This window comes from Massilia sp. IC2-278 (assembly GCF_020708045.1).
Classification (GTDB): Bacteria; Pseudomonadota; Gammaproteobacteria; order Burkholderiales; family Burkholderiaceae_D; genus Telluria.
Genome location: NZ_JAJFES010000001.1, coordinates 285,056 through 398,736 on the forward strand (window position 1 = coordinate 285,056; position 113,681 = coordinate 398,736).

Annotated in this window: 98 protein-coding genes and 4 tRNA genes (2 of these 102 running past the window's edge); 47 read left to right on the top strand and 55 right to left on the bottom strand. The window is 67.5% G+C overall.

Annotation, left to right across the window (positions count from 1 at the left end; genetic code table 11):
* The 4 genes in view from LK540_RS01275 to LK540_RS01290 are tightly spaced (at most 60 nt apart) and all read right to left on the bottom strand, a layout consistent with a single transcriptional unit that may run on beyond the window.
* Positions 1–1,336 carry the 5' portion of a multicopper oxidase family protein gene (locus LK540_RS01275; protein ID WP_229435209.1) on the bottom strand. Its footprint begins 56 nt before the window's first position, so 1,336 of the gene's 1,392 nt are visible here — the first part of the coding sequence; its start codon is at positions 1,334–1,336; the stop codon falls past the left edge of the window.
* Entirely contained in the window at positions 1,333–2,721 is a 1,389-nt protein-coding gene (locus tag LK540_RS01280) for a TolC family protein (protein ID WP_229435210.1), read from the bottom strand. Before LK540_RS01280 ends, LK540_RS01275 begins: the two co-directional genes overlap by 4 nt.
* The gene (locus LK540_RS01285; protein ID WP_229435212.1) at positions 2,721–3,344 is read right to left on the bottom strand and encodes a hypothetical protein; all 624 of its coding nucleotides are present in this window, start codon (positions 3,342–3,344) and stop codon (positions 2,721–2,723) included. The genes LK540_RS01280 and LK540_RS01285 overlap by 1 nt, the downstream gene beginning before the upstream one ends.
* A 60-nt stretch (positions 3,345–3,404) precedes the next feature.
* Positions 3,405–3,824, bottom strand: coding sequence for a DUF2946 family protein (locus LK540_RS01290; protein ID WP_229435214.1), 420 nt, complete (start codon positions 3,822–3,824; stop codon positions 3,405–3,407).
* A gap of 153 nt (positions 3,825–3,977) precedes the next feature.
* On the opposite strand from LK540_RS01290, the gene LK540_RS01295 reads away from it, so the two are divergent.
* Positions 3,978–4,382 carry a hypothetical protein gene (locus LK540_RS01295; protein WP_229435216.1) on the top strand — a complete coding sequence of 135 codons (405 nt, stop codon included), beginning with the start codon at positions 3,978–3,980 and terminating at the stop codon, positions 4,380–4,382.
* Here LK540_RS01295 and LK540_RS01300 read toward each other — a convergent pair.
* Positions 4,343–5,287 carry a cation diffusion facilitator family transporter gene (locus LK540_RS01300; protein WP_229435218.1) on the bottom strand — a complete coding sequence of 315 codons (945 nt, stop codon included), beginning with the start codon at positions 5,285–5,287 and terminating at the stop codon, positions 4,343–4,345. The two genes, LK540_RS01295 and LK540_RS01300, sit on opposite strands and share 40 nt — an antisense overlap.
* A 97-nt stretch (positions 5,288–5,384) precedes the next feature.
* Here LK540_RS01300 and LK540_RS01305 point away from each other — a divergent pair, with 97 nt between their 5' ends.
* Entirely contained in the window at positions 5,385–8,063 is a 2,679-nt protein-coding gene (locus LK540_RS01305; protein ID WP_229435220.1) for a bifunctional acetate--CoA ligase family protein/GNAT family N-acetyltransferase, read from the top strand.
* Between the two features lie 74 nt (positions 8,064–8,137).
* Here LK540_RS01305 and LK540_RS01310 read toward each other — a convergent pair whose 3' ends face one another.
* From LK540_RS01310 to LK540_RS01320, 3 genes are all read right to left on the bottom strand, one after another.
* Positions 8,138–9,394: a DEAD/DEAH box helicase gene (locus LK540_RS01310; RefSeq protein ID WP_229435221.1), complete on the bottom strand. Its 1,257-nt coding sequence runs from the start codon at positions 9,392–9,394 to the stop codon at positions 8,138–8,140.
* 78 nt (positions 9,395–9,472) lie between these two features.
* Complete coding sequence (locus tag LK540_RS01315) at positions 9,473–9,610, bottom strand: hypothetical protein (protein ID WP_229435223.1); 138 nt, start codon at positions 9,608–9,610, stop codon at positions 9,473–9,475.
* Positions 9,611–9,670: 60 nt separating this feature from the next.
* Positions 9,671–10,342 carry a hypothetical protein gene (locus LK540_RS01320; RefSeq protein ID WP_229435225.1) on the bottom strand — a complete coding sequence of 224 codons (672 nt, stop codon included), beginning with the start codon at positions 10,340–10,342 and terminating at the stop codon, positions 9,671–9,673.
* Between the two features lie 174 nt (positions 10,343–10,516).
* On the opposite strand from LK540_RS01320, the gene LK540_RS01325 reads away from it, so the two are divergent.
* Together LK540_RS01325 and LK540_RS01330 are read left to right on the top strand one after the other, a co-directional pair.
* Positions 10,517–10,999 (top strand): hypothetical protein, encoded by a 483-nt coding sequence (locus tag LK540_RS01325; protein ID WP_229435227.1) that lies wholly within the window; start codon positions 10,517–10,519, stop codon positions 10,997–10,999.
* Positions 11,000–11,111: 112 nt separating this feature from the next.
* Complete coding sequence (locus LK540_RS01330) at positions 11,112–12,416, top strand: NAD(P)/FAD-dependent oxidoreductase (protein ID WP_229435229.1); 1,305 nt, start codon at positions 11,112–11,114, stop codon at positions 12,414–12,416.
* A gap of 207 nt (positions 12,417–12,623) precedes the next feature.
* Here LK540_RS01330 and LK540_RS01335 read toward each other — a convergent pair whose 3' ends face one another.
* Positions 12,624–13,346: a sensor histidine kinase gene (locus LK540_RS01335; RefSeq protein WP_229435230.1), complete on the bottom strand. Its 723-nt coding sequence runs from the start codon at positions 13,344–13,346 to the stop codon at positions 12,624–12,626.
* A gap of 170 nt (positions 13,347–13,516) precedes the next feature.
* On the opposite strand from LK540_RS01335, the gene LK540_RS01340 reads away from it, so the two are divergent.
* On the top strand, positions 13,517–14,005 hold the full coding sequence (locus LK540_RS01340) for a hemerythrin domain-containing protein (protein ID WP_229435231.1): 489 nt from the start codon (positions 13,517–13,519) through the stop codon (positions 14,003–14,005).
* A gap of 244 nt (positions 14,006–14,249) precedes the next feature.
* Here the strand turns inward: LK540_RS01340 and LK540_RS01345 are convergent, their stop codons facing one another.
* On the bottom strand, positions 14,250–15,875 hold the full coding sequence (locus LK540_RS01345) for a response regulator (RefSeq protein ID WP_229435232.1): 1,626 nt from the start codon (positions 15,873–15,875) through the stop codon (positions 14,250–14,252).
* A gap of 298 nt (positions 15,876–16,173) precedes the next feature.
* Here LK540_RS01345 and LK540_RS01350 point away from each other — a divergent pair, with 298 nt between their 5' ends.
* A complete protein-coding gene (locus LK540_RS01350) occupies positions 16,174–16,617 on the top strand; it encodes a hypothetical protein (RefSeq protein ID WP_229435233.1) in 444 nt (147 codons plus the stop codon).
* Positions 16,618–16,891: 274 nt separating this feature from the next.
* On the opposite strand, the gene LK540_RS01355 is transcribed toward LK540_RS01350, so the two are convergent.
* From LK540_RS01355 to LK540_RS01365, 3 genes are all read right to left on the bottom strand, one after another.
* Positions 16,892–17,884: a diguanylate cyclase domain-containing protein gene (locus LK540_RS01355; protein ID WP_229435234.1), complete on the bottom strand. Its 993-nt coding sequence runs from the start codon at positions 17,882–17,884 to the stop codon at positions 16,892–16,894.
* 130 nt (positions 17,885–18,014) lie between these two features.
* Complete coding sequence (locus LK540_RS01360; protein ID WP_229435235.1) at positions 18,015–21,026, bottom strand: ATP-binding protein; 3,012 nt, start codon at positions 21,024–21,026, stop codon at positions 18,015–18,017.
* Positions 21,027–21,195: 169 nt separating this feature from the next.
* A complete protein-coding gene (locus LK540_RS01365) occupies positions 21,196–22,026 on the bottom strand; it encodes a response regulator (RefSeq protein ID WP_229435236.1) in 831 nt (276 codons plus the stop codon).
* Positions 22,027–22,386: 360 nt separating this feature from the next.
* Between LK540_RS01365 and LK540_RS01370 the strand changes: the two genes are divergently transcribed.
* Genes LK540_RS01370 through LK540_RS01380 form a run of 3 tightly spaced genes read left to right on the top strand, consistent with a single transcriptional unit; the run spans position 22,387 to position 26,886 of the window.
* Entirely contained in the window at positions 22,387–24,300 is a 1,914-nt protein-coding gene (locus LK540_RS01370; protein WP_229435237.1) for a TonB-dependent siderophore receptor, read from the top strand.
* 52 nt (positions 24,301–24,352) lie between these two features.
* Complete coding sequence (locus LK540_RS01375; RefSeq protein WP_229435238.1) at positions 24,353–24,994, top strand: YfiR family protein; 642 nt, start codon at positions 24,353–24,355, stop codon at positions 24,992–24,994.
* Positions 24,994–26,886, top strand: coding sequence for an ATP-binding protein (locus LK540_RS01380; RefSeq protein WP_229435239.1), 1,893 nt, complete (start codon positions 24,994–24,996; stop codon positions 26,884–26,886). Before LK540_RS01375 ends, LK540_RS01380 begins: the two co-directional genes overlap by 1 nt.
* 87 nt (positions 26,887–26,973) lie before the next feature.
* Here the strand turns inward: LK540_RS01380 and LK540_RS01385 are convergent, their stop codons facing one another.
* The 4 genes from LK540_RS01385 to LK540_RS01395 form a co-directional block, all read right to left on the bottom strand.
* A complete protein-coding gene (locus LK540_RS01385) occupies positions 26,974–27,531 on the bottom strand; it encodes an FxDxF family PEP-CTERM protein (RefSeq protein WP_229435240.1) in 558 nt (185 codons plus the stop codon).
* 419 nt (positions 27,532–27,950) lie between these two features.
* Positions 27,951–28,027, bottom strand: a tRNA-Arg gene (locus LK540_RS01390).
* Positions 28,028–28,165: 138 nt separating this feature from the next.
* Positions 28,166–28,516 carry an antibiotic biosynthesis monooxygenase gene (locus LK540_RS25380; RefSeq protein WP_374041307.1) on the bottom strand — a complete coding sequence of 117 codons (351 nt, stop codon included), beginning with the start codon at positions 28,514–28,516 and terminating at the stop codon, positions 28,166–28,168.
* Between the two features lie 196 nt (positions 28,517–28,712).
* A tRNA-Arg gene (locus LK540_RS01395) sits at positions 28,713–28,789 on the bottom strand.
* Between the two features lie 262 nt (positions 28,790–29,051).
* Between LK540_RS01395 and LK540_RS01400 the strand changes: the two genes are divergently transcribed.
* Entirely contained in the window at positions 29,052–29,585 is a 534-nt protein-coding gene (locus LK540_RS01400; protein ID WP_229435241.1) for a hypothetical protein, read from the top strand.
* 64 nt (positions 29,586–29,649) lie between these two features.
* On the opposite strand, the gene LK540_RS01405 is transcribed toward LK540_RS01400, so the two are convergent.
* Both LK540_RS01405 and LK540_RS01410 read right to left on the bottom strand, forming a co-directional pair.
* Positions 29,650–29,726 (bottom strand) — tRNA-Arg (locus LK540_RS01405).
* 164 nt (positions 29,727–29,890) lie between these two features.
* A tRNA-Arg gene (locus LK540_RS01410) sits at positions 29,891–29,967 on the bottom strand.
* Between the two features lie 110 nt (positions 29,968–30,077).
* On the opposite strand from LK540_RS01410, the gene LK540_RS01415 reads away from it, so the two are divergent.
* On the top strand, positions 30,078–34,049 hold the full coding sequence (locus LK540_RS01415) for a two-component regulator propeller domain-containing protein (RefSeq protein WP_229435242.1): 3,972 nt from the start codon (positions 30,078–30,080) through the stop codon (positions 34,047–34,049).
* Entirely contained in the window at positions 34,046–35,191 is a 1,146-nt protein-coding gene (locus LK540_RS01420) for an alpha-hydroxy acid oxidase (protein ID WP_229435243.1), read from the top strand. The genes LK540_RS01415 and LK540_RS01420 overlap by 4 nt, the downstream gene beginning before the upstream one ends.
* Before the next feature lie 133 nt (positions 35,192–35,324).
* Here LK540_RS01420 and LK540_RS01425 read toward each other — a convergent pair whose 3' ends face one another.
* Together LK540_RS01425 and LK540_RS01430 are read right to left on the bottom strand one after the other, a co-directional pair.
* On the bottom strand, positions 35,325–36,269 hold the full coding sequence (locus LK540_RS01425; protein ID WP_229435244.1) for a D-2-hydroxyacid dehydrogenase: 945 nt from the start codon (positions 36,267–36,269) through the stop codon (positions 35,325–35,327).
* 140 nt (positions 36,270–36,409) lie between these two features.
* Entirely contained in the window at positions 36,410–36,745 is a 336-nt protein-coding gene (locus LK540_RS01430; RefSeq protein ID WP_229435245.1) for a hypothetical protein, read from the bottom strand.
* A 212-nt stretch (positions 36,746–36,957) separates the two neighbouring features.
* Here LK540_RS01430 and ligD point away from each other — a divergent pair, with 212 nt between their 5' ends.
* Together ligD and LK540_RS01440 are read left to right on the top strand one after the other, a co-directional pair.
* Entirely contained in the window at positions 36,958–39,759 is a 2,802-nt protein-coding gene (gene ligD / locus LK540_RS01435; protein ID WP_229435246.1) for a DNA ligase D, read from the top strand.
* Between the two features lie 108 nt (positions 39,760–39,867).
* Positions 39,868–41,415: a catalase gene (locus tag LK540_RS01440; RefSeq protein WP_229435247.1), complete on the top strand. Its 1,548-nt coding sequence runs from the start codon at positions 39,868–39,870 to the stop codon at positions 41,413–41,415.
* 116 nt (positions 41,416–41,531) lie between these two features.
* On the opposite strand, the gene LK540_RS01445 is transcribed toward LK540_RS01440, so the two are convergent.
* The gene (locus LK540_RS01445) at positions 41,532–42,137 is read right to left on the bottom strand and encodes a cold shock and DUF1294 domain-containing protein (protein ID WP_229435248.1); all 606 of its coding nucleotides are present in this window, start codon (positions 42,135–42,137) and stop codon (positions 41,532–41,534) included.
* Positions 42,138–42,397: 260 nt separating this feature from the next.
* Between LK540_RS01445 and LK540_RS01450 the strand changes: the two genes are divergently transcribed.
* The gene (locus LK540_RS01450; protein ID WP_229435249.1) at positions 42,398–42,820 is read left to right on the top strand and encodes a hypothetical protein; all 423 of its coding nucleotides are present in this window, start codon (positions 42,398–42,400) and stop codon (positions 42,818–42,820) included.
* A 55-nt stretch (positions 42,821–42,875) separates the two neighbouring features.
* Here LK540_RS01450 and LK540_RS01455 read toward each other — a convergent pair whose 3' ends face one another.
* Positions 42,876–44,339 (bottom strand): catalase, encoded by a 1,464-nt coding sequence (locus LK540_RS01455; RefSeq protein ID WP_229435250.1) that lies wholly within the window; start codon positions 44,337–44,339, stop codon positions 42,876–42,878.
* 215 nt (positions 44,340–44,554) lie between these two features.
* Here LK540_RS01455 and LK540_RS01460 point away from each other — a divergent pair, with 215 nt between their 5' ends.
* The gene (locus LK540_RS01460; RefSeq protein WP_229435251.1) at positions 44,555–45,001 is read left to right on the top strand and encodes a hypothetical protein; all 447 of its coding nucleotides are present in this window, start codon (positions 44,555–44,557) and stop codon (positions 44,999–45,001) included.
* A gap of 213 nt (positions 45,002–45,214) precedes the next feature.
* On the opposite strand, the gene LK540_RS01465 is transcribed toward LK540_RS01460, so the two are convergent.
* The 3 genes from LK540_RS01465 to LK540_RS01475 are packed head-to-tail and all read right to left on the bottom strand — an operon-like array spanning position 45,215 to position 47,553.
* On the bottom strand, positions 45,215–45,496 hold the full coding sequence (locus LK540_RS01465; protein WP_229435252.1) for a hypothetical protein: 282 nt from the start codon (positions 45,494–45,496) through the stop codon (positions 45,215–45,217).
* A gap of 6 nt (positions 45,497–45,502) precedes the next feature.
* A complete protein-coding gene (locus LK540_RS01470) occupies positions 45,503–46,576 on the bottom strand; it encodes a Ku protein (protein WP_229435253.1) in 1,074 nt (357 codons plus the stop codon).
* An 11-nt stretch (positions 46,577–46,587) separates the two neighbouring features.
* Positions 46,588–47,553 (bottom strand): SDR family oxidoreductase, encoded by a 966-nt coding sequence (locus LK540_RS01475; protein ID WP_229435254.1) that lies wholly within the window; start codon positions 47,551–47,553, stop codon positions 46,588–46,590.
* Positions 47,554–47,728: 175 nt separating this feature from the next.
* On the opposite strand from LK540_RS01475, the gene LK540_RS01480 reads away from it, so the two are divergent.
* The 4 genes from LK540_RS01480 (at position 47,729) to LK540_RS01495 (ending at position 53,798) form a co-directional block, all read left to right on the top strand.
* A complete protein-coding gene (locus LK540_RS01480; protein ID WP_229435255.1) occupies positions 47,729–49,213 on the top strand; it encodes a GGDEF domain-containing protein in 1,485 nt (494 codons plus the stop codon).
* A 259-nt stretch (positions 49,214–49,472) separates the two neighbouring features.
* Complete coding sequence (locus tag LK540_RS01485) at positions 49,473–51,104, top strand: SulP family inorganic anion transporter (RefSeq protein ID WP_229435256.1); 1,632 nt, start codon at positions 49,473–49,475, stop codon at positions 51,102–51,104.
* A 206-nt stretch (positions 51,105–51,310) separates the two neighbouring features.
* Positions 51,311–53,137, top strand: coding sequence for a DUF1302 domain-containing protein (locus LK540_RS01490; protein WP_229435257.1), 1,827 nt, complete (start codon positions 51,311–51,313; stop codon positions 53,135–53,137).
* A 112-nt stretch (positions 53,138–53,249) separates the two neighbouring features.
* On the top strand, positions 53,250–53,798 hold the full coding sequence (locus tag LK540_RS01495; protein WP_229435258.1) for a GNAT family N-acetyltransferase: 549 nt from the start codon (positions 53,250–53,252) through the stop codon (positions 53,796–53,798).
* A gap of 28 nt (positions 53,799–53,826) precedes the next feature.
* Here the strand turns inward: LK540_RS01495 and LK540_RS01500 are convergent, their stop codons facing one another.
* Entirely contained in the window at positions 53,827–54,456 is a 630-nt protein-coding gene (locus LK540_RS01500; protein ID WP_229435259.1) for a 1-acyl-sn-glycerol-3-phosphate acyltransferase, read from the bottom strand.
* Between the two features lie 235 nt (positions 54,457–54,691).
* Between LK540_RS01500 and arsC the strand changes: the two genes are divergently transcribed.
* Positions 54,692–55,039 (top strand): arsenate reductase (glutaredoxin), encoded by a 348-nt coding sequence (arsC, locus tag LK540_RS01505; RefSeq protein ID WP_229435260.1) that lies wholly within the window; start codon positions 54,692–54,694, stop codon positions 55,037–55,039.
* A 38-nt stretch (positions 55,040–55,077) separates the two neighbouring features.
* On the opposite strand, the gene LK540_RS01510 is transcribed toward arsC, so the two are convergent.
* The 4 genes from LK540_RS01510 to LK540_RS01525 all read right to left on the bottom strand — a co-directional run bounded on the left by LK540_RS01510 (position 55,078) and on the right by LK540_RS01525 (position 58,548).
* Positions 55,078–55,710 (bottom strand): head GIN domain-containing protein, encoded by a 633-nt coding sequence (locus tag LK540_RS01510; RefSeq protein ID WP_229435261.1) that lies wholly within the window; start codon positions 55,708–55,710, stop codon positions 55,078–55,080.
* A 117-nt stretch (positions 55,711–55,827) separates the two neighbouring features.
* Positions 55,828–57,021: a right-handed parallel beta-helix repeat-containing protein gene (locus LK540_RS01515; RefSeq protein WP_229435262.1), complete on the bottom strand. Its 1,194-nt coding sequence runs from the start codon at positions 57,019–57,021 to the stop codon at positions 55,828–55,830.
* A gap of 122 nt (positions 57,022–57,143) precedes the next feature.
* Entirely contained in the window at positions 57,144–57,590 is a 447-nt protein-coding gene (locus LK540_RS01520; RefSeq protein WP_229435263.1) for a thioesterase family protein, read from the bottom strand.
* 103 nt (positions 57,591–57,693) lie between these two features.
* The gene (locus tag LK540_RS01525) at positions 57,694–58,548 is read right to left on the bottom strand and encodes an endonuclease/exonuclease/phosphatase family protein (protein WP_229435264.1); all 855 of its coding nucleotides are present in this window, start codon (positions 58,546–58,548) and stop codon (positions 57,694–57,696) included.
* Positions 58,549–58,655: 107 nt separating this feature from the next.
* On the opposite strand from LK540_RS01525, the gene LK540_RS01530 reads away from it, so the two are divergent.
* A complete protein-coding gene (locus tag LK540_RS01530) occupies positions 58,656–58,985 on the top strand; it encodes a hypothetical protein (RefSeq protein ID WP_229435265.1) in 330 nt (109 codons plus the stop codon).
* Positions 58,986–59,013: 28 nt separating this feature from the next.
* On the opposite strand, the gene LK540_RS01535 is transcribed toward LK540_RS01530, so the two are convergent.
* From LK540_RS01535 to LK540_RS01550, 4 genes are all read right to left on the bottom strand, one after another.
* Positions 59,014–59,724 carry a hypothetical protein gene (locus LK540_RS01535; protein WP_229435928.1) on the bottom strand — a complete coding sequence of 237 codons (711 nt, stop codon included), beginning with the start codon at positions 59,722–59,724 and terminating at the stop codon, positions 59,014–59,016.
* Positions 59,725–59,729: 5 nt separating this feature from the next.
* Positions 59,730–60,395 carry a hypothetical protein gene (locus tag LK540_RS01540; RefSeq protein WP_229435266.1) on the bottom strand — a complete coding sequence of 222 codons (666 nt, stop codon included), beginning with the start codon at positions 60,393–60,395 and terminating at the stop codon, positions 59,730–59,732.
* Between the two features lie 6 nt (positions 60,396–60,401).
* On the bottom strand, positions 60,402–63,050 hold the full coding sequence (gene pepN, locus LK540_RS01545) for an aminopeptidase N (protein WP_229435267.1): 2,649 nt from the start codon (positions 63,048–63,050) through the stop codon (positions 60,402–60,404).
* A gap of 161 nt (positions 63,051–63,211) precedes the next feature.
* Positions 63,212–64,270 (bottom strand): alkene reductase, encoded by a 1,059-nt coding sequence (locus LK540_RS01550; protein WP_229435268.1) that lies wholly within the window; start codon positions 64,268–64,270, stop codon positions 63,212–63,214.
* Positions 64,271–64,428: 158 nt separating this feature from the next.
* On the opposite strand from LK540_RS01550, the gene sugE reads away from it, so the two are divergent.
* On the top strand, positions 64,429–64,749 hold the full coding sequence (gene sugE / locus LK540_RS01555; protein WP_229435269.1) for a quaternary ammonium compound efflux SMR transporter SugE: 321 nt from the start codon (positions 64,429–64,431) through the stop codon (positions 64,747–64,749).
* Positions 64,750–65,092: 343 nt separating this feature from the next.
* Here sugE and LK540_RS01560 read toward each other — a convergent pair whose 3' ends face one another.
* Both LK540_RS01560 and LK540_RS01565 read right to left on the bottom strand, forming a co-directional pair.
* Positions 65,093–65,341 carry a DUF3297 family protein gene (locus tag LK540_RS01560; protein ID WP_229435270.1) on the bottom strand — a complete coding sequence of 83 codons (249 nt, stop codon included), beginning with the start codon at positions 65,339–65,341 and terminating at the stop codon, positions 65,093–65,095.
* A gap of 82 nt (positions 65,342–65,423) precedes the next feature.
* Complete coding sequence (locus LK540_RS01565) at positions 65,424–68,609, bottom strand: PAS domain S-box protein (protein ID WP_229435271.1); 3,186 nt, start codon at positions 68,607–68,609, stop codon at positions 65,424–65,426.
* A 212-nt stretch (positions 68,610–68,821) separates the two neighbouring features.
* Between LK540_RS01565 and LK540_RS01570 the strand changes: the two genes are divergently transcribed.
* The 5 genes from LK540_RS01570 to LK540_RS01590 all read left to right on the top strand — a co-directional run bounded on the left by LK540_RS01570 (position 68,822) and on the right by LK540_RS01590 (position 75,113).
* The gene (locus tag LK540_RS01570; RefSeq protein ID WP_229435272.1) at positions 68,822–69,577 is read left to right on the top strand and encodes an AraC family transcriptional regulator; all 756 of its coding nucleotides are present in this window, start codon (positions 68,822–68,824) and stop codon (positions 69,575–69,577) included.
* A 589-nt stretch (positions 69,578–70,166) separates the two neighbouring features.
* On the top strand, positions 70,167–70,724 hold the full coding sequence (locus LK540_RS01575) for a hypothetical protein (protein WP_229435273.1): 558 nt from the start codon (positions 70,167–70,169) through the stop codon (positions 70,722–70,724).
* 886 nt (positions 70,725–71,610) lie between these two features.
* Positions 71,611–73,536, top strand: a complete 1,926-nt coding sequence (locus LK540_RS01580) for an ATP-binding protein (RefSeq protein ID WP_229435274.1) — start codon at positions 71,611–71,613, stop codon at positions 73,534–73,536.
* A gap of 90 nt (positions 73,537–73,626) precedes the next feature.
* A complete protein-coding gene (locus LK540_RS01585) occupies positions 73,627–74,580 on the top strand; it encodes a DMT family transporter (protein ID WP_229435275.1) in 954 nt (317 codons plus the stop codon).
* A gap of 53 nt (positions 74,581–74,633) precedes the next feature.
* Positions 74,634–75,113, top strand: coding sequence for a VOC family protein (locus LK540_RS01590; protein ID WP_229435276.1), 480 nt, complete (start codon positions 74,634–74,636; stop codon positions 75,111–75,113).
* 57 nt (positions 75,114–75,170) lie between these two features.
* Here LK540_RS01590 and LK540_RS01595 read toward each other — a convergent pair whose 3' ends face one another.
* From LK540_RS01595 to LK540_RS01605, 3 genes are all read right to left on the bottom strand, one after another.
* Complete coding sequence (locus LK540_RS01595; protein ID WP_229435277.1) at positions 75,171–75,554, bottom strand: hypothetical protein; 384 nt, start codon at positions 75,552–75,554, stop codon at positions 75,171–75,173.
* Between the two features lie 12 nt (positions 75,555–75,566).
* On the bottom strand, positions 75,567–76,409 hold the full coding sequence (gene yghU / locus LK540_RS01600; protein ID WP_229435278.1) for a glutathione-dependent disulfide-bond oxidoreductase: 843 nt from the start codon (positions 76,407–76,409) through the stop codon (positions 75,567–75,569).
* A gap of 103 nt (positions 76,410–76,512) precedes the next feature.
* Positions 76,513–77,484 carry a succinylglutamate desuccinylase/aspartoacylase family protein gene (locus tag LK540_RS01605; protein WP_229435279.1) on the bottom strand — a complete coding sequence of 324 codons (972 nt, stop codon included), beginning with the start codon at positions 77,482–77,484 and terminating at the stop codon, positions 76,513–76,515.
* Between the two features lie 107 nt (positions 77,485–77,591).
* On the opposite strand from LK540_RS01605, the gene LK540_RS01610 reads away from it, so the two are divergent.
* A complete protein-coding gene (locus tag LK540_RS01610) occupies positions 77,592–78,746 on the top strand; it encodes an acyltransferase (RefSeq protein WP_229435280.1) in 1,155 nt (384 codons plus the stop codon).
* Here the strand turns inward: LK540_RS01610 and LK540_RS01615 are convergent.
* From LK540_RS01615 to LK540_RS01625, 3 genes are all read right to left on the bottom strand, one after another.
* Positions 78,727–79,200: a hypothetical protein gene (locus LK540_RS01615; protein WP_229435281.1), complete on the bottom strand. Its 474-nt coding sequence runs from the start codon at positions 79,198–79,200 to the stop codon at positions 78,727–78,729. The two genes, LK540_RS01610 and LK540_RS01615, sit on opposite strands and share 20 nt — an antisense overlap.
* Positions 79,201–79,390: 190 nt before the next feature.
* A complete protein-coding gene (locus LK540_RS01620) occupies positions 79,391–80,263 on the bottom strand; it encodes a pirin family protein (RefSeq protein ID WP_229435282.1) in 873 nt (290 codons plus the stop codon).
* Between the two features lie 41 nt (positions 80,264–80,304).
* Positions 80,305–80,901: an FMN-dependent NADH-azoreductase gene (locus LK540_RS01625; protein WP_229435283.1), complete on the bottom strand. Its 597-nt coding sequence runs from the start codon at positions 80,899–80,901 to the stop codon at positions 80,305–80,307.
* 115 nt (positions 80,902–81,016) lie between these two features.
* Here LK540_RS01625 and LK540_RS01630 point away from each other — a divergent pair, with 115 nt between their 5' ends.
* The 4 genes from LK540_RS01630 (at position 81,017) to map (ending at position 83,714) form a co-directional block, all read left to right on the top strand.
* Positions 81,017–81,922: a LysR family transcriptional regulator gene (locus tag LK540_RS01630; protein WP_229435284.1), complete on the top strand. Its 906-nt coding sequence runs from the start codon at positions 81,017–81,019 to the stop codon at positions 81,920–81,922.
* Positions 81,923–81,981: 59 nt separating this feature from the next.
* Positions 81,982–82,671, top strand: a complete 690-nt coding sequence (locus tag LK540_RS01635; RefSeq protein WP_229435285.1) for a YjjG family noncanonical pyrimidine nucleotidase — start codon at positions 81,982–81,984, stop codon at positions 82,669–82,671.
* Between the two features lie 66 nt (positions 82,672–82,737).
* Entirely contained in the window at positions 82,738–82,950 is a 213-nt protein-coding gene (locus LK540_RS01640) for a ParD-like family protein (protein WP_229435286.1), read from the top strand.
* Complete coding sequence (gene map, locus LK540_RS01645) at positions 82,947–83,714, top strand: type I methionyl aminopeptidase (protein WP_229435287.1); 768 nt, start codon at positions 82,947–82,949, stop codon at positions 83,712–83,714. The genes LK540_RS01640 and map overlap by 4 nt, the downstream gene beginning before the upstream one ends.
* Positions 83,715–83,730: 16 nt before the next feature.
* Here the strand turns inward: map and LK540_RS01650 are convergent, their stop codons facing one another.
* From LK540_RS01650 to LK540_RS01660, 3 genes are read right to left on the bottom strand one after another with little or no spacing between them, the layout of a single operon-like run.
* Positions 83,731–84,843, bottom strand: coding sequence for an FAD-dependent oxidoreductase (locus LK540_RS01650; protein ID WP_229435288.1), 1,113 nt, complete (start codon positions 84,841–84,843; stop codon positions 83,731–83,733).
* A complete protein-coding gene (locus tag LK540_RS01655; protein ID WP_229435289.1) occupies positions 84,840–85,511 on the bottom strand; it encodes a cupin domain-containing protein in 672 nt (223 codons plus the stop codon). Before LK540_RS01655 ends, LK540_RS01650 begins: the two co-directional genes overlap by 4 nt.
* A gap of 34 nt (positions 85,512–85,545) precedes the next feature.
* The gene (locus LK540_RS01660; RefSeq protein WP_229435290.1) at positions 85,546–86,319 is read right to left on the bottom strand and encodes an SDR family NAD(P)-dependent oxidoreductase; all 774 of its coding nucleotides are present in this window, start codon (positions 86,317–86,319) and stop codon (positions 85,546–85,548) included.
* A gap of 126 nt (positions 86,320–86,445) precedes the next feature.
* Between LK540_RS01660 and gcvA the strand changes: the two genes are divergently transcribed.
* Positions 86,446–87,375, top strand: coding sequence for a transcriptional regulator GcvA (gene gcvA / locus LK540_RS01665; RefSeq protein ID WP_229435291.1), 930 nt, complete (start codon positions 86,446–86,448; stop codon positions 87,373–87,375).
* 30 nt (positions 87,376–87,405) lie between these two features.
* Here gcvA and LK540_RS01670 read toward each other — a convergent pair whose 3' ends face one another.
* Positions 87,406–88,386, bottom strand: a complete 981-nt coding sequence (locus LK540_RS01670; protein ID WP_229435292.1) for a zinc ribbon domain-containing protein — start codon at positions 88,384–88,386, stop codon at positions 87,406–87,408.
* 196 nt (positions 88,387–88,582) lie between these two features.
* On the opposite strand from LK540_RS01670, the gene LK540_RS01675 reads away from it, so the two are divergent.
* Positions 88,583–88,975 carry a VOC family protein gene (locus LK540_RS01675; protein ID WP_229435293.1) on the top strand — a complete coding sequence of 131 codons (393 nt, stop codon included), beginning with the start codon at positions 88,583–88,585 and terminating at the stop codon, positions 88,973–88,975.
* A gap of 12 nt (positions 88,976–88,987) precedes the next feature.
* A complete protein-coding gene (locus tag LK540_RS01680) occupies positions 88,988–89,611 on the top strand; it encodes an exopolysaccharide biosynthesis protein (RefSeq protein ID WP_229435294.1) in 624 nt (207 codons plus the stop codon).
* Between the two features lie 145 nt (positions 89,612–89,756).
* Here LK540_RS01680 and asd read toward each other — a convergent pair whose 3' ends face one another.
* Entirely contained in the window at positions 89,757–90,572 is an 816-nt protein-coding gene (asd, locus tag LK540_RS01685; RefSeq protein ID WP_229435295.1) for an archaetidylserine decarboxylase, read from the bottom strand.
* Positions 90,573–90,766: 194 nt separating this feature from the next.
* Here asd and LK540_RS01690 point away from each other — a divergent pair, with 194 nt between their 5' ends.
* The 3 genes from LK540_RS01690 (at position 90,767) to LK540_RS01700 (ending at position 94,444) form a co-directional block, all read left to right on the top strand.
* Complete coding sequence (locus LK540_RS01690) at positions 90,767–91,780, top strand: hypothetical protein (protein WP_229435296.1); 1,014 nt, start codon at positions 90,767–90,769, stop codon at positions 91,778–91,780.
* 126 nt (positions 91,781–91,906) lie between these two features.
* Positions 91,907–94,129 carry a TonB-dependent siderophore receptor gene (locus LK540_RS01695; RefSeq protein ID WP_229435297.1) on the top strand — a complete coding sequence of 741 codons (2,223 nt, stop codon included), beginning with the start codon at positions 91,907–91,909 and terminating at the stop codon, positions 94,127–94,129.
* 69 nt (positions 94,130–94,198) lie between these two features.
* Entirely contained in the window at positions 94,199–94,444 is a 246-nt protein-coding gene (locus LK540_RS01700; RefSeq protein WP_229435298.1) for a hypothetical protein, read from the top strand.
* A 58-nt stretch (positions 94,445–94,502) separates the two neighbouring features.
* Here LK540_RS01700 and LK540_RS01705 read toward each other — a convergent pair whose 3' ends face one another.
* The 5 genes from LK540_RS01705 to LK540_RS01725 all read right to left on the bottom strand — a co-directional run bounded on the left by LK540_RS01705 (position 94,503) and on the right by LK540_RS01725 (position 100,431).
* Complete coding sequence (locus LK540_RS01705; protein ID WP_229435299.1) at positions 94,503–95,360, bottom strand: EamA family transporter; 858 nt, start codon at positions 95,358–95,360, stop codon at positions 94,503–94,505.
* 10 nt (positions 95,361–95,370) lie between these two features.
* Positions 95,371–96,606, bottom strand: a complete 1,236-nt coding sequence (locus tag LK540_RS01710) for a TCR/Tet family MFS transporter (RefSeq protein ID WP_229435300.1) — start codon at positions 96,604–96,606, stop codon at positions 95,371–95,373.
* Between the two features lie 73 nt (positions 96,607–96,679).
* On the bottom strand, positions 96,680–98,977 hold the full coding sequence (locus tag LK540_RS01715) for a hypothetical protein (RefSeq protein WP_229435301.1): 2,298 nt from the start codon (positions 98,975–98,977) through the stop codon (positions 96,680–96,682).
* 60 nt (positions 98,978–99,037) lie between these two features.
* Entirely contained in the window at positions 99,038–99,715 is a 678-nt protein-coding gene (locus tag LK540_RS01720; RefSeq protein WP_229435302.1) for an HD domain-containing protein, read from the bottom strand.
* The gene (locus tag LK540_RS01725) at positions 99,712–100,431 is read right to left on the bottom strand and encodes a ribonuclease HI family protein (RefSeq protein WP_229435303.1); all 720 of its coding nucleotides are present in this window, start codon (positions 100,429–100,431) and stop codon (positions 99,712–99,714) included. The genes LK540_RS01720 and LK540_RS01725 overlap by 4 nt, the downstream gene beginning before the upstream one ends.
* Positions 100,432–100,541: 110 nt before the next feature.
* On the opposite strand from LK540_RS01725, the gene LK540_RS01730 reads away from it, so the two are divergent.
* Positions 100,542–102,473 carry a prolyl oligopeptidase family serine peptidase gene (locus LK540_RS01730; protein ID WP_229435304.1) on the top strand — a complete coding sequence of 644 codons (1,932 nt, stop codon included), beginning with the start codon at positions 100,542–100,544 and terminating at the stop codon, positions 102,471–102,473.
* Between the two features lie 187 nt (positions 102,474–102,660).
* Here LK540_RS01730 and LK540_RS01735 read toward each other — a convergent pair whose 3' ends face one another.
* Together LK540_RS01735 and LK540_RS01740 are read right to left on the bottom strand one after the other, a co-directional pair.
* The gene (locus tag LK540_RS01735) at positions 102,661–103,230 is read right to left on the bottom strand and encodes a hypothetical protein (RefSeq protein ID WP_229435305.1); all 570 of its coding nucleotides are present in this window, start codon (positions 103,228–103,230) and stop codon (positions 102,661–102,663) included.
* A gap of 220 nt (positions 103,231–103,450) precedes the next feature.
* Positions 103,451–103,690, bottom strand: coding sequence for a hypothetical protein (locus LK540_RS01740; RefSeq protein WP_229435306.1), 240 nt, complete (start codon positions 103,688–103,690; stop codon positions 103,451–103,453).
* Positions 103,691–103,906: 216 nt separating this feature from the next.
* On the opposite strand from LK540_RS01740, the gene LK540_RS25220 reads away from it, so the two are divergent.
* The 7 genes from LK540_RS25220 to LK540_RS01780 all read left to right on the top strand — a co-directional run.
* Positions 103,907–107,104: a penicillin-binding transpeptidase domain-containing protein gene (locus tag LK540_RS25220; protein ID WP_267498627.1), complete on the top strand. Its 3,198-nt coding sequence runs from the start codon at positions 103,907–103,909 to the stop codon at positions 107,102–107,104.
* A gap of 150 nt (positions 107,105–107,254) precedes the next feature.
* Entirely contained in the window at positions 107,255–108,487 is a 1,233-nt protein-coding gene (locus tag LK540_RS01755; RefSeq protein ID WP_307729142.1) for a hypothetical protein, read from the top strand.
* A 4-nt stretch (positions 108,488–108,491) separates the two neighbouring features.
* Complete coding sequence (locus LK540_RS01760; protein WP_229435308.1) at positions 108,492–109,064, top strand: hypothetical protein; 573 nt, start codon at positions 108,492–108,494, stop codon at positions 109,062–109,064.
* A gap of 1 nt (position 109,065) precedes the next feature.
* The gene (locus LK540_RS01765) at positions 109,066–110,172 is read left to right on the top strand and encodes a hypothetical protein (protein WP_229435309.1); all 1,107 of its coding nucleotides are present in this window, start codon (positions 109,066–109,068) and stop codon (positions 110,170–110,172) included.
* Complete coding sequence (locus LK540_RS01770; RefSeq protein ID WP_229435310.1) at positions 110,169–111,176, top strand: hypothetical protein; 1,008 nt, start codon at positions 110,169–110,171, stop codon at positions 111,174–111,176. Before LK540_RS01765 ends, LK540_RS01770 begins: the two co-directional genes overlap by 4 nt.
* A gap of 93 nt (positions 111,177–111,269) precedes the next feature.
* Positions 111,270–113,444, top strand: coding sequence for a hypothetical protein (locus LK540_RS01775; RefSeq protein ID WP_229435311.1), 2,175 nt, complete (start codon positions 111,270–111,272; stop codon positions 113,442–113,444).
* Between the two features lie 6 nt (positions 113,445–113,450).
* A protein-coding gene (locus tag LK540_RS01780; RefSeq protein WP_229435312.1) for an SUMF1/EgtB/PvdO family nonheme iron enzyme crosses the window boundary here: on the top strand, positions 113,451–113,681 show its beginning. It continues 2,115 nt past the right edge of the window; 231 of the gene's 2,346 nt are visible here — the first part of the coding sequence; its start codon is at positions 113,451–113,453; the stop codon falls past the right edge of the window.

A 113,681-nucleotide genomic window follows, 5' to 3' on the forward strand; every position in this document is an offset into this window, starting at 1 on the left:
GCGCCGTGCCCGGCGCCTGCGCGGCCGGCGGCAGGTCGCCATGCCACTCGCGCGCCACCGTGCCGGCCGGGTGCCTGTACCAGCCCGGGTCGCGGTAGTCGCCGCGCGCCAGCCCTTCGCGCACCTTCAGCACCGTGAACATCCCGCCCATTTCCAGGTTGCCGAAGGGACCGCGCCCGGTCATCATCGGCAGGGTGTTCTCCGGCAGCGGCATCTGCATGTCGCCCATCGAGCCGCCCTTGTCGCCCATCACCATGTAGCCGGGGATCAGGTCGTTGATCTTCTCGGCCACGCCGCGGTGATCGACGCCGATCAGGTTCGGCACCTCGTGGCCCATGGCGTTCATGGTGTGGTGCGACTTGTGGCAATGGAAGGCCCAGTCGCCGGGATTGTCGGCCACGAACTCGATGGCGCGCATCTGGCCCACGGCGACGTCGACGCTCACTTCCGGCCAGCGTGCTTCCGGCCGCACCCAGCCGCCGTCGGTGCCGGCCACCTCGAAGCGATGCCCGTGCAGATGGATCGGGTGGTTCGTCATGGTGAGATTGCCGACGCGGATGCGCACCCGGTCGCCCAGGCGCGCCACCATCGAGTCGACGCCGGGGAAGACGCGGCTGTTCATGGTCCACAGATTAAAGTCGAGCATGGTGTTGGTGCGCGGCGTGTAGCTGCCCGGCTCGATGTCGAAGGCGCCGAGCAGCATCACGTAGTCGCGCTCGACCGCATGCTGGCGCGGGTCCTTCGGATGGGTGACCCAGGAGCCCATCATCCCCATCGCCATCTGCTGCATCTCGTCGGCGTGCGGGTGGTACATGAAGGTGCCGGCATGGCGCGCCACGAATTCGTAGACAAAGGTTTTACCTGGGGCGATGCCGGGCTGGGTCAGGCCGGTCACGCCATCCATCCCGCAAGGCAGGATCTGGCCGTGCCAGTGGATGCTGGTGTGCTCGGGGAGCTTGTTGGTGACGAAAATGCGCACCCGGTCGCCCTCGACCACCTCGATGGTCGGGCCCGGGCTCTGGCCGTTGTAGCCCCACAAATTGGCCTGCATGCCGGGGGCGAGTTCGCGCACCACGGGTTCGGCCACCAGGTGGAATTCCTTGACGCCGTCCTTCATGCGCCAGGGCAGGGACCAGCCGTTCAGGGTGACGACCGGGTTATAGGGGCGGCCGTTGGGCGGGGCCAGCGGGGCGGCGGTGGCGCCCGGCGCCGCTGCAGCGGCTTGGGTGTGCGCTGCGTACGGCGCTTCCGGCAGGCCGGCCGCGGCGGCGCGGCTGACCGCCGCGGCGCCGACCAGGGTGCCGGCGCCGCCGAGGAATGCTCTGCGGGTGGTCATGGTGCGTGTTCCTTGTGTTCGTTGGTGGCGGCCTGCGGCGCGGGGCCGCCCAGGGCCAGCTGCAATGCCGCTTCCTGGATCCAGAATTCCTTCAGGGCCTCGATGGCGGCGTGCACGGCGCCGGCCTGTTCGCGCGCATCGAGCAGCAGCTCGAAGGGGCTGGCCAGCATGCCGTTGTAGCGCAGCAGGACTTCGGCGGAGATCTTCTTGCGCAGCGGGAGGACTTCGTCGCGGTAGTGGCGCGCCAGGTCCCAGCCGCCGCGGTAGGCCAGGTAGCGTTCGCGCGCCTCGCTGCGCGCATTGACCGCGGTCTCGGCCACGCGCCGCAGCGACTGCATGTAGAGCGCCTCGGCGCGCGCGCTGCGGGCGCCGCCCCAGTCGAACAGCGGCAGTTCCAGCGACACTTCGTAGCCGCGCGCGCGCGGTTCGCCGGTCTCGCTCTTGCGCTCCAGGCCGAGCTCGAACACGTTGACGAAGCGCGTGGTCCGGGTCAGGCCGAGGTTCGCCGCGGTGCTGGCCGCCTGCTGGCGCGCGGCCTGGACGTCGGCGCGGCGCTCCAGCGCAAGGCGCTCAGTCGCGCCGGACTCCAGTGGTGTAGCCGGCAGGTCGGGCAGGCGCTCCGGCAGCGTGAAGGCGGTTTGTTCGCCCCACAGGCCGAGCAGGCGCGCCAGGCGCTCGCGGCTGGCGATCAGCGCCTGCTCGGCGCGCATGACGCCGGCGGCGGCTTCGGCATGGAACAGCTGTTCGCGCGCGCTGTCGAGGGCGCTGGCGTTGCCGGAGCGGGTCATGCGGCCGGTCAGCTCGGCGCTGGCTTCGGCGGCGGCGTTCACGCGCCGCGCGTAGTCCAGGCCCTGGCGCGCGGCCACCGCCTCGGCCCAGGCGCGCCGGGTCTCGAAGGCGTGGCGCTCGATGGCGGCGCCCACGCTCAGGATCGCCTGGTCGAAGCGCGCCTGTTCCAGCCGCCGCGACAGGGGCAGGGTCAGCGCCTGCACCAGGTTGACGGTGAGCGAGCGTTCGATCTCGACCGAGCCGCCGCCGGCGCTGCGCTTGAAGCCGAAGCCCGGGTTCTGCAGGCGCGCGGCCTGGGCCAGGTCGGCCTGGGCGATGCCGGCGTCCCAGTAGCTGGCCTGCAGGCCGGGATGGTTCAGCAGGGCGATGCGCACCGCGTCTTCACGGCCCAGCGGCTGCGCCAGCAGGGCGCGCACGGTGTCGGCGACCGCGCGTTCGTCGGCCTCGGTGCGTACCAGCTTCGCTTCGGCGCCGGTGCGCGCGCGGGCCGCGTCGGCGACGGCAGCGAACCCGCCATCCTGCGCCACGCCGACACAGCCCGCCAGCAGTGCGGCGGCGCCGGCCAGGGCGCCGCGTGTCACGAGGGCGGCTGGCATCAGTGCTGCCCCTCGTGCCGGTGCGCCGGCGCGGCCGGACGGTGGCCGGCGTGCGGGTCGGCAGGTGCGGGCGCAGGCTTGGCGTGGCCGGCATGCGGGTCGGACGGTGCAGCAGCCGGCATGGTGTGGCCCGCATGCGGGGCGGCTGGTGCGGGAGCCGGCATGGCATGGCCGGCATGCGGATCGGCCGGTGCCGCAGCCGGCATGGCGTGCCCGGCGTGTGGGTCGGCCGGTGCGGGAGCCGGCATAGTGTGGCCCGCATGCGGGGCGGCTGGTGAGGGAGCCGGCATGGCATGGCCGGCATGCGGGGCGGCTGGTGCGGGAGCCGGCATGGCGTGCCCGGCGTGCGGATCGGCGCCGGGCGCCGCGTGGCCGTGGCCCGGCGTGGCGGCGACGATGCGGTTCTGCTCCTTCCAGGCCTGGTCGGGGGTGGCCGGTTCGGCGGGGCGCGGCAGGTAGGCGGCGCCGGTCTGGTAGCGCGTCGGCGGCACCGGCGCGTTCGGGTCGGCGGCGGGCATGCTGGCGGCGTGGGCGGCGGCCGTGGCCAGCAGGCCGGCCGTCAGGAAAGTCAGGGATGCGCGGGACGGCGCGATGCGCGCGACGCGCGAAATGGCGGATGGCATGGAATCCTCTCTGGTTGCATACGACAGGGCCGCGCGGCAAGCGGCGCGGCGGGCGGCAAATCAGGCGAGGACGAAGCGGGGAGGCCGTTCGGGCAGGGCGAGGTCGACCGAGGGCAGGAGTCCGGCCGAGAAGGGCGCCGCCAGGCGCGGCGGCGCATGCACCGGCAGGGCGAGGACGGGCGCCGGCACGATGGCCGCGCCGATCGAGCAGGCCGAGCAGGCACCGCACTTGGCGTTGCCGTGGTGCTGGGGCGAATGGTGGCCGTCGTCCGCATCCGCGGCCGGCATGGCGTGGTGTTCGCCGCCATGCATGCCGTGGTGCGCATGTTCCGCGCCCATGCCCGCCGGGGCGGGCGAAACCGGCGCCGGATGCCCCATGTTGCCCATCCCGCAGCCGAGCATGGCCGCCGAGGCGAATCCCTGGAAGGGAACCGCCAGCAGGACCAGCCACAGGGTCAGGGTGCGCAAGAGGGTATTCACGCGGCCATTCTAGCACGCTGTCCCGGCAATACGGCGGCAGGGCGGCAGTCCTTCGTCGCTGCCGCCTGCCCGTAAATCTTGATTGTCAGCATAAATACCTGCTGATAAAATGTTGCCTGTTGGTTAATCACTGTTAAACAAAGGACCACACAGATGGCCTGGATCGCCCAGCTCCTGATTCCGCGCCGCCGCAAGAACCGGCGCGAACTCGCCGACCGCGCCGCCGAGGTGGTCAGGCACGTCCTGTTCGACATGGGCGTCGAGCGTTTCCTGAGCGGGACCATGCTGGTCGACCGCCAGTACCGGATGCGCTTCGTGAGCGGCAACCTGCCCGGCGGCGGCGCCCTGGCCGCGGTGCCGGTGACGGCGCTGGCGCGCGCCCATGCGCTGCAGGCGAGCGTGCCGCAACTGCCGGCGCTGGCCGCCTTCCACCAGCACGACCTCGCCCTGCTGGTCGACGAACTGATGGCCGCGCTGCTGGCGCAGTCGGCCCTGCTGCGGGCCTTGCCCGAACAGCGCTACCGGCTGGCCGAACGCAGCGCCGCCGCTTCGAAATAAACGCGGCGGATCGCCGGATCGAATGCCCTGACCGCGGCCTCCAGGCGGGCGATCGCCAGGTCGACTTCGTCGATGCGCATGCCGCGCCGGAAGCGCACGGCGGCGGTCAGCAGCACGTCGTCGGGGCCGAGCTGCATGGTCATCAGCTGGCCCACGGTTTCCAACGCGGGGTCGGCGCGGAAGATGTCCTTCAGCTGGCCGGTCTGTTCCACGCCCACGCTCTCTCCTACCAGCAGGCCGCCGGTCTCGCGCGCCAGGGTCCAGGCCGCGCCCACCAGCAGCAGCCCGATCGCGATAGAGGCCGCCGGGTCGATGTAGGGATTGTCCAGCAGGTGCCCGAGCCAGATGCCGCCGGCCGCGACCAGGATCCCGAGCAGGGCCGCGCTGTCCTCGATGAAGACGGTGAACACCGAGGCATCCTTGCTGGCCTTGACGGTCTGCCAGAGCGTGGCGCCGGGCAGGCGGTTGCTGTTCAGTGCGCGCCGCGAAACGTTCCAGCTGTATCCTTCGAACAGGAAGGCGACGCCCAGCACCACGTAGTTCCAGAACGGGTCTTCGAGCGGCGCCGGTTCCTGCAGGCTGTGGATGCCGTGGTAGATCGACAGCCCGCCGCCCAGCGTGAACACGGACAGGGCCACGATCAGGGCCCAGAAATACACGGCCTTGCCGTAGCCGAAGGGGTGGCGCGCGTCGGGCTTGCGGCCTGAGATTTTTTCGCCGACCAGCAGCAGGAGTTCGTTGCCGGTGTCGACCGCCGAGTGGATGCCTTCGGCCAGCATGGCAGCGCTGCCGGTGACGGCGGCCACCGAGAACTTGGCGGCGGCGATGCCGAGGTTGGCGACGATGGCGGCGTAGATGACCTTGCGGCTGTCGGTGGCGGTTTTTGTGTTCTTGTCGTTGGACATAAAAAGGGGAGATATTCTTAGTGAAGCCGAGCGTGAAGCCCAGTCTAGCCAATTCGCCGGTTTCGCCGGGCACGCTTGCCGTACGGATCGCCGCCGCATGAGCACCCGCAACCTGCGCAGCCTGTTCGCGCCGCGCTCGGTGGCCCTGGTCGGCGCCTCGGAGCGCCCTGGCAGCCTGGGCGCGACCCTGCTGGCCAACCTGGCGGCGGGCGGCTTCAAGGGGCCGGTGTACCCGGTCAATCCGAAGTACACCGCGCTGCACGGCCAGCCGGTCTACGCCAGCGTGGCCGATCTGCCGGCCGCGCCCGACCTGGCCATCATCTGCACCCCGGCCGCCACCATCCCGGGCATCATCCGCCAGCTCGGCGAGAAGGGCACGCGCGCCGCCATCGTGCTGAGCGCCGGCCTGGCCGGAGCGCGCGACGAGCGCGGGCGCCCCGTCAAGCAGGCCATGCTCGACGCCGCCCATCCGTATTTGCTGCGCATCCTCGGCGCCAACAGCGCCGGGCTGCTGTCGCCGGCGCTGGGCCTGAACGCGAGCGTGGCGCACAGCGGCGCGCTGCCGGGGCGGATCGCCTTTGTCTCGCAGTCCGGCGCGCTGATGACGGGCGTGCTGGACCGGGCGCGCTCGCGCGGCATCGGCTTCTCGCACTTCATCGCGCTGGGCGATGCGAGCGACGTCGACCTCGGTGACGTGCTCGACTACCTGGCCAGCGACGGCGCCACCGGCTCGATCCTGCTGTACGTGGAAAACCTGCGCTATGCGCGCAAGTTCATGTCGGCGGCGCGCGCGGCGGCGCGCAGCAAGCCGACCCTGGTGCTGAAGGCCGGCCGGGTCGGCAACGGCGTGCGCGCGGCGGCCAGCGAGACCGGGCTGCTGGCGGCCCCGGACGACGTGTTCGACGCCGCCATCCGCCGTGCCGGCATGCTGCGCGTGGACACCACCGAGGAGCTGTTCGCGGCGGTCGAGACCCTGGCCCACGCCAGGCCGCTGTATGGCGAGCGCCTCCTGATCCTGTCGAACGGCGCCGGCCCCGGGGTGCTGGCGCTCGACGCCCTGGTGCGTGGCGGCGGCACCGCGGCCGCGCTCTCGCCCGAGTCGCTGGCGCGCCTGGCGGCGCTGCTGCCGGCCAGCCCGCCGCAGGCGAATCCGGTCAACCTGCTGGGCGACGCCGAACCGGAGCGCTACCGCCAGGCGCTGGAGATCGCCTTGCAGGACAAGGGCGCGGACGCGGTGCTGGTCGTGCATTCGCCCACGGCCACGGTCGACCCGGCCGATATCGCGCGGGCGATTGCGCCGCTGGCGCGCTCCGCCTCGCGCAACGTGCTGGCCTGCTGGCTGGGCGGCGATTCGGTGGCCGCGGCGCGCGAGATCGCCTCGCATGCCGGCATGCCGACCTTCGACACGCCCGAGGATGCGGTGGCCGGCTTCCTGCAGATCGTGCACTACCGCCAGAACCAGAACCTGCTGATGCAGGTGCCACCCTCGATCTCGAGCACGCTGGCTTCCGGCCGTGCCACCGCGCGCGCCCTGGTGCGCGAGGCGCTGGCGGCCGGGCGCCACCTGCTGTCCGACCCCGAGACCAAGGCCATCCTGCGCGCCTATGGCATGGCCCTGGTCGAGACGCGCCAGGCGGCGGACGCCGAGGAAGCGGTGGCGGCGGCAAGAAGCATCGGCTTTCCAGTGGCCGTGAAGATCCTCTCGCCCGACGTGATGCACAAGTCGGACGTCGGCGGCGTGGCGCTCGACCTCGACTCCGAGCAGGCGGTGCGGGCGGCGGCCGGGCGCGTGCGGCGCCAGCTGGCCGAACTGCGCCCCGACGCCCGCTTCGAGGGCTATTCGGTGCAGGCCATGGCGCGCCGGCCCGAAGGCCATGAACTGATCCTGGGCGCGGCCACCGATCCGGTGTTCGGGCCGGTGATCCTGTTCGGCCAGGGCGGCATCGCGGTCGAGGTGACCGACGACCACGCAGTGGCGCTGCCGCCGCTGAACGCGGTGCTGGCGCGCGAGCTGGTCGACCGCACCCGCGTGGCGCGCCTGCTGGCCGGCTACCGCAACCGCCCGGCGGCCGACATGAACGCCATCCTCGCCGCCGTGGTGCAGGTGGCGCGCCTGGTGGCGGATATCCCGGAAATCGTCGAACTCGACATCAACCCGTTGATTGCCGATGCCTCCGGCGCCGTGGTGCTCGACGCGCGCATGCGCCTGGCGCTGGCCGACCGCTCGGCCAGCACGCTCGACCGGCTGGCGATCCGGCCCTATCCGCGCGAGCTGGAGCAGACCATCCCCTGGCAGGGCGGCTCGCTGCTGCTGCGTCCCGTGCGTCCGGAAGACGGGCCGGCGCACCTGAAATTCTTCGACGCCCTCACGCCCGACGACATCCGTTACCGCATGTTCGTGCGCATCCGCGAGCTGCAGCCCTCGCAGCTGGCGCGCTTCACGCAGATCGACTACGACCGCGAGATGGCGTTCATCGCCACCCGCCCGGGGGCGGACGGCCAGCCCGAGACGCTGGCCGTGGGGCGGGTGGTGGCCGATCCCGACAACACCTCGGCCGAATTCGCGGTGACGGTGCGCTCGGACCTGAAGGGCATGGGGCTGGGCCGCATCCTGATGGAAAAGCTGATCGCGTATTGCCGTGCGCGCGGCACGCGCGAGATCGTCGGCGAGGTGCTGCCGCAGAACAGCCGCATGATCGGACTCGTGAAAAAGCTCGGCTTCGAGGTCACCCCGGGCGAGGAAGGGGTGCGCAAGCTACGGCTGGTATTACAGTAAATCCAAGCGGTGAAATAAAATTTCATCAGGTTTCTACCTGTGAAATTTTATTTCATGCGTGAGGTAATCCGTTTTTAGCGCCGGAAGCGCACATCCTCGGTCACCACGCGCTGTTCGCCGCGTGCTTCCTTGGGCTTCTTCGGTTTCTTCGGCTTCTTGACAATCTGTCCGCTCGCATTCGTTTCCGGCACCCGGTGGTCCGGCTCGAAGCCGCTTTCCTCGACCCGCTTCAGGGTCTGTTTGGTGAGCATCTCGATGGCCGCCAGCTGCTGCACCTCGTCGGCGCAGACCAGCGACACCGCTTCGCCCGAGGCGCCGGCGCGTCCGGTGCGGCCGGTGCGGTGCACGTAGTCCTCGGCCACGATCGGCAGGTCGACGTTCACCACCACCGGCAGATCGTCGATGTCGAGGCCGCGCGCGGCGACGTCGGTGGCCACCAGCACTTTCACCTCACCGGCCTTGAAACGCTCGAGCGCGCGCAGGCGCGCCGGCTGCGGCTTGTCGCCGTGGATGGCATCGACAGCGATGCGTTTCGCCTCCAGCAGCGCAACCAGCTCGTCGACGCCCTTGCGCGTCTTGGCAAAGGCCAGCACCTGGCCCCAGCCGTGCTTCTTCAGCAGGTGCAGGAATAGTTCCGGCTTGCGCTTTTTATCGACCGGCACCGCCCACTGCCGGATCGCCTTGACGGTGGTGTTGCGCGGCGCGGTTTCGATGCTGAGCGGATCGACCAGCAACTTGGCGGCCAGGGCGCGGATCGGGTCCGAGAAGGTGGCCGAGAACAGCAGGGTCTGGCGCTTTTTCGGCAGAGCCGCCAATACCTGGTCGAGCTCGCGCGAAAAGCCGAGGTCGAGCATGCGGTCGGCTTCGTCGAGCACCAGCATCTGTGTCGCGTTGAACTTCAGCGCGTTCTGGCGGTGCAAGTCGAGCAGGCGCCCCGGCGTGGCCACCAGCAGATCGACACCCTTGCGCAGGCGCATCATCTGCGGATTGATGCTGACGCCGCCGTAGGCGACCATGGTGCGCAGCGGCAGGCCGGCGCCGTAGGTCTGGAAACTCGTGTGCACCTGCTCGGCCAGCTCGCGCGTGGGCACCAGCACCAGCGCGCGTGCCGTGTTGCTGGCCAGCGGCGTCCCTTCCATCACCAGGCGTTGCAGCAGGGGCAGAGCGAAGCCGGCGGTCTTGCCGGTGCCGGTCTGGGCGGCAGCCATGACGTCGCGCCCGGCCAGCACGGCGGGAATCGCCTGGGCCTGGACCGGCGTCGGGTTCTTGTATTCGAGCGTTTCGAGGGTGCGGGCGATCGGGTCGATCAGGCCGAGCGAGGCAAACGACATGGAAACCTTGGGCAAAAATGAACAGCCGACAGTTTACCGTGCCGCGCGCCGGCGGGCGCAAAAACCGTACACCGGGTCTCAGGTATCGAGGAAACGGTCGATGACGGCAGGCGCGCCTGGGGCGGTTGGCTTGACCGGCTCATGGCGGTCCTTGCAGGCGCTGGCGAGCAGGCAGGCAAGGGCGAGGGCGGACCAGCGCAGGACGTGGTTTTTCATGGCGATCTCCTTGGTGCCGATGATACCGGAGTTCCTGCGCCGGCCGCGCGCACGCGTACGTCAAAAGCGATACGACAGGCTGGCGCGCAGCACCGGATAGACCTTGTAGTCCGAGGCTTCGTCGGCCAGGCGCGCTTCTTCCACCGCGACGTCGCTCGCGAGCTGGTTGCACAGGGCCGACTGCACGGTGCAGTTGACGCTGCGCAGGCTGACGCGCGCCTTGCCCTGGTAAAAGGCGCCGAGGTCGCCGCCAAAACTCCAGCCGCGCTCGCTGCTGAGCGCATTGCCCCAGCCGATGCCGATGTAGGGTGCGGCCTTGCGGAAGTCGACCTTGCCGACCAGTACCCCGACGTCGGCCGCGTTGTACAGGCGCTCGTTGAGGCGGAAGGTGCCGTTCAGGTCGGGCGTGGCGAGGGCGTCGAAGCGGGTGTCGTTGTAGAACACGCCGCCGGTGATGCGGAAGCTGCTGCCGGCGCGCGGATACCAGTCGAGCAGGGCATCGACGGTCTGCAGCTTGCCGTCGAGGTCGTACTCCAGGCGGCCGGAGCGCTTGGTGAAGTCGTGCTTGAAGTAATTGACGCCGAGACGGCCGTTGAGGCTGGGGCTGAAGCCGAACACCAGGTGGGCGCCGACGCCGGTGGTGCCGAGGTCGGCCGACACGCCGGTCTGGGCCTGGGTGGCGCCGGTGGCGAGCAGGCAAGCGAGAGCAAGGGAAAGACGCTGGTAAGACATGAACTCCTCCATGCTGGATGCGTTGGGCCGATTGTAGCGAGCCTGGCGTCGCATCCTTACCACAGCGCGAATTCCGCGCGGCATTTGTAAATGTGTGTTGCAGCGTACGGGAACGTAACGTTTCAGCTGATAAAGTTCACATCAACGAAACAACATGACAAGAGGACCTGTCCCATGACTTCTCCCTTCAAGCTCCTGCTCGCCGGCCTGGCCCTGGCCGCTTCCGCACTCCCGGCCGTGGCCGCCAACAACGTCAGCATCAACATCGGCCAGCCCGGCTTCTATGGCCGCCTCGACATCGCCGACTACGGCCGTCCGCCGGTCATCTACGAACGCCCGGTAATCGTGCGCGAAGTGCGCCACGTGCGCGCCGCCCCGATCTACCTGCGCGTGCCGGCCGGCCACCGCAGCAACTGGAAACGCTACTGCGGCCGCTACGACGCCTGCGGCCGTCCGGTGATGTTCGTGCGCGACGACTGGTACACCAACACCTATGCGCCGCGCTGGCGCGAGCGTCACCACCGTCCGGCGCACCACCATGGCCGTCCGGACCACCACGACCGCCGCGACCATCACGACCGCCACGACCGTCGCGACCACCACGGCCGCGACCGCGACCACCACGATCGTGGGCACGGCCACGGCCACGGACGATAAGCAGCGCCAGCCCCGCGCATCCCTTGCCGTTTTCGGGGTGCGCGCCACGCGATTTCCTCTGCCGGTGTAGACTTGCTCCCGTAACAAGGTACATACGGAATGGAGGTAAGTTTTGCAAAGTGAAATCGTGATCGTGGGTGGCGGGGCAGGCGGGCTGGAGCTCGCGTGCAAACTGGGGCGCAAGCTGGGGCCGGCAAAGGTGATGCTGGTCGATACCCGGCTGTACCATATCTGGAAACCCTCGCTGCACGAGGTGGCGGCTGGCACCCTGGACATCCACCAGGAAGGCCTGTCCTACCAGATGCTGGCCCACGACAACGGCTTCACCTTCGTCTACGGCCCGATGACCGCGCTCGACGCGAACGCGCGCCGCATCACGGTCGGCGCGGTCAAGGCGTCCGACGGCGAGGACGTGCTGCACGAGCGCCGCATCGAGTACGGATCGCTGGTGATGTCAGTCGGCAGCACCTCGAACTACTTCGGCGTGCCGGGCGCGCGCGAACACACGATTTCCCTGAACGCCACCGAGGATGCCGAGCGCTTCCGCCTGCGCCTGCTGCGCCTGATGGCGGTGGCCGAGCAGGTGCGCGAGGAGCGGCCCGACGCCGCCGCCGCGCTGGACGTGGTGATCATCGGCGGCGGCGCCACCGGCGTCGAGCTGGCGGCCGAGCTGCGCGAAGCCTCGGGCGTGTATGCCACCTACGGTTTCTCGCGCCTGCAGGTCAAGCGCGACGTGCGCATCACCCTGCTCGAAGGCGCGCCGCGCATCCTGGCGCCGCTGCCCGAGCGGGTGTCGGCTTCGGCCCTGAAACTGCTGGGCGAGCGCGGCATCCAGGTGGTGACCGATTGCCGCGTCACCCAGATCGACCCGGACAAGGTGCTCGACAACGCCGGCAACGTGTATCCGGCCAACCTGGTGGTGTGGGCGGCGGGCATCCGCGCGCCGGAATTCCTGTCCACGCTGGGCCTGCCCACCAACAAGGGCGGCCAGATCGAGGTCGACGCGCAGTTGCGGGTGAAGGGCGTACCCGGCGTGTACGCGCTGGGCGATTGCGCCGCCTGCATCGACGAATCCGGCAAACCGGTGCCGCCACGTGCCCAGGCCGCGCACCAGCAGGCCGATTACCTGCTGAAGCAGTTCCTGCGCATCGCCGCCGGCAAGGCCTTCGACGAAAAGCCCTACCGCTACCGCGACTACGGCTCCCTGGTTTCGCTGGGCAAGACGACCAGCGTCGGCAACCTGATGGGTTCGCTGCGCGGGACCAGCTGGTTCGTCGAAGGCATGGTGGCGCGCTTCATGTACACCAGCCTGCACCTGATGCACCACAAGGCCGTGCTCGGCTCGATGCGCACCGGCGTACTGGCGATCGCGCGCTTCCTGATCCGCCGCACCACGCCGCTGGTGAAGCTGCACTAAGAGCCTATCTCAGTAGGCTCGAGTCGCTGCTGGCGCGCCTGACAAGCGGGGGCGGCGTTGCTCGTCGTTGCATGGAACCACCATGCGGCCTCCTCGCGCCTTGCCCGCGCTTGCCATGCTAACGCCATCCGCTTCCCCGTGCCTACTGAGATAGGCTCTAAGGCGGCATCGCGGGTAAGAGAAAGGCCGGCAATGCCGGCCTTGTTTTTATGCGCCCGGTACTTGCCGCGGCAACACCATCGTCAACGCCGTCCCGCCTTCGGGTCCCGGCCCCAGTGCCAGCGTCCCGCCCAGCGCCCGCGCACGCTCGCGCAGCAGGCGCAGGCCGTGGCAATGCAGCGATTCCGACGGCGCCGCCCCATCCGGCAAGCCGATGCCGTCGTCGCGCACGGTCAGCATCAACTGCTCGCCGTCGTCGTCCAGGATCACCTCGACCTTGCCCGCCTGGGCGTGGTGCAGCACGTTGCGCAAGCCTTCCTCGGCGCAGCGCAGCAGGGCCACGCCCTGGGCGCGTGCATAGCCGTCGTCGTCGTCGGGCAGGCTGGCGCTGGCCTTGACGCCGTGTTCCTGGCCGAACTCGGCCACCAGTTCGGCCAGCGCGGCCTTGATGCCCAGGAATTCGAGCTTGTCGTTCCACAGGCCCAGCTGCACCTTGCGGTTGGTTTCGATGATGTTGTTGAGCAGGCTCTTCATCTGGCTGGCGCGGTCCTTTGCCTTGTCTTCGCTCAAATTCTTTGCCAGCAGGCCCAGGTGCATGGTGAGGGCCGTCATCGACGAGCCGAGGCTGTCGTGCAGCTTGCGCGCCAGCAGGCGGCGCTCTTCGTCCCAGCAGCTCATCAGGTGACCGACCAGTTCGGTCAGTTCGGCAGTACGTTCGGCCACCTTGCGATCCAGTTCCGGGTCGGGGTGGTGCGGGTCCGGTGCAGTCATCGTCGGCTCGGTTAAATGTTTCCCAAATCATACAACAGAGTCGCCGGAGAAGCGCGCACTGACGCTGCATCCACGTTGAGCGTGCGCTTCCGAACAGTAGGCTCGCGCGTTTCGGCTCAGGCTGGAGGGGTAGTCAAAATTATTATATTCACAACCATCAAGGAGCTCACATGGCAACCAACAAGACCACCAGCGCGACCACCGGCATCGACGCCGTCGAGCTGTTGACCAAGCAACACCGCGAGGTCGAGGATCTGTTCGAGCAATTCGAGAAACTCGGCGACGACGCCAAGGACAAGAAGAAAAAGCTGGCCGAGGAAATCTGCAACGCCCTGACCATGCACACCATGATCGAGGAAGAAATCTTCTACCCGGCCACCCGCGCGGCGGGCGGCGAAGAGGAAGAGACCGAAGACATGGTCGACGAAGCCGTCGTCGAGCACGCGTCGGCCAAGGACCTGATCGCCCAGATCCAGGAAATGAGCCCCGAAGACGATTTGTACGACGCCAAGGTCAAGGTGTTGTCGGAAATGATCGACCACCACGTTGAGGAAGAAGAGAAGGAAATGTTCCCGAAAACGCGCAAGTTGAAACTGGACCTGGGCGTGCTGGGGGAAGAGATGAAGAAGCGGCAGGAAGAGATCGAAGCGTCGATGTGATTCGCGGCGCCCCGGTTACGGCCGGGAACGCTGACCGTACGGTGGGCACGCTGTGCCCACGCGGATGCTTGCCTGGTGATTGCTCCATTCTCGCGGTGGAGAATGCGTCTTAAAAACGGTATCAAAGAGCAGACCTAAGGCCGAGCGTGATTTCGCCGATGTTCAATCGATGACACCGCGTGGGCACAGGTGCCCACCCTACGAAAACCGCCGTTTCCCCAGTCGTGGCCCGCAGCGGCGCCGTTCAGCCCGCCGCCGTACGCAGCGGCGCCGGTTCCCCCAGCGCCCCCAGCAACTGCGCAATATCCACCGGCTTCACCAGGTGCATGTCGAAGCCCGCCTCCAGCACGCGGCGCTGGTCCTCGGCCAATCCATACCCGGTCAGCGCGATCAGCCGCATCGCCTGCGTGTCGGGATTCGCGCGCAGCCTGCGCGCCACCTCGTAGCCGTCGATACCCGGCAGTCCGATATCCACCAGCGCCACGCTCGGCAGCCGCGACAGGGCCTGCTGCACCCCATCGAGCCCGTCGGCCGACTGCAGCACCGGGTAACCATACACGTCGAGCATGGTCGCCATCATCTCGCGCCCATCTTCATTGTCCTCGATCAGCAGCACGGCCGGCTTGGCGCAGTCCGGTTCCGGCGCGGCGGCGCCCGGTGTGCTGGCCTGGGCCGGCTCGGCGCGCGGCAGGCGGATAGTAAAGGCGCTGCCGGCGCCGCCGCCGGCGCTGGTGGCCGACACGCTGCCGCCGTGCAGCTCGACCAGGCGCCGCACCAGCGACAGCCCGATGCCCAGCCCGCCCTGAGCGCGGTCGAGGCTGATGCTACCCTGTACGAACACGTCGAACACGTGCGGCAGCAGATCGGGTGCGATGCCGACGCCGGTGTCGCTCACCGTCAGCAGCACGTCCTCGTCCTCGGCGCCGATGCGAATCGCAATGCTGCCGCCGGCCGGGGTGTATTTCAGGGCGTTGTCGATCAGATTGGTGGCGATCTGCTCGAGCCGGGTCGGGTCGCCGTCGACCCAGTTCGGCGCCAGGTCGACGTCGATGCGGTAGCCGGCGGTGCGGCCGGTGGCGCGGAAGGTGTCGAGGCAGGCGCCGACCAGGCTGGCCATGTCCACCGGGCGCCGCGCCAGCAGGATCTTGCCGGACATCGCGCGCGACAGGTCGAGCAGGTCGTCGACGATGCGCGACAAGTGCTGGCTCTGGCGCCCGATGATCTGGCGCGCGCGGCTGGCCGTATCGAGGCCGGCGCCGGGCATGTCGATCAGGGCGGCGGCGCTGCTGATCGCCGACAGCGGGTTGCGCAGCTCGTGGCCGAGCATGGCCAGGAATTCGTCCTTGGCGTGGCTGGTGCGCTCGGCGGCCTGGCGCTCTTCGATCTCGCGCATCAGGCGCTCGTTGGTCGCGGTCAGTTCGAGGGTGCGCTGGGACAGGTCCTCGGTCTGGCGCCGCAGTTGCTCGTTCTTGTTGGCCAGGGCCACGAACACCGACACCTTGGCGTGCAGGATCTGCGGGATCACCGGCGTGAACAGGAAGTCGGCGGCGCCGCGCTGGTAAGCCTTCAGGCGGTCGATCTCGTCGGCCAGGAAGGCGGTCACGAAAATGATCGGGATGTCGGCCGAGCGCGCGCGCTGGTGGATCGCCTCGGCGGTCTCGAAGCCGTCCATGCCGGGCATGTTGACGTCGAGGATGATGACGGCGAAGTCGTGCAGCAGCACCTGGCGCAGCGCATCCTGACCGGAGCGCGCCGAGAGCACCGTGTAACCGGTGTCGGAGGCCCATTGGTCGAGCAGGCTGGTCAGGGCCAGCAGGCTGGCCGCGTCGTCGTTGACGACCAAGATCTTCGGTTTGGCGGTGGTGAGCACGTCGTTCCTGCTGCGGTTGTCGGGGCGTAGGGCCTGGCCTCGGCCGGTTAAAACAAGGATAGCAGAGTAGCTGCTGTCCAATGCGCTTTCCTATGGTAAAGACACGGCTGAGCGGCGTCGAATGATATCACGGCAATTTGCAATATTCGGGGGCAATCGTGCGCCTGATTGCACGGAGCTTGCGCGCTTCGTGTACGGCACCGCACATACGGTTTCGCGGGGCCATGCGATAGTGGAAGCGTGTCCGGTTCAACCGTGTCAATGGAGGACAGGCGCGCTCACTTGAAAGGACAAAAACATGAATATCAATACCATCGTCAACGAACAGTTCCACGGCAAATCGTTCAAGGAACTGGTAGATTGCCCGCTGACCGCACTGTGCGGCATCGGTCCGAACCAGGCCAAGGCCCTGGAAGACGCATTCGGCGTCACGACCATCGGCCAGCTGGCCGGCTTGAAGGTGGTCGCCCATGCCGTCGCCATCGAAATGATGGCCGGCGTGGAAACCCAGCCGCAGGGTGACGCGGCCAAGGAAACCCTGCTCGACGACGCCGTCGAGATGACCTTCCCGGCCAGCGACCCGATCTCGGTCGACGCCGGCATCACCCGCATCGAAGTCGCCCCGGACAAGGTCGACGCCAGCCGCGACCACCAGGGCGCGGTTGCGATGGCGGCGCACAACGAGCAGGCCGTCGGGGAATCGTGCATCGGTTCGAAGGACAAGGAACCGGGCAGCGCCTGATCGTTCGGTAACACCGTTCCAGGCCACGGCGCCTTGGGGCCCGCATCGCGCGGACCTCAAGGCGCCGTTGTTGTTTACAGGGTAGACGGGTTTCCCGTCCACGCGTTCGACGCACGGTGACACGGCGAGACAGTCCGCAGGATGGTTGAACGCGTGGACGGCATAGGCGTCCACTCTACCGCTTCGTGGCATCGCAGGACAAATAAAAACGGCGCCGGGCTGGTGGGCCGGCGCCGTGGAAGGCGGGTGTCCGCTCGGGGCGGCTGGCGGGGCTTCAGCGGTGCTGAGCCAGCTCAGCCACCTGCTTTGGGGGCGATTTCGCGGCCACCTGGCGCGCTCCTCCGGCCGTCGAGCAGAAACGGTTCTTGCCGGCGCGCTTGGCTTCGTACAGCGCGTAGTCGGCAATGCTGATCAGGGCGTCCACCGATTCGGCGTCGTCCGGGTAGATGCTGATGCCGATCGAGGTCGACAGGCGCAGCGTCAGGTCGTTGATGAAGTAGGGCTCGGACAGCGCCTCGACCAGCTTCGCCGCCGGCCCCTGCGCGTCGGCCAGGCTGTGGATGTCGCCCAGCACCACCATGAATTCGTCGCCGCCCAGGCGCGCCACCGTGTCTTCCTTGCGGGAAGTCGACAGCAGGCGCTGCGAGACCATTTTCAGGATGTCGTCGCCGTAGGCATGGCCGTAGGTGTCGTTGATCGCCTTGAAGCCGTCCAGGTCCAGGTACATGATCGCGGCCTTGGCATGGCTGCGGTTGGCGTGCTGGAGCGCGGTTTCGATGCGGTCTTCCAGGAGGCGCCGATTCGGCAGGCCGGTGAGGGCGTCGTGCAGGGCCAGTTCCTGCTGGGCCTTGGAATACTGGGCCAGCTCTTTATAGAGCAGGCGCACTTCGAGCATGTTGTGGATGCGCTTGTGCACTTCCAGCAAATCGAAGGGCTTGCTGATGAAGTCGCGCGCGCCCGCTTCCAGGGCCGCGATCTTGAAACTCGGCTGCGCCGTGAGGGCCAGCACCGGCAGGTAGCCGCCTTTTTCGATTTCCTTCAGGCTTTTCATGACCTGGAAACCGTTCAGGCCGGGCATCTGCAGGTCCAGCAGGATCAGGTCGTAGTTATGCTCGCGGTGCAGCGGGCACACCTGTTCAGGCTCCATGGTCGAGCTGACATCGGTGTAGCCCTCTTCGGACAATATCTCTTCCATCAGCTCGATATTGTCGGGCGAATCGTCTACGACCAAAATCTTGGCGTTCAAAATGTCTTGTCTGCTCGGCATGCTTCTCTCGTCGAAATAGGTACTGGAAGGACACAAATTTCACTAAGGAATCCGACTTTCCCATCCAGGCTAGTCTAGCAAAAGCACCAAAATTTCTTGTAGGACAGCGCCGCGTGCGCGGGTAGGATCATCACAATTTTGATTTGCCCGGCGCCGGACGCACCAATGATGCCACGGCAGCGATCAGTTCGCTCGGTTCCACGGGCTTGGAAATGTGCGAATTGAACCCGGCTTCGAGCGCGCGCAGGCGGTCTTCCGAGCGGGCAAAGGCGGTCAGGGCCACCGCCGGTAGCAGGCCGCCACGGTCGCGCCCCAGGCTGCGCACCCAGGACAGCAGTTCGAAGCCGTCCACTTCGGGCATGCCGAGGTCGCTGATCAACAGATCGGGCAGGTCCGCGCGCAGGGCGTCGAAGGCTTCGCGCGCGCTGGCGGCGATGCGCACCCGGGCGTGGCAATCGGTGAGGATGCGCGCGATCAGTTCGCGCGCGTCGCGGTCGTCGTCGACCACCAGCACCGACACGCCGCCCAGGTCGCGCAGGGTGAGTTCCGGCGTGGCCGGATTCGGCGCGCCAACCAAGCCGGCGCGCGAACGCCGGGTGGGCGGCGCCGCCTTGGACAGGGGCAGCTCGATCGAGAAGCTCGACCCCAGGCCTTCGCCGGCGCTCTCGGCACGCACCGTGCCGCCGTGCTGCTCGATCAGGTGCTTGACGATGGACAGGCCCAGGCCCAGCCCGCCGTGGCGGCGCGTCATCGAGGCGTCGGCCTGGCGGAAGCGCTCGAACACGTGGGTGATGAATTCCGGCTTGATGCCGGCGCCGGTGTCGCGCACCGTGATCAGGACCGAATCGCCGCGCCGTCCCAGTTCCACCGCCACCTGGCCGTCGCGCGGGGTGAACTTGATGGCGTTCGACAGCAGGTTCCACACCACCTGCTGCAGGCGCGCCGGGTCGCCGGCAATGGTGCCGGGGTCCGGGTCGTAATGCTTTTCGAGGCGGATGTTCTTGGCGTCGGCCGCCGGGCGAACGGTCTCGATGGCGGCGTCGAGGAAGCCGGCCGGGGACAGGTTCTGGATGTCGAGCAGCACCTTGCCCGAGGTGATGCGGCTCATGTCGAGCAGGTCTTCGATCAGCTGGGCCTGCGAGCGCGCATTGCGTTCGATGGTCTGCAAGCCGCGCTGGCGGTCGGCCTCGTCCTTGCCGCCGCGGCGCAGCACCTGGGCCCAGCCGAGGATGGCCGAGAGCGGGGTGCGCAGCTCGTGCGACAGGGTGGCCAGGAATTCGTCCTTCATCTGGCTCGAGCGCTCGGCCTCGGCGCGCGCCTCGCGTTCGCTCTCCAGCAGCACCTTGCGTTCCTCGGCGGCCTGCTGGGCCGCTTCGTACAGGCGGGTATTGTCGAGCGCTACCGCGGCCTGGGCGGCAATGCCGCGCACGATGCGCTCGGTGCGTTCGGTGAACACGCCCGGTTCCGGGTGGCCGAAGAACATGGTGCCGATCGCTTCGCCGCTGGCGGCCGTCACCGGCACCGACAGGTAGCTTTTCACGACCGGCTGGCCGGACAGCATGCCGAACTGCGGCGGCGCCGGGCCGTCGTGCCCATCGCTGCCGATGTCGGTCGAGCGCACCAGGCCGGCGCCGCGGAAACCGGCGCCGAACAGGGCGGTCGCATGCGGCTCGCCGAAGCTCTGGAATTCGTTGGCGCTGCCGCCCGAGACGGTGTACAGCGAGAACTTCGGTCCTTCGCCTTCCTTGCCGTGGTAGAAGAAGGCGCCGAAGCGGGCGCCGGCGATGCCGCTGGCGGCGTCGGTGGCCACCTGCAGCAGCGAGCGCAAGTCGCGCGTCGAGGCCAGGGCGCTGCCGGTGCTGTTGAGCAGCTCCAGCACCTTCGATTCCTCGCGCAGGGCCTGCTCGGCGCGCTTGACCTGGTCGACGTCGGTATTCGTGCCGAACCAGCGCACCACTTTGCCGCGCCGGTCGCGCACCGCGTTCACGCGCGTCAGGAACCAGCGGTACTGGCCGTCGGCGCCGCGGATCGGGTATTCCATCTCGAAGGGTTCGCCGGTGCGCAGCGAGCTGGCCCAGTGTTCCTGCATGGCCGGCAGCACGGCTGGGTCGACCGTGCCTTGCCAGCCCCAGCCGGCCGCGCCCTCGGGCGTGGTGCCGGTGTATTCGTACCAGCGCTCGTTGAACCAGACGATGGCGCCGTCGGGCTCGGCCATCCAGGCCAGCTGCGGTATGGTATTGGCCAGCGCGCGCAGCACTTCCTCGCTCTGGCGCAGGCTGTCCTCGGCAATCTTGCGCGACGACACGTCCTGGACCACGCCGGTCATGCCGATCACGCTGTCGCGCAGCGCCGGGTTGGTGTAGTCGGCGCGCCCGACCAGGGCGATCCAGCGCGACTGCCCGCCGTCGGGCAGCAGCCGGCATTCGATGTTCAAATCGGTATGGGTGGCAAACGCGTGCAGGACCGCGCGGCGCACCGCCTCGCGGTCGGCCTCGTCGAGGCGCGCGCGCAGGTGCGGCCAGGCCAGCGGCACTTCCGCTTCCAGGCCGAGGATGGTGGCGGCGCGCTCGCCCAGCAGCACGCGGTCGCTGGCGGCGTCCCAGCGCCAGTCGCCCAGGCGGCCGGCGGCCAGGGCCACCTGCAGGCGGCTGTTGCCGTCGATCAGGGCCTGCTGGTCGATGCGGCGCTGGGTGATGTCCTGGAAGTACAGGGTCAGGCCGTCGGGCGAGGGATACATGCGCGCCTCGACCCAGATCGCCAGGCGCTGGTAGAAGAACTCGCGCGTGCCCATCTGGCGCGATTCCATGGCCTGGACCAGGTTGCTGGCCAGGTTGGTGCCCTGCAGTTCGTCGAACTCGTCCCACAGGCTCTTGCCGAGCAGGCCTGCACGGGTCTTGTTCAGCGGCGCCAGCATGTCGAGCGCGCGGCCGTTGATGTAGGTGATGCGCCAGTCGAAGTCGACCGCGCAGAAGGCGTCGGTCAGGCTTTCGAGCATGTTCTCCATGCGCTCGTTGGCCTGGCGCAGGGCTTCCTTGGCGGCCATCAGCTCGGCCTCGGCGCGCTGGCGCGCGGCCAGTGCATTGCCGGCATTGCGCAGGGCGGCCGAGCGCATCATTTCGAGATCGTCGCGGTTATCGCTCACGCGCGGCTCCCCGTGCCGGAGGCGGGCGGCTGCATGGTCCTGCCAACGGACAGGCTGGAAATCGGGGTGGACATCGGGATGGAGATCATGGTCAGCAGCGCGCGCGGCGAAACTCGGCCTGGAACCATTCTAGCCCAGCCGCTCGCGCGGGATGCACACGCTTGGGCACTCAGGCGCCCGCCCGCAGCTGGTTGCCGACCTGGTTCAGCGCATTCTGCAGCTGGTCGAGTTCGTAGGGCTTTTGCAGCGACTGGTAAGGGAAGTCGAGATGCTTGAGCAGCATGTCGCCGTAGCCCGAGGCGAAGATCACCTTCAGGTGCGGATACAGGCGCATCGCTTCGCGCGCCAGGTCGACGCCGGACATGCCGGGCAGGCTGACGTCGGTGAACAGCACGTGGTAGCGCCCGGCCGCCAGGCGCGCCAGGGCATCGTCCGGATGGGCCACGCCGTCGGCTTCGTAGCCGAAGGCCTTGAGCATCTCGCAGACCAGGTATTGCGAATCGAGGTTGTCTTCGACCACCAGCACGTTCAGGGTGCCGATTTCCTCGGCAACAGCAGCCGATGCCTCGGCCGCGGTGGCGGGCGCCAGCATGCACAGCACGCCGGCCACCGCGCCATCCTGTAGCAGCGGGGTGAAATGCAGGTCGTACTGGCCGACGCTGGCATTGCCGAAGTTCACAGTCACGCCGGCGACCTGCACCGCTTCGCCGCGCCAGGCGCGCGCCGCGCCTTCCTGTCCGGCCTGCAGCGGCGGCGGCATGATGGCGGGCACCGAGCCGCCGGGCACGCGGCCATAGCCGGGGCCGGCGAGTGCGCCATACGCCTCGTTGCACAGGAGGACGGACTGCGGGCCCCATTGCAGCAGCATCGGCAGCGGGGTGTTGAACATCAGCCCGGCGGCGATGCGCAGCGGCTGCGGCCAGGCGGACGGGTCGCCGACCGTGCTGGTGCTCCAATCGTAGGTGGAAACGGAGGGTGCGGGCTTACCGGGAGCGGACATGGACGACGGCCTGTTGTGTATTCGAAAACATGGCCGAATCCTACACTAAACGGCGCGTCTCTGTCGGCGCGCAAGTGTGTGCGGGGAAAGGCAGTGCGCGCGCGGATGGCAAAAAAAAGCCCGCTCGGAGAGGAGCGGGCTGAATCTATTTCCTTGCGGGGAATAGAGGAGACAGGTGCAATTATGCTGCTCCGCAACAAAAGTTTCCAATTTATATTTGTAATGACAGATATAGTGTCTCTATATGGCTGTAACAAGCTTGTAACAGTCGGACAGCCCATGGCAGCTCTCCCTATGCGGCCGGAATCCCCCGCGCACGGCAGCCGCACACGCTTGGTGCACGTCAGAAAATGTTTTACCATGGCAAATATGTTAAAACGATGTCTGCCGACTTGCGCCTTTGCGGGGCTACTCACGGTGTTCCCCGATGTCCAGGCCCAGGAGGGCGGGTCGCTGGCCGACTATTCGCTCGAACAATTGGCCGATGTGGTCGTGACCTCGGTGGCGCGGCAGGAAACGCGCCTGTCCGAAGCGCCGGCCTCGGTATTCGTGATCAGCGGTACCGATATCCGTCGCTCCGGCGCAACAAGCCTGCCGGAAGCGCTACGCCTGGCGCCGAACCTGCAGGTGGCGCGCGCCGACGCCCACGACTACGCCATCAGCGCGCGCGGCTTCGGCTCGACGCTGGCCAACAAGCTGCTGGTGCTGATCGACGGCCGCAGCGTGTATTCGCCGCTGTTTTCCGGCGTGTTCTGGGATACCCACGACGTGGTGATGGCCGACATCGAGCGCATCGAGGTCATCAGCGGCCCCGGCGCCACCATCTGGGGCGCCAACGCCGTGAACGGCGTCATCAACATCATCACCAAGTCGGCGCGCGACACCCAGGGCAAGCAGCTGGTGGTGCGCGGCGGCGCCGAGGGCGCCAGCGCTTCCTTGCGCCACGGCGGCGAAACCGCGAGCGGCGGCCACTACCGCGCCTATGCCAAGCTGGTCCGCCACGACGACATCGGCCGCGAGGACGGCAGCGTCAGCGGCACCGGCTGGCGCCGCCAGCAGGCGGGCTTTCGCACCGACTGGGACGGCGAGGGCCGCAGCACGACCGTCAGCGGCGACGTGTACGACGGCAAGCTCGACGAGCTCGGCGAACAGGACACCCGGCTTGCCGGCGCCAACCTGGTGGCGCGCTCGCTGCGCACCCTGGCCGACGGCTCGACCCTGCGCCTGCAGGCTTACCTCGACCACACACGGCGCGAGCAGACCCTCGGCGCCCAGCGCCTGGAAACGATCGACCTCGAAGCCCAGCACAACCTGCGCGCCGGCGAGCGCCACAGCCTGGCCTGGGGCGGCGGCTACCGCATCAGCCGCGACCGCATCCGCAGCAGCCCCTGGCTGAGCATGCTGGACGAGAACAAGACCCTGCGCTGGGCGAACCTGTTCGTGCAGGACGAGATCGCTCTCACCGGCACCCTGCGCGCCACCGCCGGCATCAAGGCCGAGCACAATGTGTACACCGGCGTCGAGTGGCTGCCGAGCGCGCGCCTGGCCTGGAACACGGGGCCGAACGCGCTGGCCTGGGCGGCGCTGTCGCGCACGGTGCGCGCGCCGTCGCGCATCGACCGCGACCTGCGCCTGGCCGCCGGCATCGCGCCCGGCGGAGGGCCGCGCTACGTCGTCGAGGGCGGGCCGGGCTTCGAATCCGAGACCGCACGCGTGATCGAGTTCGGCTACCGCGCCCAGCCGGCGCCGGCGATCTCGTATTCGGCCACCCTGTTCCACAGCGAGTACGACCGCCTGCGCACGCTGGAACTGCGGCCGCGCATGCCGGCGCAGTTCGAGAACCATGCCAGGGGGCGCGTGAGCGGCCTGGAGACCTGGGCCAGCTGGCAGGTGCTGCGCGGCTGGCGCCTGTCGGGCGGCGCCGTGTTCCAGGACGTGCGCATCCGCACCGACGAGGCCAGCCGCGATCTGTCGCGCCTGCTGGGCCTGACCAGCAACGACCCGAAACACTACTGGAGCCTGCGTTCGGCGCACGAGCTGGGCGCCGATTTGCAACTCGATGTCGCGCTGCGGCACGTCGGCAGGCTGACGCGCCCCGCCGTACCGGGCTATCATGAGCTCGACGCGCGCATTGCCTGGCAGGCCAGGCCGAACCTCGAGTTCGCCCTGGTCGGGCGCAACCTGCTGCACGACCGGCATGCCGAATTCGGCGAGCCGGGCCTGCGCCAGACCTTCGAGCGCAACGTGGGCTTCAGCGCGATCCTGCAATTTTAAGCGGCCAATGATTCGACACCGATCCTTATTCTCTTCCACGCCGCCCGCCGGGATGCCCGCCGCCGCGGCGCGGCCGCTTGCCGTCGCGCCGGCGTATCCGCCCGGGCGCTCGTGGTGGCGTCCGGCGGGCCTGGCCGGCTGGACCCTGGCCTGCGCCGCGGCGCTGTTCACGGCCGCGGCGGCCGGTCCATCGCCGGCGCTGGCCCAGAACGGCGTCGCCAGCCAGGCCCTCGAGCGCCGCGTCAAGGCGGCCTTTATCTATAAATTCCTCGGCTATGCCGAATTCCCGGCCGGCGCCTTTGCCGACCCCGGCGCACCGGTCACGATCGGCGTGGTCGGTTCCGACGAAATGGCCGCCGAGCTGGCGCGCGTGGTGGCCGGGCGCAACGTGGGCGGGCGCCCGGTCGTGGTGCGCCAGCTGCGCGAAGGCGAGGGCGGCAACGCCGTGCACCTGCTGTTCGTGGCCGGCAGCGACAGCGCGCGCGCCGGCCGCATCCTGAAAAGCAGCCCGCCGGCGCTGCTGCCGGTCACCGAGTGCGAATCCGGCCTGCAGCAGGGCAGTGTCATCAATTTCCGGATCGTCGACGAGCGCGTGCGCTTCGACGTATCCCTCGATTCAGCAGAGAGAAATAACGTGAAACTCAGTTCGCGACTGCTCACCGTCGCCAACCGCGTCGTGAAGGGGAATTCCTGATGAACGCGCACGATACCGGTTCCGTCCGCAGCAAACTGATCAAGATGGCGGTGTTCACCACGCTGGCGGCCCTGCTGTCGGCCTCGATCGCCATGCTGGTGCTCGACTTGCGCACCTTCCAGCGCCTGTGGATCGACGACCTGACCACCCAGGCCGACATCATGGCCAGCGTCACCGCGCCGGCCCTGGCGTTTTCCGACGCCAAGACCGCCCAGCAACAGCTGGCGGTGCTGCGCGCGCGCCCGCAGATCCTGTCCGGCGCCGTCTTCACCGCCTCGGGTTCGCGCTTCGCCAGTTACGTGAAAGCCGGCAGCGACCAGGTGCTGCCGACGCGTCCGCGCGCGGCCGGCTACCTGATCGAGCGCGGCGGGCTCGAGGTCTGGCACAACATCGTCGAGAACGGGGAACTGGTCGGCACGGTCTACCTGCGCTCGCGCTACGGCCTGGTCGACCGCCTGCTGAACTATGGGGCGATTCTCGGCGGCGTGATGCTCGGCGCCCTCGTCATTGCCGGCCTGGTGGCCTCGCGCCTGCAGGCGGCCATCACCCGCCCGCTGGAAGCGGTGACGAACGTGGCGCGCCAGGTGATGCAGCAGCGCGACTTCACGCTGCGCGTACCGGGCAATAACAGCGGCGAGATCGGGGTGCTGGTCGACGCCTTCAACGACATGCTGGCGGAAATCGGCCGCCGCGCCGACGCCCTGCAGGCCGCCAACCGCACCCTGGAACACGAGATGGACGTGCGCCAGAAGGCCGAAGACGCGCTGATCGTGGCCGACCGTCGCAAGGACGAATTCCTCGCCACCCTGGCGCACGAGCTGCGCAACCCGCTGGCGCCGATCCGCACCGGCCTCGACATCCTGCGCATCCGCAGCGGCGACGCCCAGGCCACCCAGCGCGCCACCGACATCATGGAACGCCAGCTGCGCCAGATGGTGCGCCTGGTCGACGACCTGCTCGACGTTTCGCGCATCAATACCGGCAAGTTCGCCATCAAGATGGGCCGGGTGGAACTGAAAGCGGTCGTCAACGACGCGCTGGAGGTAGTGCGCTCCTACATCGAGCTGCACGGTCACGAGCTGGTGCTGGACCTGCCGGACCGCCCGGTCTTCCTGCACGGCGACGCCACGCGCCTGGCGCAGATCCTGTCGAATTTGCTGAACAACGCCGCCAAGTACACCAACCGCGGCGGACGCGTGACCTTGTCCGGCCACGTCGAGGACAAGACCCTGGTGCTGGAAGTAACGGATACCGGCATCGGCCTGGCGCCCGAGATGCTCGATTCGGTGTTCGAGATGTTCGTGCAGGTCGACTCGACCCTGGAGCGGACCAACGCCGGCCTGGGCGTGGGCCTGTCGCTGGCGCGCAAACTCGTCGAGCTGCACGGCGGCACGATCACCGCGCGCAGCGAGGGCCTGGGCCGCGGCTCCTGCTTCTCGGTGCGCCTGCCGATCGTGGTCGAGCCGGAGCCGCTGAGCAAACCGACGCCGGCCGCCTTCATCAGCACCGAAACCTACCGCATCCTGCTGGCCGACGACAACGTCGACTTCGTCAACAGCATCGGCGCGCTGCTCACCGCCATGGGGCACAGCGTGGTCATTACCCACAACGGGCCGGATGCGCTGGCGGCCGCCGCGCGCTTCTGCCCGGACTACGCCTTCCTCGACATCGGCCTGCCGCAAATGTCGGGCTACGACCTGGCGCGCGGCATCCGCAAGCTGTCGTGCGGCGCCATGACGGCCCTGATCGCGGTCACCGGCTGGGGGCAGGAAAAGGACCGCCAGCTGGCCTTCGAGGCCGGCTTCGACCACCACATGGTGAAACCGGTGCGCTTCGAGCAGATCGAGGAAATCCTGGGCAACCGCAGCATCATCAAGAAGCTCAGGACCTGAAGCGGGAGCAGGGTTTCTCGCGGATGAAAAAAACGGAGACGCATGCGTCTCCGTTTTTTCGCCTGGGCGGCGAACCCGGCCGTGGAATCAGCCGCGTTTGGCCTGGCGGCGCCGCGCCAGGAAGCCCAGGATGCCCAGGCCGCCCAGCATCATGCCGTAGGTTTCGGGCTCCGGCACCGGCGCCAGCATGATCGCGCCGCCAAAGGAGGCGCCTTCGCCCGAGACGACGTTGCCGTCGACCCGCAGGTAGTAGTCGCCGACGGCCAGGCCGTCGCCGGCCACCGTCCACACGTCCACCGCGCCCGACTGCAGCGAGGTCCCGGTGCTGACCAAGGTGTCGTTGCCGTCGTAGATCCAGAGCCCGGTGATGTCCAGCCCGACGCCGGCCGAGCGGCTGACCGAACCGACGATGGCGTCGACATTCACCCCCAGCGCCTCGTCGACCGTGAAAGTGAAGCGGTCGGCGAAGGTGGCGCCGCTGTTGCCCGCTTCCAGGCTGTCGCCGAAGAAGGCGGAGTCGTCCACCAGGTCGAGTGCCTGCGGCGAATTCCCGATGACCTGGGCCTGCGCCGCCGTCGAGCCCAGCGACGCGCCTGCCAGCACGACCGCAGCGAGTAAAGCGCTTCGTAAAGTGGGTTTTCTCATAGCATCCTCACGCGTAAGTCGGCCGCGGCTGCGGCCGGATTGTGGCAATCGGGGATGTTTATGCTAGCAAGCGGCGAAGCGCTACGGGAAACCGATGCTGAGGTGTGACGTTTCAGGAACAGCAGTGCTCAGCGGAACATAATTCCATGAGGCGAGGAATTACAGGTTCTGCCAGAGGGAGAGCGGATGATCTCGTTTTGTTGAGAAAAAGATCATGAGCATTGCTGGGATGACGTCAGTGTGATCCTACAAAAAGAGAAGTGTCTCTCCTGTGCAGAGCTTAGGGCTATTTAAGCGAATCGCTTGACCGCACGATGAAAAGAAGCAGGGAGGGTAGCGCAATGCCAGCCTGGATGCAAAACCGGAGGCGGAAAGAAAAATGGCTCAGAATTTCTTCTGAGCCATTTCCTTGAAAAAGTTGGTGCGGCTGGCAGGAATCGAACCCACGACCCCTTGGTTCGTAGCCAAGTACTCTATCCAGCTGAGCTACAGCCGCCCGAGGCACGCATTATAGCGGCACATCCGAAAAATGGGAAGGCTTGCATCCATCGTGACTTGGCGCCGGCATGTCGACTTCGAAAACGGCCACTTTCCCGATGCCTGGGTCATGTGCGTCCGCTATCGACCCAGGCGGTCAGCTGCTCCCCGTGGATGCGCGCGCCAGCCTGCTCGCTTGATCGGAAGCCGACGATACCAGGCGGTCGGCAACGACGTCGCCTCGAACCGGGCCTTCTACCAGCTCGGCACATTCACGCATCCGATTTCGCAGTTCGGCCATGCGTGCAGTCGGCTCGGGCTGTATTGCCCACGCACGTTCGGAGGGCCATTGGGCGTACGCAAAATAATGGCCATCGGCGCACCGATGCAAACGCGACCCCAGGCCGCCTCGCTCGTCGCGTATCAATTTGGTCAATTCCAGCCAGGCTTGCTCGAAGTCCGGCTCACGGCCGGGAGCGACTTTCCATCTGAAGTAAATTGCGTGCATACGATATGGTCGGGTTGGCCGATCCCGGCTTTGCGGCGGGACCGAATTGCCCAGTGTACGAGTTTGTTGCTATCGGCACAAACAAAGGCGCCGATGCGGCAGGAGAGGGGAATGGCCGATGCTTCCGATAGCGCCGGCATCGATGCGGCGCGCAAAACGAAAAAGGCCAGATCTCGCGATCTGGCCTTCATATTCGTGGTGCGGCTGGCAGGAATCGAACCCACGACCCCTTGGTTCGTAGCCAAGTACTCTATCCAGCTGAGCTACAGCCGCCCGAGCACGCATTATAGCGGGGCGGCTTCGAAAAGGGAAGCGAGCGGATGAAGCGCAGGCTCGTGGCCATTGGCGAGCAAATCGGCGTGCACGCTGGCGATGCCCTGCGGGATCGTCAGCCTTGGGGCTTGGTTGGATTGAATCATGTCGCCTAGCGCATTTCTCCTCGGCTGGTAACTCGCAGTGTGCATAGGTATTCCAGATACCCTGAATTAACTGATGACTTTAAAATAATGACAATTTTATATATTGGAGCGCAGTAATGGCGAATCGCGTTTATCTGTTGGGCGTGGATCAGGACTTTTTCGCAAGCGATGAGCCTGGGCTGCATCAGTTGCTGGAGGCCGAATATTGCCTGCCCCTGTTGTGGCTGTCGTTGTACCGGAAGAGAGATATACGCCTGTACCAGCAGGTTCCGCTGTTGCTGGCCTCGCGCGAGCAGGCCCTGGCCAATTTCGATGCGCGCCGTGCCGCGCTGGCAGCGTTCCTGGGCGGGTCGTCCGCCACCTTGCTCGACCAGTTCCGCCAGTTTATCGAGCAGAACGCATTTGCCAACTACATGGTCAACACCTATGAGCTCGACATGATGGAAGACGACGGTGTCTTCCATGAGCAGCTGCAGGGCTATATGGATGAGCTTGAAGCCATTGTCGAAGGCAGCTTTGAATCGAGAGAATTGCCGGTGCTCCTGCAGGCGGACGACGGGCTTGCCGAGTATCCCTACGTCGGCAACGCCCTGCCATTGTGCGGGTTCAGCTATGACCTTCCTCTGCCATGGGAGGCCAGGGCGGCCTGAGCCTTGCGCGCAAAGCGCCCAAAACGAAAAAAGGCCAGATCTTGCGATCTGGCCTTCATATTCGTGGTGCGGCTGGCAGGAATCGAACCCACGACCCCTTGGTTCGTAGCCAAGTACTCTATCCAGCTGAGCTACAGCCGCCCGAGGCACGCATTATAGCGGCACTTATTGTTTTATGGAAGCATCAATTGCGAGGATAACCACGCAGGGCAGGGCTGCAGCATCTTTCCCCACCCGCCATGATGAAAAACCGGTTCGGAAAAACGAAAAAGGCCAGATCTTGCGATCTGGCCTTCCGTATTTCTTGGTGCGGCTGGCAGGAATCGAACCCACGACCCCTTGGTTCGTAGCCAAGTACTCTATCCAGCTGAGCTACAGCCGCCCGATGCACGCATTATAGCAGTGTCATCCCCATCGGGGAAGTCTTAATTTATTACAACTCTTTGGCGGCATCTGGTAGATTGATCGCATCTGTTTCGGATACTGATACTTATGCTGGGGTTCACCACATGGCGTGGCGCCTTGCGCGCAGTCGCCTGCCTGCTGCTGGCGAGCATTTTCGCGAATGCCGCCCACGCCACCGCGCCGCGCAACCTGCGTTTCGAACGCCTGTCCATCGAGCACGGCCTGACCCAGGAATCGGTGCTTACCATCCTGCAGGACCGCCAGGGCTTCATGTGGTTCGGCACCCAGGCTGGCCTGAACCGCTACGACGGCTACCGCATCACCGCTTACCGCAACGACCCGCGCGACCAGGCGTCGCTGCCCGACGGCTACGTCAACGCCTCGCTCGAAGACGCCGAAGGGCGGCTCTGGTTCGGCACCAAGGGCGGGCTGGCGCGCCTCGATCCGGCCAGCGGCAAGTTCGTGCGCTATACCCTGCTCGACGCCGGCGCCGGCGAACGCGCCAACCGCAGCGTCAACGCGATCGCCGCCGACCGCCACGGCATGCTCTGGCTCGGCACCAGCGACGGCCTGAAGCGCTTCGATCCGCGCACCGGCAGCTTCACCACCATCCGCCAGCCCGGTAGCCGCCTCGGCACCACGGGCGACCACATCGTGAACGCGCTGGCTTTCGATGCCCAGGGCACGCTCTGGGTCGGGACCCTGGAAGGCGTCGCGCGCCTGGCGCCGGGTGCGGACCGGCTGGTCTATTTCGCTCCCCTGAACGGCGACCCGCGCCGGGCGCGCGTGATGGCGCTGGCCATGGGGCCGCGCGACACCCTGTGGGTCGGCACCGACGCCGGCATCGAGGAATGGCGCCCCGGCGTCGGCGCGGGCGAGCCGCAGCGGCGCGCCGTCGGTCCGGACGAAGGCATGGGCGACCTGCGCGTGCTGACGCTGTACATCGATGCCGGCGGCACGCTCTGGGTCGGCACCGAGTTCGACGGGCTGAAGTGGCGCGAGCCGGCCAGCGGCCGTTTCGTGTCCTATCGCAACCGCGCGCTCGACCAGCACAGCCTGTCCGACAACCAGGTGGCGGCAGTGCGCATCGACCGCACCGGCACGCTCTGGGTCGGCACCCGCTTCGGCGGTGTCAGCCGCACCGACCTGGCCAGCGGCGGCTTCTCGCACTTCAGCTACGAACCCGAAAGCGGCTACCAGAACGGCTACAAGAAGGTGCGCGACATCGCCGTGCGCGCCAACGGCGAGCTGTGGGTCGGCACCTCGGGCGGCGGCCTGCTGCTGTCCGACCCGGCCAGCGGCCGTACCCGCGCGCTGCGCCACGAAGCCGGCAATCCGCGTTCGCTGCCGAGCGACGCCGTGCACAGCCTGTCGATCGCCGATGGCCGCCTGTGGGCCAGCACGCCGGCCGGCCTGGCCTGGTGCCGGGAGGCCGGCGGCGACTTCCACCGGGTCGACCTGGGTCCGGACGGAAATGCCGCGCTGGTGCAGGCGGTGATGAAAACTCGCGACGGCGCCACCTGGGTGGTGTCGCGCGCCGGCCTGTATCTGCTCGGCCCCGACCTGGCGGTGCGCCGCTCATGGCGCCACGATCCGGCCGACCCGGCGAGCCTTGGCGACAACCGCATCTTCGCCATGGCCGAGGACAAGGACGGCATCCTGTGGGTCGGCACCGACAATGGCCTCGATCGCTTCGACCGCGCCACGAACCGCTTCACCCATTACCGCCACGACGACGCCGACCCCGACAGCCTGCGCCACGACCGCATCCACGACGTGATGGTGAGTAGCAAAGGCGAGCTGTGGCTGGGCACGGCCGGCGGCCTGCACCGCATGGAGCGCGGCCCCGGCGGCAAACCGGTGTTCCGCCACTTCACGATCACCGACAGCGGCCAGGCGGTGCCGATCGGCGCCGTGCTGGAAGACGGCGCCGGGCGCCTGTGGGCCAGCACCACCGTCGGCCTGTCGCGCATCGATCCCGCCACCGGCCAGTACAAGCACTACGCCGCCAAGGATGGCCTGATCGACGGCACGTATTTCGTCGGCTCGGCGGCGCGCGGGCCGGACGGGCAGCTGCATTTCGGCGGCGTCGCCGGCATGAATTCCTTCCAGCCCGATGCGATCCGCGACAACCCGTATCCGCCGGTGGTGCGCATCACCGGCTTCACGGTGTTCAACAAGCCGCGCGCGCTGCCCCAGGGGACGGTGACGCTGCCGTCTCGCGAGTCGGTGTTCGCGCTCGAATTCGCGGCCCTGCACTACGCGGCGCCGGGCAGCAACCGCTATGCCTACCGGCTGGAAGGCTTCGACGAGGCCTGGGTCGAGACCGATGCCGGTAAACGCTTTGCCAGCTACACCAACCTGGACGCCGGCGACTATGTGTTCCGGGTGCGCGCCAGTAACAAGGACGGCGTCTGGAGCGAGGCGCCGGCGTCGCTGGCGATCACCATCACGCCGCCCTGGTGGAAGACCTGGTGGTTCCGCCTGCTGGCGGTGGCGCTGCTGGGCGCGGCGGGGCTGGCCGCCTACCGCTACCGCATCCGCGCGCTGGTCCAGCAAAAGGGCTGGCTCGAGCGCCAGGTGAATGCGCGCACCGCCGAGCTGCTGCTGCAAAAGGACGCGGCCGAGCGGCGCAAGCGCGAGGCCGAGCAGCAGAAGGACGTCGCCGACCAGGCGCGCCGCAACATCGCCCTGCTGTCCGACATCGGCCGGCGCCTCACCGCCAACCTCGACATCGAGGCCATCATGGACACCCTGCACGAGCACGTGCAGGTACTGATGGATGCGCCGGTGTTCGCGGTGGTGGTAGCGCGCGGCGAGAGCGCAGGCGAGGGCGCGCTCGACATTCCGTATGCGGTGGTCGATGGCCGCCGCTGCGGCCCCTCGGTGCGCGAGCGGCGCGACCCGGCCTCGCTGGCCGCCTGGAGCATCGAGCACGGGCGCGAAGTCTTCGTCAACGACCTGGACCGCGAATCCGGACGCTACCTGCCCGGCGCCACGCCGGACGAAGTGGCGGCGGCCGCCTTGCCTTGCGCCGACGGCGACCTGCCGCCGCGCGCGCTGCCGCGCTCCCTCCTGTTCCTGCCGGTGGCGGTGGGCCAGCGCGTGCTCGGGGCGCTGGCGGTGCAGAGCTATGCGCGCGGCGCCTACCAGCGCGTGCACCTGGACATGCTGCGCACGCTTGCCGCCTACGTCGGCGTGGCGCTGGACAACGCCCAGGCCTACCGCCAACTGAAGGATGCCCAGACCCAGCTGGCGGCCCAGGAAAAGCTGGCCTCGCTCGGCTCGCTGGTGGCCGGCGTGGCGCACGAACTGAATACGCCGATCGGCAACAGCCTGCTGATGGCCAGCACCCTGCACGACAAGACGGCCGCCATCCACGCCGCGCTCGACGGTTCTGCCCTGCGCCGCTCGGAGCTGTCGGCCTACATCGGCGCCGCGCACGAAGCCTCGGAGCTGATCATGCGCAGCCTGCACCAGGCGGCGGAACTGGTGAACAGCTTCCGCCAGGTGTCGGTCGACCAGGCCAGCGCCCAGCGGCGCCGCTTCGACCTGGCGCGCGCCTGCCAGGAAATCCTGGCCACCATGATGAACACGGTGCGCATGGCCGGCCACACCCTGGTCCTCGAGGTGCCGGACGGGATCGTGATGGACAGCTATCCGGGCCCCTTCGGCCAGGTGATCATCAACTTCGTCAACAACGCGCTGCTGCACGCCTTCGAGCGGCCCGGCGGGCAGATGCGCCTGTCGGCGCGCCAGCTCGACGCCGCCTGGGTCGAGCTGCGCTTCGCCGACGACGGCCGCGGCATCGCGCCCGAGCACCTGGCGCGCGTGTTTGACCCCTTCTTCACCACGCGCATGGGCCAGGGCGGCACCGGCCTGGGCCTGAACATCGCGCACACCATCGTGACTTCGCTGCTGGGCGGCTCGATCCGGGTCGAGAGCACGCCGGGCGAGGGCACCGTCTTCATCCTCGCGCTGCCCCTGGCGCCGGCCGAGGCGCGCCCGCTGACACCACCTGCTTCCCATTCCACCGACGAGAGGAAACTGCACGCATGAGTATCATCACGACCATCGAAGACCTGCGCGTCCTGGCCAAGCGGCGCGTGCCGCGCATGTTCTACGACTACGCGGACGCCGGCTCCTGGAGCGAATCGACCTACCGCGCCAACGAGACGGACTTCGCCGCCATCAAGTTCCGCCAGCGCGTGGCCGTCAACCTGGTCGACCGCAGCCTGAAAAGCACGATGGTGGGCCAGGAAGTGGCGATGCCGGTGGCCCTGGCGCCGACCGGGTTGACCGGCATGCAGCATGCCGACGGCGAGATCCTGGCGGCGCGCGCGGCCGAGAAGATCGGCGTGCCGTTCACGCTCTCGACCATGAGCATCTGCTCGATCGAAGACGTGGCGGCGCGCACCACCAAACCGTTCTGGTTCCAGCTGTACGTGATGAAGGACCGCGATTTCATCAACCGCCTGATCGACCGCGCCAAGGCCGCCAACTGCTCGGCGCTGGTGCTGACGCTGGACCTGCAGGTGCTGGGCCAGCGCCACAAGGACATCCGCAACGGCATGACCGCGCCGCCGAAGCTGACGATTCCGAACATGATGAACCTGGCGACCAAGCCGCGCTGGTGCCTGAACATGCTGCGCACGCCGCGCCGCCACTTCGGCAACATCGTCGGCCATGCGAAGAGCGTGTCGGACATGAGCTCGCTCTCGTCCTGGACCTCGCAGCAGTTCGATCCGGCGCTGAGCTGGCGCGACGTGGAGTGGATCAAGAACCGCTGGGGCGGCAAGCTGATCATCAAGGGCATCATGGACAACGAGGACGCGCGCCTGTGCGTGGAAAGCGGGGCCGATGCGCTGATCGTCTCGAACCACGGCGGGCGCCAGCTCGACGGCGCGCAGTCGAGCATCGGGGCGCTGCCTGGCATCGTGGATGCGGTCGGCAAGCAGATCGAGGTGCACATGGACGGCGGCATCCGCTCGGGGCAGGACGTGATCCGCGCGCTGGCGCTGGGGGCCAAGGGCGTGTATATCGGCCGGCCCTTCCTGTACGGGCTGGGCGCGATGGGGGAGGCGGGCGTGGCGCGTTGCCTGGAGATCATCCGCAACGAGCTGGACTTGACGATGGCGTTCTGCGGGCTGCGCGATGTGACGCACGTGGACAGGAATATCCTGTTGCCGGGGACGTATTGAGACTGTTCGACGTGCGTATGGTGAACAGCGTGGACACAGGTGTCCACCCTACAACGGCGAACAGCGCGTAGGGTGGGCCGGGCCGCGCAAGGCACTTGTGCCCACGCGGTCTCATCGGTTGATCATCGGCGATTCAAACGACATTCGTCGGCCTTCCCGCCTCCCACGCCTCGATATTCCCCACCAACATATCCGCCAGCGTCTGCATCGCCCCGCCACTGGCCCACGCCACGTGCGGTGTGAGGATAAAGTTGGGCAGCCGTAGCCCCAGCAGCGGATTGTCCTGCCCCGGCGGCTCCTTGCTCAGCACGTCGAACCCGGCCCCGCCGATGGTGCGCCGCATCAGCGCCTCGGCCAGCGCCGCCTCATCCACCAGCCCGCCGCGCGCGGTATTGATCAGGAGCCCGGTCGGCTTCATCAGGCCCAGCTCGCGCGCCCCGATCATGTGGCGCGTCTGCTCGGTTAGCGGCAGGTGCAGGCTGATCACGTCGCAGGAGGCGAGCAACTCATCCAGCGGAACCTGCGTCACGTCCGCGTCCTCTACCGGCGAGCGCGAGGTGATGCAGACTTCCATCCCGAAGGCGCGCCCGATCTGCGCCACGCGCCGCCCCAGCGCGCCATAGCCGACGATGCCGAGCCGGCTGCCGGACAAGTCGCCGATCGGGTGGTCCAGCAGGCAGAAGCGGCTCGAATGCTCCCAGCGCCCGGCCTCGACGTCGGCGACGTAGGCGCGCAGGTTGCGGCGCAGGGCCAGCATCAGGGTGAAGCAGTGCTCGGGCACCGACACCACCGAGTAATCGCGGATGTTCGCCACCACGATGCCGCGTGCGCGGCAGGCGGCCAGGTCGACGTTGTCGGTGCCGGTGGCGGCCACGGCCACCATCTTCAGGTCCGGCAGCCGGGCGATGGCGTCGGCGCGCAGCGGCACCTTGTTGGTGATGGCGATGCTGGCGCCCTGCAAACGTTCGACCACCTGGTCGGGCGCGGTGGCCGCATGATCCTGCCAGTCGTGGGGAAAGGCGGGGCGGCGTACCTGGGCGATCAGGCTGTCGCGGTCGAGGAAGACGATCTTGTGCATGGCGCTCTCGGTGGGGAGGGATCAGGCAATTGTAGAGCATGCGACAAGTTATGCGGCATGCATCCTCGATGCGGGGACGAAAAAAAGACAGGGCGCACCCTGTCTTTTTTGGCGGTATATGGAGGGGGGCTCGAGCGGCCTTATTTGGTGGAGGCGGTGGTGCTGGCCTTGTGGTCGGCCGCATCGGCCTTGGCTTCGGCCTTGTCTTCCGCAGCGTCGGCCTTGGCCTCGGCTTTTTCCTTGGTGGCCTTTTTCTCGGCCTTGGCTTTCTTCTTGGCGGCGTCGGCCTTGGCTTCGGCGACATCCGACTTGGCCTCGGCCTTGGCCTTTTCTACCTTGGCATCGGCCTTCGCGACATCCTTGGCTTCCTTGGCCTCGGCCTTGGTGGCCGGGGTAGTTGCCTGGGTGGCGGTGCTCTGGGCGAAAGCCGAGGTAGCGAACAGGCCAGCGATCAGGGTAGCGACGATTTTGCTCATGGTGTGCTTTCCTTTAGTAGTGGAAAAGTATGGTCGTCCCACCGGTGTTTTCCGGCGTTACTGAGCCCTTAACGCGGGCCGGTCCGGCAACGTTGACGCTTATTACATCCCGTTACAAACGGCCATGCCAAAGGTGCACCGTTAACTGCCGTACAGTCGCGCCGGGCTGCCGCGCCTAGACTGGCTGCACCGCCGTGTTGCAGGAGAGGGCCATGCCAGACTCGCTGAAAGTCTACAAATCCAAGCGCGATTTTTCCATCACCTCGGAACCCGCCGAAGGCGGCCGGCCGGGAAAGGACGCGCTCACCTTCGTCATCCAGAAGCACTGGGCCAGCCGGCTGCACTACGACTTCCGGCTCGAGCTCGACGGGGTGATGAAAAGCTGGGCCGTGCCGAAAGGCCCGAGCTACGACACCCACGACAAGCGCATGGCCGTGCACGTCGAAGACCACCCGATTTCGTATTCCGACTTCGAAGGCACGATCCCCGAAAAGCAGTACGGCGCCGGCAAGGTCATCATCTGGGACAAGGGCACCTGGGAACCGGAAGGCGACCCGCATGCGGGCTACCGCAGCGGCAACATCAAGTTCCAGCTGCACGGGCACAAGATGCATGGCCGCTGGGTGCTGGTGCGCATGAAAGGGCGCGGCGACGAGAAGCAGGAACCCTGGCTCCTGATCAAGGAAAAGGACGATTACGCCCGCCCCGCCGAGGAATTTTCCGTGATCGACGAGATGCCCGACAGCGTCAAGAATCTGCCGATGCCGGGCGGTTCGGCCAGGGTGCCGGCCAAGACCAGGGCGACCAAGAACGGCCGCGCCGTCAAGGCCAAAGCCGACGCCGCCGCCGAGGAAGCCGTGGAAGAAATCGACGCGGAGCCGGCCGCGAAAAGCAGCGGCAAGCGTGCCACGAAAACCGCGGCAAAAACCGCTACGAAAACGGCCACGAAAACGACTGCAAAAACGGCCACAAAAACGGCCACGAAGACGACGAAAAAGGGCGGCGCCGGGTCCGAAGCGGCACGCGATGCCAGCCTGCCCGCAGGCGCGGTCGAAGCGAAGCTGCCGAAGGAATTCACGCCCGAACTCGCCACCCTGGTCGACGGTGCGCCGCCCGACCCGGAAAACTGGGTGTTCGAGGTCAAGTTCGACGGCTACCGCATGCTCACCCGCATCGAGAACGGCGAGGTGCGCCTCATCACCCGCAACAACAACGACTGGACCGACAAGCTGGCCCCGCTGCAAAAGGAAATCGCGCGCATGGGCCTGCCCGACGGCTGGTACGACGGCGAGATCGTCGTCCACGATGCCAACGGCCGCCCGAACTTCGGCATGCTGCAGCTTGCCTTTGACGGCAGCAACAAGGCCGACATCCTGTACTTCCTGTTCGACGCGCCTTACCTGGGCGGCTATGACCTGCGCGAAGTGGACCTGGTCGACCGCCGCGCCCTGCTCGAAGGCGCGCTGATCCAGGCGCAGGCATCAAGCAAGGTGCGTTTCTCAAGCGAGTTCGGCAACGATCCGGAAGGCCTGGTGGTCGCGGCCTGCAAGATCGGCCTGGAAGGCGTGATCGGCAAGCGCCGCGATTCGAAGTACGTGTCGCGCCGCTCGCCCGAGTGGATCAAGCTGAAATGCGGCCAGCGCCAGGAATTCGTGATCGGCGGCTACACCGACCCCAAGGGATCGCGCACCGGCGTCGGCTCGCTGCTGCTGGGCACCTACGACAAGGACGGCGTGCTGCGCTATGCGGGCAATGTCGGTAGCGGGTTTAATGCCGAGAGCCTGCGCGACGTCACCGCCAGGCTGAAGGCGCTCGATACCGACAAGAGCCCCTTCCCGCCGCGCTCGGTGGCGGGCCGCAAGCACCACTGGGTGAAGCCCGAGCTGATCGCCGAGGTCAGCTTCTCGGAGTGGACCAGTGCCGGCGCGGTGCGCCACCCGGTGTTCCAGGGCCTGCGCAGCGACAAGCCGGCCGAAGGCATCACGCGCGAGGTCGCCAAGTCGATCGACGAAGTGGCCGCCAGCGTGGCGCCGGAGGCCGCGCCCGAGCCGGCAGGCAAACCGGCGAGGGAGCGCACGGGCAAGCGCGCATCCGCAGTGGACCAGGAACCGGTGGCCCCGGCCGGCAAGCTGCCGGCCACGCTGAAGGTGACCCACGGCGAGCGCGTGATGGATGCGAAGAGCGGCGTCACCAAGCTCGAGCTGGTGCGCTACTACGCGCTGGTGGGCGAGCTGATGATGGAGCATCTGAAGGATCGCCCGGTATCGCTGGTGCGCGCCCCGGCCGGCGTGGGCGGCGAACTGTTCTTCCAGAAGCATGCCGATACCCGGAAGATGCCCGGCGTCGAGAACATGGACCCGGCGCTCGACCCGGATCACCCGCCGATGCTGACGATTGCCAGCGTCGAGGGCCTCCTGTCGGCGGCCCAGTTCAACGTGGTCGAGATCCACACCCAGAACGCCACCGCCAGGGCCTACGACAAGCCCGACCGCATGGTGTTCGACCTCGACCCGGGCGAAGGGGTGGAGTGGCACACGATGCAGGAAGCGGCCCAGCTGATGCACGCCTTCCTCGACGAACTCGGCCTGCCGAACTTCCTGAAGACCAGCGGCGGCAAGGGCCTGCACGTGGTGGTGCCGATCAAGGGCGGCAAGGACTGGGACACGGTGAAGGGCTTTTCGCAGGCTATCGTGAAGCACCTGGCGACGACCTTGCCGGACCGCTTCGCCTTCAAGAGCGGCGCCAAGAACCGGGTCGGCAAGGTGTTCATCGATTACCTGCGCAACGGGCAGGGCGCGACCACGGTCTGCGCCTGGGCTGCGCGCACGCGTCCGGGGCTGGGCATCTCGGTGCCGCTGGCCTGGGACGAGCTGGCCGGCCTGAAGTCCGGCGACCAGTGGACCGTGGCCAACGTGCATACGCGCCTGGACCGCGGCAACGAACCCTGGGCCGGTTACGCCAAGGCAGCGAAGACGCTGACGGCAGCTATGAAACAGATGGGCTATAAAGGATGAGCTGGTAGTCGGCTTTACCTATCGTAGGCATAGGGATAATTAATTTCTACTATGCAAGTATTGCGGTTAGGATAACTATCCCAAACGTAATGTTGATAGGTAGTAGCTATGAAATTGAATCCCCCGTCCCTCGGCCGGATGGCGCTGTGCGCGCTGACGCTGGCATCCGGCGTCATCGCCCTCACGCAAGGCGCGCAGGCCCAGACCCTGACCAAGGACAATGGCGCCCCGGTCGGCGACAACCAGAACAGCCAGACCGCCGGCCCGAATGGCCCGACCCTGCTGCAGGACGTGCACCTGGTGCAGAAGCTGCAGCGCTTCGACCGCGAGCGCATTCCCGAGCGCGTGGTGCACGCGACCGGCACCGGCGCCCACGGCGAATTCATTGCCACCGACGATTTGTCGGACCTGAGCAAGGCCAGGCTGTTCGCGAAGAACACGAAGACCCCGGTGTTTGTGCGCTTTTCCACCGTGATCCCGGGCCGTTCCGGCGCCGAGACCACGCGCGACCCGCGCGGCTTTGCCACCAAGTTCTATACGCAGGAGGGTAACTGGGACCTGGTCGGCAACAACCTGCCGATCTTCTTCATCCGCGACGCCATCAAGTTCCCGGACATGATCCACGCCTTGAAACCGTCGCCGGTCTCGAACGTGCAGGAGCCGGAACGCGTGTTCGACTTCTTCTCGCACGTGCCGGAAGCCACCGCCATGCTGACCCGCGTGTATTCGAACTACGGCACGCCGGCGACTTACCGCGAAATGAACGGCAGCAGCGTGCATGCGCTGAAACTGGTGAACGCGCGCGGCGACTACGTCTACGCCAAGTTCGCCTGGAAGTCGAAGCAGGGCGAGCGCAACCTGCGTCCGCAAGAGATCCCCGTGGTGCAGGGCAAGAGCACCAGCCATGCCACGGTCGATCTGTACGGCGCCATCAACGCCGGCAAGTTCCCGTCCTGGGACCTGACCGTGCAGGTCCTGAAACCCGACGAGCTCGACAAATTCGACTTCGACCCGCTGGACGCCACCAAGATCTGGCCGGGCGTACCGGAGCGCAAGGTCGGCACCATGGTGCTGAACCGCGTGCCCGACAATGTCTTCGAGTCGACCGAGCAGGTGGCCATGGCCCCGGGTAACCTGGTGCCGGGCATCGAGGCGTCGGAAGACCGCATGCTGCAGGGCCGCCTGTTCTCGTACATCGACACCCAGCATCACCGCCTGGGCGCCAACTTCCAGTCGCTGCCGATCAACAAGCCGCTGGTGGCCGTGAACAACAACCACATCGACGGCGCCGCCAGCACCGGCAACCGCAAGGGCATCGTCAACTACGAGCCGAGCCGCCTGGCGCCGCTGAAGGAAGACGCCAACGCCCGCAGCAGCGCGCTGCCCCTGAGCGGCAGCACCCAGCAGGCGCGCATCGCGAAGACGCTGAACTTCCGCCAGGCAGGCGAGTTCTACCGTTCGCTGAGCAGCCAGGAGCGCGAAGACCTGATCGTCAACCTCTCGGGCGACCTGAAGATGGTGAAGAACGCCGACAGCCTGAACACCATGCTGTCGCACTTCTGGAAGGCCGATGCCGACTACGGCAAGCGCCTGGTCAAGGCCGTGGGCGCCGATGCCGGCAAGATCGCCGCGCTGGCTGCGGCCCTGAAGGAATAAGCACGCCCGCCGTGCGGGTGATGGAAAGCCGGGCATGCGTGCCCGGCTTTTTTCTTGGGCGCTGTCTACGCATGACCTGAACAGTGTGGGCGCATGCGGCCTGCATGCGGGGCTGTTCAGGCCATCCCGCCCGTGCTCATGAACCAGCCGAGCGCCAGGCAGTTGACGAAGACGGTAAACCACAGGCTGGGCTGGAAGCTTGGCTTCGACGATTTGTGCCGAAGCAGGTGCTGGGCCAGCAGGGCGCCGGGCCAGCCACCGGCCAGGCCGAGCATGTGCAGCGTGCTTTCCTTCGTGCGCCAGGCATTCTTGCGCGCCGCGGCCTTGTCGCTCGCGTAGACGAGGAAAGTCAGCAGGCTGATGCCGGCATACACGCCCAGTGCCCAGGCAGGCAAGCGGCCAACCGCCACGAACAGGGCGATCGCGCCGAAAAAGCCGCAGGCCAGCAGCGCCCGGGCCGGGCTGCCCGCAGAACCCTGGCGGCGCGCGGTCCCTGCGCGGTAGAAGGCGACCTTGCCGGCGCGCGGCTGTCCGCGTTCGTTGGCCGTCAGCTCATAGGTCACGATCTCGTTGCCGGCCGGGCGGCCGCGCTGGCCGTCGAACGCGCTGATGTGGACAAAGACGGTCGGCCCGCCGCCGTTCGGCGTGATGAAGCCGAAGCCTTGCTCGTCTTTCCAGGTCGTGATTCGTCCGGCGTAACGGATCGGTTTGGCGGCGCGCATCGTGCAGGTCACTCGTCGGTAAAACGGCAAGTGTAGTCCCGGTTTTGCATTCAGGCAATGCGCTGCGGGTGCCGCGGGCATGGCAGCGCCTGCCGTCCTTATGCCGCATACATCCGAACGCGCGCCGATCGAGATTGTTTGGTGATGCCGCAACCGGCCGCGCTTGCCATCGGGTATCGCGGTCCTAGACTGAATCGGCCGCGTGGCGTATCCGCGCAATCCCGCGCGGGCAAGCACACCCGGCTGGAGGGAGAATCATCATGCGAATTTCACTGTTCATGGCAAGCGCATCCCTGCTCGCGGCGGCGGCAGGCGCCCATGCGCAAACGCCCGGCGCTGCGCCGGGTCCAAGCGACGCGATCTCGTCGGTGCAGGTGAGGGCGCCGGTCTCGGCGCTGCGTATCCGCGACGACCAGGCCCGGCAGATCACCGGGGCCTACGGTTTGTCGAACGGCAGCTACCTGAAGGTGCATACCGAACCGCGCTACATTGTCGCCACCATCGACCACGATACGACGCTGCGGCTGTATGCCGTCAAGCCCTACCACTTCGTGTCGGCCGACAACAAGGTGACGATGGAATTCAACCGCGGTCCCGCCGGCGAAGACATGCTGATGAGCTATGTGCCGGAAACGGGCCTGGCCTGGATTACCTTGACGTCGGCGCCGCTGGCAGGGCGCTGAACGAAACGAAAAGAGGCGCCACAAAGGGCGCCTCCGTCCTGCCGGCCGCTGTCGATCAGTCGACGTTGCGGCCGCGCGCCTTCAGCGCCGCGCGCACGCCGCGGCCATAAGCCGGGTCCGCCTTGTCGAACAGGCGCAGCTGGCGCGCCAGGATCGCGTCGGTGACCTGGCTCAGCGGACCGGCCAGGTTGTCGAACAGGTTCTGCTGCTCCTCGGCGCTCATCAGGCGGAACAGGTTGCCGGGCTGGGTGTAGTCGTCTTCCTGGCCGCGGAAGTCGAAGCGGCCGGCGTCGCCTTGCAGCGGCAGCGCATGTTCGCCGTGGCCCATGCCGAGCGCGCCCTTGCCGACCGGGTCGACCGGGTCGTAGATCGGGGCGGCGCCGACATTCGCGATCGCCATCGCACCGTCGCGCTGCTGGTTGTGGAAGGGGCAGCGCGGGGCGTTCACCGGCAGGTGCTGGTGGTTGGTGCCGACGCGGTAGAGCTGGGCGTCGTGGTAGGCGAACAGGCGGCCCTGCAGCATCTTGTCCGGCGAGTAGCCCATGCCCGGCGGCACGTTGGCCGGCGAGAAGGCGGCCTGCTCGACTTCCATGTGGTAGTTGCGCGGGTTGCGGTTCAGTTCCAGCACGCCCACCTGCAGCAGCGGGAAGTCGCCGTGCGGCCACACCTTGGTCAGGTCGAACGGGTTCCAGCCGGTGCGCGCTTCCCAGTCGTCGAGCTGCTCCTGGGTTGCCAGCTGCACCTTCACGTCCCATTGCGGGTAGTCGCCGGCGGCGATCGCCTCGAACAGGTCGCGCCCGGCGTGGTCCGGGTCGGCGCCGCCGAGGCGCACGGCTTCGGCGTTGCTCAGGTTCTTGATGCCCTGGCGCGTCTTGAAGTGCCATTTCACGTAGGTGCGTTCGCCGTTCTCGTTGATCAGGCTATAGGTATGGCTGCCGAAGCCGTCCATGTGGCGGTAGCCATCCGGGGTGCCGCGGCTGGAGAACAGGATCGTTACCTGGTGCAGGCTTTCCGGCGCCTGGCTCCAAAAGTCGAACATCATGTTGGCCGACTTCAGGTTGCTGTCGGGCTGGCGCTTCTGGGTGTGGATGAAGTCCGGGAACTTGATCGGGTCTTTCAGGAAGAACACCGGCGTGTTGTTGCCGACCACGTCCCAGTTGCCTTCCTCGGTATAGAAGCGCAGGGCGAAGCCGCGCGGATCGCGTTCGGTGTCGGCGCTGCCTTTCTCGCCGCCGACGGTCGAGAAGCGCAGGAAGGTTTCGGTCTGCTTGCCGACTTCGGCGAACAGCTTGGCCTTGGTGAAGGCGGTGATGTCGCGCGTGACCGTGAAGGTACCGTAGGCGCCCGAACCCTTGGCGTGCACCACGCGCTCGGGAATGCGCTCGCGGTTGAAGTGCTGCAGCTTCTCGATCAGGTGGAAGTCCTGCAGCAGCAGCGGGCCGTTGCGGCCGGCGCTCAGCGAGTTCTGGTTGTCGGCAACGGGGATGCCGGAAGCGGTGGTGAGGCGTGGGCGGTTCATGCGATCTCCTGGTCAAAGTGCGTAATTTGATGAAGGAGATTCTATTTGCTGCTGAGTAAAAGATAAATTTAATTGATTTGATTATTCCGATAGTGATTCCCTAAGCAGCCTCTACTGCTGACAGAAAGTCCTCGCGTGCCGCTCAAGCCTGCCTATACTCAAACAGGAAAAAGGCGCGCCAAGACGTCAGTGGTTGATTACTCAGAGGAGACATCATGAAGCGACTGATTATCGGATTTGCCTGTCTGTGGCCGGCAATCGCCGCCGCCCAGGCGGCACAGGACCCCGCGGTGAACACGGCAGCGGCGGTGCGGGTGACGGGGACACCCGAGCGCATTTCTCTACCGCCTCAACTCTACAACGTATGGTATGACGAGTTCAATGCGGTCGCAGGCGAGTACAGGCTGTCGAACGGATCAAGTATGTCGCTGAGCATGTGGGGCAACCGCATGTACGCGCGAATCGGCAAAGAAGCACCGCTGCAGCTTGTTGCCGTGTCGCCTTACGTATTCGTGGGACGTGCGCGGCAGGTCAAGATCGTCGTCGAGGAACCGGATCGAGCCGACGGCAACCGGATTCATGCGACTGTGCTCCTGCCAGCCAGGATGCTGTCGAGTCACGCTTCCATGGAGGAATACACGACCATTCTTGCGCAGCGCTGATCCGGGTGGCCAGCGGTTCCGGGCCAGGTCCTGGATAAAAGACCTGACCCGGCTGTTTTCCCATCAATAGCGGCGCACGGACGCGCTGCCCTGGCGGTTCATACGGGTCTGGATTTTTTTCCAGATAAAGCCGGCAATCGCCATCATGATCATCTTGCGCATCGTAATTCTCCTTGAGTAAGCGGCCATCGCCGCGTGAAAAATGCCTCGGGTTCAGCCCGGCGATTTGCCGGCGCCGGCCTGCAGGCGGTTATCGGTCGTACCTTTGTCGTTTTTCCAGATGCCGCGGATGTTCATGGCCATCAGCGCCACCTGCAGCGCGATCAGGGCCCAGGCGCCGTCGTGCACGCCCCAGACGATCCACAGGATATTGCTGAGGATGAACATCCAGAAGCCGAACACGCGCTTCCCGGCGCGTTGCGAGCCGATCAGGAAGGCGGCGTACAGGCTCACCGCCATCGCGGGCCACTGGAGGAAGTCGATGAATGCATCCATGTGCGCCTACGCCGCCTTCCTGCGGCGTGCCGGGGCGGCTGCCGTGCTGGTCTTTTTGGCGGCGACGGCTTTCTTCGCCGGGGCCTTTTTTGCGGCCGGCTTTGCAGCCGCGGCCCGCTTCGGCTTGTCGGCGCTGGCGGCCACGTGTTCGCGCGAACTGGCGGCCGTCTTGCGGCGCGGCGGCGGCGCGTCGTCCTCGTCGTCGTCTTCGGACGGCTTGTGCGCGCGTTTTGGCGGCGGCGGTTCGTCGTCGTCATCGTCGTCCAGGGCGGCCGCCTTGCCCGGTTTCTTGCCCAGGCTGGCCTGCAGCAGCGACACCAGGTCGATGACGTTGGTGGTCTTCGCCGGTTTCTCGTCCGGGTCGGGCATGGTGATGGTCTTGGTCTGCTTGGCCTTGATCTTCTTCTGCACCAGGGCCAGCACGTCCTCGCGGTAGGTGTCGTGGTACTGGTTCGGTTTCCAGTCCTCGCTCATGCCCTCGACCAGGGCCATCGCCATCTTCAGTTCCTTGGCGCTGATCGTGGCGGCTTTCGCCTTCGGCGACGGAATCTTCAGGTCGTCGGTCTCGCGGATCTCGTCCGGGTAGCGCAGGGTGTTCAGGACGATGGTGTCGCCGATGCACACCAGCGCCGCCAGATGCTGCTTGACGCGGATAACGACGTTCGCGATGCCGATCTTGCCGACTTCCTTCAGCGTTTCGCGCAGCAGCGCATACACCTTGTCGCCGCCCTTGCCGGGCGCCAGGTAATAGGGATGGTCGTAGTAGAGCAGCGGCACGTCCTCGGCATCGACGAAGGCGAGGATGTCGATGGTCTGGGTCGCTTCCGGATTCGCGCGGCGCAGGTCCTCGTCGGACAGCACCACGTACTCGCCGGATTCGTACTCGTAGCCCTTGACGATGTCGTCCCAGGAGACTTCCTTGCCGGTGTTCTTGTTGTAGCGCTTGAACCCGATCGGGGCGAAATCGCGGCGGTCGAGCATGGAAAGGTCGAGCGAATTGCTGCTCACCGCGGGATACATTTCGACCGGAATGTGGACCAGACCGAAGCTGATCGCGCCCTTCCACATGCTGCGTGCCATGGCTGTCTCCTTTATTCGCCGACGCTGCCGGTCACCGGCAGCACGATGCCCGTGATGTAGCTCGAGCAGGCGTTCGATGCCAGGAACACGTAGGCCGGCGAGAGTTCCTCGGGCTGGGCCGCGCGGCCGTAGGTGGTGCTCTCGCCGAAGTGGACTATCTTGTCCGGCGACTGGTCGGCCGGATTGAGTGGCGTCCATACCGGACCCGGCGCCACGCAGTTCACGCGGATGCCTTTATCGAGCAAATTGGCTGCCAGCGACATGGTAAAGGCGTGGATCGCGCCCTTGGTCGAGGAATAGTCGAGCAGCAGCTTCGAGCCCTTCAAGCCGGTGACCGAGCCGGTGTTCACGATGGCGGCGCCGCGCTTCATGTAGGGCAGGGCGGCCTTGGCCATGTGGAAGTAGCCGTAGATGTTGGTGCGCATGGTTTCGTCGAAGCGCTCCTCGGTGATGTCGAGCAGGCTGCTGGCGTGTTCCTGGAAGGCGGCGTTGTTGACCAGTACGTCCAGGCGGCCCCATTCGGCCACCACGGCGTCGACCGCCTGCTGGCAGAATTCCATGTCCTTGACGTCGCCGGCGATGGTGACGCAGCGGCGTCCTTCGGCCTCGATGCAGCGCTGGGTCTCGGCGGCGTCTTCGTGTTCGTTCAGGTAGAGCACGGCAACGTCGGCGCCTTCGCGCGCGAACAGCACGGCCACCGAGCGGCCGATGCCGGAGTCGCCGCCGGTGACGATCGCCACCTGGCCCTCGAGCTTGCCGCTGCCCTTGTAGTGTTCCGCCATGAAGCGCGGCTTGACGGCCATTTGGGCTTCCAGGCCGGGCTTGGCCAGGTGCTGCTCGGGCATCGGCGGCACCGGCTGTTCGGCGCCGATCTGCACCGGCTTGCTACCTTCCTCTTCCTTCTGGCTGGCGTCGAGCTGGTCCTGGCGGTTCTGGATTGCTTTCTGGTGGTTTGCTACATCGTCCTGGTTGGCCATTGCGCTTCCTTTGAAAACGGGTTCTTGACCGGACCAGTATCGGCCGCGGGCGGGCAGCGCGACGGTGCGGTTCCACACACAAGGGCGAACGTCCTGTTCGATGGTATGCGAATATGTCAAAATTCACGGCGTAGAGTTGCATGGCGTAACGAATATGCATGACAAGGAGAAAAACATGCCTCAGCAGGCCGAGCCGCAAGGCCAACGTACCGGGTTGTTCGTCAACCCGGCCGCACCGCGGCGCGCGCAGTTCCAGGCCGAGGCCGGCAGCCGCTTCGCCAGCCTGGCGCTGGCCGACGGCGCCGAGGCCGCGCTCGAATTGCTGGGGCGCGGGCCGGTCGACCTGCTGGTCATCGACCTCGAACGCTTCGACCCCGAACTCGACCTGGCCGGCCTGGCCCAGCTGGTCGCGTTCCGCGCCGGCGCCCCGATCCTGGTCCTGTGCCCGTTCTCGAACGCGCGCTGGCTGCCGGCGCTGATGGCGCACGGCCCGCTCGCCTACGCCATCACCCCGCTGGCCCAGGACGCCATGGAAGCAGCGCTGGACGGGGCCCTGGCCGCCAGCCCAGCCGAGGCGCCGGCGCCGGCGCCGCGCGAAGCCGAACTCCTGGAACTGGCCGCGCTGCGCGCCCGCGTGCAGGCCGCCCTGGGCGAGGGCGAAGACCTGGCCGCGTTGTCCGAGCGCCTGTGCGAGGCCCTGTGCAGCTGGCCGGGCGTGGTGCACGCGTCCCTGTTCTGCCTGCAGCCGGGCGGCGACCTGCAACTGCAGGCCCAGCACGGTGTGCACCGCGAACTGAATCGCGAACTGAATTTGGCGCGTGTGCTGGGGCGCGGCGAGCGCCTGCTGCAGTCGCCGCTGCGCCATGCCTTCCCGGGCCTGCTGGCGGCTGCCACGAACAGCCTGGCCCTGCTCGACGCGCCGGAAAAGTCGGGCGAGCCGGAACTGAGCGCGGCGCTGCGCGCGCATGGCGTGGAAATGGTGCTGGGCTTGCCGATCCCGGCCGGCGGGCCGGGCGGCGCGCGCGGGTCGCTGTGCCTGCTGTTCGACGCCGGCCGCCGCTTCAGCCCGGACGCGCTGGCGGCGCTGGAAGGCCTGGCAGCGCTGGCCGCGGTCGGCCTGCGCCTGGCCGACATGGGACGCGAGAGCGAGGAACTGCTGGCGCGCCTGACCCACATCTCGACGGTCGACGCCCTGACCGGCGTGGCCAACCGGCGCCACGGCGAAACCCTGCTGGAAGGGGAAATCAAGCGCGCCCGGCGCTACCGCCTGCCGCTGGCGCTGATCGCCTTCGACATCGACCGCTTCAAGGAAGTCAACGACCGCTACGGCCACCCGGTGGGCGACATCGCCTTGCGCACGGTGGCGGAAGCGGCGCAGAAGCTGGTGCGATCGAGCGACATCGTGGTGCGCTCGGGCGGCGAGGATTTCCAGGTGATCGCGCCGCACACCAGCGCCATCGACGGCTTGAAGATGGCCGAGAAGCTGCGCGTGGCGATCGCCTCGACCCTGATCCCCGGCTGCGACCAGGTCACCGTCAGCCTCGGCGTGGCCCAGCTCGGCGACCAGGAAAGCGCGGACTCGCTGACCGTGCGCGTGAACGCCGCGCTGGCCAGGGCCAAGCGGGCGGGGCGCAATTGCGTCGAGCTGGCGATGTCGTAGGGTGGGTACCCCGTGCCCACGCGTGACGCGTGATCTGTGTTAGCCGTATTCGTACGGTGGGCACGCTGTGCCCACGCGGAACGACGCGCTAACGAGACGCTCGATCGGACGTTGGCGGCTGAGTGCTGATTCGTCTCCAAAAAAAGCAGCCACGGTGCACGCCTCCGCGTGGGCACGGAGTGCCCACCGTACGGTCGACATGTCGACCTGAACACGGGCGCCCACCCGAGCACAACACGACTTTAAAAACGGAAACACAATGCTGCACTGGTTGAAGCACTACCAGCGCGCCATGCTGCCGGGCGACATCAGCGCCGGGATCGTGGTGGCGATGATGATGATCCCGCAGGGCATGGCCTACGCGCTGGTGGCGGGCCTGCCGCCGGTGGTCGGCATCTACGCCAGCATCGTGCCGCCGGCCCTGTACGCGCTGTTCGGCACCAGCAGCACGCAATCAGTCGGGCCGATGGCCATCATCTCGCTGATGACGGCCTCGAGCCTGGCGCCGCTGGCCACGGCCGGCAGCGCCCTGTACGGGGTGCTGGCCGCCCAGCTGGCCTTGATGTCCGGCGCGGTGCTGATGCTGTGCGGGCTGCTGCGCATCGGCTTCATTGCCAACTTCTTTTCGCGCCCGGTGATGAGCGGCTTCACCATCGGCTCTTCGGTGGTCATCGCGCTCGGCCAGCTGCCGGTCCTGCTCGGCGCCAGGCTGCCGGCTGTCCACCTGCCGAGCGCGCTGCTCGGCGTAGGTTCCCTGGTCCTGCTGCTGCTCGCGCGCAGCCACCTGGCGCCGCTGCTGCGCCGGTGCGGGCTGCCGCCGGCCTGGGCCGACATCGGCGCCAAGCTCGCGCCGATGGTGGTGGTGCTCGGCGCCACGGCGCTGGTGCCGCTCCTCGACCTGCAGGCGCGCGGCGTGCACACCACCGGCACGGTGCCGGCCGGCCTGCCCCTGCTGACGTTCGGCGTCTCGCACGCGCACTGGCAGGCGCTGCTGCAGCCGGCCCTGCTGATCGGCTTCATGGTCTTCCTGATCAGCATGTCCGGCGCCCAGGCCCTGGCCCTGAAGCGCGCCGAAAAGCTGCACAGCGACCGCGAACTGATCGGCCTCGGCGCCGCCAACCTGGGCAGCGCGCTGACCGGCGGCTTTCCCGTTACCGGCAGCATTTCGCGTTCGGCGGTGAACTTCACAGCCGGCGCCAACACCCAGCTGGCCAGCCTGATCACGGCGGCACTGCTGGCCCTGGCGCTGGTGGCGCCGACCGGCTGGCTGGCCCTGATGCCGCTGCCGACCCTGGCCGCGACCATCATCGTGGCCGTGCTCGGCATGCTCGATACCACCACGCTGCGCACCGCCTGGCGCTTCGACCGCGCCGACGCGGCGGCCCTGGTCGCCACCGCCGGCGGCGTGCTCGCGCTGGGCGTCGAGGCCGGCGTGGTGATCGGCGTGGCGCTCTCGATGGGCGCGCTGATCTGGCGCGCCAGCCGGCCGCACATCGCGGTGCTGGGGCGGATTCCCGGCACCGAGCACTTCCGCAACATCGCCCGTTACGCGGCCGACACGGCCCCCGGCCTGCTGATGCTGCGCGTGGATGCCGGCCTGTTCTTCGGCAACGTCGAGGCGGTGAACGCGCGCATCGAGGACGAGCTGGCTGCGCGCCCAGCCACGCGCGACCTGGTGCTGGTGCTGTCGGCGGTGAACGAGGTCGATACCTCGGCCCTGTTCGCGCTGACCGGGCTGAACGCGATGCTCAAGACGCGCGGGGTGGCGCTGCACCTGGCCGAGGTCAAGGGGCCGGTCATGGACCGCCTGAAACACAGCGAATTATTGCCTGCGTTAAACGGTCGTGTCTTCCTGAGCACGGCCATGGCCTGGGACGCACTGGCCTACTAAAAAACCTATCAGAATTGATATTGATATTGCTCAAACCTCATGGCAGCATTTGCAGCAAATAAGAACGATGGAGGCTGCCATGACCTGTCTCTTCACCCCTGGCTATTTCAGCCCGGCGCGCTGTAGCAGCACCGCTTCGACGGAAAAACGCATCGTGTCGGCCTGGCGCCTCGGCTGAGCCGGGCCATGCCATGGCAACGCAGACAATGGCCCGACATCCGTCCGGACACGTCCCCCGCCGCCCGGCGTTCAGCCTGGGCCTGGTCCGCTCCCCAACCTTGCCCGGCCTGGCCGTCCTTGGCCTGGCACTCGGCAGCCCATGCGCGCAGGCCGTCGATACCAAGCTCAGCGGCCGTGTGATGCTCGGCGCGGTGGCCCGCAGCGAGGCGCGCGATCCGCAGCTCCTGACCGGCGTGAACGCCGCGGCGATCGGCCTGGCTGGCTTCGGCAGCGGCGGCAATGGCGACGACGGCAACATGAACTTCGGGCGCGGCGACCTGGCCTCGCTGGCCTGGAAAGCCACCCTCGACCTCGACCTGCGCCAGGGCCCCTGGTCGGCGCTGGTGCGCGTCAAGGCCTGGCGTGACGAAGCACTGGAACGGCGCAAGCTTCCCTGGGGCAACTCCATCAACGGCTACGCGCCGAATGCGCCGCTGGACGATACGGGAGCCGCACGCCTGGCGCGCTTTTCCGGCGTGGCGCTGGGCGACGCCTGGCTCCAGTATGCGGGCCAGGCCGGCGCCATGCGCTACAGCGCGCGCCTGGGGCGCCAGTCCCTGAACTGGGGCGAGCGCTCGATCACCCCGGGCGGACTCGAAGCCCTGAACCCCAAGGACTTGCCGGCCACGCGCAGGGCCGGCGCCATTCCCCAGGAAATGCGGGCGCCGGCGCCGATGCTGCTCGGGCGCCTCGAGCTGACGCCAGCCTTTAGCCTCGAGGCCTATTACCAGACCCGCCATCAGCCGACCGCGCTCGACTTGTGCGGCAGCCTGTGGTCGATGAACGATTACCTGGCGCCTGGCTGCGACCTGGTGATGTCGGGGCCGCCCGCCGTGAGCGACCGCGCCCGTATTCCGCTCGGCGCCTACCAGAAGCGCCTGCCCACGCCCGCGGTGAACGGCCCGGAATACGGCGTCGCGCTCAGCTGGAAGTCGGCGGCGCTGGCCACCGACTTCGGCCTGTACCACGCCCGCTACAATGCGCGCAGCGCCTTGCCCAGCCTGCGCCGCAGCACCCGGCGCACCGGCCCCGCCCTGATTCCGGGCGACCCGGACGGGCGCAACATGGCCTATTTTTCCGAATACCCGCAAGACCTGTCGATCACCGCGCTCACCTTCCAGCACAAGCGCGGCAAGGCCAGCGTGTACGGTGAAGCCTCGTACCGGCCGCGCCAGCCCTTCATGCTGGCTCCGGGCGACGTGCTGCCGCCTTTCCTGAATGCCACGGTGCCGGCCCTGCTGCGCGCCGACGCCAACGCCGTGCCGCCGGGCGGCGTGTACCACGGCTACGACCTGCATCCGATGTCGCAGCTGCAGCTGGGCGTGCAGCGCGAATGGCAGGCCGGGCCGGTGGCGCTGGCGGCCACGGCCGAGGTGGTCGGCAAGCATGCCGCCGGCTTGCCGGACCCGGCCGTGCGCCGCTATGGCCGCGCCGACATCTTCGGGGTGGGGCCGGTGAACGGCGCCTGCAACGTCACCACCGGGAACGCGGCGCGCCAGTGCAGCCTGCGCGGCTACGCCAGCACGAACGCCTGGGGTTACCGCCTGCGCGTCGACGCGCGCATGCCGGCCGTGCTGCCCAGCTTGCTGCCCGGCCTGGCCTGCAACGCCAGCCTGGCGCTGGCACACGACGTCAAGGGCTGGTCGGGCGACTTCCTGCTGAACGAGGGCCGCAAGACCGCCACCGCCGCGCTGCGCTTCGAATACCGCCAGCGTTACCTGTTGGAACTTGCCTGGGCGCCGACCTGGGACGGCGACTACAACCCGGTGGCCGACCGCGACGTCGTCGCGCTCGCCGCCGGGGTCCGTTTTTAGTGCATACGCCAGCCAATTGCACCAGCATGGGGCGCGCACTGCTGACCATCGCCCTCGACAAGCAGGCACGAATCCTGCACGCTCTTCCATTCGACAGAGGAGGAGGGTGGAAATGATGCAGATTCGAATGCTCGACGCCGCCGGCGCGGCAGCGCATGCGGCGCCATTGCGCGCGCTCTTGCTCGACGCTGTCGCGCACGGCGCATCGGTCGGTTTCATGGCCTCGATCGACGAGGCGGCGGCCGACGCCTACTGGGCCGGCGTGCGCGAGGCCGTGGCCGCGGGAACGCGGGTGCTGCTGGTGGCCTGGCGCGACCATGTACTGGTCGGCACGGTCCAGCTCGACCTGTGCCAGAAGCCGAACGGCCTGAACCGGGCGGAAGTGCAGAAGCTGCTGGTGCACAGCGGCGCGCGCCGCGGCGGGGCGGCGACGGCCCTGATGGAGGCGGCCGAGGTGCAGGCGCTAGCGCTCAAGCGCGGCCTGCTGTTCCTCGATACCGAGGCGGGGTCGCATGCCGAGGCGCTGTATGCGCGGCTCGGCTACACGAAGATTGGCGAATTGCCGGAATACTGCGCCACGCCGGATGGTGCCTGGCGCGCCACGGCGATCTACTACAAGACGCTGTTCGTGCGCGAACGCAAGGGCGCGCTCGCCAATTGAGGGCTCAGGGCCGGACCCAGGGCAACGCTCAGGCGCTCTTCCTGCGGTCCGGGCCGTTGTGCGGCGGCGCCAGCTTGATCGGTGCGGCCAGTTCCGGATGCAGGGCCTGCTTGCCTTCGTACACGGCGGCAATGGCCGCCATGTCGGCATCCTGGTCGCCGCTCAGGCGCACGGTGTCGACCACGCTCAGGACCTTGGTGCTGTAGTCCATGTAGACCAGCAGCAGCGGCACGTTCGCGGCGGCGGCCAGGTGATAGAAGCCGCTTTTCCAGTGCGGGCGGTAGCCGCGCGTGCCTTCCGGCGTGATGGCGACCCAGCACCATTTCTCGCGCAGCATGCTCTGCGCCAGCGAGCGGGTGGCGCCCATCGGCGCGCGGCGGTCGACGGCAATGCCGCCCCAGTAGCGCATGAGCGCACCCATCGGCCCCTTGAACAGGGAATCCTTGGCCAGCCAGCGGAAATCCAGGTTCATCGCCCACTTGCCGAGCAGGCCGATGGGGAAGTCCCAGTTCGAAGTGTGCGGGTAGACGACGACGATGCCGTGCGGGCCGGGCAGGGGCTTGTGGCGCAGCTTCCAGCCGAACATGTTCAGCAGGCGCAGCGAAGTGCGTTGGCGCCAGGTTGGCAGGTCTGCGGGGCGCAGCAGGTGGTCGATCATGTTTTCTCCGTCGTGCCGTGCGCGAGCCGGCCGTTTTCTGATAGCTATTCCCGCAAGAATTACTTCCCTCCCGGAAAACCGAGGGTGGATTCTATATGGCGAGAACAGGGGTGACAAGAAAAAAGAAATGTGCTGTTGCAAGGCGCACGCGGTATGATGCGGCCGCTCATGGCGGCACTTCCGCTACCATTTCATGCGACCACTTCACGCTGCCGGACCGGCAAGCCTTCACGATATGGATATCACGATTTACCACAATCCGCGCTGCGGCACCTCGCGCAATACCCTGGCCGCCATCCGCGACGCCGGCCACGAACCGCGCATCGTCGAGTACCTGGCCACGCCGCCTGCGCGCGCCGAACTGCAGGCCATGCTGGCGGCGGCCGGTTTGTCGCCGCGCCAGGCCCTGCGCAGCAAGGAAAGCCTGGCCGCCGAACTGGGACTCGATGCGCCGGGCGTGTCCGACGAGGCGCTGCTGGACGCCATGCTAGCGCACCCGGTCCTGATCGAACGCCCGTTCGTGGTCACGTCCAAGGGCGTACGGCTGTGCCGGCCCTTCGACAAGGTGCGGGAAATCCTGTAAGCGGGCGGGCCCCGCTGCCGGGTGTCGCTGGCACTCGCTCAGTTGCCGGCGTCGACGCTGCCCAGCCCTGAAGCGGACTTGTTCACGACCGGCGGCTTGCCGTAATAGGTGAGGCTGCCGATGCCCTGGACTTTCGCGTCGAGCCGCTTGCGGGCATGGACGCGAACGTCGCCCACGCCGCGGAAGGTGACGTCGACGTTGTCGGCGAGCAGGGCCTTGGCATCGACCTCGCCCACGCCCTCGGCCTTCATGCTGAAGGTCTTGACCTCGCCGCTCGCGCGCAGGCTGCCGGCGCCACGGTAGTTGATGTCGAAGCGTTCGCCGCGCACGTCGTTCAGCCGGATCTCGCCGGCGCCCTCGGCGGCAAAGGCGCGCAGCGCAGGCATGCCGACGATCACGCGCTCGTCGCCGCGGGTGGTGGTCTTCATGCGGTCGTCGCGCATGCTCAGGCGCAGTTCGCCGCCCACGACTTCGCTGACCAGGTTGTTGAGGAATTTCTCGTCGCCGCGCACGGTGAGGCTCTGGGCCGCGTTACGGTCGACGGTGACGTTGATCGCTCCTTTGACGTAGATCGAGGTAAAGGCCGGCGCGCTGCGCTGCTGGTCCTCGGCGTGTGCAAGGGAGGCAAAGGCAAGCGAGGAGAGGGTGGCGGCAAGGATGAGTCGGCGCATGGCGGTGTCCCGGTTTGTTTGAATGCAGCCATTTTAGATAGGGCATTTTTCAAAAACCAAGTTTTTGAGACGGAATGCGCTATTTGCCGGACAAGCTGCCGGAAACCACCATGTTTGCTAGTGCTGGTAGGCCCCGATATCGAACCCGGTCTCCTTGTTGCGCGGCTTGCCCTGGAAGTCCTGTTCCGGCTTGTCGCCGCCCACGCCCTTGCCGATGGCCGGCGAGCGGGAACTCAGGCGGAAGTCGGGCGTGCCGGTGCGGCTGTACTCGACAAAGGCCGGTTCGGCGGCAATCGTGCCGACGTGGCGCCGTCCCTCGGGCAATTTCCAGTCAGCCACTGCGTTCTGGAACACCAGGTTGTTTACGTAGATATTGTTTTCGCCCGTGTCGCCCTGTTCGATGACGCCGTGCTGGTTGTCGAACACGATGTTGTTGGCCACCTGCGTGAAGTCGTTCGGTCCCTTCGAGTGGTAGTAGTCGCCGCCGCCGACCACGATCCCGGTGCCCGAGGTGGAAATGGTGTTGCCGGTGACGTCGACCCGGTTGGCGTCGTGCCACAGGTGGATGCCGGCGCCGGCAACGCGGTAGATCAGGTTGTTGCGCACCCGGCCTTCGGTGCTGATGTAGATGCCGTGGTGGAAGCGGCAATCGAGCGGGCCGATGTCGTGCACGTTGTTGCCGATGACCTCGGATTTCGTGCCGCGGTAGTAGCTGTCCACACCGATGCCGGCGCCCCCCGCGCTTTCGCAAGGGATGTCGAGGCCGACGTGGTGCACGTGGTTGTGGCGGATGCTGTTGTAGGAACCGCCGTTGTAGATGCCGCTCACCCACTTGCTGCCGCTCTGGTACTGGGTGCCGTCGATCTCGAAGCCGACGACGTCGACGTAGCTTGCGCGGTTGTCCCAGGCGCTGGTGGTGCGCGAGTCGAGCGGTGGAACGATCTTGGCACCCCATCGTTCGATCGACTGGAAGATGATGCGCGCCTCGGCGCTGCCATTGACGTTGGTGCGGAAGCCGCCCGTGTATTGCCCGGGCGCGACGAATACCGTGGTCCCGGGAGTGACGACCTGGGCCGCTCGACTGAGGGTGCGGAAGGGTTCGGCCTCGGTGCCGGGATTGGCGTCGGACCCGCCCGGCGCCACATACAGGTTGGTGCGCACGACCTCGGGTACGACCAGTTCCTCGGATGCACCTTCTCCCCAGCGGCATCCATCGAGCAGCAGTAGTAGGACGCAGCAGAGCACGGCGAAGATCGGGTTGGCGGGGCGGTACGCTGGGCAGCGGGCGGCGCCGGGTTCGGGTTGGGACATGGCATTCCTTGTCGAGGCAGACACCCGCAAAGTGTCACCCGGCACCCCCGCGTCCCAACGCGATTTGATCAAGTTTGCCTTTGAGCGCGCGCAAGGTAGATGGCGCGCGCTCGTGCATTGCCTTAACTATCGCCGCCGGCGCCGACCACCTGCGGCATGTAGGCCTCCAGGAAGGCCGGCGGCATGCGCCGCGGGCGGCCGCCGCTGATGTCGATGCACACCAGTTCCCAGCGTCCGCGCAGCACGGTGGCGCCGTCGCTGTTCCTGACCAGCTGGAAGCGGCGCTCCATCGACAGCTTGCCGTCGCCGCCGACCAGCCAGGTGGCCAGGGTCAGCTCCTCGCCCAGCAGGGTCGGCAGGATGTACTCGTATTCGCCGCGCCGGATCGCCATCGCGCGGTCGAGGCGCCGGTAATCGTCGAGCGAGAGGCCGAGCGACTCGGAGTGGGCCCAGCCGACCTGTTCGCACCAGCGCACGTAGACGGCGTTGTTGGTGTGGTTCAGCCCGTCGATGTCCTCGACGCGCGGCACGAGGGGTAAGGTAAAGGGGTGCGGATAATCCCAGTTCAAGTGATGTCCTTGCAAAGCGCACGGCAAACGCCCGGGTCCGCCGTCAAAAGGAACATTCTAACCGCGGGCGCGGCCGCGTGCAGCCCAGCTCAGGTCAACCAGCTCAACCCAGCTCCAGCAGCAGCGCCTGGTGATCCGACCCGGTTTCCGCCGCGTCCACGCGCATGCGCCCGACCCGCTCGGCCAGGGCGGCGCTGACGAAAGCGAAATCGAAGGCGAAGGGCGCGTTGGCGTCGGGATGGTCGTCGTGCAGGCCGACCGTGGGCGCATGGCGCCGGCCCGGCTGCGACAGGCGCCAGGCGTCGCGCAGCGGCGGCGTGCCATCGGGGAAGGGCGCCAGCAGGCGCGCGTATTCGGGCGAATCGGGCAGCATGTTGAAGTCGCCCAGCAACACCGCGCTGGCGGCGCGCGGCAGGGCCTCGAAGGCGCCGTGTTCCGGCCCGCCCGGACGCAGCACGCGCGCCTGCAGCACGGCTTCGCGGTGCAGCTCGCGCAGGCGCTCGACCTGGGCCATGCGCTGGAGCAGCGAAAAATACTCCAGGTGCACAGACAGCACGCGCAGCAGCCCGGCCGGCGTTTGCAGCGTGACTTCCAGCGCGCTGCGCGGCATGCTCATCACCTCGGGATCTGCCGGCCAGGGCAGCGAGTGGCGCAAGACCTGCAGTATCCGGTAGCGGGAAAAAATCATGGTGCCGAGGCGGCGCCGGCTGCCGTCGGGCGCGAGCGTGTCGAGCGCGGTGCAGCAGGCCAGGTTGTAACCCGGCAGGCGCAGGGCCAGGCCGGCGAACTGGTCGCCGAGCGAGGTGCCGTCGCGCGATTCGTAACCACAAGCTACTTCTTGCAGGCACAGCACGTCGAAATGGGAAAAGCGGGTGAGCGTGGACACGACGCGGTCCAGGTCGGCGCCGCCTTGCGGCGTGCGGGCCGCTTGCATATTCCAGGTGATAAGCTTCGGCATGGCTGTCCTTTGCATGAAGAGCGCACAGCCTAAGCCGACTGCGTTGAAGCGGACTGATCCAGTTCAAGCGTGCGAACCGAACCCGGCAGACAGCTGCGGAGGCCGACATGTTCACGATCGTTTTGCTGCTCTACCTGCAGCAGCACCTGGAAGTAACGCTCGAAGGCAGCAGCCTGCGCGGCGTGTATGGAACGAAGCAGGAATGCGAGCGCGCGGCCGTGCGCCTGCGCGGGCCGGTGCCCAGGCCGCCCGGGGTGACGGCGGCCTGGCACGATGCAGTCTGCCTGCCGATCAACCGCGGCGTGCGCGTCAACGAGCTGGCGCCGCTGGACTTGCGCGAGCTGCTCGACCGGCAACCGCCGCCCGGCTGCGGCGGCAGCGGCGACTGGCGCCGCGTGGCCGAGCTATGCCGGCCGTCCAGCAATCCCGCACCTTGAGGACCACGGCGCGGGCCTGGATGCCGGCCTACATGCGCTCCCAGCTCACGCCCTTCGGGCAAGCGACGTTGCCGGCCGCGCTGCCGCCGCCGGCGGCGCCGGGACCGAAAACCACGGAGCCGGTCATGCGGCAGGTCTGCTTGCCATTCTGGGTCGTGCGGTAGATGACGACGCCGTCCGGCGACTCGTATTTTTCCATGCGCATGCTGAGCGAACGGTCGATGTGGGCGGCGGCCACGGCGCTGCGAAAGCGCGACCACGGGGTATCGGCCTCCAGGGGCAAGCCGCTCTTGCCCTTGCGCACCTCGCGGTCGAAGGCGGCGGCGCTGCGCTTGCCTGCGGCGAGCAGGTCTTCTCCGGCAAGCGTGACGGGGGCGTCGCCCGCAGGCTGCTCTGTCGGCTGCGGCATGTCCGCGGTGTCGGGCTGCACGGCGGGCGCCGTATCGGCGGGAGCGGGCGGCGCGCTTTCCGCCGGCGGCGCGGGAACGGTGTTGCGCGGCGCCGGCAAGGATGGCGGCGGTGGAGCGGAGTTGGACGGCGCGGGTGGCGGAACGGCGGCAGGCGGCGCCGGCACCGGGCGCATGGGCAGCAGTTCGATCAGCCGCTCGGGCAGTGCCGGAAGAGGCGCTGTTTGCGCCTGCCAGCGCCAGCCCAGCACCAGCAGCAGGTGGAAGCCGAGGGTCAGCGCGAGCGGCGTCCAGTTCGGCCGTGCAGCAGGGTGCCGGTCTCCGAAATGCATGTGGCTTAGAGCCGCGTCCAGCGGACGCCGGTCGGGCAGGGGATATTGCCGGCCGTCTGGCCATCGGACGGATTGATGCCGCCGACGCTGCCGCTGCGGTAGCAGCGCACCCGGCTGCCGACGATCTTGCGGTAGACGATGACGCCGTCGGCAGCCATGTGGCTGTCCAGGGTGCCGGCCATGCTGCCGGTCTTGCGCGCATCGGCAACCTGCGTGCCGAAGCGCTCCCACTTGCCTGCAGGTTCGGACGTCATGGCGCTGTCGCCCGTAGGCAGTTCGCGGCTGATGCGCCCGGCCAGGGCGCGTGACCTGGCGAGCAGCTCTCCAACGGAAGCGATGGGAGCGGCAACTTCGGCCTGGACTGGCTCAGGCTGTGGAGATTCGGCATCCGCCACCACGGCTGCAGGCGGTTCGGATGCAGGCAGGACGCGCGCCACTGGCCGTCGCGCGGGTTTGGGTACGGGTTCGCGTAGCGCGCGCGGCGCGGCATGAATGGGTTTTGCCGCAGGCTTGACCGTCACCAGCAGCGTGGCGCGTTCGGCGGACGGCTGCGGCACGGGCTGCACGCCGGGCCGCAGCAGCCAGGCCAGCACCAGCAGCAGGTGCAGGCCCAGCGTGAGGACGAGCGGCGTCCACGACACGCTGGAAGATGCCGGAACGCCGATCCGCATGGCGGCTTACTTCACCGTCATGGCTTGCTTGATGCTCACGCAGCGCCCGTCTTCCTGCAGCGTGTCGAGCAGGGCGCGGCGGGTGCCGGCCGACAGCTCGGTGTACTTGCCTGCCGCCGCTTCCAGGCGCTTGACGCTGGCCGGGGTGCAGGTGGCCGGGATCAGGGAGCCGGCGTACGAACGCATGTAGACCGGGCCGGCCTCCTTGTCGATGGCCGGCAGTTTGGCCAGGCGCGCCGCAGCGGTCTGCTCGGACAGGGCGCCCTGCTCGGCCGGGTACAGGCTGCCCATCGCGGTGCGGATCTTCGAGAACGGCTGCTTGGTCTGCAGGTCTTCGACGGTGGCCAGCCACTGCGATTTCACCTGCGCATCCGGACGCACGACAGTGGCGGCGATCGCCGCGGCTTGGCCGGTATCCGACTTGTCGCGCGCGGCTTCGCTTTCCACCAGCGCGCTAGCGCCGGCCACGTTGTAGCGATTCAGGCGGCGGATGATGGACCAGCGCAGGTCCTGGCTCACGTTCAGGCCTTCGACCGTGGTGCTGCCGGCCAGGATGCCTTGCAGGCGCTCGAGTGCGGCCGGGCTGGAGGCCAGGTTCAGCCAGGTGCCGAACCAGGCGCGCTGGAAGTTCTCGTTGCCCTTGTTCGCCTGCACGCCGTTCCAGGCCATGTCTTCCAGCTGGATGCGGGTCTGTTTCGCCCACGCCGAATCCAGGTTCATCGCGTCCAGGTATTGGCTTGACGCGACCACCTTGCCCAACACGTCGTTCAGCAGCGTGTAATCCTTTTCCAGCGGCGCGTTGGTCAGCGCGGTCTGAATGAATTCGTTCAGCGGCAATTGGCCGTCGCGCACGCCATCCCACAGGCTTTGCCACAGCATCGAGCGCAGCAGGGCGTCGTCGACTTTCGACAGGTTGGCGCGCGCGGTTTCGAACGAGCGCTTGTCGAGTTGGACTTTGACGAAGCCCCAGTCCTGGTAGTTCGGGTAGACCAGGTCAGGGCAAGCCGTGCCGACCAGGCCAGGCACTTTCGTCGTGGCGCCGGAATAGGTGACGGCCACGTTCCGGGTCAGGGCCAGCTTGCCGCCCTCGACCTTGAAGGTGCCGATCTGCACGCGCTGTTCGCGCAGGGTCGGCAACGCCTTGCTTGGCGCGGTCTGCTTCAGCGTGAACGAGGAGATCTTGCCGGCCTTGCAGGAGAAATCGGCGGCAACCGTGTTCACGCCCGCTTCGTACAGCCACTGGCGGGTCCAGCCCGACAAATCGCGACCTGCGGCTTCGCCCAGGCTGCCGATGAAGTCTTCCAGCTTCGCGTTCTGGTACGAATACTTGGCCAGGTAGTTGTGCACGCCCTTGCGGAAGACTTCCGCACCCAGCAGGTGGCGCAGCTGGGCCAGGGTCGAGGCGCCCTTCGAATAGGTGATGGCGTCGATGTTGTCGAAGGCGTTCGCTGTCGACGCCACCGGCACTTCGATCGGGTGGGTGGTGACCTTCTGGTCCTGGGCGTAGGCCGCCTGCTTGCCGCCCGAGTAGAAGGACTGCCAGGCATCCTTGAACTCGGTCGCTTCGGCGGTGGCCAGGGTGCCCATGAAGGAGGCGAAGCTTTCGTTCAGCCACAGGCCGTTCCACCACTGCATGGTGACCAGGTCGCCGAACCACTGGTGCGCCATTTCGTGCATGATCACCGAAGCCAGCGACTGGCGCTGGGCGTCGGTCATCTTCGCCTTGTGCAGGAAGCGGCCTTCGGCAAAGGTGATGGCGCCGGCGTTTTCCATGGCGCCGTACAGGAAGTCCGGCACCAGCAGCTGGTCGTATTTCTCGAACTGGTAAGGAATGCCGAAATACTGGTCGAAGAAGGCCAGGCCGTCTTTCGTGTAGCGGAACCAGTCTTCCGGCGTTACCTGGGCCGCGACCGACTGGCGCGCGAACAGGCGCATCGGGTACTTGCCGCTCTTGTCTTCCCATACCTTGTACGGGCCGGCGTGCAGCGAGAAGTTGTAGGGGCTGAGCTTTTTCGTGGTCGGGAAGGTCCAGCGGCGCAGGGCGCCCAGGTCTTCGATCTTCGTTTCGCGGGTGGTCGAGACCACGTGCCAGTCGGCCGGTGCGGTGGCCGTTACCTGGTAGGTCGCTTTCAGGTCGGGCTGGTCGAACACGGCGAACATCTGGTGCGCGGCGGCCGGCTCGAAATGGGAATAGGTGTAGACGCGGCCGTCGACCGGGTCGACCATGCGGTGCAGGCCTTCGCCGTTGGTGCTGTGCAGGCGCTCATAGGCGATGACGACGGTGTTGCGGCCCTTGGCCAGGTCGGCGGCGGCAATGGTGACGAACCAGTTGTTATACTTCGCATCCACCTTCTTGCCGTTGACGGTGACCGATTTCACGGTTGCCTTGTCGAGGTCGATGGTCAGGGGCGCGGCATTATCGGCCAGGTCGAAGCTGGCGCTGGTGACGCCGCTGAAGGTTTCCTTGCCGGTCAGCGCGAACTCGAGAGCGTAGGCGACGTTCGACACGCGTGCCGAGCGGGCGGCAGCATCCTGTTGCGAAAGGAAGGCGTTTTCGGCGCGTGGAGCGGGCGATGCAGGTGCGGCGTGGACGGTGCCGAAGGCGAGGGCGGAAGCGATGGCAAGCGCCATGGCGCGTGGTGCGAAGATATTCAATGCGGTTCCTTGTGAACGTGCCACGAGCGGCACGGATGCGAATCGCGCAAGAATATCATGAGTGCAATTAAGGATGCACCATGAACTTATATATGCATAACGCCCGTATTGACGGGCGTTATGCGTTTCAAGCGAGGCAGCGCAGGGCCGCCTCGTGGAGCTTATGCCGACAGTGCCGGGTAGTCCGTATAACCCTCGCTGCCTTGGCCGTAGATGACTTCCGCGCGCAGCGGATTCAGTTCGGCGCCTTGCTGCAGGCGTTGCGGCAGGTCGGGGTTGGCGATGAACCAGAGGCCGAAGGCGATCGCGTCGGCCTTGCCTTCGGTCAGCAGCTTCTCGGCGGTCTCGACCGACATCTTTTCGTTGGCGATGAAGGGGCCGCCGAATTCCTGTTTCAGCAGCGGGCCGAGGCTGTCCTCGCCCACGGCTTCGCGCGCGAAGATGAAGGCGATGCCGCGCTTGCCCAGCTCGCGCGCCACGTAGCCAAACGTTTCGGCCGGAGTCGAGTCACCCATGTCGTGCGAATCGCGGCGCGGCGCCAGGTGCATGCCGACGCGGTCGGCACCCCAGACGTCGATGCAGGCGTCGGCGACTTCCAGCATCAGGCGCGCGCGGTTCTCGATTGAGCCGCCATACTGGTCGTCGCGCTGGTTGGTGCTGTCTTGCAGGAACTGGTCGAGCAGGTAGCCGTTGGCGCCGTGCACTTCCACGCCGTCGAAACCGGCCAGTTTCGCGTTCTCGGCGCCCTTGCGGTAGGCGGCCACGACCTCGGCGATTTCCGCCGTTTCCAGCGCGCGCGGGGTGGTGTACTCGCGCTTCGGACGCACCAGGCTCACGGTGCCGGCCGGCTTGATGGCGCTCGGCGCGACCGGAGCGGCGCCGTCCAGGAAGATGGGGTCCGAGATGCGGCCGACGTGCCACAGCTGCATCACGATGCGCCCGCCCGCGGCGTGCACGGCGTCGGTGACTTTCTTCCAGCCTGCCACCTGCTCGTCGGACCAGATGCCCGGCGTATCGGCGTAACCGACGCCCATCGGGGTCACCGAGGTGGCTTCGGACAGGATCAGGCCGGCGCTGGCGCGCTGGACATAGTATTCGGCCATCAGCTCGTTCGGCACGCGGCCTTCGCCGATGGCGCGGGCGCGGGTCAGCGGCGCCATGATGATGCGGTTCGGCAGCTCCAGGGCGCCGATCTTGATCGGGTCAAACAGGGTCGTCATTCTTGCTCCAGGTATGAAAATGCGGGCACATGCGTGCCGTTGCTAGCAAATACGTGGCAGCCATCTTAAGGGATGCGCAAAATTCCTGCCGAGACCGGTCCAATTTTGGCTGGCCGGGTATACTTCGCCCGGTTTTCACGATGAATGGAAGGTGGGGGATGAGCTGGTTCTACTTGGTGATCGCGGGACTGCTGGAAGTGGCCTGGGCAGTGGGTTTGAAATACACGGAAGGATTCACGCGGCCGGTGATTTCCGGCTTCACGCTGCTGGCGATGCTGGGCAGCGTCGGCATGCTGGGCCTGGCGCTGAAGGAGCTGCCGCTGGGCACGGCGTATGCGGTGTGGACCGGGATCGGAACCATCGGCACGGCCGTGTTCGGGATGTGGCTGCTGGGCGAGCCGGCCGGTGCGGTACGGCTCGGGTCGATTGGCCTGATCGCGTTGGGGATCATCGGCCTGAAGCTGGTGGCGCATGCTTGATCGGGAACGTATCGGCGTTTCGTAGGGTGGGCATTCGTAGTGCTGGCATTTAGCCAGCCCTACTGCCCACGCGGTGAGGCGCTCGCGTGGTTGCGGCTCCGTTCACACGGCGGCGGATACGCGTCGAAACGGCACGAAGAGATCAGTCGAGACAGCAATGCTCTCCCGGCCGCGGGTTGGATGACGGCGCAGCACGTGGCCAACGGATGCGTGCGTACCGCGTGGGCACGGGGTGCCCACCGTACGGTCGAGGTCGCGTCAGTACGCATGTACCATTTCCTCGCATGCAGACGAAAAAAAGGCGCCACATCGGGCGCCTCGGGTTATGTCACACGCAATTCGATCAGCGGTAAAACGCCTCGACCTTGCCCTTCAGCTTGATCAGCATCGGCTTGCCCTTGCGGTCGAGCGTCTTGCCGGCGGCGACCTTGATCCAGCCTTCGCTGAGGCAGTATTCTTCGACGTCGAAACGGTCCTTGTCGTTGAAGCGGATGCCGATGTCGTTCTGGAACACGTCGCGGTTATGGAAAGGGCTGCTCGGGTCGATCGAGAGCCGGTCTGGGAGCGGGGGGAGGGTGGCGGTATCGTTCATGGGCCGAATTATCCACCAGAACCGCGCGCCTTACAACGGCGCGCACCGCTGACCGTACTTCGGTCCGCCATCAGCCCGCAGTTCAGCCGATCTTGCGCCGCGCCGCCGCCAGCCCCAGGATGCGCTCCAGGTCCCCCGCCGCGGCGGGCTTGGTCAGGTGGGCGTCGAAGCCCGAGGTCTTCGAGCGCTCCCGGTCCAGCTCGCCGCCCCAGCCGGTCAGGGCGGCCAGCATGATGTCTTCGTTGCCGGGCATCGCGCGGATCGCCCTTGCCACTTCGTAGCCGTTCAGGCTGGGCATGCCGATGTCGAGGATGGCCAGGTCCGGCCGCAGCTTCTCGACCAGGCGCAGCGCCTGCAAACCGTCGTGGACCGGCTCGGCCGTGTGCCCGGCCGCTTCCAGCAGCGCGCTGAGGATGTTCGCCGCGTCGACATTGTCGTCGGCCACCACGATGCGCAGGCCGTCCACGGCTGGCGCACGCTCCTCCTCTGGTGCCTGCGCGACTTCCGGACACCCGCCGTCCGCCAGCGGCAGCCTGAGCGTGAAGGTGGTGCCTTGCCAGGGACCGGGGCTGCTGACCTCGACGCTACCGCCGTGCATGCCGGCCAGGCTGCGCACCAGCGACAGGCCGATGCCCAGGCCGCCCTGGGCGCGGCCCATGTTGCGCGACACCTGGCTGAACATCTCGAACACATGCGCCTGTTCCTCGAGCGGAATGCCCATGCCGCTGTCGCGCACCTCGATCACGGCCATGCGGTCCTCGGCCCTGGCGGCGATGCAGATCCGGCCGCCCTGGGGCGTGTACTTCACCGCGTTCGTCAGCAGGTTGCCCAGGATTTGCGCGAGGCGGGTCGGGTCGGCATGCAGCATCAGCCCTGGCGGCGGCAGTGTCGTGTCGAGCCGGTGGCGTGCGGCCTGGGCGGCGGGCAGGGTGGTTTCGACGGCATTCCGGATGGCCTGCGCGAGGTCGATGTAGTCCTTCTGCAGCACGATCTTGCCGCTGTTGATGCGCGAGACGTCCATCAGATCGTCGATCAGGTGCACCATCTGCCTGAGCTGGCGGTCCATCATCTCGTGGATCTTGCCGCTCGCCGCAGCATCCGGCCCGGCGCGGCGCATCAGGTCCAGGCCGGTGCGCAGCGGCGCCAGCGGATTGCGCAGCTCGTGCGCGAGCGTGGCCAGGAACTCGGTCTTGCGCCGGTTCGCTTCCGACAAATCGGCGGCCAGCTGGCGCAGGTCTTCCTCGGCCTGGCGGCGCGCCGTCACGTCGGTGAACAGGATGCCGATGCGCAGCTCCTCCGGCGCGCCGATCGGCATCGCATACACATCCCACCAATAGCCCATGGCGGCCGAGTGCTCGACGAAGCGCATCGCCTCGCGCTCGACGGCCACCCGGCCATAGCGTTCGATCCACTTCGATTCGATGTCCGGCACCATTTCGCGGATGGTCTTGCCGGCCGCCTCGACCAGGCCGGACTGCTTTTCCATGGCGGCGTTGACTTCCTCGAAGCGGTAGTCGTAGGGCTTGCCCGCGGCGTCGACCAGCACCTGCACGATGCCGAAGGCCTCGTCGATCGAACTGATCAGTTTGCTGTAGCGCTCCTGGGTCGCGCGCAGCTGGTCCTGGGCTTCCTTTTGCTGGGTGATGTCGATGGTCACGCCGGCCAGGATCGCCGGTGCGCCGTCGGCGTCGAAGTCGACCCGTCCGCGTGCGCTGATCCAGCGGTAGCCATTGACCGAATCGGTGACGCGGTAGGTGGCGCGGTAGGGCTGGCGGGTGGCGATCGACAAATCGATCAGGCGCGTGACCTCGTCCAGGTCGTCGGGATGGATCGAGGCGATGTAGCGTTCCAGCGTGGCGTCCGCGGCCGCGCCTTCCGGCACGCCGAACAGCGCGGACAGGTTGCGGTCGGCCATCAGGTGGTTGTTGCGGATGTCCCAGATCCAGCTGCCCACTTCGCCCGCCGACAGCGTGGCTTCGAGCCGGATACGGGCGTCGCGCAGGGCCTCTTCATTGCGCTTGCGCTCGGTAATGTCGGCGGCGGTGCCGATGATGCGCAGCCGGCTGGCGTCGTCGGTCTGCGGCATGCCGCTCAGTTCCAGCCAGTGCAGGCCGGGATCGGGCAGGCGCCGGAAACGGCCGGTGAACTGGAAGCGGGCGCCGTGGCGGATGGCCTCGTCGGTGGCCTGGCGGAAGGCGGCGGCGTCGTCCGGGTGCAGGTAATCGGCAAGCAGGCCCTGCGCGGTGAGAATGGGCGAGCCGGGCGCGATATTGAAGATCTCGTACATGCGCTCGTTTTCCCAGGTGCCGGTGTCGTGCGTGACGTCCCAGGTCCAGATGCCGAGCCCGGCCGCCTCGGCCGCCAGGTGCAGCTGGGCCTGGGTCTTGCGCTCGCGGTCTTCCGATTCCTCGGCGGCAATGCGCTTGCCCTGCTCGCGCAGGGTTTCGTCGCGTGCGGCGCTGGCCGCGTGCACCGCGCTCACGTCGTTCATCGAGATCACGGCGCCGAGGATCTGGCCTTCGACGTCGCGCATCGCGCGGCCGGTGACCTCCACGTCGTGGCGCTTGCCGCCGGCGGACAGCACCGTGACCCGGGCGCTGTCGACGCGTTCGCCGCGCAGGGCGCGGTACAGCGGCAGCTCGTTCTCGGCCAGCAGGGTCGCGCCGTCAGGCTGGTACAGGCGGTAATGTTCAGCCCACTGTTCGGGAGGCAGCGGCTGTTCCTCGCGGCCATGGATGGCCCGCGCAGCGGCGTTGAAGAAGGTCAGCTTGCCCGCCGGGTCGCAGGCAACGATGCCGTTTTCCACGCTTTCCAGCACCGCGCCCAGGAACGAGCGCTCCTCGGTGCGCGCGCGCTGCGGCGCCTCACCTTGTTCCGCCGAGGTATAGCCCTCGCGCATGACCTTGCAAAAGCCGAGCACGGTCTTGCCGTCCTCGTCCAGGATGCTGTTGACGGTGCCGTCGCAGAACACCGTGCTGCCATCCTTGCGCAGGTGCCAGCGCACGTCGGAGCAACGCCCCAATTTGAGCGCGGTGCCCAGTTCGGTGCCTGGCGCGTCCGTTGCCCGGTCTTCGGGGGTGAAGATGATGTGTGCCGGCTGGCCGATGGCTTCGTGCGCGCTCCAGCCCAGCAAGCGCTCGGCGCCGTGCGACCATTCCAGGATGATGCCTTCGCTGTCGAGCATGATCATGCCGAACTCGACGGCATGGCGGGCAAGCAGGCGGTAGCGCTGGTCGGAGGAGAGCTGGTGCAGGGGGAGCGAAGGCATAGCGGGGCGATGGCTGGGTCAGCCGTTATTATAAAGGTCATCAATACGCTTTATACGGCGCCCCAGCGCCCTCGCCGTGCAAGAGATTTCCTACAAGAAGTGAAATTTCTGGCAATTCTGTTTCACATCGTTGCGCTGCCGGCTGCTTTGCAAGCGGCGACCGCTTGTGCAGCATGCTAGACTGCCGCTTCGACCGACCTCCCGCAAGCGCCGTGCCGCTCTCCCAACCTTTTCCCGTCGACCTGGCGATCCGCAGCTACGGCGCGATCCTCGACGCCGACCGCCACGATTTTGCCCAGCTGGTGCTGCCGCTGGCGGGTGAGGTGCTGCTCGACATCGATGGCCGGGCCGGACGGCTCGATCCGCTGCATGGCGCCTTCGTGGCGCCGCAGGCCTGGCATGCGCAAAGCGGCGCGCACGGTAACTGCTCGCTGATCGTGGACATCGGGCGCGGCGCCCTGACCCATGGCGCCTTCGAGCGCCTGGCCGAACGGCCGTTCACCGCGCTCGGGCCGGGTGCGCGCAAGCTGGTCGAGTACATGGGCATCATGCGCACGGCGCAGCCGGTGAATGCAGCCCTGCTGCAGGGCTGGACCGGGCTGCTGCTCGATACCCTGGCCTTCGATGCGCCGCAGCCGCGCTCGCGCCTGGCGGCGCTGCTGGCCCAGGTGGAAGCGCAGCCCGGCCTGCCCTGGAGCACCGAGTCGATGGCGGATGCGGCGCGCATGAGCGTGAGCCGCCTGCACGCGCTGTTCCGCGCCGAACTCGACACCAGCCCGCACGCCTGGCTATTGCAGCAGCGCCTGGACTTCGCCTGCCGCCGCCTGGCCGATACCCGGCTCCCGATCGCCGCGGTGGCGCTGGAAGCGGGCTTTTCCGACCAGAGCGCCCTCAGCCGCGCCATGCGGCGCCACCGCGACACCACGCCCGCCCTTTGGCGGCGCAACTGCGCAACGCAGCACGCCTGAGCACCTTGCTTGCCGCCGAAGACAAGCGCACACGAACACGGTACGGGGCGCAGCGCAGCGCCCGTGCGTGCAACGGTGTTCGCCCGGTGCCGATACGGGTTGGACCGCGAACGAGCCCGGTAGTCCAGTGCCCATTCATGGCCGGCGATTAAGGCGCCTGTGGGAATGTGTGATATTCGTGGCAACTTTTTTATGTATAGTCGCGTCGACATGCCGCGACGCAGCACCTGTCGTGTCATCCGGCCAGTGATTGACGCCTGCTCCGTTCGATTGCCACGCGCATCAGCGCGGGCGCGGCACGGCCAGCGATTACGCCTACGATGCGCAGGATCGCCTGATCGCCGCCGCCGGTAGCGTGCAGTGCGGCCACGCTCGACGGCGCGCGTACTGCACGCCACGCGCTACTTCTACGATGGGCCGGCAAGCGCTTGCTGGCGCAGGACGATGCGGCCGGCGTGGAAGGCGCCACGCTGCGCGTCAGTGACAGCGGCGGCAATCGCGCGCAGCCGGCACAAGGAGGTGCTGTACCCAGGGCGTGAATATCCGCTATACCGTTCCATCCAACCCTCGACCGTGTAATCGAGCCCCTATGAGACGTATCGTAATCAAGTCATTTCTTGCGGGAGTTATCGGCATGCTGGGCGCCGGCTGTGTAGAGGGCGGTGAGGGGCCGGGAATGGTGCTGCATTTCGCTTCACTAAAGGAAGGGGTCGTGGTTGCTTGTCGAGGAGGGAGCCTGCCTAGTGGAAAGCGTTTTCCCGGCCCTGGTGCGCTTGGTCGTACTAAAGATTGGTTGACCGGCGGTGCAACCGAGGGCGCAACGCCGGACGGCCGGCAATTGCCTGAATGGGTGGAGTTCGAGTGGAAAGAATATGTTTCCGATAAAGATTATGTGCTGGAAGAACTCAAAGCGCTTCCTGTGCATGTTGAACGGGTCACGATCAGGGAACGCGTTCCGCAAGATGTCATCGACGAAGTAATTCGCTCCAGGCGCGCAACCCCACCGGGGACATTGCCGGACAAATCCCTTTGGTTGGATTTCGTCTGGACTGACAGCGGCATCAAGTTTCACTGGCGGCTCGAGTCGATCAGGGCGGCACCAGAATACACACTGCGATCCGGTGGCGATGTCATCGAGCGACCTTGACGGTCCAAAAGGAGGTCCGTGAGCTGTTCCATCCAATCCTCAACCCTATGAGTCCTTATGAGACGTACCGTAATCAAATCACTCCTTGCAGGGGTCATCGGCATGCTCGGTACCGGCTGTGTCGAGGGCAATGAAGGCCCCGGAATGGTGCTGCATTTCGCGTCGCTAAAAGAAGGATCGTCGTTGTTTGCATGGGAGCGCGTTTGCCCAGTGGGCAACGCGTCTCTGGCCCCGGCGGGCTTGGTCGAAGCAAAGACTGGCTAAGCGGCGGGAAGACTGAAGGCGCGGCACCGGATGGCCGTCAATTGCCTGAATGGGTGGAGTTCGAGTGGACTGAATACGCTTCCGACAAAGACGATTTACGGAACGAACTCGGACCGCTTCCTGTGCATGTTGAACGGGTCATCATCCGGGAACGCGTCCGCCAGATGTGATCGACGAAGTAATTCGCTCCAGGCATGCAACCCCGCCCGGGAAACTGCCCGACAAATCCCTCCAGTTGAATTTCGTCTGGACCGATAGCGGCATCAAGTTTCGTTGGCTGCTCAGGGAAAAGGACATCCCCGGACGTATGTCGCGATCCGGTGGCGATGTCATCGAAAGACCTTGACCTTCAAAAGGCAGGGCAGGGTGCCCACATTTGATTCGGTAACGACGCAAAAACGCGGAGGCTGGCTCAAACTCCACACCCCGCAGCACGGTTGAACCGGCTCACTTGCCGAGGAGGCAAGAAAGCACTTACACTGCATGCGGGGCGCTAAGCGGCGCCCCGCGCGCGTTGTAGCGCATGTGCCGTGTACGTGCGTTTGCCTTCGTTTTGCGCAAGTCTGCGTGCGGGCGCTTGTTGTGTTCACCTGGACCTTGCCCGGCCCGGCAAGGAATTGCGATGCATTCCTCATCCTTATTCGAGTCGGTTTTCAACCACGCGCCGATCGGCAACTACCTGCTGTCGCCCACGCCCGAGGCCATCGTCCTGGCCGTGAACGACGCCTTCCTGGCGGCATCCGGCCGCACGCGCGAGGAAATGGTCGGCGTCAGCCTGTTCACCACCTTTCCCGCCGACCCCAACGATCCCACCGACGATAGCGAGACCGTGCTGCGCGCCTCGCTGATGCGCGCCGTCGCCAGCGGCAAGCCCGACAGCCTGCCGACGGTGCGCTATCCGATCCCGGTCACGCAGGCCGATGGCAGCGTGCGCTTTGAGGAACGCTTCTGGAACGCGATCAGCACACCGCTGTTCGATGCCGACGGCCGCATCCTGTGCGTGTCCCACTCCACCAGCGACATCACCGAGCAGGTACGGGCGGCGGCCGCGCTGCGCGAGAGCGAAAAGCGTTTCCGCGCCCTGACCGATGCCGCCGCCGACGTGGTCTACACCATGAGCCCGGACTGGAGCGAAATGCACCAGCTCGACGGACGCGGCTTCCTGAAAGACACGGGCGGCTCCGACGAATCCTGGCTCGACGACTACATCCCGTCCGAGGAGCGCGTGCGCGTGCGCCAGGCCATCGACACGGCGCGCCGCAACAAGGCGGTGTTCGAACTCGAGCACAAGGTGCTGCGCGCCGACGGCAGCTGCGGCTGGACCCTGTCGCGCGCGGTGCCGATGCTCGACGCCGAGGGCGAGATCTACGAATGGATCGGCGCCGCCAACGACGTGACCGAGCGCCGCGAAACCGAGGAAAAGCTGCGCCAGGCCGACCGCCACAAGGACGAATTCCTGGCGATGCTGGCGCACGAGCTGCGCAACCCGCTGGCGCCGCTGGGCGCGGCCGCCCAGTTGCTGCAGATGGGCAAACCCGACGAAGCGCGGGTACGCCACACCAGCCAGATCATCGCTCGCCAAGTGCTGCACATGACGCACCTGATCGACGACCTGCTCGACGTTTCGCGCGTGACCAACGGCCTGGTGTCGCTGGACAAGGCGCCCGCCGAACTGAACCGCATCCTGGCCGAGGCGGTGGAGCAGGTGACACCGCTGATGCGCGCCCGCGCGCACGATTTTTCCTGCGAATTCGCGCCGGGTACGGTGATGGTCGACGGCGACAGCAAGCGCCTGGTGCAGGTGGTGGCGAATATCCTGAACAACGCCGCCAAGTACACGCCCGAAGGCGGCACGGTTTCCCTGGTGGCCGAGGCCGACGCACGCGAGATCCGCATCACCGTGACCGACAACGGCATCGGCATGGCGCCCCAGCTGGCGGCGCGCGCCTTCGACCTGTTTGCCCAGGCCGAGCGCAGCCCGGACCGTTCATCCGGCGGCCTTGGCCTGGGACTGGCGCTGGTGCGCAGCCTGGTCGAGCTGCACGGCGGCAGCGTGGCCTGCGACAGCGCCGGCGAAGGGCAGGGCAGCCGCTTCACGGTACGCCTGCCGCGCCTGCCCGCCGGGGAAGGCCCCGCGCAGCCCGAAGCCAGTGGGGGCGTTGCGCACGATGCGGGCGCAGCGCTGCGCATCATGGTGGTAGACGACAACGTCGACGCTGCCTCGATGCTGGCCATGCTGCTCGAAATCGACGGCCACGAGGTGGCGGTGGAACACCATCCGCACCCGGCTTTGGCGCGGGCGCGCGCCGCGCCACCCCATGTCTGCCTGCTCGACATCGGCCTGCCCGACATGGACGGCAAGGAGCTGGCCCAGCGCCTGCGCGCCCAGCCGGAAACGGCGCACAGCTTGCTGGTGGCGATCACCGGCTATGGCCAGGACAGCGACCGCGCCTGCGCCCTGGACGCCGGGTTCGACCATTACCTGGTGAAACCCATCGACACGGCCAAGCTCGGCGATATCCTGGCCGAAGCCGGGGCCGCGGCGTGAGCCGGTTGAAGGATTTGCCAAGTTTGCAGTAGACGGCGCCAAGATTTTTCTCCTGCCGGCGTGCAGACTCTCCTTTCGAAGGAGAATTGCATGCACGCACAAACAACCTGGCGCGGTATCGGCGCCGGCATCGCCGCCGGCGCCTTGTGGGGACTGGTGTTCCTGGCCCCGGAACTCACCCACGGCTTCACCTCGATGCAACTGTCGGCCGGGCGCTACCTCGCCTATGGCCTGGTGGCGGCGCTGCTGATCGCGCCCGGCTGGCGCCGCGTGAGCGCGCGCCTGACGCGCAGGGAATGGTGGACCCTGGCCTGGCTCAGCCCCGCGGGCAACGTCGTCTACTACATCTTCCTTGCCAACGCGGTGCGCAGCGGCGGCGTGGCCATGGCCTCGCTGGTGATCGGCCTGTCGCCGCTGGCCGTGACCCTGTTCGGGCGGGACGAGCGGCAGGCGCTGCCGCTGCGCCGTTTGCTGCCTTCGCTGCTGCTGGGCTTTGCGGGCCTGCTCTGCATCAGCTGGGAGTCGTTGTGGCGTTCGGAACCGGGCTCGCTCTTCGGCCTGCTGTGCGCGGTCGGGGCGCTGGCGTCCTGGACGGTGTATGCGGTCGCGAACAGCCGCGTGCTGGCGCGCCTGACGGCGGTCACGGCGCACGAGTGGAGTTTGCTGACCGGGGTGATGACCGGCGCCCAGGCTTTGCTGCTGGCAGTGCCGGCCTTCCTGTTCGCGTCGAACGCGCAGTCGGCGGCGGACTGGCTGCGCTTCACCGGCGTGGTGAGCGGTGTCGCCATCCTGTGCTCCATCATCGGCAATGGCTTGTGGAACGTCGCCAGCCGCGCGCTGCCCATGAGCCTGATGGGGCAGATGATCATCTTCGAGACCGTGTTCGCGGCCTTGTACGGCTGGCTGTGGGAAGCGCGCTGGCCGAGCGGGCTGGAATGCGCGGCGATGCTGCTGCTGGTCGGCGGCGTGGTGTCCTGCGCTTCGGCGCACCGGAACGCGGCGCGAAAAGACCGGTCGCCCGAGGCCGGAAATGCGGTATGCTGATCGACGCACCAGCCTGTTGATCGACGCGTTTCCTCAACCTTGGGAGAAATAAAGTGACCAGCAAAAATACGGTATGCCTGTGGTACGACGGTACGGCTTTGGAGGCGGCGCAGTTCTATGCCGAGACCTTTCCCGACAGCGCAGTCGGCGACGTGTTCCGTGCGCCGGCCGACTTCCCGGCAGGAAAGGCGGGCGACGTGCTGACGGTGTTGTTCACGGTGGCCGGCATTCCCTGCTTGGGCCTGAACGGCGGCGCGATGTTCAAGCACAGCGAAGCATTTTCCTTCCAGGTCGCCACCGACGATCAGGAAGAGACCGACCGCCTGTGGAATGCCATCGTCGGCAATGGTGGACAGGAAAGCGAGTGCGGCTGGTGCAAGGACAAGTGGGGCCTGTCCTGGCAGATCACGCCGCGCGTGCTGACCGATGCCCTGGCCAATCCCGACCCGCAAGTGGGCCGGCGCGCTTTTGAAGCGATGATGACGATGCGCAAGATCGACGTGGCGAAAATCGAGGCGGCGGTGCGCGGCTAGCCGCTTGATCCGGCCCGGCGGCATCGACACCGGCGTCGGGCACGCCGGTGTCGTCGATCACGGCACAAAGACCATCTGGATTTCGGCCAGGTAGGCGCCATCCTGTTCGACCACGTGCAACTGCAGCACCAGGTCGCTACTGCCTTCTTCCTCGGTCCAGAGGTCGACCATGACGTCCCAGTGATGGCCGGTCCAGATGCATGCCGACGTGTTCCAGGCTTGCGGCGGCAGGGGCGCCAGGGTGGCGCCGTAGTCTTTGATGTAGCTGCGGATGTGGTCTGCGGTATCAGCGCTGACCGGCGCAACGCCGGCGACGCCGGTGCTCAGGGCATAGTCCTGGCGCACGAAGGCGTCGACCACCGCCTCGATGGCCGCACGCCAGGCCGTCGGTACCGGCCCTTCGCCGCCGCCGTCCTTCATGAAGGAAACGGCGTCGTGCATGCCCGTGCGCATTCAGTCCAGGTCCGACGCATCGTGGCGTTCCGCCACCTGCTCTTCCGGCTTGCCGCGCACGCGGTTGACCTTGCGGCCGCGGATCACGGCCGGACGCGCCGCCACTTCCTTCGCCCAGCGGTTCAGGTGCTGGTACTCGTGCACGGCCAGGAATTCGGCCGCGTCGTAGATTTCGCCCTGCACCAGGCCGCCGTACCAGGGCCAGATCGCCATGTCGGCAATAGTGTACTCGTCGCCGGCGATGAAGCGGTTCTGCGCCAGTTGGCGGTCCAGCACGTCGAGCTGGCGCTTGGCTTCCATGGCGTAGCGGTTGATCGCGTACTCGATCTTTTCCGGCGCGTAGGCGTAGAAGTGGCCGAAGCCGCCGCCCAGCAGCGGGCCGGCGCCCATTTGCCAGAACAGCCAGTTCAGGGTTTCGGTGCGCTTGGCCGCATCCTTCGGCAGGAAGGCGCCGAATTTCTCGGCCAGGTAGAGCAGGATGGAACCGGATTCGAACACGCGCACCGGCGCATCGCCGCTGCGGTCCAGCAGGGCCGGGATCTTCGAATTCGGGTTGACGTCGACGAAGCCGCTGCCGAACTGGTCGCCCTCGTTGATCTTGATGAGCCAGGCGTCGTATTCGGCGTCCTTGTGGCCGGTGGCCAGCAGCTCCTCGAGCATGATGGTGACTTTCACGCCGTTCGGCGTGGCCAGCGAGTACAGCTGCAGCGGGTGCTTGCCGACCGGGAGTTCCTTCTCGTGGGTCGGCCCGGCGGTCGGGCGGTTGATGCTGGCGAAGGGGCCGCCGTTGGCGGCGGGTACCCAGACCCTGGGCGGTTGATATTGCGTCGACTGGTCAGTCATCCTGTTCTCCTTTGTGGGGTGGACTTGCATGCCTGACCAGATTCTAGCCGCACTCGCCGGATGGCGCTGGCGGCGGACAAAATTGTACGGATCAGCGGCCGAATCAGCGGCCGAATTCCGGATTCGGGCGGGTCAGGTAGTACCACTCCGAGTTGGCGTTGGCATTGGCGTCCGGGAACAGGATGCGGCCGCTGAACTCGGCCACGACCGGCGTGCCGTCGGCGCGGGTGCCGATCTGTTCGCCCTCGATCACCGGGTCGAAACTGGCCCAGCTGCGGGAAAACGCATCGGCGGCGTCCGTCTTGTCGTGCACCACGACCATCTGCAGCGCTTCCATTTCGTCGAACGGGACCGGCTCCGGCTCCGGCGCATCGACCAGTTTCAAAAAGGCGAGGGTATTCATGATGGCCCGGTAGGCCACTTCCGGTGCGCGCGGGTCGAGGTGCTGGCCGCATTCGAGGGTCAGCGCGTAGCCGCCGGTAGTGCGCATGTATTCGGTGGTGCCGACGCCGTAGCGCAGCACGGTTTCGAGTTCGGCTGCATTTCCGCGCGAACGGCGCTTGACGCCGCCGCCGTAGGCCGCCATCCAGCCGGTCACGAAACGGCGCACGCCCAGGCGCCGCGCCAGCGCGCGCTCCTTCTCGGCGTGCCGGAAGGGTTCGAGGTCGCCGTCGTTGTTGACCGGGCCGACCATCACGAAGGGCTCGCCGTGGGCGGCGTTGAATGAGTGCAGGTCGAGCAGCACGTCGTGTTGGGCCAGCAGCGGACACAGCCAGTTGGCGATTTGGTCCTCGAAATCCTGCGGATCGTCCTTCGGGAACAGGTTGCGGTTCAGGTTGCGGTCGCCGTTGCGCTCGTTCTTCTGGTAGGCGAGGGGATTCACGATCGGCACGAAGGTGACGCTGCCGGCGGCAATGCGCAGGGCGCCGCTATCGAGCTCGGCCATCACGCGCTTGATTGCTTCGGTGCCGCAGATTTCGTTGCCGTGGGTGGCGCCCATGATGATGACGCGCGGACCCTGGCCGAGGCCGGTATAGGTGACGGATTTAAACTGGAAATTGCGGGCGGAGCTCATGCGATGGTGATCCAAGGAAATATCGGTCCTGCCATTTTATCGGTAAATGCTGGCTGCCGTGGATGGCGCGTGGCATCATTGCCACCTTCGCAAGCTCGCTCTTTCCAATGACTTCTTCCCGCAGTGCCCGCCTCAGTAGCCGCATACATGGACTCGACACCCTGCGCGCGCTCGCCGTGACGCTGGTGGTGCTGCACCACTACACCCTGTTCGTGTCGAACGACGACCACACCTTCGGCTGGGTCGGGCGCATCGGCTGGACCGGGGTTGATTTGTTCTTTGCCCTGTCGGGCTACCTGATCGGGAACCAGATTTTCAAGGCCCTGCGTACCGAACATGGTCTGTCGCTGAAAAACTTCTATGCGCGCCGCCTGCTGCGCACGCTGCCGAATTTCTGGGTGGTGCTGGCGCTGTACTTCCTGTGGCCGGCCTGGCGCGAGCATGCCGACCTGCTGCCGCTGTGGCGCTACCTCAGCTTTACCCAGAACATCGGCCTGCCGCCGGGCACCGGTTTTTCACACAGTTGGTCGCTGGCCATCGAGGAGCAGTTTTACTTGCTGCTGCCAGCGCTGGCCATGATCGGCGCGGCGCTGCGCTGGCGCATCGGCGTGGCCTGGATGGCGATTGTTTTGGTCGTCGTGGGCGGCATGCTGCTGCGCGCCGATCTGTGGAGCGCCCATGTCGACGGCAACAAGTATGGGACTTACTTCTATTACAAGCTCATTTATTACTCAAGCTTATGCAGGCTCGACGAACTGGTGGCCGGCGTGGCGCTGGCCTTGCTGAAGAACCGCCACGCGAGCGTCTGGGCCGCGCTCACGCGCCACGGTAACGCGGCGCTGGTGGCGGGCCTCGCCATCATCGGCGGCGCATTCTGGTGCTTCCTCGATAAGCGCTACGGCTTTGCGGTGACGGTGTTCGGGCTGCCGGCACTCGGCATGGGTTTCGGCTTGCTGATCCTGTCCGCGCTGTCGCAGCGCTCGCTCCTGCGCGACCTGCGTGTTCCCGGCGCCGCCAGCCTGGCGCTGTGGTCGTACGCGATCTACCTGACCCACCGCGGCGTGAGCGCGCTCGGCGCCGCATGGCTGGCGGAAATCGGCTATGGGCCGGAAACGGCGCCGGCGATTCTCGTGCTGCTTGCCCTGTCGGTACTGGGCGGCTGGCTGCTCTACGTGCTGGTGGAAACGCCGTTCATGCGCCTGCGCGAGCGCTACGTGCCGAGCAACCTGGCCAAGCCCTTGTTCAATCCCGTGCTTCGATGACGTCGAAGGCGGCCGGCATGGCGCCCAGGAAGGCGAGCGTCGCATGCACGCGTTCGCGCATGTCCTGCCCCTGCGTCGCCTCGATGGCGGCGCGCAGGCCGGGACGCGCTTCCAGCGTATGCGGACTGCGGTAGGCCTCGACCAGCAGGGCGACCAGGTCGAGCGGCGCGTTGCAACTACGGCGCAGGCGCGTGTCGATCACGGCGAGCAGGGTGCGCTGCATGGCCGGCGTGGGATTGACGATGTGGGCGAATATCGACGGCGTGTTCGCGATCGAATCGCACAGCGCGCGCTCGATGGCGTCGGGCTTCAGGTCGGAGGCGATGTCGAAGTAGGCCCGGTCCCAGCGCGTGCGCGCATAGGCGTGGCCGGCGGGGAAGCGATCGATGGTCTCGAAGCCGAGCGCATGGCTGGCTTTCGACAGCAGATCGAGCACGATGGGCATCAGCGGCATGGCTGGAAGGAGTACGGTGTAGACATGCCGTGAGTGTAATCGAAAGCGCAGTGGGCGATCGAACGACCGCCCGCCCACGCATAAACCTTTATGCTGAACGTCTGGCCGCATCCAGGGCAAGGCGCATCGGCGAAGACAGTACGCTAGTACGGCGAGACGATGCAACGACGCCATGGGTGCGGCCAGGCGTTCAGGCTGCGAATTTCCCGGAGCGGAAGTCCTCGACCGCCTGCTGCAGCTCGGCCTGGGTATTCATCACGAAGGGACCATATTGCGCGATCGGTTCCTTCAGCGGCCGGCCCGCGATCAGCAGCAAACGGGTCGGCTTCGCGGCTTTGACCACCACGCCATCGGCGCCTTCGGCATTGTCGAAGATCGCCATGCGCGTCTGCGGCACGCCCTTGCCGCCAACGACCGCTTCGCCACGGAATACGTAGATGAAGGCATTGTGGCCGGCGGGCAGGGCCTGTTCAAAAATCGCACCTTCCGGCAGCTCGATGTCCAGGTACAGCGGCTCCGTCCCTTCGCGCTGCACGGCGCCGGCCACGCCGTGGCTTGCGCCTGCGATCACCTGCACCGTCGCGCCGGAATCGAGCGTGAAGCGCGGCACCTGTTCGTTCGGGATGTCGCGGTACCACGGCGCCATCATCTTGTCCTTCGCCGGCAGGTTCAGCCACAGCTGGAAGCCTTCCATCAGGCCTTCGTTCTGCTCGGGCATCTCGGAGTGGATCACGCCACGTCCGGCCGTCATCCACTGCACGCCGCCGTCGGTGACGAGACCCTCGTTACCGGCGCTGTCGCGGTGGCGCATGCGCCCGGCCAGCATGTAGGTGACGGTCTCGAAGCCGCGGTGCGGGTGCTCCGGAAACCCCGCGATGTAGTCGCCTGCCTTGTCGCTGCCGAAGGCATCGAGCATCAGGAAGGGGTCGAGGCGGCGCTGCAGGGTGTTGGTGAGGACGCGGTTGATTTTCACGCCCGCGCCGTCCATCACGTACTGGCCGGCGATCACGCGCTCGACGCCACGCGCTTTGTTCACGCTTTGGGTTTGAATCGTTGCAGTCATCATCTTCTCCTTTGCTTGCGCCGCCTGAGCGGCAAATAATCTTAAGCCAGTGCCGCTGCGACGGTGGCGTCGGCTTCCGCCTGGCCCTTGGCGGCCGCTTCCGGACCCATCGATTGCGCAGCCGAGTACACGAAGGTCTGGTCGGTCATGCCCAGGAAGTTCAGCAGCATGCGCACGAACGGCACTTGCGGGTCGGCGTCCGCTGGATAGATGCCGCCGCGTGCGGTGGCAACAAAAACCTTCTTACCCTTCAGCAGGCCTTCCGGACCGTTCTCGGTGTAGCGGAAGGTGACGCCGGCGCGGGCAATCGCGTCGAACCAGCTTTTGAGCTGCACCGGAATGCCGAAGTTGTACATCGGCGCGCCGATCACCACCACGTCGGCAGCCTGCACCTGGGCGATCAGGGCGTCGTCCAGAGCCACGCGGGCCGACTGCTCGGCAGTGCGCGATTCAACCGGGGTGAACAGGGCGCCCAGGGCCGCTTCGTCGAGTTGCGGGTGCGGCTGGCGCGCCAGGTCGCGGGTGACGACGTTCGCGTTCGGGTTCGCTGCGACCAGTTTCGCCACGATGCTGTTGGCAACGCGGTTCGATTCGGATTGTTCGCCGCGCAGGCTGGAGGTGATTTGCAGGATGTTCATGGTGTCTTCCTTTGTTCTGGTGGATTGGTGTGTCGATGGGCTTACTTTAACCATTCCATAATCGATCCGGAAGCCGTTAGAATGGATAACATTATTCAGCCAGTGGAACAATCCCATGGAAGTCGAACCGAACGACCTGCTGCTCTTTGCCCGCATCGTCGAGGCGGGCAGCTTCAGCCAGGCCGCCACCCGCGTGAACCTGCCCAAGTCCACCGTCTCGCGCCGCATCTCGCTGCTCGAAGCGCGCCTGGGCGAGCGCCTGCTGCAGCGGACCACGCGTAAACTCGTCGTCACCGAGTTCGGCGCCAGCCTGCTGGAACATGCGCGCAAGGTGGCGGAAGAAGCCGAAGCGGCCGGCGCCCTGGCCCAGCACCGCCAGGCCGCGCCCAGCGGGCGCCTGCGCATTTCGCTGCCGGCCGATTTCGCCAACCTCGGCATGAGCGCCATGATTGGCCGCTTCCTGGAGCGCTACCCGGCCGTCAACGTGGAACTCGACTTGTCGCCGCGCCGGGTCGACCTGGTGGCGGAGAACTTCGACATCGCGATCCGCATGGGCGACCTGCCCGACGATGCCTCGCTCAACGCGCGCCGCGTCACGCTGCAGCGCTTCGGCCTGTACGCCTCGCCCTGCTACACGGCCGTGCGCGGCCTGCCCGAGCACCCCGACGACCTGCTCGGCCACGATTTGTTGTGCCTGCTGAGCCGCAGCGGCGGCGCCCAGCGCTGGACGCTCACGCGCGGCAAGGTCAGGTGGGAGCGCGAACTGCCGGCGCGCCTGACAGCCAATTCGCCCGACCTGCTGGCGCGCATCGCCTGCAGCGGCGCCGGCATCGCGGCCAGCTCGGAACTGTTCGCCCAGCCGCTGGTGCGCAAGGGCGAACTGGTACGCGTGCTGCCCGAATGGGACTTGCCGGCGGCGACAGGTTGGGCCGTGTTCCCGGGCCGGCGCCTGATGCCGGCCAAGACCCGTGCCTTCCTCGACATGATGGAAGAGGTGTTCGGCGTTGCCACGGCCGGCTGACTTCGCCCCGGCAGCCGCATGCTAGGATGAAGGGCTCAGCCACCATCCTTCGAGCACCAGTGCGGCACCAACTCTTCCTCTTCGACCTCGACGACACCCTGCTCGACTTCCGGGCATCCGAACAACTCTCTTTTGTCCGCACGCTGTCCGCGCTCGGCTACGGCGACGCCATCGAGCCCGTGTTCCAGGACTACCAGGCCATCAACGTGGGCCTCTGGCGCAGCTTCGAGCTCGGCTTGGTGGACAAGGACTTCCTGAAGGTCGAACGCTTCCGCCAGACCTTCGCCATGCACGGCCTTGCACTCGACCCGATAGCCGCCAGCCGCCTGTATCTCGACGCCTTGCCCGAGACCGTGGTGCTGGTCGAGGGCGCGCTGGACGTGTGCGCGACGCTCAGCCAACATGGCGAGATCGGCATCGTCACGAATGGCGTTGAGCACATCCAGCAGCGCCGCATCGCCAGTTCCGGCCTCGGCGCCTTCCTGTCCTTTGTCGCCACCTCGGAAGCCTGCGGTCATGCCAAGCCGGACGTGCGCATCTTCGACTACGCCGCCGGCATGGCGCGCGCCTTTGTGCCGGAGTCGACCATCATCGTCGGCGACAGGCTGGATGCCGATATCCTCGGCGCCAACCGCTTCGGTATCGACAGCTGCTGGTTCAATCCGGGCCGGGCGCCGAACGGGTCCGAGGCACGCCCGACCTTCGAGGTCGCCCGCCTGCACGACCTGGTTCCTGCGCTCGCTCAGTAAAAGCCGGTTGCGCGGGCATCGCTACTCTGCATATAATCCGTATACGTTTCGTATATGGAGAATAGTATGGGTATCGTGAACATCGACGACGAACTGCACGACCAGGTGCGCAAGGCAACGGTCGTGTCCTGCCGCTCGATCAACGCGCAGGCCGCGTTCTGGATCAAGGTCGGCATGCTGTGCGAGCTGAATCCTTCGCTCAGCTTCAACGAGATCGTCGCGCGCGAGCTGAAGGCGGCCGGCGTGAAGCCGCAGCCGGTGAAAGTGGCGGCGCTATGACCAAGCGGCCCGAGGAAATCGAACTGATGGCGGAGTCGGGCCGCCTGCTGGCCAGCGTCTTCGGCCACCTCGACAGGCTGGACCTGATCGGCATGTCGACCATGCAGGTCAACGACCTGGCCGAGCGCGTGATCGTCGAGGAACTGCAGGCGCGCCCGGCCAGCAAGGGCCAGTACGGCTACGCCTATGCGCTCAATTCCTCGCGCAACCACGTGGTCTGCCACGGCGTGCCGTCGCCGACCGAGCTGCTGCAAAGCGGCGACATCGTCAACTTCGACATCACCCTGGAAAAGAACGGCTACATCGCCGACTCCAGCAAGACCTACCTGGTGGGCGAGGTCGCGCCGCTGGCGAAACGGCTGGTGCAGGTGACCTACGAGGCGATGTGGAAGGGCATCAAGGCCGTGCGCCCAGGGGCGCGGCTGGGCGACGTCGGCCACGCCATCGAACGCCATGCGCGCAAGAACGGCTACACGGTGGTGCGCGAATACTGCGGCCACGGTATCGGCCGCGAGATGCACGAGCCGCCCCAGGTGCTGCACTTCGGTAAACCGCAGACCGGGCTGGTGCTGCAGGAAGGGATGGTGTTCACCATCGAGCCGATGCTCAACGGGGGCCGCCGTTCGGTGGTCACCGAGGACGATGGCTGGACCGTGGTCACGCGCGACGGGCAGCTGTCGGCGCAGTTCGAGCACACGGTGGCGGTCACGCGCAATGGCGTGCGGGTGCTGACGCTGCGGCCCGACGAGCGCGTGCCGCACTGAACGCGCAGGCGGGACCTCACGCGGCCCGTCGCGGCCCCTGCGCCAGCACCGTGGTCACGCCTGCCTCGGCAGCTTCGATAGCGCCCGCCAGGTAGCCGGGAAACTGCGGCGACCATTCGCTGCCGATGCCGGCCAGCCGCCCCACCCACGGGCCCGCATCCGGTCCAGTATCCGGCGCCTGTCCGTGCCCGTGGCCGGCATGCAGATCGCTTGCGGTGGCCGTGAACGGATCGGCCGCCCAGTCCTTGACGAATTCCGCCACCGGTTGGCCTGCCTCTTCACCGAACAGCCGCACCAGCTGCGCGCGGCAATGCGTGCGCAGCGCATCTTCGCCAAGCGTCGCGCGCAGCTGCGCCGGTATGCCGAGGAAGCCGAACAGCGCCGCGCCGGCGCCGGGTAGCGAAGCGTCGTGGATTTCCGCCATCGGTCCGCGCCCGCTGCGCGCTTCGCCGGACAGACCGTATTCGCGCCAGAACGACGACGCGTACACGGCGACGTACTTCGCATGCGGCGCCATCCAGGTAGCAGTCGCGTGCCACTGGCTCGCCAGGGCCGGCGGCAGCGGAGGATCGAAGGCCAGCGTCTGTGTCGCCAGGCGTGGCGGCAAGGCCAGCAGCAGGTGTTCCGCCTGCCAGGAAAAGGAAGCACCCTGGGCATCCACCCCATTCACTTCCATCTGCGCGCCAGGCATGCGCACCTCGCGCACCACGTGGCCGGCCAGGATGTGTGGGCTCACAAGACGCTGACGCAAGGCCCCGATCAGCGCCGCCATGCCTCCAGGCAGCCGCATCGAGGGCGGCGCATTGATGTAGCCGCGCATGCGCTGGATAGGCAATCCGCCGTGCTCGACCAGCATGTCGCCGCTTTCGTACTGGGCAAACCGTTCCAGGCCGAGGTCGCGCACCAGGCGGTCGAGCTGCGGCTGGATGGTGGGCCAGAACCAGGTGGGACCGAGGTCGAAGCTGCCGTGCGCGTCCGCTTCGCCCGCAGTGACGGACAGGATGCGTCCGCCAAGGTCGCCGCGCGCTTCCAGCAGCACGTAGTCGTGCACGCCGTGTTGCTCGAGCAGGCTGGCCGCGTACAGGCCGGCCAGGCCGCCGCCGATGATGGCAATCCGTGCACGCTTCATCGGCCGCTTCCATCCGCGTTGATGGGGGCGCCGAGCTTCAGATAGATGCGTGCGCCGGCGTCTCCTGCCCGGTAATCCGGCCAGGACCCGGCCGGCAAGCGCAGCCAGGCCCCAGCCGCGAAGCACTCGCCGTCGGCCAGCAGCTCGCCCGCGAGCACGAGGATCTCGGCGCCTTCCAGCGGCCCCTCGAACACGGCGGCGCCGGCGTCGAGGCGCAGCAGGCAGACCTGTTCGCATGCACTCTCGAAGAGCAGGCAGACCGCGCGGTCGCTGTCGCGCCGCCAGGCGCTTGGTGCGCGCGTATCGACCCGCACTTGCCGGTTGTCGCCGGCCGTCATCTGGCGCAGCTTGACGAAGATGGTGGCGCCTGCGCGGCTCGATGGCGTGTGCACCGAGCCGGGCGGATTGCGCAGGTAGTAGCCGGCCGGGTAATCCGCGGCGTCGTCGGAAAAGACGCCGTCCAGGACCAGGATCTCCTCGCCGCCGGGATGCGCGTGGCGTGGAAAATGCGAGTCCGGCGCGTAGCGCACGATGCTGGTGGCGCGCGCCTGTTCGGCGCCGATCCGGTCCAGCATGACGCGCTCGACGCCATGCTGGGGCGAGGCCACCCATTCGTAGTCGCCGGGGCGCACGACGGCGCGCCGGCCGAAGTCTGCATTCACGAGCATGATCGTTTCTCCACGGTTGCGGGGCGCGCGCGCCTCAGTTACGCCCGGCCATGACGCCGCCGTCCACGTCCCAGATGGCGCCGGTGACCCATCCGGCCTTGTCCGACAGCAGGAATGCGACGGCATCGGCAACATCTTGCGGCGTGCCGACACGCCCGATCGGATGGAAGCCATTGAAGCCTTGCAGCGCATTATGCACGTCTTCCTTGGGGATGAAACCTTCGTAGATCGGCGTGGCCACCACCGCCGGCGCTACGGCGTTCACGCGGATGCCGTGGGGCGCCAGCTCCATCGCCAGGTGCTGGGTCAGCGCGTGCAGGCCGGCCTTGGCCATCGAGTAGGCCGAGGACGGGGTGGCGGCAATTGCCTGCTTCGCCCACATCGAGCCGATGTTGACGATGGCGCCGGCGCGTCCGGCGGCGACCATGCCGGCGGCCACCTTCTGGGTGATGAAGAACACGGCCTTGTTCAGGGCCATGTAGCGGTCGTAGTCGGCCTCGGCGTGCTCGAGGAAGGGCTTGGGGAAGAACACGCCGGCGGCATTCACCAACAGGTCGATGTCGGCGTGGTGCGTCTCCAGGGTGTCGAGCAGGGCGGCCAGGCTTGACGCGTCGCCCAGGTCGGCGTTGAGGGCGCTGACCTGGCCGAGCGCGGTCAGTTCCAGGCGTGCGGCTTCGGTCTTGTCGGGACGGCTGCCGACGATGACTGCGTGGCCGCCCTCGGCCAGGATGGTGCGTGCGGTTTGCAGGCCGATGCCGCTGGTGCCGCCGACGACCAGCAGTTTCTTGCCTTCGAATTGTTTGCCCATGGTGAACTCCTTGTTCGTGATGATGGCAGCGTCGGGTGACGCGCCGATGAGGAGGATTGTCGCTGCGGCGCCGCACGGCGGCAAACGGGATAAACTATCGGTCATTGAAAGAAAAACTTTACCGCCATGACGTCTCTTGTCTACCTGAACGCCTTGCGTGCCTTCGAGGCCAGTGCCCGCCACAAAAGCTTTTCTGCGGCGGCCGAAGAGCTGAGCGTGACCCCGGCCGCGGTTGGCCAGTCGGTGCGCAGCCTGGAAGAATGGCTGGGGTCGCCCCTGTTCGAGCGCGGCCGCAGCGGACGCGCGCGCCTGGTTATGACCGAGGCTGCCGAGCGGGCGCTGCCGGATATCCGTGCCGGCTTCGACCGTTTGCTGCTGGGCCTCGAGCGGCTGCGCGAAGGCGCGGCGAATGGCGTGCTGACGGTGACGGTGAGTCCGGCCTTTGCCGCCAAGTGGCTGCTGCCGCGCATCGAGCGCTTCCAGGCCGCCTGGCCCGATACCGACCTGCGCCTCGACACCAGCAACAAGCCGGTGGATTTCGTGGCGCAGCGGATCGATATCGGCGTGCGCTATGGCGCCGGGAATTGGCCCGGCCTGGCGGCGCACAAGCTGATGGAAGAAGAGCTGTATCCGGTGTGCTCGCCGGCCCTGCTGCGCGAGCCGGGCCGGCTGGCCGAACCCGCCGGACTGGCCGGCGAAACCCTGATCCATGATGTATCGCTGGAAGGCAGCGCCGCATTCCCGTCGTGGCGGCACTGGCTGCAACTGGCCGGCGTTGCCGACACCGGCGCCGCGCGCGGACTGCGGATCAACAATTCGGCCGCGGTGCTGCAGGCGGCGGTCGATGGCCAGGGAGTCGCCCTGGCGCGCAGCGCGATGGCGCACGACGACCTGCGCGCCGGCCGCCTGGTGCGCCTGTTCCCGCACATCGCCTGTCCTTCGCCGCTGGCGTACTACGTGGTGCACCGGCCGGAATGCGCGACGCTGCCCCGGCTCGAGGCCTTCCGCGACTGGTTGCTGGACGAAGCGGCGCGCGACGCCGTCAGCGTGCGCTGAACCGGGCGCGTCCGCATGTCTGTCGGGCGCTTACCGCGCCGGATCGTTCAGCTTGTCCAGCGTGATCGTGCGTCCATCCTCGATCACCTCGCCGTTGCGCAGCAGGATCTGCGACACGCCGCCCGTCTTCGGCAGTTCCAGCGCGATGGTGTCGCCGCGCTGGCGGTAGCGGCCCTGGGCCGCGCAGGTGCCGAACAAGGGCGTGTTGCTGACGCGGTCGGCGTCGACGAGCAGGAAGAAGAACAGCGTGTCGCAGCTGTTGCCGCGCCCGCCGCTGCTGGCCATCAGGATGGCTTCGCGTCCGTTCGACTGGTTGAAGCTGCGTACCGGGAATTGCCACTGCGCGTCTTCGCCCTTGAACAGCGGCGTCCCGCTGACGGTCATCCGGTAGTTGCCGTCCGCGCCTTTGGTGCGCTTGAGTATGCCGGCACTCGTGTTCAGCGAGGCGGACAGGGGGACGGCAGCGCTGTTGAACCTGCCGCGCTCGAGCCGCGTGCCCGGCGTTGCCGGCAGGATGTCGTCGAAGTCGTCGTAAGGCGTGCCGTCGGCAACCGTGGTGCGCTCGTCGGCCATATGGGCGGGAATCAGCACGGCGGACACGATCCCGAAGATGAACAAGGCCAGCACGATGCCCACGCCCCAGCGCGACCAGTTTTTCTGGACCCGGTTGAAGTGATCGAGGTTCTGCCAGCCGCCGGCCCGCCATGCCATCTCGCGGCCCTTGAAGCCGAGCCAGATCGCCACCAGGAAGCCGACGTAGGGAATGATGGCCAGCAGGCCGATCCAGGTACGGTTGCCGATCGCCCAGATCCAGTTGAGCAGGAAGGCGCCCCAGCTCCAGCCCTTCACGCCGTCCGGCATCTCCTCGTCCATCTGGCCCGGGCGCCACATCGGCTGGCTACCAGCCTTGTCGAGCGACACAGCGGGCTGGGCTGCGGCGAGCGGCTTGCCGCACTGGCTGCAAAAGGCGCTGCCTGCGCCCGCCTGGGCGCCGCACGAAGTACAAAACATGTGAGTTCCTGATGAGGATGCTGGGCCGGGGCCGGAGCGTCCGATTGTAGGGGAAGTTGGCGCGAGGAAAACTATCGAATCCTCACCAAGGCTGGATTTTCCATGAGGGGGCGACGCGGATCGCCGCGCCGCGCGGCACTTCATCTATACTGCCGCTCGAGGCCGCATCCACGCCGGCTAACCATGGAGACAAGCAATGCTGAATCACGTCATGATCGGTTCGAACGATATCGAACGCTCGAAACGCTTTTACGATGCGGTGCTGGGCACCCTCGGCGCCGGCGAAGCCGTGCGCAACGTCGCATCGTCGGGCCACACCCGGCTGTTCTACCGCCACGACGGCAACAGCTTCGGTGTTAGCGAACCCATCAATGGCGAAGCGGCGACCTGCGCCAACGGCGCCACCATCGGCTTCAAGTGCCATTCGCCCGAGCAGGTGCAGCAGTTCCACGACACGGCCGTGGCCCAGGGCGGCGTCTCGATCGAAGACCCGCCAGGCCTGCGCGAAAGCAACATGGGTGCGCTCTACCTGGCTTATGTGCGCGACCCGGACGGCAACAAGCTGTGCGCCATCTACCGTCCTAAATAAGAGGGCTGGTTCATGCACGGTGAAGCCTTGTCCCTGCGCATCCGCACGCTGATCCGTTCGCTGCCGCGCACCGGAATCACGCTGAGCGAACTGGTGCACCGCGTCGGCAACGACGGCCTGCTGATCCTGGCCGCGCTGCTGACCCTGGTGTTCCTGATTCCGATCTCGATCCCCGGCGTGAGCACGGTGTTCGGCGCGGCCATCCTGCTGATCGGCATGGCGCGCCTGCTGCGGCGCGAACTCTGGATTCCCGAGCGCATCGCGCACAAGACCATCGCCACCCGCAAGCTGCGTCCCATGCTGCGCAAGGCGCTGCCTCTGCTGCACCGGCTGGAACGCGTGAGCCGTCCGAACCGCATCGCCTGGCTGGTGGCCAACGGCCCGGCCGAGCGCATGAACAATGCGTCGCTGATCCTGGGCGCCGTGCTGTTGATGATGCCGTTCGGGCTGATCCCGTTCAGCAATACCTTCCCGGCGGTGGCGCTGCTGTTCTTTGCCATCGGGCTGCTGCAACGCGATGGCGTGTGCGTGCTGCTGGGTTATGTCGCCAATGTGCTGACGATCGCGTATTTCGCGCTGCTGATCGGTGGCGGTGGGCTGGCGCTGCGCGAGATGGTGGGGCGGGTGATTGCCTGAGCTGTCTGGCTAACGATGGTGGGTTCGAGAACCCACCCTACGCATATTCGGGGACGCTGGCAATGGTGGGTTCGAGAACCCACCCTACGGCGACTCACGCCGTGAATGCCGGTAGGGTGAGTTCTCGAACCCACCGCACGTCACATCAAACTGGGCGATTGCCCATCAATTCCCCGAGCCGCACCGAACGCTCCGGCGCCCAGTCCTTGTTGAAGCCGATCGTCTTTTCCTTGAACAGCATCACCACCGTCGAGCCGAGCAGGAAGCGGCCCATCTCTTCTCCCTTCTTCAGCACCACCGGCGTGGTGTCGTAGGTCCAGTCGCAAATGCGCGCCATGCGCGGCGGGTTTACCACGCCATGCCAGGACGTCGCCATGCTGCCGACGATGGTCGCGCCGACCAGCACCATCACGAACGTGCCGAACTGCTCCGACTCGAACACGCACACCACGCGCTCGTTGCGCGCGAACAGGCCGGGCACGCCGCGCGCCGTGGTCGGATTCACCGAGAACAGGGCGCCGGGCACGTAGATCATGCGCGTCAGGCGGCCGTCGCAGGGCATGTGGATGCGGTGGTAATCCTTCGGGCTCAGGTAGAGATTGGCGAAGCTGCCGTGCCGGAAGTGCGCAGCTAGTTGCGCGTCGCCGCCCACCAGTTCGGTGGTGGTGAACTTGTGGCCCTTGGCCTGCAAAATGTGGTGGTCGTCGATGGCGCCGAACTGGCTGATCGCGCCGTCCACCGGGCACACGAAATCGGCCTGGGCCAGTGGCCGCACGCCGTCGGCCAGCGGACGGGTAAAGAATTCGTTGAAGCTGGCGTAGCTGGCGATGTCCGGATTGGCCGCCTCGGCCATGTTGACGCCGTACTTGCCGACGAACCAGCGGATCAGGCGGGTCGTCATTGCGCCTCCGCGGGCGCCGGCGACGCGTCCGGCAAACGAGGTCAGCGCCTGCTTGGGCATGACATATTGTGGCAGTACTTTTATGCGGGACACGGTGTTGGCCTCATAGCTTTAGTTATCCGGAATTATAACGGGCGTGCCCGATAGAATGGACAATTCAACAGCAAATCGGACGCCACTGGAAGAAGCGCGCCCGGGCGGTGCGGCTGAACTTCGCCATTGTGGATGAGTCCAAGTTCAGGACAGTCCATCTGATGAGCGCCGTCCTGCATGCATCGTTGCCCGAAAACGGTATGAACAACGCGATCGATACGATTAAAAACGGCGTCGCCAGGTTCGTCACGAATGTGTGGCAGTTCTTCGTCGGCGGTGTCGTGGTGCTGGCCGCATTTGCCGGTAATTTCGTCGACCTGAAGCAATCGCGTATTTCCGTCGAAATCACTGGCATTAACCAGAGCGCCTCGGCAGAGGTGGACATCGCGCGCATGCCCGGCTTCAGCAACTTCAAGAAACTCGCCGGTCCGCCGATGCTGCTGGAGCGTGACAAGAAATTCAACGTCGAGGCAATGAAGCAAGAGCTGGAGCGTTACAGACAAAATCTGGTAGAGCGACGCGGCGAATATTCGAAGTTGAGGGAAAAAGCCGCAATACTTCTGGAGCAGCCGGACGCGCCAGCCAAGAGCGCGACGGAAAGTGTGGAAAGCGCCGATTTCGATTTCCCCTTGGCGCTGCTACGCGATGAGCAGGTTCTGAAATTGCCGCGTGACAAACTTAAAGAGCGCCTGGCCGAAGACGAAGCGCTGCTGCGTAGCCAGGAAAACACGCTGGCGCTCGCGGAAACCGAAGTAGCCCAGTTCGCCGAGCGGGCCGCCAAGTCCGACTCCAAAATCGAGGTCACGGCCGCGATATCGAACTCGGGCGATGGCTCCACCTCCCTGAAACCCCAGGCGCTGCTGAGAGCCGATCTAGGGCAGGGAAATTACTTGGATATCTATCTCAGGATTATCCGCTACGAAACGGGAGTGGCGGAGCTGCGCCCACGCGGAACATCCGTATTGACCTTCGAATCACCGCCAATTAACCGCATGGCGCCGGCGGACCAGGAACGCTTCGCCAACTTTTTTCGAAATACCTCGCCGACCAATCTGTACGTGGTCGATGTGCGCAACCGCTATTACCGTTCGAATACCATCCCGTTCGCCCAAGGGATTTACGAACAAAAGATATACGACGCGATCAAGAATTACGCAACCAAGGCCAATGAATGATTCTTGTACCGGTGCATGAGGCAATGGCCTTGTAACAGCACATGCATATCAAAAAAATATTCTCGGAGGCAACACAAAGGATGTGATCTCGCAGACAATATCGGCTCCTATCATTGTCTGTTCCCTATGCACGCCCGACTCTCCCCGATTCGCCTGACGCTGCTGGCCGCCGCGTTGGCAACCACCTTCCCGCTGTACGCACAAGAAGCGCAGGAAACCAAGCAATCCGCAGCCGACACGACGGTCAAGAAGGGCGAAGCCGCCCAGGCCGGGCAGACGATGCAGCGCGTCGAAGTGAAGGGCGCGGCCCAGGCCTACGACCCGCGCCGCGACGATACCGCCACCAAGATCGTGGTCAACCAGGAAGAGATCGTCAAGTACGGCGATACCAGCGTCACCGACGTGCTCAAGCGCGTGCCCGGCATCACCGTCAACAGCAGCAATGGCCGCGGCGGCGAAATCCGCATGCGCGGCATGGGCGCCGGCTATACGCAGATCCTGATCAACGGCGAGCGCGCGCCGGCCGGCTTCTCGATCGAGTCGCTGGCGCCGGACGTCATCGAACGCATCGAAGTGCTGCGCGCCGCCAGCGCCGAGTTCTCGACCCAGTCGGTGGCCGGCACCATCAACATCGTGCTGAAAAAGGCGATCCGCACCGGCCAGCGCGAAATCAAGGTCGGCATGCGCCGTACCAGCAGCGGCATGCGCGGGCCGAACGCGAACCTGCAGCTGTCGGACAAGGTCGGCAAGATGTCGTACTCGATCTCGGGCAGCGGCGCGCACGAAAGCTTCGAGCGCACCGCCACCGTGTTTGAGGACGCCTACAGCGGCGCCGGCGTCCAGACCCAGGCGCGCAGCACTGTTGGCGTGGAAGACGGCTCCTTCAGCTACTTCAACCTGGCGCCGCGCCTGAACTGGAATCTCGAGAACGGCGACACGCTCACCTCGCAGACTTTCCTGAATTCGGGCCGCTTCCGGACCCGCACGAACGAGACGGCCACGACCACGATCGGCGCTGCGGCGCCTTACCCGGACCTGGCCCTGGCTAACGACAACAAGAACAGCTTCTACCGCACCGAGCTGAACTGGGTGCACAAGATGGAAGCCGGCGCCAAGCTCGACATGAAGCTGGGCGTGCAGGGCGGCGAGAACGACAGCACCTCGCGCCGCCTGACGCCCGCCGGCGCCGCACGCGCGCTCGACAACCTGATCGTCTCGGAAGGCGAAGACCGCGGCGTGACCAGCACCGGCAAGTTTTCGAAGACCATCTTCGAAGGCCACGCGCTGGGCATGGGCTGGGACGGCGGCTACAACACGCGCGAGGACAGCCGCGTCGAGACCGAAGCCGGACGCACCGTGTTTCCGGGCCTGCCGGACGGCGAGGAATTCGAGGCCCAGGTCTCGCGCCTGGCGCTGTATGCGCAGGACGAGTGGAGCGTCACGCCGCGCCTGTCGGTGTACCTGGGCGCGCGCTGGGAAGGCATCCGCACCCGCACCTCGGGCAACACATTCGACACCGGCCGTTCGCGTTCGAGCGTGTGGAGCCCGGTGCTGCAAACGCTGTGGAAGATCCCGGACACCAAGGGCGACCAGGTGCGCTTCGCCGTCACCCGCACGTATAAGGCGCCGAACGTCTCCAGCCTGATCCCGCGCCGCCAGACCTCGGTCGACAACCGCTCCACCGATCCCGACTACCAGGGCAATCCGGACCTGCAGCCGGAACTGGCGCTGGGCTTCGACGCCTCGTACGAGCACTACTGGGCCGAAGGTGCGCTGCTCTCGGCCAGCGCCTCGATCCGCCGCATCGACGGCTACACCCGCTCGGTCATCGATTTCGACGGCATGCGCTGGGTGGCGATGCCGATGAACGCCGGCCAGGCCGTCTCGAAGAACCTGGAACTGGAAGCCAAGTTCCCGCTGAAGGCGGTCATGGACGGCGCCCCGGCGATCGACCTGCGCGCCAGCATCAGCCGCAACTGGTCGGAAGTCGACGGCGTGCCCGGCCCGGGCAACCGCCTCGATGGCCAGACCCCGCTGTCGGCCAATCTCGGCATCGATTACAAGGCCGGCAAGGTCAGCACCGGCGCCAGCTTCGCCTACAAGCAGGGCATGACGGTGCGCGTGTCGGAGCGCCAGACCTCGGTCATGGACACGCGGCGCGACCTGGAAGCCTACGTGCTGTACAAGTTCTCGCCCAAGCTGCAGCTACGCGTGGCGGGGCAGAACCTGCTCGACGAGGACTTCAAGGCCAGCAGCAGCTACCTGGAAGATGGGCGCGGCCTGGTGCTGCGCCGCGGCAGCTTCCCGGTGGGCGTGACGCTGCGCGCGACGGTGGAGGCGAAGTTCTGACAAGTTGCCGGGCCTGTGCGGCAGCGCTGGCCAGGCCCGGCATGACCCCATTTTATAAAGACCATATCCATGGATGCTGCATCGCCGAATCTGTTCATTTCCTTCCTCCCAATGCTGCTGCTGTCGCTGCTGATGGCGGTTCCTGCCAATATGCTGGCCAGGCAAAAGGGGCGCAACGTTGTGCTCTGGACCATCCTGGCCCTGATCCCGCTCGTGAACTTCGCCTGCATGTGGTACTTCGTCGGCGCATCGAACCTGGTACTCGAGAACAAGATCGACGAGCTGATGCTCGAACTGAAGCGCTCGAAGCAGTAGGCGCTTGTCCGAGGCCGGCGCCGCACCACCCGGGTCGGGTGCAGGCGCCGGTTGGCGCTTAGTGCAGCCGCATCGCCGCCGCGCCGCAGGCGATCAATGCTGCTCCGGCCACGCGCAGCGGGCTTACGCGTTCACGCAGGACCAGCACCGCAATCGCGTTGGCAAACAGGATCGAGGTCTCGCGCAGCGCCGCCACCGCGGCCACCGGCGCCTGCGTCATCGCCCACAGCGACACCCAGTAGGCGCCGACCGACAGCGCGCCGCCGCCGGGCAGAGCCGGATTGCTGCGCACAAACGGCAGCAGTTCGCGCCGGCGCCGCAGGGCCAGCGCCGCGACGCCGGGCGCCGTGGCGGCGAAGATCCACATCGTGTAGGCGGCCGGTGCGTGCGACAGGCGCACGCCGGCGCCGTCGACCAGCGTGTAGGCCGCGATGGTCGCGGCCGACGCCAGCGCCAGCAACGTGGTGCGGCGGCTGACCGCAGTGTTGGTCCGGGCGCGCCCGGTCATCGCTAGCACGCCGCCGCAGATCAGGCAGATCGACAGCCACTGCATCGCGCCCAGGCGCTCGCCCATGAAGGCCAGGCCGAACGAGGCCACGAGCAGCGGCGCGCAGCCACGCATCAGTGGGTAGGCGAGGCTGACATCGCCGTCGCGGTAGGTGGCCATGAGCAGCGCGTAATACACCACGTGGATCAGGGCCGAGGCGGCGATATAAGGCCAGCTGGCGGGCGCCGGCTGCGGGAGCCAGGGCAGGGCCAGTGCGCACAGCAGGCCGGCGCTGACGGCCACCGCCACCGTCGAGAGAAAAGCGTCGCCTTTCGTCTTGAGCATGGCGTTCCAGCCGGCGTGCATCAGCGCCGCGGCCAGCACGGCCATCACCACTGTGCCCGACATGCCAGCCGCAAGCACGCTCATGCGGCGCGCGTCATGCCGTCAGGTGCCGCCGGCGGAACCAGCGCAGGGCCACCAGCACCGCCAGCGCCTGCATCGCCGCCGACAGGAAGAAGCTCGAACCGATGCGCCAGTCGTCGGGCGGCAGGTGGCTGACGGCGCCGAGGATCGAGGTGCCGATCAGCGGCGTCACCACGACCGCCAGGCTGCTGATCGACTGCAGGGAACCCATCAGCTCTCCCTGTTCGCCGGGGCCGGCGTCGCGTGAGACGATGCCTTGCAACGCGGGGCCGGCCGCAAAGGCCAGCAGGTTGCAGCAGATGAAGACGTACATCATCCAGCCCTGGGTCGCCAGGCCATACAGGACGAAGGTGATGGCGCCCGAGGCCAGGCCCATGATCGACAGGCGCACTTCGCCCAGGCGCCGGATCAGGACCGACACCAGCCCGCCTTGCACCACGGCCGCGGCCAGGCCGACGCAGAACATGGCGATGCCGTTGTCGCGCGGGGTCCAGCCGAAGCGGAAGGTGGTGTACAGCACCCAGGTGGTCTGGGTCATGATCTGGCCGAAGGTGGTCAGCGCGAACACGACCACCAGGCCGCGGATGGCGCGCCGCGCCAGCAACTTGCGCAGTGCATAGAACGGGTTCACCTTCTGCCAGCTGAAGGGTTCGCGCGTCGTTGCGGGCAGCGATTCCGGCACGAAGAAGTAGCCATAGACCAGGTTCACGCCGGCCAGCGCGGCCGCCGCGTAGAAGGGCAGGGCCAGGTCGTATTCGCCCAGCAGCCCGCCCAGCATCGGGCCGCAGATGAAGCCCAGGCCGAAGGCGGCGCCGATCTTGCCGAAGCTTTTCGCGCGGTTCTCGGGCGTGGAGACGTCGGAGGCGTACGCCATCGCCACCGACATGCTGGCCGCCGACACGCCGCCGATGGCGCGGCCGATGAACAGCCAGGCCAGGCTCGGGGCCATGGCGGTGACGAGGAAGTTCAGGCACATGCCGCCCATCGAATACAGCAGCACCGGGCGCCGGCCGATGCGGTCGCTGATGGCGCCGAGCATGGGCATGAAGACGAACTGCAGCAGGCCGAAGACGGTGGCCAGGATGCCGTACCACAGGGCCTGCTCGTCGCGGCCCTGCACGAACTGGCCGACCAGCGGCGGCATCACCGGCACGATCAGGCCGATGCCGATGACGTCGATGAACACGCTGACCAGGACGAAGTTCAGGTTGCCGGTCTGGGCCCGGTGCGTTGCAGCCTTCTGCAGCATGGAATGGTCCTGCCAAAAAAGAACGATCTTACACCGCTTGTGCAGAGCCGGCAGCGGCCGGCAGACTGCACCCTCAGACTTCCCACTGCAACTTGAAGGTCAGCGCGGTGCTGCGCTCTTTCACCAGCGGCAGCTTGTCGCTGGTCACCCCGAGCGACAGCGTGCGTCCGTGCTGCCACTGGTAGCGGTACAGCAGCGAACGGTGCACCTGGCGCTCGTTCCATGCTTCAAGCTGGGTCATGCCGTCGTCGCGCCTTGCGGCCCAGGTGTTCTGGGCCAGCAGGCGCAGCGAGTCGCGCGGGCTGAAGTGCAGCATCGCGCGCCAGCGCCAGGCGGTGTCGGTAAAGGCCGGCGTGCCGAGAGTGCCGCGCACCCAGGACCGGTTCAGGTGGTGGTCGAGTTCCAGCGACCAGCCGCGCCTGATCGGAAAGCGCAGGTCGACGTCCAGGATCGCCTGTCCGCCCGGACCCACGCGGTCGGCGTCGGCGTCCAGCTGGCGGCCCAGCGCCAGTTCGGCCGCGATGCGCGCGACCCAGGGCGCCGGTTTGGTCTCGATGCCGAGGTTGACCACGCGCGTGTCGTGCAGGCGCCCGCCGGGACGGGCGCGCTGGCGGTCGAAGCCGAGTTCGGCCCAGAGGCCGGTCTGCAGCGGCGCCGCCATCCAGACGCCGGGCCGCAGCCTGCGCTCGACGGTCTCGCCGCCGGCCTGGCCGGTGGGCTTGTCGGCCAGGGTGCGCATCTCGTGAAAGCCCAGGTAGGTTTCGAATTCGTAGAGTTCGAGCGCGCCCAGCGTCTGCGAGCCGAGGATGCGGTTCAGCGAGCCGCTGGCGCGCGCGATGCCGGCCTGCGGCACGAAGCCGTTGTCGTTGGCGAAGCCCGGCGCGATCGCCTCCAGCTCGACCTCGTGCCACCAGCGCTCGGTCTTGTGCAGGTACTTGTTCCACAGGTAGGCGCCCGAGCGGCGCGGCACCTTGCCGACGACGGCATCCTCGCCGAAGCCGGCGCTCGTGCGCGAGACCATCGCCACGCCCGACAATTGGTGCTGCACGCCGTCCTCGCCTTCGGCGCGCCACTGTGCGTCCAGCCCGAGCACGTCGTTGCGGCCGAAACGGTGGTAGTCGCGCTGCGAGGCAAAGGCGCCCAGCAGCAGGCCTTCGCCATGCCAGCGTGCGCGCACCAGGCTGGCGACGCTGCGGCCGGCCTGCACCGCTTCCAGGGTTTCGTAGGGGCGCCCGCGCAGGACCAGGCCGCCCGGCTCGTCGCGCAGGCTCATGGCGGTGGCGTCCATGTCGGACGCGCGCCAGGTGGCGCGCAGGCCGTACTCGGGGTCGTTCACGGTGCGCGAATAAAACGCCGGCAGGGGCAGGCTGAGTACGTCCGCGCTCTCCAGGAAGAAGCCGCGCTTTTCCGGCAGGCTGAGGGCGATGTTGCCGGCGCCCTGGGATACCGGCTCGTCGATCTCGACCAGCGAGAAGTCCGGGTTCAAGGTGGCATTGAAGACCCAGTCGGCGCGCGGGCGGGCATTGATTTCCAGGCCCAGTTGCGTGTCGCTGCCGCGCACGCGCTGGCCGGGCGCGGCGGCACGCGCGCTGCGCACCGTCAGTTCCGGGCGCCACTCGACGAAGCCGCGGTCGCGCACCGAGGCCACGGTGGCGTCCATGCCCTCGATCTCCTGCAGGAAGCTGAGGCGGCTCAGGGCGTCGATCCGGTAGGGCGCCGTCGCCAGCAGCGTGCCGTCGGCATGCGGGATGCTGCGCTCGACCATCACGCGCCAGTTGCGCCCGCCCGCGTAGGGAAAGCGCAGGTTCGACAGGGGCCAGCGCACTTCCATGCTGTAGCCGTCCGGCAGCAGGCGCACGGCGGCGTCGATCGGGAAGTCGGGGCCGAGGTCGGATTCGTCGTCGTCGGCGCGGTGCATTCCGTCGCTCACCACGCCGGCGATGTTCACGCGCACGAACTGGGCGGCGCGGCCATGGCCGGCCGGGTCGATCCAGATGCCGATGAAATCCTGGCCGGCGTCGACCTTGTCGCGCCGCGCCAGGGCGCTGCGCAGGCGCTCGGGGGAGGGGTCCCAGGCGCGGATGGCGAACACCAGGGCGTCGTCGTCGACCACCAGCTGCACGCTGGTGCGCATGCCCTTGGCGGTGGGCTCGCCGTCGCGCGGCAGGTGCTTGTGGAAGCCGTCGAACACGGGCGCGCGCTGCCAGGCGCGGTCGTCGAGCATACCGTCGATGGCGGGAACATCGGCGCTGGCAATGCGCAGCGCGCGCAGGCCGCGCGGCTCGGTGTCGATTGCCAGGGCGGGGTCGGCGGCCAGGACGGCGGCGACCAGCAGGCCGCGCACGCGGCCGGGGAACGAAGAAGTTTTCATTCAGGCAATTATAACAATGCCATCATGCCTGAGGCCGAAAAATGTGACTGTCGGTTTGCTTCAGGCGGCGGTCGCCGCTCCCAGCCACTCCGCCGCGAACTCCTGGCGAAATACCAGCAGTCTGCCCAGCCGTTCGTTGGCCAGGTCGCGCCCGGCCGCGGTCTGCATCATGTCCGGCAGTTTCGCCAGTTTCAGTACGATGTGGTCGAGCGTATAGGCGCGGTCGTCGAGCTCGCGGTTTTCCGCCAGCGGGTCGGTTGGATGCGCCAGGGCGCGGCGCATGCGGCCGGAAATGGAAAACATGCGCGCCAGGCCCACCGCACCGAGGGCGTCGAGCCGGTCGGCGTCCTGCACGATCCGCGCTTCAATGGTGGTGGGAACGATCGCCGCCGAAAAGCTGTGCGCTTCAATCGCATGCGCGACGGCGTCGAGCCGCCCGGGTGGGAAGCCGGCCTCCAGCAGCAGCGCGCGCGCGAGCAGGGCCGAGCGGCGCGAGGCCTGGGCGCGTTCGGGATCGTCCTTTTCCAGGTTGACCAGGTCGTGCAGGTAGCTGGCCGCCATCACGACCAGCGGGTCGGCATCGAGGTGGTGGCCGAGCAGGGTCGCGGCGCTGCGCCAGACGCGCTCCAGGTGGCTGGCGTCGTGGGCGCCGTCGTCGTTTGCAGCGGCAGCGGCCATGGCGGCCAGGCGCGGGCGCCAGGCGGCGAGTTCAGGCTGCGGCGCGGTATGGTCGTTCATTCGTGTCCTTCATGGATTGCTTCGATGTCGTCGGCTGGCGCCGCGGTGGCGCGCTGCGACAGGGCATCGGCTTCGCCGTTCTTGTGGCGCGGTATCCAGCGCAGCGTGGTCGCCGCCGGCAGTTGCGCCAGCAGCGCGTGCACGCGTGCGCGCAAGGGACGCAGCACGGCGGCGCTGTCGGCAGGGGCGCCGTTCACGTCATCGATCACCACCTGGCTGTCGCCGTACACGGTAAGCGGCCCGGCGCCCTGCGCGACGGCGGTTTCCAGCAGCAGGATCAGGGCGCGGTATTCGGCTTCGCTGCTGTTGCCGTAGCCGGCCGCTTGCGACAGCTCGACGGCCTCGCCGCCCGGCCCGAGCAGGCGCGCGCCGATGCCGCAGCGGCCCGGGTTCGGCTTGGCGGACCCGTCGAACCAGCCGCGCCAGGCGGTGGGGGCGCCTTCCTGGCGCAGGCGGCGCAGGGCGAGGGCGGTTTCGCGCGCCGCTTCCCTGGCGGCGTCGCGGTCGGCGCGGCGGGCGAGGGCGCGTGCTGCCTCGGCGGCGCGCAGGGCGGCGCGTGCGTCGAGCAGGCGGTCGAGGCCGGCGTCGCCCGCGCTCGCGGTGAGCGTGGTGCGCAGGGCGTCTTCGAAGGGAATGTTGGAGCGCAGGGCCAGTTTGCGGCTGGCGGCAAGTTCGGTCTTGCTGGCGGCGCCTTGCAGGCGGTCGAGGTCGTTCATGGCGTGAGCATAACCGCTTTCGGCGGCGTTGACACGGCATGCAAAGCTTGCAACACTTGCCTGGCGTTATTTCGCTGCGTCATTCATATCGTCGTTCCAGAGGAGAGCCCATGCGTTTGTTCCAGAAGGCCGTACGTGTATCCCTGCTTGCCGCCTGCATCGCGGCCACACTGTCCCCGGCCCAGGCAGCCGCCCCCGCGCCCACCGGCAAGGCCGCGCAAAAGGCGCAAAAGCAACCCAAGCGCTACACCATCGAGCAGTTCATGGCCACTACCTCGGTCAACGGCGCTTCCTTCAGCCGCGACGAGAAGCAGGTCCTGTTCAACAGCAATGCCTCGGGCATCTTCAACGCCTACGTGCTGCCGGTCGGCGGCGGCACCCCGCGCGCCTTGACCAGTTCGACCACGGACAGCACCTATGCGGTCGGCTTCTTCTACAACGACGACCGTATCTTGTTCACGCGCGACCAGGGCGGCAACGAGCAGAACCACCTGTACGTGCGCGAACTCGACGGCGCCGAGCGCGACCTGACGCCGGGCGCCAAGCTGAAGGCCGCCTTTGCCGGCTGGCAGCCCGACGGCAAGGCCTTCTACGTCAGCACCAACGAGCGCGACCCGAAATACTTCGACCTCTACCGCTACGACGCGAAGACCTACGCACGCACCCTGGTCTACCAGAACGAGACCGGGCGCACCGTGTCCGCCATCAGCCGCGACGGCCGCTATCTGGCGCTCGACAAGCCGAACACCACCGCCGACAGCGACGTCTACCTGTACGACGTGCAGACCCGCGAAACGAAGCACATCTCGCAGCACCAGGGCACGGCCAGCTACAGCGCCCAGGACTTCGACCCCGACTCGAAGCGCCTCCTGTTCGCCACCAACGACGGCGGCGAATTCACGCGCATCCGCGCCTACGATCTGGCCACGGGCGCCGTCACGGACGTGGAACAGGCCGACTGGGACATCGCCGGCACCGGCTACTCGCGCAATGGCAGGCACCGCATCAGCTACGTCAACGAGGACGGCAGCATCCGCATGCGCGTGGCCGACGGCGCGACCGGCAAACCGGTGGCGCTGCCGAAGACCGGCGGCGGTGAGATGCGCGGCGCCGTGTTCTCGGACAGCGGCAACCTGGTGGCCTTCTACGTGAACGGCGACCGCTCGCCGAACAATCTGTACGTGCACGACTTCCGCAGCAACAAGACGACCCAGCTGACGCGCAGCCTGAGCCCGGAGATCGACCCGAACGACCTGGTCGAGGCCGAGGTGGTGCGCTTCACCTCTTTCGACGGTACGGTGATCCCGTCGATCTTCTACAAGCCTAAGGGCGCCTCGAACGCGAACAAGGTGCCGGCCGTGGTCTACGTGCACGGCGGTCCCGGCGGCCAGACCATGCGCGGCTACAACGCCCAGATCCAGTACTTGGTGAACCACGGCTATGCGGTCCTGGGCATCAACAACCGCGGCAGCTCGGGCTACGGCAAGACCTTCTTCACCGCCGACGACCGCAAGCACGGGCAGGAGCCGCTGTGGGACTGCGTCGAGGCCAAGACCTGGCTGGCCAGCCTGGGCTGGGTCGACCCGGGGCGCATCGGCATCATGGGCGGCAGCTACGGCGGCTACATGACGCTGGCGGCGCTGGCCTTCCGTCCGGAAGCCTTCAAGGTCGGCATCGACATCTTCGGCGTCAGCAACTGGATCCGCACGCTCGAGAGCATTCCGCCCTACTGGGAATCGCAGCGCAAGGCCCTGTACGACGAGATCGGCGACCCGGTGAAAGACAAGGCCTTCCTCACCGCCACCTCGCCCCTGTTCCACGCCGCGAGCATCCGCAAGCCGCTGATGGTGATCCAGGGCGCCAACGACCCGCGCGTCATCAAGCCGGAAAGCGACGAGATCGTCGAGGCGGTGCGCAAGAATGGGGTCGAGGTCGAGTACGTGGTGTTTGCCGATGAAGGGCACGGGTTCTCGAAGAAAAAGAACCAGGCGGAGGCCAGCGCGAAGATCCTCGCCTTCCTTGACAAGCATTTGAAGAAATAACTCACGCGCGACGATTTCACCGCCGTACCGCGTGGGCTCAAGAGCCCACCCTACAACTGCCTCGGTAGGGTGGACACCTGTGTCCACGCGGTCTCATCGACTGATCATCGGCGAAATCCGCCAACGGCCACTCAATAAAAAAAGCGCCTCTCCCGAGGCGCTTCTCATTCCGCTATCGGCTATCCACTCAACGGCGATACGGATTATCCGGATTGCGATCCCGGCGGTTCCCGACCCCATCGCCATCCCGGTCGCGGTCATGGCGGTTGCTCACCCCATCGTTATCGCGGTCGCGGTCATACCGGTTCGGCACGCCATCGCGGTCGTAGTCGCGGCGCCCTTCGTTGCGGCCGTAATTGCCGCCGCGGTGATCGCGGTCGTTCCAGCCGCGGTCCGGTCCATGCCGGCGGTCCGGGCCGTAGTAGCGGTCGTTGTTCGCGTAATAGCGGTCACGCGGCGACCAGGCTCCCTGGCTCATGTACCAGCGCCCGCCGCGCTGGTGCCAGGCTGGCGGCGCGTACACATAGCCCGGACGCTCGACCACGTAGCTGCCCGGCACCCAGAAGTGGCGGCGGCCGCGCCACTCCCAGTAACCCGGCGCCCAGACGTAGCCATGGCGTGCGGCAGGGATGCGTTCGTAGACAGGCGCCGGCGGCGCGGTGCCGATATAGACTTCCAGGCCCTGCGCCATCGAAGGCAGCGGTGCGTACGCGGCAGCGCCAAGGGCGATCAGGGCAGCGAGAGTGAGGCGTTTCATGTTCGTTCTCCAAATCCAAAGCGGATGATTCACTATAGCGCCCGCTTGAGGGGATTGCTGCGTTTGACGCATGTGCTTACATCTGAAACAGATTGCTGTATCAGTGTGACAGCCGGAGATGAATGAGGAGGGGAGATGTAACGGAGGAGAAGGGGAAACCGCCGCCGGGCATGCCTGGGTCGTCAGCCACGACCCGGCACTGCCCAGCACGCGCGGGACATCAAATCACGCTCCCTGGTGCGCGGCGATCGGCCAGCAGCATCTGCTGTTTTTCCGCGGCGCTCGGACGCTTGCCTTTCACGACCACGACAGCCATCTTGGTTTCGGTGGCGATGCTCGAATCCTGGATGACGGCCGGGCGGGCATGCGCTTGCGGCACGCTGTCGGCAAAGTAGCTGAACGAGCCGGCGGCGGCGAGGGCAACGACGAAAACAACTTCCATGTGCTTGGCGATCTTCACGGTGTTCTCCTTGCGGGTGGGGTTTCGATGGATGCACTGTATCCGAGGGCCGTCCAGGGTGACAGCGGATTGCGACGAGCCGCACAAAAGGCGGGATGACCTGCACAGGAACGGCGCCGAACGTCCGTCTACGCGGCCGTATCTGCCTGTTTTCCCCTTCCCTCCGCTAGACCTGCGCGATAAGCGGCCACAGCGGAGCCGCGCGGAAGGAGAGCAATGGGGGGAATGATCGCCACGGTATTGGGCGGGCTGGCATCGAACCGCCGGGCGCGCCGGCGTGCACGCAACCTGCGTGCCGGCAGTCGCACGGCGCCGGTGAAGGCCGTTGCGGCAGAGCGAAGTGGACAGGCGCGTCCGCAGACCGGTCCCCGCGTCTGGATCGGCGTGGCCGCGCTGGCGCTGGCTATCGGTGGCGGCATCCTGATTGCCCATCACGCGCGCACCCTGGCCGCGGCCGCCGGCAACAGTGCTGGCAACAGCGCCGGCTCCGGCCTGGTGCGCGAGCTCGACGGCTTCCAGCCGGCGCTGCCCGGCCTGGCGTTCAGCGTGCCGGCCCAGGCCGGCGTCAGCCTGAACCCGCAGGGCGGCGGGGCACTGCTGGTGGTGGCCGGCATGCGCGCCGAGCGCCCGGTCGTGATCGACCTGTGCGAGCAGATGCTCGACCGCGCCAGCGGACGCATTTCGCCGGTACGGGTCGGCTATCCCTTCGCCGACGTGGCGCGCTGGGCCGCGCGCAACGAAACGGCGGCCAGCCCCATTACCCTGCGCAACGTGGTGCTGGCGAGCGGGGCGATGCCGCAGCTCGACATCGCCGGCAACGCCACGGGCGGCGCGCCGCTGCGCTTGAGCTGGAGCGGCGCCCCGGCGGCACGCTGGATCGGCGACCTGGGCGCCGGCGCCATCCATAAAGGCGGCGAGGCCAAGCTGGGCCGGCAGGGCTGGCTGGTCTGGGGCGATGCCGGCGCGCTGCGCGTGATGCGGCGCGCCAGCGCGGCCTGTCCGGCCGCGGGTGAACTGGTGCTGCAGCGCTGGCTGCCTGCTACCGGGCCGGTCCCGGCCGCGCTGGTGGCGGCCTTCCCGGCGCAGGGCGAACTGCGCACGGCCATGCTGGCCCCGGGCGAATACCGGGTGCCGGCCAAGGCCGCGCCGCGCCTGGAAGACGGCGCCCTGTTCGACAGCCTGCGCGAGCGCGGCTTGATCCGCCTGGCGCCGTCCGGTCTGATCGAGGTGGCCCCGCGCGATCTTGCGCGCTGGCGCACCGCCGAACCGGGCCAGCGCACGGGCGACCTGCACAGCTGGGACGGTGTCGTGCTCGACGCCGCCGGCCTGAAACTGCTGGAACGCCTGCATCACCGCGCCGACGGCGCCTACGTGCTGGAGCAGGTGCGCGTCTTTAACAGCGAACGGCGCTTGCTGGCCTGGCGCCTGCGTCCGAATGCGCTGGGTGGCAGCTGGCAGGCCAGCGCCGGCCCGGTAGCGGTCGGCGCCAGCACGGCCATGCCGCTGGCGGCGGCGCGCCTGTTCGAACGCCTGCCGCACGGCTGGGAAGCCTGGAGCCGCGTCGCCGACTGGCCGGCCGGCGCGCAGTCGGCGCGGCTGGCGCTGGTGCTGCCGCAGCCGGCCCGGGGCGGCGAACGCATCGAGCTGATGCTCGCCGGGCGCATGACCGGCATCGGCGGCGCCGAGCTGGTCGACACCCGCCCGGCCTGCGGCGGGCGCGCCTGCACCCGGCCCGACGACGTGCGCGAACTGGTGCTGGCCCTGCAGCCGGGCGCGCGGCGCGTGGTGCTGGAGGCGGCGCCGCTCGACATGGCCAACTTGGGCAGCGCCGGCGACGCGGCCTACCGCCACCTGGCGCTCGACGGGCGGGAATTGCGCTGGCAGCCCTTGCCCGATGCGAGCCGGGTCGCTCCGGCGGCGCCAGTGCCGGTACTGCTGGCCGACCGCAACGGCGCGCCGCTGTGGCAGGGCGGGCGTGCGCTGGAAGCCGCGCACGGTGCCGGCCTGGGCACGCTGCTCGGTCTGCGCGAAGGCCATGCGAACAGCATCGCCGGCATGCTGGGCCGCCTGCCTGCGCCGAACGGCCGCCCGCACGCGGCCAGGCTCACGCTCGACCTGGCCTTGCAGGGCGCGGCCCAGGGCGCGCTCGACTGCGTCGGCCTGCGCCGCGGCCAATGGGACGGGGCGCGCTGCAGCGGCGGCGCGGCCCCGGCGCCGGGCCGCCAGGCGGGCCTGGTGCTGCTCGACACCGGCAGCGGCGACATCCTGGCCGCCGCCAGTGCCCAGGCCGGCGCCCCGGCGTCGTCGGCGCCGTGGAGCGAGCTGCGCGACTTCGACCGCGTCGATCCGGCGCGCAGCCCGCTGCGCCAGGCGGCCCTGCAGCACGACGGTGGCGCCGAGCGCAGCCCCGGCTCGACGTATAAAATCGTCAGTGCGCTGGGCCTGGAACTGGCGGCGCAGGCCAATCCGCGCCTGGATGCCCTGCTCGACGGCATGCCGCTGGCCGCCATCAACGGTACGGCCGCGCGCGGCGGCTACGCCTTCCGCACCGACGCCGCCAGCTATCCACTCGGCAGCGCCGCCCACATCACCAACTTCCGCGACCAGCACCTCGACCGCCGCGCCCAGGACGGCAAGCTGGGCCTGGCCCAGGCGCTCACCTACAGCCTGAACACCTGGTTCGCCTGGACCGCGGAACTGGGCGACCGTAGCCTGCTCGGGAAACCAGAAGGCGGGGCGCCCAGCCTGCGCGCCCTGGACGGCGCGGCGCTCGACGCGGTGCGCCCGAGCGTGGCGATGGCGCGCCGCCTCGGCTTCGAGCGCCCGCTGCACCTGGACGGCGGCCTGCTGCCGGGCGACTATGCCTGGCGCAACTGGGATGCGCTGCAGGCAAGCGTCGCCGCCAGCGACCCGGTCGGCTCGCGCCACGAGCTGCGCCAGATGGCGATCGGGCTGCGCATGCAGGCCACGCCGCTGCACATGGCGCTGGCGGCCGGCGCCGTTGGCGAAGGCCGCGCGATTGCGCCGCGCCTGCTGCTGGAACTCGACGGAGCGCAGGCGCGCAGCGAAGCCGGCGCCAGGCTCGGCGTGCGCCTGGACCGCATCCGCGCCGGCCTGCGCGGCGTGGTCGCCCACGGCACCGCGGCGGGCGCCTTCCGCGCACCGGAGTTCGACGGCCTGCGCGCCGGCCTGTACGGCAAGACCGGCACCGCGCCGGTCGGCGACGCCGGCCTGGCCACGGTCTGGTTCACCGGCTGGCTGGAACCGGGCAGCCTGCCTGGGCAGGACCGGCGCCTGGCGTTTGCGGCCTTTGTCAGCCGATCCGAAGCCACCGGCGGCGAGCACGCGGCGCCGGTCGTGGCGGCGCTGCTGCGCTCGATGCTGGCGCAAAAGCCTGAACAGAAGGGTAACTAAGGTTCTCCAGCGCGCCTCGATTACATGTTTGTATGGCATGATTTGCAAAGTTCGTTATCTGACGGACATATTGCAGATACAAGAGGAAGGTGTATGCGTTTGCCGGGAACCCGGTACCAGGAACCTGGATGGGAGCAGGTAAGGAAACTGTTGGGCGCCTGTTCGCTCGACGTCTTTGCGCGCGTCGACCTGATCGAGCTGATCGAAGCCGCACCGCCGGGGCAAGCGTTGGCGCTGTACGTCGACCAGCTGGCCGAGTCGCTGCACGCGGCCGGCCGCACGGCGCGTGCGCAGGCGAATGGCAACAGCTACGGCGAGACGGTGGGCGAGCTGGCCCTGGGCCTGGCCTTCGAGCTGGGCGCACGCCAGGCCGACTGGGACGCTTTTTGCACGGCGCTCGCCGCCGAGCACGCGCGTGCGCCCGCTTTCTGGCGCCAGGCCGGCGGCGAAGCGCTGCTGCGCAAGAAGGTCAACGACATGTTCGCGCTCCTGCGCGACAAGGTCGATGCCGACAACTACCAGGTAGCCTGCGGCCGCCCCTGCAGCCCGAACCGCCTGTACGCCTACCGCATGCTCGACACGGCCTACGGCGAGATCGCGCGCCTGTTCGCCGGCTGGCGCGAGCACACGGCGCAGGTCGGCGCCATCCTCGGCCGTTCGGTCGATTTCACCGTGCCGATCGAGGTGCGCCAGCTGCAGTCGATCGCGGCCTGCCGCCCCGAGTGGATCATGCGCTGGAGCGAAAGCCTGGAGCGCTTCGGCGGCGCGCCCGGGCCCCTGCACACGAAGTCGAAACGCTTCGATAGCCTGAAGAACAGCCCGGACAAGATCGCCGACATGCTGCGCGAGATCGCCGAATACGAGGCGATTTCCAGCAACCGCGACAGCGGCTGGCTGCACGACCAGGACACCGCCGGCGCCTGGATCGAGGATTACTGGCGCGTGCTGGACGAGTCGGCGCATGGCGCCACGCCGGGTCCGGACCTGATACTGGAAGCGCGCGCGGAAGAGCTGGATGCGCCGGTGGCGGAGCCAACGCATTCAGCGCCCGTGGCGGACGACGACCCGCTCGGCGCCGCGCGCGCGCAGGCGGTTTCACTGCCCCCCGGCTTTCTGTCTGCGGCGCGCGCCGCGCAGGACCCGGGCAGCTGGGCCGGGCGCATGCTGGAAGACGATTCGCTGCCGGTGCGCCTGGCCGTGTACCTGAAGCTGCTGGGCGCCGAGGACGACAGTTATCCCGACGCCTGGCGCGATCCGGCCAGCGGCGCGCTGCCGACCATGCAGCAGCTGGCCGCGCTGGACGCGGTGTCGCTGCCGACGCTGCGCAAGCGGCGCGACGCGGCCATCGCCAGGCTGGAAGCCGCACCACGAACGGGAGGATGAATTGATGACGACGAGCGAGATCGACCGCAAGCTGCAGGAGCACCTGCTCCTGAACCGGCGCGTGGAGGGCGACCGCCTGGTGCTGGCTGACGCCGTGCTGCTGGCGGCGCTGGACGGCAGCCGCCCGCTGACCGGCGGCGAACGCGCGGCCCTGGAAACCTCGCCGCTGACGGCGCGCCGCCTGCGCACGCTGGCGCTCTCACGTCAGCGCGCGCATGCGGCCAAGGGGGCAGCAAACGACGGGCACTGGCAGGGCAGCCACGGCATGCTGCGCGCGGCCGACAGCGGCGCGGCCCTGCACCAGCTGGCCACCGACGACGGCTACTGGCGCCTGCATTTCCTCGATGGCGGCGCGGCCTGCCGCGTGATCCTGCAGCTGGCGCCCGAGGCGCCGTTCGCGGCGCGCCTGCTGCGCGAGGCGGCGCTGCTGCGCGTGCTCGACGGCGCCGGCGCCGAAGTCCTGCAAGGGCGCCTGGATGCCGACGGCGAATGCGAATGCGCCTGGCCCTTCGCCGAGGCACCGGCCGCCCACTTCCAGCGCCACGGGGCCGCCTTCAGCGTGCTGCCGGCGCGGTGACATGATGTTCGATTTGTTCAAGCGCATGGCGCGCGCGCCGGCATTCGATGCGGCAGGGCTGGGCAGCGACGTGCTGGCGCGGCCGATCGCGGCCGGCTGCATGCTGCCGGCCGGCGCCACCGGCGTGGCGGTCGACCGCGGCGGCCGCACGCGCCGCATCAGCGCCGGCGGGCGCATGGGGCTGGTCGACGGCGAGAGCGGCTGGTGCTTCCATCCCGGGCCCTACGGCTGCGACCTGGTGCCGTTTGCCGCCGCGCCCGAGATCGGCCTGCGCCTGCACTTCGCGGTCGACAGCCCCGATCCGCGCGTGAGCCAGCAGCGCTTCGATTTGTTCCTGGCCAGCGAAGGGGCGGGCGACGTATCCCTGGCCGGCTTCGCGGCAAGTGTCGAGGCGGCGCTGCAGCGCGAACTGGCCCAGGGCAACCTCGACCTGCCGCCCTGCACCACGCTCGATGAATGGAACGCCTTCCGGGCCGGCTTCAACCAGCTGCTGTACACCCGCTTCGGCGTGACCGTCGACGACTGCGTGCCGGTCGACCTGCGGCCGGGGCGCGACTTTGCCCAGGTATTGCGTGCGCGCGCCGTGCACGATGCGGACGAGCCCTATATCGGTGTGGAAGCGACGCCGGCTGCCGCCGCCGCCGCGGCCGCACCTGCCGCCGGCGCTGCCCTGGTCAATGTGCCGGACCGGGCGCCTTTCGATCCCACGCAAGAGGATGCGCGTGCGCTGCGCCGTCTCTTCCTCGAACTGCCTTGCCTGATGTGCCGCGTGCGCCAGGCGGCGCTGCCCAGCGGCCAGGACCTGTTCCGCCAGCAGCAGGCGCTATTGGGACGGCTCGACCTGGTCTGCCTGGCGGCGAGCACCATGCCGGTGCTGGGCCTGGCCGCGCCCGGCAAGCCGCTGGCGCCGGGCCAGCAGCTGCGCCGCGCGCGCCACAGCGTGGCGGCGGCAGCGGCGCTGGACGAAGCCTGGGCCTTGCTGGCGCGCTTCGAACTGGCCGAGGACCGCGCCCTGGAAGTCCTGTTCGACGAAGCCGACCGCATCGTCGCCAATCTCGAACACGCGCTTGGTGCGCGCAAGCTGGCCACCGAAGGGGAGGACGCATGAGCGCACCCGTCAGCGAAGCGGTGTTTCGCAGCCTGCTGGCCGACGGCTCCGTCGTCACGGTCACGGCCACGCGCCGTCCGCGCGGCGGGCGCGCCGACATCAAGTGCAGTGCGCCCGGTGCGCCGGCGCTGGCCGCGCGCATGCAGGAAGTGGCGCGCCTGGCGCGCCATACCGAGGCCCGCTACGACAGCCGCGACCAGGTCGTGATCAGCATGGACCGGGCGCCGGGCGCGCAGGAACGCGACTGGGAGCTGGCCGTGGTGCTGGCCGACCGCACCGTGCGCGGCCTGCTGCCGTCGGCCGAAAAACCGCAGCTGGCGCTGGGCTGGTCGGACGGGTGGCAGCGCGGGCGCATCGACGGCCACGATGCCGCGCAGGCGCCGGCGGACGCACTGCTGGGCGGCCCGCGTCACCTGCGCCACCTGGGCGCCCTGGGCGGCCAGCCCGACGTCTCGGCATCGGTGTCGAGCGCGCGCGCCTGGTTCCCGCTGCACAGCGGCGGCATCAACGATAGTTTGTGCTGGGTCGAGGTGAGCGTGTATCCGCTCGAACCCGGCGAAGCCCCGGACGACGACGCGGTCGCGGCGCCGGGCCTGGACAGCGCGCGCCAGCACGCCGTGCGCCAGGCGCTGGCCGGCGCGCGCCACTTCGACGGCGAGGCCGCGCCGCGCTGGCGCACCACGGTGCGCTTCGGCCAGGACGGCCTGCACGGCAATTCCTATGAACTGGCGCTGGTGCTGGCCGACCGCCTGGCGCGCGGGCGCGAGTTCCTGCCGCGCGGGCGCATCATCGCCACTGGCTGTTCAGGCGCCTGGCATGCCGGCCAGGTGGAGGGCGTGGAAGGGCTGGCGCCGAAGTGCGCGCTGATTGCGCGCGAGGCGGTGGCGGGCGACCGCGTGCTGCTGCCGCGCGCCTGGGAAGCGGATTTGCCGCCCGGCCTGCGCGATGGATTGCGCGCCAGGGGCGCGAGCCTGGCCTGTGTCGAGCGGATCGGATTGATTTGATGCGGCGCGCGTTCTGGCAGGGGCAGGCGCTTGCGCCGGGTCCCGGCTGCTAGAATCGCCGGGCCAGGGATAGAGAAACTAGGGAGTCGGATCATGTTCCAGATGTTCGGTTTTGGCGGCACGCGCTGCCCGCGCTGCGCGCACAAGAATGCGGGCGGCGCAGGCTATTGCGCGGCCTGCGGCATCACGCTGGGCGCGCCGCGCAACGCGCCGGTGCTGGTCGAGAACCGCTGGGTGGCCGGCCCCGACGAGCTGGCGGTCTTCTTCGGCGTGGAGGCGCTGTCCGGCCTGTTCGTGAAGACCCTGCGCGTGCCCGCCACCGCGCGCGCCTACATCCTGCAGGGCAATCAGGCGACCGAGGTGCCGCAGGGCGAGTACGAGATCGAGGGTTTCTTCACGCGCCTGAACCACCTGCTGCGCGACAGCCATGCCGAGATACTGATCACGCGCACCAACGCGCTGCCGGTCGAATTCGCGTTCGACGACCTGGAAACCGCCGAGCACCTGGTGGTGGCGGCGCGCTTCAGCGTCAGCCTGCGCGTGGAAAACGTGCCGGCCTTTGCGCGCCACTTCATGACCATGCCGGGCGTGGTGGGCAGCGCGCAGTTGCGCGAACTGCTGGCGCTGGCGCTGCGCCAGCTGGCAGCCGAATTCGTGGCCAGCCAGTCGCTGCGCGAGATGGCGCAGAACCGCGACCTGCGCCCGCAGTTCGACGAACGCCTGCAGGGCGCGCTGCGCCTGCTGCTGGCCTCCTACGGCCTGGGCGTGGCCGGCGTCGATACGCTATCCCTGCGCCACGACAAGTTCGACGCCAACCGCGCGCGCATCGGCACGCTGTGGCTGGCGGCCGACGAGCGGCGCGTGCAGATGGAGCACGCGCGCCAGCTCGACGAGCTGTACGACGAGCAGGAATGGAAGCGCCTGCGCCACGAGGAACATGCGGCCCGGGTGCGCTTGCGTCGCATGGAACTGCGCCAGGACGAAACGCTGGACCGCGCCGAACGCACGCTCGATAACGCGGAGCGGGCGCAAGGCCTGCGTGCGCGCGAGATCGACCTGTATGCGCGCGTGGCCGAATCGAAGTCGCGGCGCGAGGCGATTGCGCGCGGCGCCGGCGAAGTGCTGGCCGAGCTGGAACACGATGTCGCGAAGAAGCGTAGCGCGCGCCTCGGCGAAGAAGCCGAGTGGAAGCAGCTGCAGGCGCTGGCGCAGATCCGCATGCGCGGCGCGCTGGAAGTGGCGCAGCAGGAAGCGCAGCAGGCGCGCCAGCTGGCGCAGCAGCGTTTTTCGCAGACCCTGCTGGTCCAGCAGATCCGCAACAAGGTCGAGCAGGCGAAGGAGATCGAGGACGCTGCGCGCCAGCGCGAGGAACTGGCGCGCCTGCGCGCGGCCGAGCGCCTGGCGGCCGAGCGGGGCCGCGCCATCGACGAGGAAGAGCATGCGGCCAAGCTGGCGCTGGTGGTGCTGGCGAACGCCGCGCGCCGCCGCGCCGCAGAGCGCGAGCAGGAATGGGAAGAGCTGGCCGGCGGCCAGCGCCTGCGCGAACTGCAGCGCGCCGAAAGCCTGGAAGCCGAGCGCATGCAGCAGAAGATCGACGCCTTGCGGCGCGAGGGCGGCCAGCAGGAGTCGATTGCCCAGCACGAAAAGCTGCTGCGCACCATCGAGGCCGAGCACCGCCAGGCCCAGCGCGCAAAGGAAGTCGAGCTGATGGCGGGCGAGCGCCAGGCCGCGCTGCGCCGCGCCGAGCAGGAAGCGGCCTGGCAGCAGGAACTGCGCCGCCTCGGCCACGAACGCGCCGAGCGCGCCGCCCAGCTGGAACACGCGCTGGAGCTGGCGCGTATCGACATCGCGCGCAACGAATCGATCAGCCGCATGGACGACACCGCCAAGCTGGCCGTGGCCGCCGCGCCGAACGCCGCCGTGCTGGCCGACTACATGAAGACCCGCGTGCACGCGACCATGGATGCCGGCCAGCTGGCTGCGCTGGCCGGCGTGGTGCAGGCCGGAGGCGGGTTGAGTCCGGCAGATGCCGCGCGCCTGGCCCAGGACGCCGTGCGCCAGGAACAGGCGCGGCGCGATGCCGAGGTCGACAAGGACCGCCGTCACCAGGTCGATTTGCTCGCCCTGCAGAACGACGTCAACAAGGCGGCGCTGGAGGCGCAGGCCCGGGTGGCTGCGGCCGTCACAGCCCGCACCTGTGCCAACGGCCATCCGGCAGGCGGAAGCGACCGCTTCTGCGCCAGCTGCGGCACGCCGCTGCAGGACTGAACGGCAATGCAGACAGCCATCGACAAGATCCGCGAACTGCGCGCGCTGCACGACGACGGCCTGCTGAGCCGCCAGGAGTTCGACCAGCGCAAGAACGCGATCCTCGATGCGGCCCACGCGCTGCCGGAGCCGGCGCAGCCCGACAAGGCGCGCCAGGCCGCGCGCGGCACGGAACTCGGCCTGATGCAGGGCCAGCATGTGGGCCCGGCCAACCGCCGTTACCGGCTCGAGCGCCTG

Bases quoted from the DNA above. Each gene is read 5' to 3' on its own strand.
- LK540_RS25380 (WP_374041307.1), bottom strand. From the start codon at position 28,516: ATGCACGCAATTTACTTCAGATGGAAAGTCGCTCCCGGCCGTGAGCCG.
- LK540_RS01465 (WP_229435252.1), bottom strand. From the start codon at position 45,496: ATGGATGCATTCATCGACTTCCTCCAGTGGCCCGCGATGGCGGTGAGC.
- LK540_RS01425 (WP_229435244.1), bottom strand. From the start codon at position 36,269: ATGCACAAGATCGTCTTCCTCGACCGCGACAGCCTGATCGCCCAGGTA.
- gcvA (WP_229435291.1), top strand. From the start codon at position 86,446: ATGACGTCTCTTGTCTACCTGAACGCCTTGCGTGCCTTCGAGGCCAGT.
- LK540_RS01530 (WP_229435265.1), top strand. From the start codon at position 58,656: ATGTTCACGATCGTTTTGCTGCTCTACCTGCAGCAGCACCTGGAAGTA.
- LK540_RS01620 (WP_229435282.1), bottom strand. From the start codon at position 80,263: ATGACTGCAACGATTCAAACCCAAAGCGTGAACAAAGCGCGTGGCGTC.
- LK540_RS01380 (WP_229435239.1), top strand. From the start codon at position 24,994: ATGAACGCGCACGATACCGGTTCCGTCCGCAGCAAACTGATCAAGATG.
- LK540_RS01510 (WP_229435261.1), bottom strand. From the start codon at position 55,710: ATGCGCCGACTCATCCTTGCCGCCACCCTCTCCTCGCTTGCCTTTGCC.
- yghU (WP_229435278.1), bottom strand. From the start codon at position 76,409: ATGACTGACCAGTCGACGCAATATCAACCGCCCAGGGTCTGGGTACCC.
- LK540_RS01705 (WP_229435299.1), bottom strand. From the start codon at position 95,360: ATGAGCGTGCTTGCGGCTGGCATGTCGGGCACAGTGGTGATGGCCGTG.
- LK540_RS01295 (WP_229435216.1), top strand. From the start codon at position 3,978: ATGGCCTGGATCGCCCAGCTCCTGATTCCGCGCCGCCGCAAGAACCGG.
- LK540_RS01470 (WP_229435253.1), bottom strand. From the start codon at position 46,576: ATGGCACGCAGCATGTGGAAGGGCGCGATCAGCTTCGGTCTGGTCCAC.
- LK540_RS01475 (WP_229435254.1), bottom strand. From the start codon at position 47,553: ATGGCCAACCAGGACGATGTAGCAAACCACCAGAAAGCAATCCAGAAC.
- LK540_RS01280 (WP_229435210.1), bottom strand. From the start codon at position 2,721: ATGCCAGCCGCCCTCGTGACACGCGGCGCCCTGGCCGGCGCCGCCGCA.
- LK540_RS01640 (WP_229435286.1), top strand. From the start codon at position 82,738: ATGGGTATCGTGAACATCGACGACGAACTGCACGACCAGGTGCGCAAG.
- LK540_RS01495 (WP_229435258.1), top strand. From the start codon at position 53,250: ATGATGCAGATTCGAATGCTCGACGCCGCCGGCGCGGCAGCGCATGCG.
- LK540_RS01515 (WP_229435262.1), bottom strand. From the start codon at position 57,021: ATGTCCCAACCCGAACCCGGCGCCGCCCGCTGCCCAGCGTACCGCCCC.
- LK540_RS01695 (WP_229435297.1), top strand. From the start codon at position 91,907: ATGCACGCCCGACTCTCCCCGATTCGCCTGACGCTGCTGGCCGCCGCG.
- LK540_RS01365 (WP_229435236.1), bottom strand. From the start codon at position 22,026: ATGTCCGCTCCCGGTAAGCCCGCACCCTCCGTTTCCACCTACGATTGG.
- map (WP_229435287.1), top strand. From the start codon at position 82,947: ATGACCAAGCGGCCCGAGGAAATCGAACTGATGGCGGAGTCGGGCCGC.
- LK540_RS01385 (WP_229435240.1), bottom strand. From the start codon at position 27,531: ATGAGAAAACCCACTTTACGAAGCGCTTTACTCGCTGCGGTCGTGCTG.
- LK540_RS01375 (WP_229435238.1), top strand. From the start codon at position 24,353: ATGCCCGCCGCCGCGGCGCGGCCGCTTGCCGTCGCGCCGGCGTATCCG.
- asd (WP_229435295.1), bottom strand. From the start codon at position 90,572: ATGCCCAAGCAGGCGCTGACCTCGTTTGCCGGACGCGTCGCCGGCGCC.
- LK540_RS01595 (WP_229435277.1), bottom strand. From the start codon at position 75,554: ATGCACGACGCCGTTTCCTTCATGAAGGACGGCGGCGGCGAAGGGCCG.
- arsC (WP_229435260.1), top strand. From the start codon at position 54,692: ATGGATATCACGATTTACCACAATCCGCGCTGCGGCACCTCGCGCAAT.
- LK540_RS01420 (WP_229435243.1), top strand. From the start codon at position 34,046: ATGAGTATCATCACGACCATCGAAGACCTGCGCGTCCTGGCCAAGCGG.
- LK540_RS01400 (WP_229435241.1), top strand. From the start codon at position 29,052: ATGGCGAATCGCGTTTATCTGTTGGGCGTGGATCAGGACTTTTTCGCA.
- LK540_RS01455 (WP_229435250.1), bottom strand. From the start codon at position 44,339: ATGAACCGCCCACGCCTCACCACCGCTTCCGGCATCCCCGTTGCCGAC.
- LK540_RS01325 (WP_229435227.1), top strand. From the start codon at position 10,517: ATGACTTCTCCCTTCAAGCTCCTGCTCGCCGGCCTGGCCCTGGCCGCT.
- LK540_RS01450 (WP_229435249.1), top strand. From the start codon at position 42,398: ATGCGAATTTCACTGTTCATGGCAAGCGCATCCCTGCTCGCGGCGGCG.
- LK540_RS01715 (WP_229435301.1), bottom strand. From the start codon at position 98,977: ATGAAAACTTCTTCGTTCCCCGGCCGCGTGCGCGGCCTGCTGGTCGCC.
- LK540_RS01710 (WP_229435300.1), bottom strand. From the start codon at position 96,606: ATGCTGCAGAAGGCTGCAACGCACCGGGCCCAGACCGGCAACCTGAAC.
- LK540_RS01350 (WP_229435233.1), top strand. From the start codon at position 16,174: ATGAATATCAATACCATCGTCAACGAACAGTTCCACGGCAAATCGTTC.
- LK540_RS01660 (WP_229435290.1), bottom strand. From the start codon at position 86,319: ATGGGCAAACAATTCGAAGGCAAGAAACTGCTGGTCGTCGGCGGCACC.
- LK540_RS01655 (WP_229435289.1), bottom strand. From the start codon at position 85,511: ATGCTCGTGAATGCAGACTTCGGCCGGCGCGCCGTCGTGCGCCCCGGC.
- LK540_RS01630 (WP_229435284.1), top strand. From the start codon at position 81,017: ATGGAAGTCGAACCGAACGACCTGCTGCTCTTTGCCCGCATCGTCGAG.
- LK540_RS01540 (WP_229435266.1), bottom strand. From the start codon at position 60,395: ATGCGGATCGGCGTTCCGGCATCTTCCAGCGTGTCGTGGACGCCGCTC.
- LK540_RS01460 (WP_229435251.1), top strand. From the start codon at position 44,555: ATGAAGCGACTGATTATCGGATTTGCCTGTCTGTGGCCGGCAATCGCC.
- LK540_RS01355 (WP_229435234.1), bottom strand. From the start codon at position 17,884: ATGCCGAGCAGACAAGACATTTTGAACGCCAAGATTTTGGTCGTAGAC.
- LK540_RS01720 (WP_229435302.1), bottom strand. From the start codon at position 99,715: ATGAACGACCATACCGCGCCGCAGCCTGAACTCGCCGCCTGGCGCCCG.
- LK540_RS01775 (WP_229435311.1), top strand. From the start codon at position 111,270: ATGTTCCAGATGTTCGGTTTTGGCGGCACGCGCTGCCCGCGCTGCGCG.
- LK540_RS01500 (WP_229435259.1), bottom strand. From the start codon at position 54,456: ATGATCGACCACCTGCTGCGCCCCGCAGACCTGCCAACCTGGCGCCAA.
- LK540_RS01625 (WP_229435283.1), bottom strand. From the start codon at position 80,901: ATGAACATCCTGCAAATCACCTCCAGCCTGCGCGGCGAACAATCCGAA.
- LK540_RS01605 (WP_229435279.1), bottom strand. From the start codon at position 77,484: ATGAGCTCCGCCCGCAATTTCCAGTTTAAATCCGTCACCTATACCGGC.
- LK540_RS01690 (WP_229435296.1), top strand. From the start codon at position 90,767: ATGAGCGCCGTCCTGCATGCATCGTTGCCCGAAAACGGTATGAACAAC.
- LK540_RS25220 (WP_267498627.1), top strand. From the start codon at position 103,907: ATGGGGGGAATGATCGCCACGGTATTGGGCGGGCTGGCATCGAACCGC.
- LK540_RS01305 (WP_229435220.1), top strand. From the start codon at position 5,385: ATGAGCACCCGCAACCTGCGCAGCCTGTTCGCGCCGCGCTCGGTGGCC.
- LK540_RS01575 (WP_229435273.1), top strand. From the start codon at position 70,167: ATGAGACGTATCGTAATCAAGTCATTTCTTGCGGGAGTTATCGGCATG.
- LK540_RS01525 (WP_229435264.1), bottom strand. From the start codon at position 58,548: ATGCCGAAGCTTATCACCTGGAATATGCAAGCGGCCCGCACGCCGCAA.
- LK540_RS01615 (WP_229435281.1), bottom strand. From the start codon at position 79,200: ATGCCGCTGATGCCCATCGTGCTCGATCTGCTGTCGAAAGCCAGCCAT.
- LK540_RS01560 (WP_229435270.1), bottom strand. From the start codon at position 65,341: ATGAACGATACCGCCACCCTCCCCCCGCTCCCAGACCGGCTCTCGATC.
- LK540_RS01580 (WP_229435274.1), top strand. From the start codon at position 71,611: ATGCATTCCTCATCCTTATTCGAGTCGGTTTTCAACCACGCGCCGATC.
- LK540_RS01430 (WP_229435245.1), bottom strand. From the start codon at position 36,745: ATGAGCAAAATCGTCGCTACCCTGATCGCTGGCCTGTTCGCTACCTCG.
- LK540_RS01765 (WP_229435309.1), top strand. From the start codon at position 109,066: ATGATGTTCGATTTGTTCAAGCGCATGGCGCGCGCGCCGGCATTCGAT.
- LK540_RS01735 (WP_229435305.1), bottom strand. From the start codon at position 103,230: ATGAAACGCCTCACTCTCGCTGCCCTGATCGCCCTTGGCGCTGCCGCG.
- LK540_RS01650 (WP_229435288.1), bottom strand. From the start codon at position 84,843: ATGAAGCGTGCACGGATTGCCATCATCGGCGGCGGCCTGGCCGGCCTG.
- LK540_RS01700 (WP_229435298.1), top strand. From the start codon at position 94,199: ATGGATGCTGCATCGCCGAATCTGTTCATTTCCTTCCTCCCAATGCTG.
- LK540_RS01315 (WP_229435223.1), bottom strand. From the start codon at position 9,610: ATGAAAAACCACGTCCTGCGCTGGTCCGCCCTCGCCCTTGCCTGCCTG.
- LK540_RS01300 (WP_229435218.1), bottom strand. From the start codon at position 5,287: ATGTCCAACGACAAGAACACAAAAACCGCCACCGACAGCCGCAAGGTC.
- LK540_RS01550 (WP_229435268.1), bottom strand. From the start codon at position 64,270: ATGACGACCCTGTTTGACCCGATCAAGATCGGCGCCCTGGAGCTGCCG.
- LK540_RS01340 (WP_229435231.1), top strand. From the start codon at position 13,517: ATGGCAACCAACAAGACCACCAGCGCGACCACCGGCATCGACGCCGTC.
- LK540_RS01485 (WP_229435256.1), top strand. From the start codon at position 49,473: ATGCTGCACTGGTTGAAGCACTACCAGCGCGCCATGCTGCCGGGCGAC.
- LK540_RS01535 (WP_229435928.1), bottom strand. From the start codon at position 59,724: ATGCATTTCGGAGACCGGCACCCTGCTGCACGGCCGAACTGGACGCCG.
- LK540_RS01320 (WP_229435225.1), bottom strand. From the start codon at position 10,342: ATGTCTTACCAGCGTCTTTCCCTTGCTCTCGCTTGCCTGCTCGCCACC.
- LK540_RS01445 (WP_229435248.1), bottom strand. From the start codon at position 42,137: ATGCGCGCCGCCAAACCGATCCGTTACGCCGGACGAATCACGACCTGG.
- LK540_RS01675 (WP_229435293.1), top strand. From the start codon at position 88,583: ATGCTGAATCACGTCATGATCGGTTCGAACGATATCGAACGCTCGAAA.
- LK540_RS01610 (WP_229435280.1), top strand. From the start codon at position 77,592: ATGACTTCTTCCCGCAGTGCCCGCCTCAGTAGCCGCATACATGGACTC.
- LK540_RS01585 (WP_229435275.1), top strand. From the start codon at position 73,627: ATGCACGCACAAACAACCTGGCGCGGTATCGGCGCCGGCATCGCCGCC.
- LK540_RS01730 (WP_229435304.1), top strand. From the start codon at position 100,542: ATGCGTTTGTTCCAGAAGGCCGTACGTGTATCCCTGCTTGCCGCCTGC.
- LK540_RS01565 (WP_229435271.1), bottom strand. From the start codon at position 68,609: ATGCCTTCGCTCCCCCTGCACCAGCTCTCCTCCGACCAGCGCTACCGC.
- LK540_RS01415 (WP_229435242.1), top strand. From the start codon at position 30,078: ATGCTGGGGTTCACCACATGGCGTGGCGCCTTGCGCGCAGTCGCCTGC.
- LK540_RS01480 (WP_229435255.1), top strand. From the start codon at position 47,729: ATGCCTCAGCAGGCCGAGCCGCAAGGCCAACGTACCGGGTTGTTCGTC.
- LK540_RS01285 (WP_229435212.1), bottom strand. From the start codon at position 3,344: ATGCCATCCGCCATTTCGCGCGTCGCGCGCATCGCGCCGTCCCGCGCA.
- LK540_RS01440 (WP_229435247.1), top strand. From the start codon at position 39,868: ATGAAATTGAATCCCCCGTCCCTCGGCCGGATGGCGCTGTGCGCGCTG.
- LK540_RS01670 (WP_229435292.1), bottom strand. From the start codon at position 88,386: ATGTTTTGTACTTCGTGCGGCGCCCAGGCGGGCGCAGGCAGCGCCTTT.
- LK540_RS01370 (WP_229435237.1), top strand. From the start codon at position 22,387: ATGGCAAATATGTTAAAACGATGTCTGCCGACTTGCGCCTTTGCGGGG.
- LK540_RS01335 (WP_229435230.1), bottom strand. From the start codon at position 13,346: ATGACTGCACCGGACCCGCACCACCCCGACCCGGAACTGGATCGCAAG.
- ligD (WP_229435246.1), top strand. From the start codon at position 36,958: ATGCCAGACTCGCTGAAAGTCTACAAATCCAAGCGCGATTTTTCCATC.
- LK540_RS01680 (WP_229435294.1), top strand. From the start codon at position 88,988: ATGCACGGTGAAGCCTTGTCCCTGCGCATCCGCACGCTGATCCGTTCG.
- LK540_RS01310 (WP_229435221.1), bottom strand. From the start codon at position 9,394: ATGTCGTTTGCCTCGCTCGGCCTGATCGACCCGATCGCCCGCACCCTC.
- LK540_RS01760 (WP_229435308.1), top strand. From the start codon at position 108,492: ATGACGACGAGCGAGATCGACCGCAAGCTGCAGGAGCACCTGCTCCTG.
- LK540_RS01490 (WP_229435257.1), top strand. From the start codon at position 51,311: ATGGCCCGACATCCGTCCGGACACGTCCCCCGCCGCCCGGCGTTCAGC.
- LK540_RS01725 (WP_229435303.1), bottom strand. From the start codon at position 100,431: ATGAACGACCTCGACCGCCTGCAAGGCGCCGCCAGCAAGACCGAACTT.
- sugE (WP_229435269.1), top strand. From the start codon at position 64,429: ATGAGCTGGTTCTACTTGGTGATCGCGGGACTGCTGGAAGTGGCCTGG.
- LK540_RS01770 (WP_229435310.1), top strand. From the start codon at position 110,169: ATGAGCGCACCCGTCAGCGAAGCGGTGTTTCGCAGCCTGCTGGCCGAC.